At 73.2% G+C, this 113,325-nt stretch carries 99 protein-coding genes (1 of these 99 cut by a window edge); 34 read left to right on the top strand and 65 right to left on the bottom strand.

Translation table 11 applies throughout. The features are described from left to right. From ACIBST_RS37650 to ACIBST_RS37640, 3 genes are all read right to left on the bottom strand, one after another. On the bottom strand, positions 1-2,832 hold the 5' portion of the coding sequence (locus ACIBST_RS37650; RefSeq protein ID WP_397178342.1) for a S8 family peptidase. Its footprint begins 654 nt before the window's first position; 2,832 of the gene's 3,486 nt are visible here — the first part of the coding sequence; the start codon lies at positions 2,830-2,832; its stop codon lies beyond the left edge, outside the window. Between the two features lie 190 nt (positions 2,833-3,022). Continuing rightward, on the bottom strand, positions 3,023-3,592 hold the full coding sequence (locus tag ACIBST_RS37645; protein ID WP_397178341.1) for a hypothetical protein: 570 nt from the start codon (positions 3,590-3,592) through the stop codon (positions 3,023-3,025). Then, positions 3,589-3,891, bottom strand: a complete 303-nt coding sequence (locus ACIBST_RS37640; protein WP_397178340.1) for a hypothetical protein — start codon at positions 3,889-3,891, stop codon at positions 3,589-3,591. The genes ACIBST_RS37645 and ACIBST_RS37640 overlap by 4 nt, the downstream gene beginning before the upstream one ends. A gap of 431 nt (positions 3,892-4,322) precedes the next feature. Between ACIBST_RS37640 and ACIBST_RS37635 the strand changes: the two genes are divergently transcribed. The 4 genes from ACIBST_RS37635 (at position 4,323) to ACIBST_RS37620 (ending at position 10,903) form a co-directional block, all read left to right on the top strand. Then, positions 4,323-5,462 carry a right-handed parallel beta-helix repeat-containing protein gene (locus tag ACIBST_RS37635; protein WP_397178339.1) on the top strand — a complete coding sequence of 380 codons (1,140 nt, stop codon included), beginning with the start codon at positions 4,323-4,325 and terminating at the stop codon, positions 5,460-5,462. Positions 5,463-5,812: 350 nt separating this feature from the next. Next, the gene (locus tag ACIBST_RS37630; protein WP_397178338.1) at positions 5,813-6,871 is read left to right on the top strand and encodes a cobalamin-independent methionine synthase II family protein; all 1,059 of its coding nucleotides are present in this window, start codon (positions 5,813-5,815) and stop codon (positions 6,869-6,871) included. Positions 6,872-8,046: 1,175 nt separating this feature from the next. Further along, positions 8,047-9,606 (top strand): polysaccharide lyase family 1 protein, encoded by a 1,560-nt coding sequence (locus tag ACIBST_RS37625; protein WP_397178337.1) that lies wholly within the window; start codon positions 8,047-8,049, stop codon positions 9,604-9,606. 286 nt (positions 9,607-9,892) lie between these two features. Then, positions 9,893-10,903: a hypothetical protein gene (locus tag ACIBST_RS37620; RefSeq protein WP_397178336.1), complete on the top strand. Its 1,011-nt coding sequence runs from the start codon at positions 9,893-9,895 to the stop codon at positions 10,901-10,903. Positions 10,904-10,922: 19 nt separating this feature from the next. Here the strand turns inward: ACIBST_RS37620 and ACIBST_RS37615 are convergent, their stop codons facing one another. Then, positions 10,923-11,525, bottom strand: coding sequence for a TetR/AcrR family transcriptional regulator C-terminal ligand-binding domain-containing protein (locus tag ACIBST_RS37615; RefSeq protein ID WP_397178335.1), 603 nt, complete (start codon positions 11,523-11,525; stop codon positions 10,923-10,925). A gap of 143 nt (positions 11,526-11,668) precedes the next feature. On the opposite strand from ACIBST_RS37615, the gene ACIBST_RS37610 reads away from it, so the two are divergent. Genes ACIBST_RS37610 through ACIBST_RS37600 form a run of 3 tightly spaced genes read left to right on the top strand, consistent with a single transcriptional unit; the run spans position 11,669 to position 14,484 of the window. Then, on the top strand, positions 11,669-13,108 hold the full coding sequence (locus ACIBST_RS37610) for an MFS transporter (RefSeq protein ID WP_397178334.1): 1,440 nt from the start codon (positions 11,669-11,671) through the stop codon (positions 13,106-13,108). A gap of 45 nt (positions 13,109-13,153) precedes the next feature. Further along, entirely contained in the window at positions 13,154-13,999 is an 846-nt protein-coding gene (locus ACIBST_RS37605; protein ID WP_397178333.1) for an alpha/beta hydrolase, read from the top strand. Next, positions 13,996-14,484, top strand: a complete 489-nt coding sequence (locus ACIBST_RS37600) for a hypothetical protein (protein ID WP_397178332.1) — start codon at positions 13,996-13,998, stop codon at positions 14,482-14,484. The genes ACIBST_RS37605 and ACIBST_RS37600 overlap by 4 nt, the downstream gene beginning before the upstream one ends. A 5-nt stretch (positions 14,485-14,489) precedes the next feature. Here the strand turns inward: ACIBST_RS37600 and ACIBST_RS37595 are convergent, their stop codons facing one another. Genes ACIBST_RS37595 through ACIBST_RS37565 form a run of 7 tightly spaced genes read right to left on the bottom strand, consistent with a single transcriptional unit; the run spans position 14,490 to position 24,406 of the window. Continuing rightward, positions 14,490-15,896, bottom strand: coding sequence for a family 20 glycosylhydrolase (locus ACIBST_RS37595; RefSeq protein WP_397178331.1), 1,407 nt, complete (start codon positions 15,894-15,896; stop codon positions 14,490-14,492). Further along, positions 15,889-17,589, bottom strand: coding sequence for a beta-galactosidase family protein (locus ACIBST_RS37590; RefSeq protein WP_397178330.1), 1,701 nt, complete (start codon positions 17,587-17,589; stop codon positions 15,889-15,891). Before ACIBST_RS37590 ends, ACIBST_RS37595 begins: the two co-directional genes overlap by 8 nt. A gap of 21 nt (positions 17,590-17,610) precedes the next feature. Next, positions 17,611-19,965, bottom strand: coding sequence for a discoidin domain-containing protein (locus ACIBST_RS37585; protein WP_397178329.1), 2,355 nt, complete (start codon positions 19,963-19,965; stop codon positions 17,611-17,613). Between the two features lie 20 nt (positions 19,966-19,985). Beyond that, a complete protein-coding gene (locus ACIBST_RS37580) occupies positions 19,986-20,879 on the bottom strand; it encodes a carbohydrate ABC transporter permease (protein WP_397178328.1) in 894 nt (297 codons plus the stop codon). After that, on the bottom strand, positions 20,876-21,826 hold the full coding sequence (locus ACIBST_RS37575) for a carbohydrate ABC transporter permease (protein WP_397178327.1): 951 nt from the start codon (positions 21,824-21,826) through the stop codon (positions 20,876-20,878). The genes ACIBST_RS37580 and ACIBST_RS37575 overlap by 4 nt, the downstream gene beginning before the upstream one ends. Position 21,827: 1 nt before the next feature. Continuing rightward, a complete protein-coding gene (locus ACIBST_RS37570) occupies positions 21,828-23,123 on the bottom strand; it encodes an ABC transporter substrate-binding protein (protein ID WP_397178326.1) in 1,296 nt (431 codons plus the stop codon). A gap of 5 nt (positions 23,124-23,128) precedes the next feature. Then, positions 23,129-24,406: a Gfo/Idh/MocA family protein gene (locus tag ACIBST_RS37565; protein ID WP_397178325.1), complete on the bottom strand. Its 1,278-nt coding sequence runs from the start codon at positions 24,404-24,406 to the stop codon at positions 23,129-23,131. Between the two features lie 132 nt (positions 24,407-24,538). Here ACIBST_RS37565 and ACIBST_RS37560 point away from each other — a divergent pair, with 132 nt between their 5' ends. From ACIBST_RS37560 to ACIBST_RS37550, 3 genes are all read left to right on the top strand, one after another. Next, positions 24,539-25,669: an ROK family protein gene (locus ACIBST_RS37560; RefSeq protein WP_397178324.1), complete on the top strand. Its 1,131-nt coding sequence runs from the start codon at positions 24,539-24,541 to the stop codon at positions 25,667-25,669. 47 nt (positions 25,670-25,716) lie between these two features. Continuing rightward, positions 25,717-27,702 (top strand): right-handed parallel beta-helix repeat-containing protein, encoded by a 1,986-nt coding sequence (locus ACIBST_RS37555; RefSeq protein WP_397178323.1) that lies wholly within the window; start codon positions 25,717-25,719, stop codon positions 27,700-27,702. 132 nt (positions 27,703-27,834) lie between these two features. Further along, a complete protein-coding gene (locus ACIBST_RS37550) occupies positions 27,835-28,455 on the top strand; it encodes a DsbA family protein (protein WP_397178322.1) in 621 nt (206 codons plus the stop codon). 15 nt (positions 28,456-28,470) lie between these two features. On the opposite strand, the gene lgt is transcribed toward ACIBST_RS37550, so the two are convergent. From lgt to ACIBST_RS37525, 5 genes are all read right to left on the bottom strand, one after another. Continuing rightward, positions 28,471-29,307: a prolipoprotein diacylglyceryl transferase gene (gene lgt / locus ACIBST_RS37545; RefSeq protein ID WP_397178321.1), complete on the bottom strand. Its 837-nt coding sequence runs from the start codon at positions 29,305-29,307 to the stop codon at positions 28,471-28,473. A gap of 114 nt (positions 29,308-29,421) precedes the next feature. After that, positions 29,422-30,570: a serine hydrolase domain-containing protein gene (locus ACIBST_RS37540; protein ID WP_397178320.1), complete on the bottom strand. Its 1,149-nt coding sequence runs from the start codon at positions 30,568-30,570 to the stop codon at positions 29,422-29,424. 127 nt (positions 30,571-30,697) lie between these two features. Beyond that, on the bottom strand, positions 30,698-31,657 hold the full coding sequence (locus ACIBST_RS37535; RefSeq protein ID WP_397178319.1) for a CU044_5270 family protein: 960 nt from the start codon (positions 31,655-31,657) through the stop codon (positions 30,698-30,700). Next, positions 31,654-32,232 carry an RNA polymerase sigma factor gene (locus tag ACIBST_RS37530; protein WP_397178318.1) on the bottom strand — a complete coding sequence of 193 codons (579 nt, stop codon included), beginning with the start codon at positions 32,230-32,232 and terminating at the stop codon, positions 31,654-31,656. The genes ACIBST_RS37535 and ACIBST_RS37530 overlap by 4 nt, the downstream gene beginning before the upstream one ends. Before the next feature lie 309 nt (positions 32,233-32,541). Continuing rightward, positions 32,542-33,966 carry an amidase gene (locus tag ACIBST_RS37525; RefSeq protein ID WP_397178317.1) on the bottom strand — a complete coding sequence of 475 codons (1,425 nt, stop codon included), beginning with the start codon at positions 33,964-33,966 and terminating at the stop codon, positions 32,542-32,544. 797 nt (positions 33,967-34,763) lie between these two features. Here ACIBST_RS37525 and ACIBST_RS37520 point away from each other — a divergent pair. Then, a complete protein-coding gene (locus ACIBST_RS37520; protein WP_397178316.1) occupies positions 34,764-35,657 on the top strand; it encodes a Gfo/Idh/MocA family protein in 894 nt (297 codons plus the stop codon). A gap of 397 nt (positions 35,658-36,054) precedes the next feature. Here the strand turns inward: ACIBST_RS37520 and ACIBST_RS37515 are convergent, their stop codons facing one another. From ACIBST_RS37515 to ACIBST_RS37500, 4 genes are all read right to left on the bottom strand, one after another. Continuing rightward, positions 36,055-37,011, bottom strand: a complete 957-nt coding sequence (locus tag ACIBST_RS37515) for an SAM-dependent methyltransferase (protein ID WP_397178315.1) — start codon at positions 37,009-37,011, stop codon at positions 36,055-36,057. Beyond that, positions 36,966-37,775 (bottom strand): cysteine hydrolase family protein, encoded by an 810-nt coding sequence (locus ACIBST_RS37510; protein ID WP_397178314.1) that lies wholly within the window; start codon positions 37,773-37,775, stop codon positions 36,966-36,968. Before ACIBST_RS37510 ends, ACIBST_RS37515 begins: the two co-directional genes overlap by 46 nt. A 98-nt stretch (positions 37,776-37,873) precedes the next feature. Further along, positions 37,874-38,944 (bottom strand): isocitrate/isopropylmalate family dehydrogenase, encoded by a 1,071-nt coding sequence (locus ACIBST_RS37505; RefSeq protein ID WP_397178313.1) that lies wholly within the window; start codon positions 38,942-38,944, stop codon positions 37,874-37,876. Positions 38,945-38,996: 52 nt separating this feature from the next. After that, a complete protein-coding gene (locus ACIBST_RS37500; RefSeq protein ID WP_397178312.1) occupies positions 38,997-39,527 on the bottom strand; it encodes an EF-hand domain-containing protein in 531 nt (176 codons plus the stop codon). A gap of 553 nt (positions 39,528-40,080) precedes the next feature. On the opposite strand from ACIBST_RS37500, the gene rph reads away from it, so the two are divergent. After that, positions 40,081-42,678, top strand: a complete 2,598-nt coding sequence (gene rph, locus ACIBST_RS37495) for a rifamycin-inactivating phosphotransferase (RefSeq protein WP_397178468.1) — start codon at positions 40,081-40,083, stop codon at positions 42,676-42,678. A gap of 34 nt (positions 42,679-42,712) precedes the next feature. On the opposite strand, the gene ACIBST_RS37490 is transcribed toward rph, so the two are convergent. Both ACIBST_RS37490 and ACIBST_RS37485 read right to left on the bottom strand, forming a co-directional pair. After that, positions 42,713-42,943, bottom strand: a complete 231-nt coding sequence (locus ACIBST_RS37490; RefSeq protein WP_397178311.1) for a hypothetical protein — start codon at positions 42,941-42,943, stop codon at positions 42,713-42,715. Positions 42,944-43,043: 100 nt separating this feature from the next. Next, positions 43,044-43,469 (bottom strand): hypothetical protein, encoded by a 426-nt coding sequence (locus ACIBST_RS37485; protein ID WP_397178310.1) that lies wholly within the window; start codon positions 43,467-43,469, stop codon positions 43,044-43,046. A gap of 74 nt (positions 43,470-43,543) precedes the next feature. Between ACIBST_RS37485 and ACIBST_RS37480 the strand changes: the two genes are divergently transcribed. Then, the gene (locus tag ACIBST_RS37480; RefSeq protein WP_397178309.1) at positions 43,544-44,056 is read left to right on the top strand and encodes a DUF402 domain-containing protein; all 513 of its coding nucleotides are present in this window, start codon (positions 43,544-43,546) and stop codon (positions 44,054-44,056) included. Between the two features lie 15 nt (positions 44,057-44,071). On the opposite strand, the gene ACIBST_RS37475 is transcribed toward ACIBST_RS37480, so the two are convergent. Together ACIBST_RS37475 and ACIBST_RS37470 are read right to left on the bottom strand one after the other, a co-directional pair. Continuing rightward, a complete protein-coding gene (locus ACIBST_RS37475; RefSeq protein ID WP_397178308.1) occupies positions 44,072-44,653 on the bottom strand; it encodes a DUF1707 domain-containing protein in 582 nt (193 codons plus the stop codon). A gap of 62 nt (positions 44,654-44,715) precedes the next feature. After that, positions 44,716-45,348: a TetR/AcrR family transcriptional regulator gene (locus ACIBST_RS37470; protein WP_397178307.1), complete on the bottom strand. Its 633-nt coding sequence runs from the start codon at positions 45,346-45,348 to the stop codon at positions 44,716-44,718. A 221-nt stretch (positions 45,349-45,569) separates the two neighbouring features. Here ACIBST_RS37470 and ACIBST_RS37465 point away from each other — a divergent pair, with 221 nt between their 5' ends. Further along, a complete protein-coding gene (locus ACIBST_RS37465) occupies positions 45,570-46,535 on the top strand; it encodes a hypothetical protein (RefSeq protein WP_397178306.1) in 966 nt (321 codons plus the stop codon). Here the strand turns inward: ACIBST_RS37465 and ACIBST_RS37460 are convergent. After that, positions 46,532-46,909: a TetR/AcrR family transcriptional regulator gene (locus tag ACIBST_RS37460; protein ID WP_397178305.1), complete on the bottom strand. Its 378-nt coding sequence runs from the start codon at positions 46,907-46,909 to the stop codon at positions 46,532-46,534. The two genes, ACIBST_RS37465 and ACIBST_RS37460, sit on opposite strands and share 4 nt — an antisense overlap. Before the next feature lie 44 nt (positions 46,910-46,953). Continuing rightward, entirely contained in the window at positions 46,954-47,943 is a 990-nt protein-coding gene (locus ACIBST_RS37455) for a GlxA family transcriptional regulator (RefSeq protein WP_397178304.1), read from the bottom strand. Positions 47,944-48,048: 105 nt separating this feature from the next. On the opposite strand from ACIBST_RS37455, the gene ACIBST_RS37450 reads away from it, so the two are divergent. After that, positions 48,049-48,966 carry an NAD-dependent epimerase/dehydratase family protein gene (locus ACIBST_RS37450; protein WP_397178303.1) on the top strand — a complete coding sequence of 306 codons (918 nt, stop codon included), beginning with the start codon at positions 48,049-48,051 and terminating at the stop codon, positions 48,964-48,966. A 12-nt stretch (positions 48,967-48,978) separates the two neighbouring features. Here ACIBST_RS37450 and ACIBST_RS37445 read toward each other — a convergent pair whose 3' ends face one another. The 3 genes from ACIBST_RS37445 to ACIBST_RS37435 all read right to left on the bottom strand — a co-directional run bounded on the left by ACIBST_RS37445 (position 48,979) and on the right by ACIBST_RS37435 (position 52,471). After that, positions 48,979-50,172 carry an MFS transporter gene (locus ACIBST_RS37445; protein ID WP_397178302.1) on the bottom strand — a complete coding sequence of 398 codons (1,194 nt, stop codon included), beginning with the start codon at positions 50,170-50,172 and terminating at the stop codon, positions 48,979-48,981. 633 nt (positions 50,173-50,805) lie between these two features. Beyond that, a complete protein-coding gene (locus ACIBST_RS37440) occupies positions 50,806-51,228 on the bottom strand; it encodes a spore-associated protein A (protein ID WP_397178301.1) in 423 nt (140 codons plus the stop codon). A gap of 79 nt (positions 51,229-51,307) precedes the next feature. Beyond that, positions 51,308-52,471, bottom strand: coding sequence for a serine hydrolase domain-containing protein (locus ACIBST_RS37435; protein ID WP_397178300.1), 1,164 nt, complete (start codon positions 52,469-52,471; stop codon positions 51,308-51,310). Between the two features lie 221 nt (positions 52,472-52,692). On the opposite strand from ACIBST_RS37435, the gene ACIBST_RS37430 reads away from it, so the two are divergent. After that, entirely contained in the window at positions 52,693-53,391 is a 699-nt protein-coding gene (locus tag ACIBST_RS37430) for a MarR family transcriptional regulator (RefSeq protein WP_397178299.1), read from the top strand. 248 nt (positions 53,392-53,639) lie between these two features. On the opposite strand, the gene ACIBST_RS37425 is transcribed toward ACIBST_RS37430, so the two are convergent. From ACIBST_RS37425 to ACIBST_RS37390, 8 genes are all read right to left on the bottom strand, one after another. Beyond that, positions 53,640-53,843 carry a hypothetical protein gene (locus ACIBST_RS37425; protein ID WP_397178298.1) on the bottom strand — a complete coding sequence of 68 codons (204 nt, stop codon included), beginning with the start codon at positions 53,841-53,843 and terminating at the stop codon, positions 53,640-53,642. A 58-nt stretch (positions 53,844-53,901) separates the two neighbouring features. After that, complete coding sequence (locus ACIBST_RS37420; RefSeq protein WP_397178297.1) at positions 53,902-54,999, bottom strand: serine/threonine protein phosphatase; 1,098 nt, start codon at positions 54,997-54,999, stop codon at positions 53,902-53,904. A 36-nt stretch (positions 55,000-55,035) separates the two neighbouring features. Further along, on the bottom strand, positions 55,036-55,509 hold the full coding sequence (locus ACIBST_RS37415) for a GbsR/MarR family transcriptional regulator (RefSeq protein WP_397178296.1): 474 nt from the start codon (positions 55,507-55,509) through the stop codon (positions 55,036-55,038). After that, on the bottom strand, positions 55,506-56,324 hold the full coding sequence (locus ACIBST_RS37410; RefSeq protein ID WP_397178295.1) for an alpha/beta fold hydrolase: 819 nt from the start codon (positions 56,322-56,324) through the stop codon (positions 55,506-55,508). The genes ACIBST_RS37415 and ACIBST_RS37410 overlap by 4 nt, the downstream gene beginning before the upstream one ends. 19 nt (positions 56,325-56,343) lie before the next feature. Then, on the bottom strand, positions 56,344-57,120 hold the full coding sequence (locus tag ACIBST_RS37405; RefSeq protein ID WP_397178294.1) for a class I SAM-dependent DNA methyltransferase: 777 nt from the start codon (positions 57,118-57,120) through the stop codon (positions 56,344-56,346). Between the two features lie 175 nt (positions 57,121-57,295). After that, positions 57,296-58,489 (bottom strand): cytochrome P450, encoded by a 1,194-nt coding sequence (locus ACIBST_RS37400; protein ID WP_397178293.1) that lies wholly within the window; start codon positions 58,487-58,489, stop codon positions 57,296-57,298. 219 nt (positions 58,490-58,708) lie between these two features. After that, positions 58,709-59,683 (bottom strand): hypothetical protein, encoded by a 975-nt coding sequence (locus tag ACIBST_RS37395; RefSeq protein ID WP_397178292.1) that lies wholly within the window; start codon positions 59,681-59,683, stop codon positions 58,709-58,711. Next, positions 59,680-60,033 (bottom strand): GntR family transcriptional regulator, encoded by a 354-nt coding sequence (locus tag ACIBST_RS37390; protein ID WP_352360048.1) that lies wholly within the window; start codon positions 60,031-60,033, stop codon positions 59,680-59,682. Before ACIBST_RS37390 ends, ACIBST_RS37395 begins: the two co-directional genes overlap by 4 nt. A 195-nt stretch (positions 60,034-60,228) precedes the next feature. On the opposite strand from ACIBST_RS37390, the gene ACIBST_RS37385 reads away from it, so the two are divergent. Continuing rightward, positions 60,229-61,440, top strand: coding sequence for a cytochrome P450 (locus ACIBST_RS37385; RefSeq protein ID WP_397178291.1), 1,212 nt, complete (start codon positions 60,229-60,231; stop codon positions 61,438-61,440). Positions 61,441-61,456: 16 nt separating this feature from the next. On the opposite strand, the gene ACIBST_RS37380 is transcribed toward ACIBST_RS37385, so the two are convergent. Further along, the gene (locus ACIBST_RS37380; protein WP_397178290.1) at positions 61,457-61,849 is read right to left on the bottom strand and encodes a fumarylacetoacetate hydrolase family protein; all 393 of its coding nucleotides are present in this window, start codon (positions 61,847-61,849) and stop codon (positions 61,457-61,459) included. Between the two features lie 31 nt (positions 61,850-61,880). Continuing rightward, the gene (locus ACIBST_RS37375; RefSeq protein ID WP_397178289.1) at positions 61,881-62,618 is read right to left on the bottom strand and encodes a Gfo/Idh/MocA family protein; all 738 of its coding nucleotides are present in this window, start codon (positions 62,616-62,618) and stop codon (positions 61,881-61,883) included. Between ACIBST_RS37375 and ACIBST_RS37370 the strand changes: the two genes are divergently transcribed. Further along, positions 62,593-62,751: a helix-turn-helix domain-containing protein gene (locus ACIBST_RS37370; RefSeq protein WP_397178288.1), complete on the top strand. Its 159-nt coding sequence runs from the start codon at positions 62,593-62,595 to the stop codon at positions 62,749-62,751. The genes ACIBST_RS37375 and ACIBST_RS37370 overlap by 26 nt on opposite strands. 18 nt (positions 62,752-62,769) lie before the next feature. Beyond that, positions 62,770-62,928 carry a hypothetical protein gene (locus ACIBST_RS37365; RefSeq protein ID WP_397178287.1) on the top strand — a complete coding sequence of 53 codons (159 nt, stop codon included), beginning with the start codon at positions 62,770-62,772 and terminating at the stop codon, positions 62,926-62,928. A gap of 16 nt (positions 62,929-62,944) precedes the next feature. On the opposite strand, the gene ACIBST_RS37360 is transcribed toward ACIBST_RS37365, so the two are convergent. From ACIBST_RS37360 to ACIBST_RS37315, 10 genes are all read right to left on the bottom strand, one after another. After that, positions 62,945-63,256, bottom strand: coding sequence for a GNAT family N-acetyltransferase (locus tag ACIBST_RS37360; protein ID WP_397178286.1), 312 nt, complete (start codon positions 63,254-63,256; stop codon positions 62,945-62,947). A gap of 32 nt (positions 63,257-63,288) precedes the next feature. Then, positions 63,289-64,110, bottom strand: a complete 822-nt coding sequence (locus ACIBST_RS37355; protein WP_397178285.1) for a class I SAM-dependent methyltransferase — start codon at positions 64,108-64,110, stop codon at positions 63,289-63,291. A 4-nt stretch (positions 64,111-64,114) separates the two neighbouring features. Continuing rightward, complete coding sequence (locus ACIBST_RS37350) at positions 64,115-64,750, bottom strand: TetR family transcriptional regulator (protein WP_397178284.1); 636 nt, start codon at positions 64,748-64,750, stop codon at positions 64,115-64,117. Between the two features lie 93 nt (positions 64,751-64,843). After that, positions 64,844-66,016, bottom strand: coding sequence for a hypothetical protein (locus ACIBST_RS37345; protein ID WP_397178283.1), 1,173 nt, complete (start codon positions 66,014-66,016; stop codon positions 64,844-64,846). Further along, entirely contained in the window at positions 66,013-66,522 is a 510-nt protein-coding gene (locus ACIBST_RS37340) for a SigE family RNA polymerase sigma factor (RefSeq protein ID WP_397178282.1), read from the bottom strand. The genes ACIBST_RS37345 and ACIBST_RS37340 overlap by 4 nt, the downstream gene beginning before the upstream one ends. Positions 66,523-66,619: 97 nt before the next feature. Next, complete coding sequence (locus ACIBST_RS37335; RefSeq protein ID WP_397178281.1) at positions 66,620-67,816, bottom strand: hypothetical protein; 1,197 nt, start codon at positions 67,814-67,816, stop codon at positions 66,620-66,622. Next, positions 67,813-68,337, bottom strand: coding sequence for an RNA polymerase sigma factor (locus ACIBST_RS37330; protein WP_397178280.1), 525 nt, complete (start codon positions 68,335-68,337; stop codon positions 67,813-67,815). The genes ACIBST_RS37335 and ACIBST_RS37330 overlap by 4 nt, the downstream gene beginning before the upstream one ends. A gap of 53 nt (positions 68,338-68,390) precedes the next feature. Beyond that, complete coding sequence (locus ACIBST_RS37325) at positions 68,391-69,221, bottom strand: patatin-like phospholipase family protein (RefSeq protein ID WP_397178279.1); 831 nt, start codon at positions 69,219-69,221, stop codon at positions 68,391-68,393. Between the two features lie 59 nt (positions 69,222-69,280). Continuing rightward, on the bottom strand, positions 69,281-69,823 hold the full coding sequence (locus ACIBST_RS37320; protein ID WP_397178278.1) for a GNAT family N-acetyltransferase: 543 nt from the start codon (positions 69,821-69,823) through the stop codon (positions 69,281-69,283). Between the two features lie 62 nt (positions 69,824-69,885). After that, entirely contained in the window at positions 69,886-70,875 is a 990-nt protein-coding gene (locus ACIBST_RS37315) for a LuxR C-terminal-related transcriptional regulator (protein WP_397178277.1), read from the bottom strand. Positions 70,876-70,994: 119 nt separating this feature from the next. On the opposite strand from ACIBST_RS37315, the gene ACIBST_RS37310 reads away from it, so the two are divergent. Then, positions 70,995-72,119 (top strand): WD40/YVTN/BNR-like repeat-containing protein, encoded by a 1,125-nt coding sequence (locus ACIBST_RS37310; RefSeq protein WP_397178276.1) that lies wholly within the window; start codon positions 70,995-70,997, stop codon positions 72,117-72,119. Positions 72,120-72,181: 62 nt separating this feature from the next. Here ACIBST_RS37310 and ACIBST_RS37305 read toward each other — a convergent pair whose 3' ends face one another. The 6 genes from ACIBST_RS37305 to ACIBST_RS37280 all read right to left on the bottom strand — a co-directional run bounded on the left by ACIBST_RS37305 (position 72,182) and on the right by ACIBST_RS37280 (position 88,768). Beyond that, entirely contained in the window at positions 72,182-73,123 is a 942-nt protein-coding gene (locus ACIBST_RS37305; RefSeq protein WP_397178275.1) for a threonine/serine dehydratase, read from the bottom strand. Next, entirely contained in the window at positions 73,120-81,417 is an 8,298-nt protein-coding gene (locus tag ACIBST_RS37300; protein ID WP_397178274.1) for an amino acid adenylation domain-containing protein, read from the bottom strand. Before ACIBST_RS37300 ends, ACIBST_RS37305 begins: the two co-directional genes overlap by 4 nt. Beyond that, the gene (locus ACIBST_RS37295) at positions 81,414-86,093 is read right to left on the bottom strand and encodes an amino acid adenylation domain-containing protein (protein ID WP_397178273.1); all 4,680 of its coding nucleotides are present in this window, start codon (positions 86,091-86,093) and stop codon (positions 81,414-81,416) included. Before ACIBST_RS37295 ends, ACIBST_RS37300 begins: the two co-directional genes overlap by 4 nt. Positions 86,094-87,372: 1,279 nt before the next feature. After that, a complete protein-coding gene (locus ACIBST_RS37290) occupies positions 87,373-87,852 on the bottom strand; it encodes a tetratricopeptide repeat protein (protein ID WP_397178272.1) in 480 nt (159 codons plus the stop codon). A 97-nt stretch (positions 87,853-87,949) separates the two neighbouring features. Beyond that, positions 87,950-88,309, bottom strand: a complete 360-nt coding sequence (locus ACIBST_RS37285) for a hypothetical protein (protein WP_397178271.1) — start codon at positions 88,307-88,309, stop codon at positions 87,950-87,952. A gap of 51 nt (positions 88,310-88,360) precedes the next feature. Further along, complete coding sequence (locus ACIBST_RS37280) at positions 88,361-88,768, bottom strand: VOC family protein (RefSeq protein ID WP_397178270.1); 408 nt, start codon at positions 88,766-88,768, stop codon at positions 88,361-88,363. Between the two features lie 84 nt (positions 88,769-88,852). Between ACIBST_RS37280 and ACIBST_RS37275 the strand changes: the two genes are divergently transcribed. After that, a complete protein-coding gene (locus ACIBST_RS37275) occupies positions 88,853-89,428 on the top strand; it encodes a TetR family transcriptional regulator (protein WP_397178269.1) in 576 nt (191 codons plus the stop codon). A 190-nt stretch (positions 89,429-89,618) separates the two neighbouring features. Here ACIBST_RS37275 and ACIBST_RS37270 read toward each other — a convergent pair whose 3' ends face one another. Beyond that, positions 89,619-90,779: a cellulose binding domain-containing protein gene (locus tag ACIBST_RS37270; RefSeq protein ID WP_397178268.1), complete on the bottom strand. Its 1,161-nt coding sequence runs from the start codon at positions 90,777-90,779 to the stop codon at positions 89,619-89,621. Between the two features lie 203 nt (positions 90,780-90,982). On the opposite strand from ACIBST_RS37270, the gene ACIBST_RS37265 reads away from it, so the two are divergent. From ACIBST_RS37265 to ACIBST_RS37245, 5 genes are all read left to right on the top strand, one after another. After that, entirely contained in the window at positions 90,983-91,375 is a 393-nt protein-coding gene (locus ACIBST_RS37265) for a VOC family protein (RefSeq protein ID WP_397178267.1), read from the top strand. Next, complete coding sequence (locus ACIBST_RS37260; RefSeq protein ID WP_397178266.1) at positions 91,372-92,247, top strand: sigma-70 family RNA polymerase sigma factor; 876 nt, start codon at positions 91,372-91,374, stop codon at positions 92,245-92,247. Before ACIBST_RS37265 ends, ACIBST_RS37260 begins: the two co-directional genes overlap by 4 nt. Before the next feature lie 169 nt (positions 92,248-92,416). Further along, positions 92,417-95,869, top strand: a complete 3,453-nt coding sequence (locus ACIBST_RS37255; protein ID WP_397178265.1) for a BTAD domain-containing putative transcriptional regulator — start codon at positions 92,417-92,419, stop codon at positions 95,867-95,869. 45 nt (positions 95,870-95,914) lie between these two features. Then, a complete protein-coding gene (locus ACIBST_RS37250; RefSeq protein ID WP_397178264.1) occupies positions 95,915-96,556 on the top strand; it encodes a hemerythrin domain-containing protein in 642 nt (213 codons plus the stop codon). After that, positions 96,556-97,542, top strand: a complete 987-nt coding sequence (locus tag ACIBST_RS37245; protein ID WP_397178263.1) for a hypothetical protein — start codon at positions 96,556-96,558, stop codon at positions 97,540-97,542. Before ACIBST_RS37250 ends, ACIBST_RS37245 begins: the two co-directional genes overlap by 1 nt. 32 nt (positions 97,543-97,574) lie before the next feature. Here ACIBST_RS37245 and ACIBST_RS37240 read toward each other — a convergent pair whose 3' ends face one another. Further along, positions 97,575-97,898 (bottom strand): cupin domain-containing protein, encoded by a 324-nt coding sequence (locus ACIBST_RS37240; RefSeq protein WP_397178262.1) that lies wholly within the window; start codon positions 97,896-97,898, stop codon positions 97,575-97,577. Positions 97,899-97,968: 70 nt separating this feature from the next. Here ACIBST_RS37240 and ACIBST_RS37235 point away from each other — a divergent pair, with 70 nt between their 5' ends. Beyond that, positions 97,969-98,943, top strand: coding sequence for a helix-turn-helix domain-containing protein (locus ACIBST_RS37235; RefSeq protein WP_397178261.1), 975 nt, complete (start codon positions 97,969-97,971; stop codon positions 98,941-98,943). 3 nt (positions 98,944-98,946) lie between these two features. On the opposite strand, the gene ACIBST_RS37230 is transcribed toward ACIBST_RS37235, so the two are convergent. The 6 genes from ACIBST_RS37230 to ACIBST_RS37205 all read right to left on the bottom strand — a co-directional run bounded on the left by ACIBST_RS37230 (position 98,947) and on the right by ACIBST_RS37205 (position 104,424). Further along, positions 98,947-99,294 (bottom strand): GNAT family N-acetyltransferase, encoded by a 348-nt coding sequence (locus tag ACIBST_RS37230; protein WP_397178260.1) that lies wholly within the window; start codon positions 99,292-99,294, stop codon positions 98,947-98,949. 41 nt (positions 99,295-99,335) lie between these two features. Continuing rightward, the gene (locus ACIBST_RS37225; RefSeq protein WP_397178259.1) at positions 99,336-100,247 is read right to left on the bottom strand and encodes an alpha/beta fold hydrolase; all 912 of its coding nucleotides are present in this window, start codon (positions 100,245-100,247) and stop codon (positions 99,336-99,338) included. A 232-nt stretch (positions 100,248-100,479) separates the two neighbouring features. Then, complete coding sequence (locus tag ACIBST_RS37220; protein ID WP_397178258.1) at positions 100,480-101,736, bottom strand: FAD-dependent monooxygenase; 1,257 nt, start codon at positions 101,734-101,736, stop codon at positions 100,480-100,482. Positions 101,737-101,792: 56 nt separating this feature from the next. After that, positions 101,793-102,440, bottom strand: a complete 648-nt coding sequence (locus ACIBST_RS37215; RefSeq protein ID WP_397178467.1) for a maleylpyruvate isomerase family mycothiol-dependent enzyme — start codon at positions 102,438-102,440, stop codon at positions 101,793-101,795. Beyond that, positions 102,440-103,273: a fumarylacetoacetate hydrolase family protein gene (locus tag ACIBST_RS37210; protein WP_397178257.1), complete on the bottom strand. Its 834-nt coding sequence runs from the start codon at positions 103,271-103,273 to the stop codon at positions 102,440-102,442. The genes ACIBST_RS37215 and ACIBST_RS37210 overlap by 1 nt, the downstream gene beginning before the upstream one ends. Beyond that, a complete protein-coding gene (locus tag ACIBST_RS37205; RefSeq protein WP_397178256.1) occupies positions 103,270-104,424 on the bottom strand; it encodes a cupin domain-containing protein in 1,155 nt (384 codons plus the stop codon). Before ACIBST_RS37205 ends, ACIBST_RS37210 begins: the two co-directional genes overlap by 4 nt. A 79-nt stretch (positions 104,425-104,503) precedes the next feature. On the opposite strand from ACIBST_RS37205, the gene ACIBST_RS37200 reads away from it, so the two are divergent. After that, positions 104,504-105,280, top strand: coding sequence for an IclR family transcriptional regulator (locus ACIBST_RS37200; RefSeq protein ID WP_397178255.1), 777 nt, complete (start codon positions 104,504-104,506; stop codon positions 105,278-105,280). Between the two features lie 124 nt (positions 105,281-105,404). On the opposite strand, the gene ACIBST_RS37195 is transcribed toward ACIBST_RS37200, so the two are convergent. Beyond that, a complete protein-coding gene (locus ACIBST_RS37195) occupies positions 105,405-106,166 on the bottom strand; it encodes an IclR family transcriptional regulator (RefSeq protein WP_397178254.1) in 762 nt (253 codons plus the stop codon). 68 nt (positions 106,167-106,234) lie between these two features. On the opposite strand from ACIBST_RS37195, the gene ACIBST_RS37190 reads away from it, so the two are divergent. Genes ACIBST_RS37190 through dmpG form a run of 3 tightly spaced genes read left to right on the top strand, consistent with a single transcriptional unit; the run spans position 106,235 to position 109,025 of the window. After that, the gene (locus ACIBST_RS37190; protein WP_397178253.1) at positions 106,235-107,059 is read left to right on the top strand and encodes a 2-keto-4-pentenoate hydratase; all 825 of its coding nucleotides are present in this window, start codon (positions 106,235-106,237) and stop codon (positions 107,057-107,059) included. Further along, a complete protein-coding gene (locus ACIBST_RS37185; protein ID WP_397178252.1) occupies positions 107,056-108,003 on the top strand; it encodes an acetaldehyde dehydrogenase (acetylating) in 948 nt (315 codons plus the stop codon). The genes ACIBST_RS37190 and ACIBST_RS37185 overlap by 4 nt, the downstream gene beginning before the upstream one ends. Continuing rightward, positions 108,000-109,025: a 4-hydroxy-2-oxovalerate aldolase gene (gene dmpG, locus ACIBST_RS37180; RefSeq protein WP_397178251.1), complete on the top strand. Its 1,026-nt coding sequence runs from the start codon at positions 108,000-108,002 to the stop codon at positions 109,023-109,025. Before ACIBST_RS37185 ends, dmpG begins: the two co-directional genes overlap by 4 nt. Positions 109,026-109,028: 3 nt before the next feature. Here dmpG and ACIBST_RS37175 read toward each other — a convergent pair whose 3' ends face one another. Continuing rightward, the gene (locus ACIBST_RS37175; RefSeq protein ID WP_397178250.1) at positions 109,029-109,697 is read right to left on the bottom strand and encodes a TetR/AcrR family transcriptional regulator; all 669 of its coding nucleotides are present in this window, start codon (positions 109,695-109,697) and stop codon (positions 109,029-109,031) included. A gap of 174 nt (positions 109,698-109,871) precedes the next feature. Here ACIBST_RS37175 and ACIBST_RS37170 point away from each other — a divergent pair, with 174 nt between their 5' ends. Genes ACIBST_RS37170 through ACIBST_RS37160 form a run of 3 tightly spaced genes read left to right on the top strand, consistent with a single transcriptional unit; the run spans position 109,872 to position 113,220 of the window. Continuing rightward, on the top strand, positions 109,872-111,416 hold the full coding sequence (locus tag ACIBST_RS37170; RefSeq protein ID WP_397178249.1) for a bifunctional 3-(3-hydroxy-phenyl)propionate/3-hydroxycinnamic acid hydroxylase: 1,545 nt from the start codon (positions 109,872-109,874) through the stop codon (positions 111,414-111,416). A 26-nt stretch (positions 111,417-111,442) separates the two neighbouring features. Then, the gene (locus ACIBST_RS37165) at positions 111,443-112,375 is read left to right on the top strand and encodes a VOC family protein (protein WP_397178248.1); all 933 of its coding nucleotides are present in this window, start codon (positions 111,443-111,445) and stop codon (positions 112,373-112,375) included. After that, complete coding sequence (locus ACIBST_RS37160) at positions 112,375-113,220, top strand: alpha/beta fold hydrolase (RefSeq protein ID WP_397178247.1); 846 nt, start codon at positions 112,375-112,377, stop codon at positions 113,218-113,220. Before ACIBST_RS37165 ends, ACIBST_RS37160 begins: the two co-directional genes overlap by 1 nt. Positions 113,221-113,325: the final 105 nt, after the last annotated feature.

Here is a 113,325-nt window from a genome sequence, read left to right as displayed (position 1 = left end):
CTCGGTCACGCCGTCGAGCAGCCGGCCCATCTCGTCCCAGACGTACTGGTGGTTGACGAGGTGCTGCCAGTAGGAGCCGTTGGCGCTGACGTACTCGGTGCGGCGCAGCGGGGTCCTGACGATCCGCTGGGTCTCCATCTGCTGGCCCAGCGCGTACGACTGCCAGGGACGCCAGCCGAAGCGCTGCTCCTTGGCCCAGCCGAAGCCGCCGTTGTCGGCATAGGACGTGGTGACCCGGGCGGTGTTGCCGTCGGTCACCTCGTGCACGATCTTGTCCGGCACCCGGCCGTCGGAGACCTGCATGACGTCGTAGAGGTAGGGCGAGTCCATCTGGCCCGTGACCTCCAGTTTGGCGTTGCCCTTCCGCATGCGCTCCAGCATCCGCTGCCCGTCGTCGCCGGCGACCACCAGCGCCGGGATCGGCAGGTTGGCGCCGACCGGCCGCCAGCCGTGGTCGAACGCCTCGTCGGGGGCCAGCACCAGGATCACGGCGACCGCGCCCGCCTTGATCGCCGCCCCGGACGGGTCGGACCAGTCGACGTCCTCGCTGCGGATGACCGCGGCCTTGCCCTTGGACCCGGCCGCGCCTTCGGCGAGCCGCCACAGGTGCCGCCCGTCCACGCCCGGCGACCCGCCCAGGAACCCCATCCGGTACGGCTCGCCCGAGCCCGGCACGCGGACGGTGAGCTTCGGCGCGACGAGCTGCCAGCGCGAGGCGAACTCGAACGAGCCGTCCCGCACGGGCTCGGTCGGCGAGACGTTGAGCCCCTCGATGACGTCGAAGTTCATGACGCCCTGGGAGATCTTGCGCGAGCCGAACGCGCGATGGGTGAAGTAGGTGTAGATGCCCACCTGCTCGGCGGGTTCCCTGGTCCTGATGGTCACCGGGGTGGTCCTGCGGAAGTCGAGCACCACGTCCAGGTCGCGGTCGACCTTGAGCTCGGGGATGACGACCATGCCGTCCCGCGGGTGCATGCGGCCCCAGCCGCCGCCCAGGTTGAGCGACTGCGTCATGTAGGTGCCCTCGGACACCTCCACGGTCAGCCCTTCCGGGGGCAGCCAGGTGAACAGGTCGTCCTGCTGCGACGCGCCGAACATCGACAGCGTGTCGGCGCCGGTCGGCCGGCCCGCGGCGTCCACGGCGGTGAAGTGGACCTTGTGCTGCGGTCCCTTCCAGGTCAGCGCCAGCGTGGTGTGCACCTGCTCCGTGCCCGCGGTGGCGGTGACCAGCCCGCCGTACCGGCCGAAGGAGAGCCCCGCCAGGTCCACCGTGACCTTGACGTCGGCGGTGCCGCCCGCCGGGACCGTCACGGACCGGGCGCTGAGCTCGGCCTTGTCGAGGGTTGCGGCCAGCGCCAGCGTGACGGGGGCGGCCGTGCCGTTGGCGTAGGTGATGGTCCCCTCGGCCGTGGTCTGGCCCTGGTCCTGCTGGTGCTTGCCGAGGTCGACCACGCCGGTCGCGGTCACGCCCTGGCGCACCGCGCGGGCCACGTCCAGGCGGCCGGCGCCGGCGTCGTCGATCTGCTGGCCGGGGATGGGCTTGGCCGAGCCGATCAGCGCGTCCTTGATCTGCCTGGCCGTCCAGGAGGGGTGGCGCTGCTTGACGATCGCGGCGGCCCCGGCCACGTGCGGCGTGGCCATCGAGGTGCCGGACGCGGCCGTGTAGCGCTCGTCCACCGGCTCGCCCATGCTGGTGCCCGCCGCGCGGGCCGCGACGATGGCCACGCCGGGGGCGGTCAGGTCGGGCTTGGGGGCGTCGTCCAGGCGCGGGCCGCGGCTGGAGAACTCCGCGAGCGCGTCCTTGCCGTCGACCGCGCCGACGGTCAGCGCCGAGGTCGCCGCGCCGGGCGTGTTGATCGAGTACGTCCCGCCGTCGTTGCCCGCCGCGACCACGAACAGGGCGCCGGTGCGCTCGGTGAGGGTGTTCACGGCCTCGCTGAGCGGGTCGGTGCCGTCGGTCGCGCCGCCGCCGAGGCTCATGCTGATCACCGACGCGCCCTCGGCGGCGGCCCACTCCATGCCCTCGATGACGCCGGACAGGGTGCCCGAGCCGTCGTCGCCGAGCACCTTGCCGACCAGCAGCTCGGCGCCGGGGGCCACGCCCTTCCTGCCGTCGCCGCCGGCGATGGTGGAGGCGACGTGGGTGCCGTGCCCGTTGCCGTCCCGGACGCTCGGCTCGCCGGTGAACACCTTGCTCTGCTTGACGCGTCCGGCAAGGTCGGGGTGGGTGGCGTCGACGCCGGTGTCCAGCACGGCGACTTTGACGCCCTTGCCGTCGAACCCGGCCTGCCACGCCTCCGGCGCGCCCACCTGCGGCACGCTGTGGTCGAGGGTGGCCTTGACCTTGGCGTCCAGCCAGATCTTCGACACGCCCTGCGACAGCGTGGCCCGCTGCCCGTCGAGCGACTTCCACAACCCGCCGATCGTGCGTTTGTCGGCGGCGACCACCCGGCCGTTGACGCTCTCCAGCTCGGGCGCGGACGCGCTCTTCGGCGCGGCGCCGTCGTAGAGGAACAGCAGCGGCAGCTTGTCCGTCCTGGCGTCGTCGTACCCCTGGGCGATCAGCCGGGTGACCGAGAACAGGGCCGGGTCCAGCCGCTTGGCCGCCAGGAGGGGCACGACGTCCTTGGGCAGGACGCGCAGCTCGCCGTTCTCCTCGGTGGTGCTGAACGCCATCCGCGCCCGGCCCGGCCCCGGCTTCACCTCCACCGCCTGCCTGCCCGGCTCGGCCTGCCTGACGGTCACCACGTCCCCGGTGATCAGCGTGACGCGGTGGACGCTCCCGCCGGCGGGCTCGGCCGCGGCCGAGGCCGACGATAACGGGGAGCTCAACAGGGCGGCGGTGGTGACTCCTGCCACCGTCACATGGGCGGACCAGTGCATGGGGGTGAAACCTCTCGTAGCAACAACTAGTGCGTACGAGAGTGGGTGATCGGACACACGGCGCGCCAGGTGTCACCCGTGCCGTTTGTCTGCCATGTCGCGATTGCGACACAGCGACGGGGGTGTAGACGTCCCGGGTTCAGCCGCGCGGGCGGTGGACGACCTTCTCCGTCGAGCGGCCGGGACAGACCACGATCAGGTGCTCCTCCAGCGGCGTGTCGGGGTCGTCCTCGTCCCAGGACGCCGTGCGGGCGTGGACGCGCAGGCGGTAGCGGCCAGGACCGGCGACGGCCAGGTTCGGCAGCGGCCCGGTCGCCCCGCTGTCGCCGCCCTTGGGACAGGCCGGCACCACCAGGCGGCCGCTGCGGCTGACGATGCCCACCTCGACCACCCGGTCCCAGCCGGCGAGCCGCAGCGGCGGGGCACGGTCGAACGCCTTGACCGTCAGGCACATCGGCGCGTTCTTCTCGGCGGTCACGATGGCGGCGCCGCTGCCCGCGGCGTCGATGAACCCGTCCTCGACGGCGCCGAGGATGTCAGCCTCCTCGCTCGCGCTCTCGTCGCGGTCGTCGAAGACGGCGTAGCCGCCGCCCTCGAACAACATGTACGCGGCGATGCCTTGCTCCAGGTCGGGACCGAGTCCGGAGTGGCTGAGGCACACGATGGCCGGCAGGCTGGATGTGCAGGCCCGGCCGGCCGGGGCCGTCATCGTCGTGGACGGGCGCGGGCGTGGAGAGCGGTGAGCTGTCGTTCGTGCCCGGACGAAGCGAAGGGGTACCAGCGGCCGTTGCTCCCGCGGTGGATCTCGATGTCGGCCGCGGGGTCGGTGACGCGGTTGTCGGCGACGGTCAGCGCAGCGCCCGAGTCGGGGCGCAGCGACGTGATCGCTGCGGTGGCCTGCTGGAGGACCTCGGGGTCGCCGGGGTGCGGATGCAGGGTGACGTGCACCCCCTCGGCGCCGGCCAGCGTGTAGGTGTTCAGCAGGCGGCGGAAGGCTTGTGGTTCCATGTCGAGCCGGTGGGCAACGATTTCGGCGCGGTCGGCGGTTGGCAGGGAAGCGGTCAGGCGTAGGTGTCGGCGACCGGGGCCAGCTCAAGCGGAATGTCCTCGGCCAGGAGCTGCTGGGCCTGGTGGGCCGGCCTGGGCCACCAGGTGCCGAGCAGGTGCGGCGAGGGCGTCGGGGCTGGCGGCTCGGGCAGCTCCAGGCATGGAGAGCTCGGGGACGCCAGGTCGCGGTCAACGGACTGGGCGGCCGTCAGCTGAGGGCTACGGAACTGTTGTCTTGCGACGGCTCACGGCGCACAGCGCCCCTTCGTTACATCTGCGGCGGTCACACTTTTCCCACTCGCCGGTCGCGATCGAGTGACTCCTCCGCATGGATCATCTCGCGCATGCTTCTGATCACGACTCCCTGTTCCATGGACTGACAGGAGATCATCATGCCCGGAGCACCCAAGGTGGCGATCGCGCGCGGGGCGGCCGCGTGCCTGCTCCTCTTATCGGCCACCCTGCTGTCGGCGAACCCCGCGGAGGCGACCACCTCTGCGGTGGCCTGCGGTGACGTCCTGACCACCAACACCACGCTCACCGCCGACCTGACCTGTCCGGGCGGCGCCCTGACCATCGGGGCCGACAACGTCGACCTCGACCTCGACGGCCACACGATCACCGGCTCGGGCACCGGCAAGGGGCTGTCGGTCACCGGCCGGCGGGGTACCACCGTCCGCAACGGCACGATCACCGGCTTCACCTACGGGATCTACGCCGACTACGGCGGCTCCACCCTCACCGCCACCGACGTACGGCTGCTCGCCCCCGTCGACGCCTGGCCGGGCACGGTCACCTTCACCGGCACCCGCAAGGACGCCTGCCTGATGTCCGGTCTGCGGCTGGTCGACGGGCTGCTCACGGTCGACCGGTGCACGTTGACCGGGCAGACCGTCCTGGTGCGCAGCTCCGGCTCGACGATCCGCAACAGCGCCCTGACCGGCGGAAGCCTCACCGTCAGCGCCACCGACCGGGGCGTCTTCACCGGCAACGTCTTCGACGCCTTCCCCATGGGCCTGTCCAACGACAGCCGCCGCAACCTCGTGCAGGCCAACGTCTTCAGAAACTCGCCCACCGCCGGCATCAGCGCGGGCGAGACCTTCCTGCCGCAGGACGCGAACACCATCGAGTACAACATGTTCACGGGCAACGACATCGGCCTGCACTCCAGCTCCATGCTGAAGCACGTCATCGTCCGCAGGAACGTGTTCAACGGCAACAAGACGGTCGGCATCCTCGTGGAGAACTCGTACGGGAGCAACCGGGCCGGTCCTGATCCCGTCTCCGACAACGTGTTCGTCGGCAACGGCCACAACCCCAGTGGTCTCGTCGACCGGCAGGGGCAGGTGGTCCAGGGCGGCATCCACCTGACGTCGCGCCTGGCCGTCACCCCGCCGGTCACCTTGCGGAACAACATCGGCACCGGCAACGCCGGTTATCTGATCTGGGCGCCCCCGGGCACGGTCGCCGACGGCGGCGGCAACCAAGGACCCTGCGGACCCACTCCCAACCCTGACCTGACCTGCTGGTGAGGCAGTCGGCGCCGACCCTGCCGCCAAGTGGTGTGCTCCAGTCGCCAGCCGTCGACGGTCGTGACCGGGGCCAGGTGGACCGTCGTTGTGCCGGCCCTGCCTGCACTTCGACGTAGCGGCGCCGGTCGTCGACGGGCGAGCACCCAGCGTGCCGAACTGGCCCCCAGCCCAAGCGGGGAAGAGAGGGGCTGGTTCGTCGTAACTGGATCCGGCACCCTCAGCCCGACGGGTCCGAATACAGACCACTTGATCAACGACTCCTACCAGTCTCAACCCGCGGTCCGCCAAGCGGGCGACCGCACGCACGGGAAGCGATTGATCAGATACGCATCGTTATCTACGCTGTCGTCATGTCACTCCCCACCGAGCCTATCGGCAGCATCCCCCGCCCGCCTGCCCTGCTGGCCATCGCAGCCTCCCAACCGGCCGAGGGAGCGTCCGCGCTGGCCGAGGCCCAGGACCAGGCCGTCCGTGATACCGTCCACCGTCTCCAGGAGCTGGGTTCGCCGGTGGTCACCGACGGCGAGCAGGCCAAGCCCAGCTTCGCCACCTACCCGATCGCCGGGCTCGACGGGCTCGTCCCGGACGGCGTGGTGATCCCCTTCGCCGACGGGCACCAGCGGCAGTTGCCCCGGCTGACGGCCGGACCGTTCCGCTACCAGGTCCACGCCGAGCGCTACCTGCGCGCCGCCCAGCGCCACGCGAGCGTGCCGGTCAAGCAGGCCGTCATCGCGCCGTCGGCGCTGAGCCTGCTCTACCCGGCCGAGGGCATCGACGGCTACCCGCGCGAGGCGTTCCTGGCCGACCTGGCCGACCAGGCCGAGGCCGACATCCGCGGCTGCCTGGAGGCCGGGGCGCACGTGGTGCAACTCGACTTCACCGAAGGCCGGCTCTCGCTCAAGCTCGACCCGAGCGGCGGGGTGCTGGACGAGTTCGTCGCGTTCAACAACAGCGTGCTGGAGCGCTTCACCGACGCAGAACGCGCGCGCATCGGGGTGCACACCTGCCCCGGCGGCGACCAGGACTCCACCCACAGCCTCGACGTCGACTACGCGGCCCTGCTGCCCAAGCTGTTCCGGCTCAACGCGGGTAACTTCTACCTCCAACTGGCCAGCGAGGCCGACCCGGACAAGGTCCTGGCGGTCGCCGCCGAACACCTGCCCGCCGGTGCGCGGATCTTCGTTGGGGTGATCGACCCGGTGGACCCGCGTGTCGAGACCGCCGAGGAGGTCCGCGACCGCGTCCTGAGGGCCGCCCGCCACCTGCCCGCCGACCGGCTGGGCACCTGTGATGACTGCGGGTTCGCGCCGTTCGCCGACGACACCTCCACCTCACGGGAGACGGCGTTCGCCAAGATCCGGGCCCGGCTGGAGGGCACAGAGCTGGCCTCGGCCGAGCTCGGCATCTGATCGTTGTGCCTGCCCGTCCGTGAGAACGGTGCCCAAGGACGAGCAGGTCACCCGCAAGGAGTTGGGCGGGGTGCGGCGCACGGACCGCAGCGTTACCCGCCTACCAAGTGCTGAACCGCGCCGACCGCCATCCTGGCCGTGACCAGTCTGCCCGCTCTCCCGGACGCTGACGTCGACCGCCGCTCGACCCGGTCGACGTCGTCACCGACGTCAGCGACCGGGTCGACCGGTGAGTTGACGGGGGCGTGCTGGGGTGCGGGCAGGCTGGTCACGGCCCTGAAGGTACGCACCCGCGGGCGGCCGCGTGGGCGACTCCCGAAACTCTCGGAGAGCCGATCACCACTGGCCGCGATCCCGGTGGGGTGCCCGGTCGACGTCGTCGGAGATCCCCGCCCCCGGCACCTCGGGTACCAGGGCCACCCCGTGCAGGGGTGCAGGCCGGCGGGGAGGCGGGCGCTCGTCAGGCGGACACGCCTGCGCGGGCCAGGCTCGCAGCGGGTCGTCCGGTTCAGCGTGTCCATGGCAGATGGCACGCATGGCATGGTGTCGAACTGCTCCGTTGTGAAGGCTCCGGGGGGGCGTCGCGCCGGAAGGGGCACGGCCCGCAGGGAGCCTGACGGTGCTTGAGCGGGGCCACCTTCGCCGGCTCCGAGGCGAGGCGCTCAGGAGCGGGAGGGCCAGCGGCCGTCGCCCGTGGACGGGGCCGCCACGGCCGGGGCGTTGAACCCGGCCACCAGGCCGCCGACGGTCAGCACGGCCAGGACGACCGCCGTCTGCGGCCGAGATGGTTGTTGTCGTTGGGCACGTCGAATTCCGTTCGGGAGGTTGGCGCGAATTCTCCGGTAAGCGCTTTCCGTCCGTTTGCTGCGAGTCAAGCACACGCTTCGACGGGGAGAAAAGGCGCGAGACCTCGAAGGCTGCAAACGCGCGCAGCGATGTCGCAGAAGAGCATGCAGTGTGACGTGGCGCGTGGAGATGAGGCGCAGGTCCGGACGTTTTCCCGGGCTTCAGGCCCTTGTCCGGATGTCGGATTTGTCCGATGTAACTTTCACGGCTGCGGGCTCGCGCGGTCGCCTCTTTACAGGCATGGCGGCGCGTGCTTAACTCTGCCCAACTCTCCGGAAAGCGCTTGCCCGCCTGTTCGACCGCTTCGAGCACCTGAAGGAGAGATGACGATGAGACGAGCGATCGCATGGCGGCTCAACACGGCGCTGGCCACAGCGGCCGTCGTGGGCCTGGGCCTGGTCGGCGTGGCGCTACCGGCGTTCCAGGCGTCGGCGGCCGCGGGCGGCGCCACCGGCTTCGCGACCGGCAACGGCGGCACCACCGGCGGCGCCGGCGGGTCCACGGTACGCGCCACCACGGGCACCGCGATCCACCAGGCCCTGTGCAGCAGGGCCAGCAGCTCCACCCCGATCGTCATCCAGGTCGAGGGCACCATCAACCACGGCAACACGACCAAGGTGTCGGGCCCGAGCTGCAACACCAACAGCGGCCTGATCGAGCTCAAGCAGATCAGCAACGTCACGATCGTCGGGGTCGGCGGCGGCGCCGTCTTCGACCAGCTCGGCATCCACATCCGCGAGTCCAGCAACATCATCGTCCAGAACGTGACCGTCAGGAACGTCAAGAAGTCGGGCTCCCCCACCTCCAACGGCGGCGACGCCATCTCCATGGAGAGCGACGTGCGCAACGTCTGGGTCGACCACGTCACCCTGGAGGCCTCGGGCGGCGAGGACGAGGGCTTCGACGGCCTGTTCGACATGAAGGACAACACCCAGTACGTCACCCTGTCCTACAGCGTCCTGCGCAACTCGGGGCGCGGCGGGCTGATCGGGTCGAGCGAGAGCGACCTGTCGAACAGCTACATCACCTTCCACCACAACCTGTACGAGAACATCGACTCCCGTGCGCCACTGCTGCGCGGCGGCGTCGCGCACATGTTCGACAACCACTACGTGAGCCTGAACAAGTCCGGCATCAACTCCCGGGCCGGGGCGCGCGCCAAGGTGGAGAACAACTACTTCGAGGACTCCAAGGACGTCCTCGGCACCTTCTACACCGACGAGATGGGCTACTGGCAGGTCGCCGGCAACGTCTTCGACAACGTGACCTGGTCCGCGCCCGGCGCCGAGAACCACCCGGCAGGCCCCGACCCGCGCTCCACCACCACCGTCTCCATCCCCTACTCCTACAGCCTCGACCCGGCGAACTGCGTGCCGGACGTCGTCCGCCGGACCGCGGGCGCGGGCAAGGGCCTGCAAGTGTCGGACGGCAGCTGCACGCCGACGACCCCCACGGCCACCCCCACCGGCCCCACGCCGTCCGCGACGCCGACGACCACCCCGACGACCGGCCCCACCCCCGGCGGGACGAACCTCAGCATCGGCGCCGGCTCCGACGGCTCCAGCAAGGCCGACGGCACGAGCTACGGCAACGTCCGCGACGGCGACCTGAGCACGTACTGGTCGCCGAACGGCACGACCGGTGACATCTCGATCAAGTGGAGCTCCGCCAGGACGGTGTCCGTGATCGTCATCCGCGAGGCGTCCGGCTCGGCGGGGACCATCGGGTCCTGGCAGGTCGTCAACGGCGGCACCGGCGCGGTGCTGAAGTCCGGCACCGGGGCGGGCGCGATCACGTTCTCCCCGGTCTCGCTGAGCAAGATCACCTTCAGGATCACCGGCGCGACCGGCGTCCCGAAGGTCGCCGAGTTCGAGACGTACGCCGCCTGACCCCCTCCGCCCGTGGGTCCGCCGGGCTCACGGGCGCCGCTTCTGAACTGCACTGCTCCCGCTACCGCGAACCGGCGTGCTGACTCCCGGATCGCACAGGCGCCCGCCCCCTGCGTCAGGAGCACGATCTGCACATTCGGCCCCGAGGGTTCTGCACGCGGCCGATGCGGATGATCATATTCGGCCGTCGCGCCTTCCGGGTGCCCCGCGCCGCGCTGCCGGCGCGGTTAGCATGGGAGGCGATCGGGGATCGTGGCGACACTCGGCGACGAAGCGAGATCTCTGCATGCCTACGCCCCCGCGCAAGCTTCGCAACACCCTGACCTGGTACGCGTTCGGCCTCTCCTGCGCGGTGACGCTGCTGGTCGCGGTGCTCATGGTGTGGTTCGACCCGAAACTCACCACGGCGGCGGTGCTCTCCTCGATCGGCCTCAACCTGATCGCGTCCGTGGCCTTCGCCGTGGTGTTCTCCGTCCTGAGCTCGCAGGTGCAGCAGCGCAGCATGGAGGAGAACATCGGCCAGCACCTGGACGACCTGGCCACGGGCCTGCGCACCGAGGTGGCCTCGATGCACAAGGGCTTCATGCCGACGGCCGTCTACCCGTCCTTCGACCCGGTGGACGGCACGTACGGGGACGCCTTCAACAAGGACATGACGGCGAGCCTGGAGGCCACCGGGTTCTACGCCTTCTGCGGCCCGAGCGCCCGCTACGTCTCGGCCCGGCTGACCCGGTCCCGCCACTTCCCCCAGCAGGTCCGGGTCGCGATGCTCAACCCCGGCGACAAGCTGGCCATCTCGCGCCGCGCCACCGACCGGACCAACTGGACCAGGCTGGCGGGCAAGGACAACTCCACCCTGTCGGAGGAGCTGCGCGAGGAGCTCATCATGAGCACGGTCGCGCTGTTCGACTACCGCCACATCTGCCCGGTGGACCTGGCCTACATCGAGGACACCGCGACCTACCGGTTCGAGATCTTCGACGACGCCATCTACCTCTCCTGGTACCACGGCCCGCAGTCGATCTCCAAGGAGATGCCGGAGTCACTCAGGTTCGCCGCCGAGTCCTTCCTCTACCAGTTGCTCCGCCTCGACCTCATGCGCAGGTTCGAGATCGTCGAGAGCCGGGTGCGGTTCGAGGCGGGCCAGGACGACGCCTTCCTCATCGCCCACCTGACGGACGTGCTCGGCTCCTCGGTGTCGGCCGCCGACCTGGAGCGCTGGCGGCGGCGGTACCGGGAGTACACCGCGGACTTCGCCGGCTACCTCGACACCGTCTACGCCGAGCTCAAGATCTGACGGGCCCCCCGGGACGCCGTCACAGGGCTCCGGCGCGGGCCGCGGCCAGCGCCGCCGCGGCGGCCCGGTCGGCGGCGGCCTCGTCGAGGGGCTCCCCGGTGTTGAGCAGGGCGTAGTACAGGGGCGCGGACACGGCGGCGATCACCCGGCGCGGGTCGGTGCCGGGCGGCAGCTCGCCGCGCCCGATCGCGTCGGTGACGCAGCCGGCCCACTCCTCGATGCGGACGGCGTAGAAGCGGTGCAGCGCCCGGGCGGCCTCCCCGTCGCAGAGCGAGGCGGCGATCAGCGCCTTGAACAGGCGTCCCTGGCGGGGGTCGGTGAGGGTCCTCACCACCAGGCGGGCGTTGTCGCGCAGGTCCGCCTGCACGTCGCCGTTGCGGGCGCGGGGCAGCGAGGTCTCCGCCATGTCCTTGAGGAGGTCGGCGGCGAGCGCGCCGGGCGTGCCCCAGCGGCGGTAGACGGTGGTCTTGCCGACCTCCGCGAGGCGGGCGATGTCAGCCAGGTCGAGCCCGGCGAAGCCCTTCTCGGCCAGGGTGTCGCCGGCCGCCCGCAGCACGGCCTCGCGGACGCGGGCGGTACGCCCACCAGGACGGACGGCACCCGGCGGTGGGACGGCGGCCATACGGACTCCTCCTCGTTCGAACCCTTATCGGAACCCTAGTTCCCTTAACGTCGATCCTGGTGCTACTGTTCTCTCATCTTAACGGAACTAAAGACCCGTTTGCGGCGGCATGCCGACCGGCACGCCCGAGAGAAAGCCCTGCCATGACCACCACCACACCCCTGCCCGCCTCCGCCGCCCAGGCTCCGCCCCGGCGCCTGACCGGCCGCCTGCGCCTCGTCCTCGCCGTGCTCCTGGTCGCCCAGTTCATGCTGGCCGTCGACTTCTCGATCCTGAACGTGGCCCTGCCCGCCATCGGCGACGACCTCGGCTTCTCCCTGTCCGGCCTCCAATGGATCGCCACCGCCTTCGCCCTGTGCGCGGCCGGCTTCACCCTCTTCTTCGGCCGCATCGGCGACCTGGTCGGCCGCAAGCGCATCTTCCTCGGCAGCCTGGCGCTGCTCGGCGCGGCCTCGCTCGCCGGCGGGCTCGCCCCCACCCCCGACGTCCTCATCGTGGCCCGCATCGCCCAGGGGCTGGCGACGGCCGCCGCCACCCCGGCCGGGCTCGCGCTGCTCACCACGTCCTTCCCCGAAGGGCCGCTGCGGCAGAAGGCGCTCGGCCTCAACGGAGCCCTCATGTCCGCCGGGTTCACCGCGGGGGCCGTGCTCGGCGGCGTCCTGACCGACCTGCTCTCCTGGCGCTGGGCGTTCTTCGTCAACGTGCCCGTCGCCCTCGCCGTGCTCCTCGTCGCGCCCGCCGTCATCGCCGAGTCGCGGCCCGCCGGCCGTCCCAAGCTCGACCTGCCCGGCGCGCTCAGCGTGACCCTCGGGCTGCTCGGCGTCGTCTACGGCCTGACGCAGGCCGGCGAGCACGGCTGGACCCACCCGCTCGCCCTGGCCGGGCTGCTGGCCGGCGTCGTCCTGCTCGGCCTGTTCTTCCTGGTCGAACGGCGGGCCGCCGCGCCGCTCGTGCCGCTGCACGTCCTGCGCAAGCCGACCGTGGCCTGGGGCAACCTGCTCGGCCTGCTGGCCTTCGTCACCGAGACGTCCCTGGTGTACCTGCTCACCCTCTACCTGCAGAAGACCCTCGGCTTCACCGCCCTGGCCGCCGGGCTGTCGTTCGGCGTGCTGGGCCTCGGCACCGTGGCCGGCGGCCTGCTCGCCCCGAAGGCGATCGCCCGCACCTCGACCGTGGCCGTCCTGGTCGGCGGCGGGCTGCTGCAGGCGGTCAGCACCGGCGCGCTGCTGCTCCTCGGCGGCACCTCGGGCTCGATGGGGCTGCTGCTGCCCGCCACCTTCCTGGGCGGCGTGGGGAACATGCTGGTCATCGTCGGCTTCATGGTCACCGCCACCACCGGCCTGCCCGACCGTGAGCAGGGCCTGGCCACCGGGCTGGCCTCGATGTCCCAGCAGATCGGCATCACCATGGGCACGCCCATCATGTCCGCCATCGTCACCGCCGCCACGGCCGGGGCCGTGACCGGCGCGGCCGTCCTGCACGGCGTCACCGTCGCGATCGCGGTCAACGCGGCACTCGTCCTGCTCGGCGTCCTGGTCGCGGCGATCTTCCTGCGCGGCCGGCGCGACCGCGCGCACGCCTGACCCGCCCGCCTGACCCGCCCGCCCTCTCTCGTCGCGGAGCACATCATGGATCCTCAGCCCAGTGGCGCGGTGATCGCCGTGACCGGCGGACGCCGGGAGCCGTCGTGGTCACCTCTCGTCCTTCCCGGCTCGCCTCCCGTGCCGGTCCGCATCCATCGGCCGCACGGCCCGCCGCCCGCCGGGCTGCTGGTCTGGGCGCACGGCGGGAGCTGGCAGCGCGGCTCGGCCGCCGGCTGGCACGACGCCACCGCGGCCCTGGCCGCCTGGTCCGGCTGGACGGTGATCAGCGTCGACTACCGGCTCGCGCCGCGCCACCGCCACCCCGCCGCCGTGCAGGACGTCCTCGCCGCCCTCGGCTGGGCCCACGGCCGGGCGGCCGGGATCCCGCTCGCGGTGGGCGGCGACAGCGCGGGCGGCACGCTCGCCGCCGTCGCCGCCCTGGCCGCCCGGGACCGCGGACTGCCGCTGGCCGCCCAGGTGCTGGCCTACCCGCCGTTCGACCCCGCCTGCGCCGGCGCGTCCTACCACCGCTCGCCGTCGGCGTTCCCGCAGGCCGAGCCGCTGCGCCGGGCCTGGCGCGCCTGGCGCGGCGACCGGCCGGCCGCCGTCCGCGACGCCGACGGCACCCGCCTGTACACCACGCACTGGGAGGCGCCCACCCTGGCCGGGGTGGCCCCCGCCGTCCTCGCCGTCGGCCGCGACGACCCCGTGCACGACGACGTCGAGTCCTACGCGCGACGGCTGCGCGCCGACGGCGTCCCGGCACGGCTGCTGCGCCCGCCGGGCGCCGTGCACGGCGACGTGCTGCGTCCCGGCCGTCCCCTTCTCCGGCTGCTCGCGCGGGCCCTGCGCGGGCCGGGCCCGTCCCACCATCGAGAGGACCACCGATGAATGTTCCCCCTGCCCCCCTTGAGGCGCTCGTCCGCCACTTCGCCGACCTGCGCGACGGCACCCACTCCGGGCACGTCACCCGCCGGGGCAAGCAGGACGCCTTCCGGCGGGCCGTCGAACTCCTCGACGCGCCGGCCCGCCGGGTGCTGGCCGAGTTCGACCGGCACCTCCTGCTGGGCGGCGGCGCCGTCGAGGCCACCGGCACGCGGGCCGACGCCGCGGGCGGCAGCTTCGCCGCCTGGACGCTGTCGTGGCCGGCGCAGCGGGCGGCGGGCCTCGCGCCGATCGCCCTGACCGCCCACTACGGCGCCGGGTTCCACCATCCGCACCTGCGGGGCGCCACCGTGGGGGAGTGGCCGCTCAACGTCACGGACGCCGAGCAGGCCGCGGAGCTCGTCCCCGTCCTGCGCGCCATCGCCGCCGCCGACCTGCACAACCTGGTCTTCCAGCGCGACTGGCGCATCGTGCCCGCCCTCCGCCAATGACGGAACTACGCGCCCACCGGCCCGCCGGCCTCCCGCACGGCGTCCATGAAGGCGCGGTACGGCAGGCCGCCCGCGCCGCTCCACATCTTCTGGGCCAGCACGGCGAAGGTGGGCTCGACCAGGTCGCGCACGTCGTCCTCGGTGTAGGGCGCCGCGGTGATGTCGTTCCACACCGCCGACATGGCGCCCAGCAGCCGCGGATCGCCGGGGGCCACGCTCTGGCCGTCGGGGAAGACGTGCGGCGCCCAGTGGTCGTACAGGTACTCGCCGTCCAGGCCGTCGGGGTGGTAGTAGGTGGCGGCCGGGACGATGTAGAGCAGGGAGTCGCTGGTGTTGACGAAGGAGTAGCCGTCCCGTGCGGCCTCGTGCGGGCCGTACCAGACGGTGGCCCAGCAGTTGATCACCACGTCCCGGTCGTAGCCCTCGGGGACGCCGCCCGCCATCCTGGTCAGGCTGCCCCACGCGCGCGGACGTTTGCCCAGCGCCCGCAGGTGGGCCGCCATCGCGTTGAAGAACTCCCGGTAGCGCGGCTCGTCGGCCAGGTACTCGTCGGCCCCGAAGTGCGCGTGCGGGCCGCGGAACCAGGGGACGAACTCGGTGAACACGTCCTTGACGAACTGCGTGGACTCCGGCTTCGACAGGTCCAGATGGTCGTCCCCCAGCCCCAGCGAGGGACGGAACCGGACGAACGCCAGCGAGTGGGCGGGCGCGTCGATCTCGGGCACGAGGGTGACGCCTTCGGCCGCCGCCGCCTCCTCGAAGGAGTCCCAGTCGGCCCGGTCGTAGGCGCCGTCGGCCGAGGCCAGCCCGGCCAGCGCGGGATCCTCCGGCACCAGGCGGAAGCCCGCCTGCACCTGCGACCAGGTTCCGTCCGGGGCCAGGAAGCCGTTGTCGTTGAGGTGCAGCTGCAGCTCGTTGAGCTTGAACCAGCCCATGACGGCCAGCTGCTCGCGGATGAAGCCCGGCGTGAAGAAGCGGCGGCCCACGTCCAGCATGAAGCCGCGCACCGGGTAGTCGGGCCAGTCGGCGGCGGCGCCCACCGGCAGGCCGGCGGTGGTGCGCAGGATCTGCAGCAGGCTGCGCGTGCCGTAGAACAGGCCGGTGGGCGTGGGCGCGGAGATCCGCACCTGCTCGCCGGTGACGGCGAGCAGGTAGCCCTCCTCGGCGAAGCGGGCGCCGCCCGCCTCGCACGTGAGCGCCGGGTCGAGGGTCAGGACGACGTCACCGGCGCCCGCCGGTCCGCGGGCCGCGGTCAGGGTCAGGCCGGTGACCTGCCCGATCTCCCGGACGAGCCGGTCACGCAGGGCGGCCTCGTCGCTCACGACCCTGGCCAGCGCGGCCCGGGGGAGCACGCCGGCGCCGCCGTCCCACTGCTGCAGGCGCGGCACGACGACCGGGCACGGGTTACCCAAGGCCGGCCTCCTCCCGGATCTCCACGACCGGCTCATGGCAGCCGTCCAGTTCGAGGACGACGAGCTCGTTGCCGCCCGCGCGCAGCAGCGGCCAGGGCAGGTAGAGGGTGCGCTGGGGGCCCCGGTCCCAGTAGCGGCCCAGGCAGAACCCGTTGACCCAGACGTACCCCTTGGTCCAGCCGGGCAGGGCCAGGTAGGCGTCGCGCGGCTCGGCCACGGTGAGCGTGCCGCGGTGGAAGACCGGCCCGGTCGTCGCGCCCGTCCGGCCCCACGGCAGCCCGGACACGTCGTCCAGCGGGATGGGCACGGCCTCCCAGTCGTGCACGTACTGCCGCTCGTGCCGCACGCCGCCGACGATGCCCTTGCGGTCGCCCAGCCGGGGGCCGTAGTTGACCCGGCCCATCGACTCGACCAGCAGCTCCACCACCGCCGACGGGCCGGGCACCGCGACGGGCACGCCGGTCAGCCGGTCGCGTTCGAGCACCGCCACCGGCTCTCCGTCCACGAACAGGTGGGCCCGGTCGGCCAGGCCGTCGACGTGCAGCTCGTACGGACCCCGCGGCCCGTGCACGGTGGCCCGGTACAGCACCAGGCCGTGGGCCAGCCCGAGCTCCTCGAACGTCGGCGGGCGCGCCGAGCGGCCCGCGACCGGCGGCAGCGCGTCGAACAGCCGCAACGACTGCGTCAGCTCGACGGCGCCGGGCGGCAGCGTCGGCGGCAGCGGCTCCGGCTCGGGCACCTGGCCCTCCCGGTGGGCGGCCAGCACCTTCCTGAAGGCCCAGAACTTCTCGGTCGGGGCGCCCCGCTCGTCGATCGGGGCGTCGTAGTCGTAGGAGGTGACGGTCGGCTGGTACTCCCCGTCCTGCAGGTCGCCGCCCAGGTTGGCGCCGGCCCAGGTGCCGAAGTTGGTGCCGCCGTGGGCCATGTAGAGGTTGACCGACGCGCCCGCGGCGAGCATGCGTTCCAGGATGCCGGCCACCTCGGCGGCGTCCCGGGTGGTGTGGGTGTCGCCCCAGTGGTCGAACCAGCCGTTCCAGAACTCCATGCACGCCGGCGGGTCCTCGGGCCGGAAGCGGGCCAGCTCGGCGAAGGAGCATTCGGGGTCGGAGCCGAAGTTCACCGTCGCCCGCACGCCCGGCAGGGTGCCGCCGGAGAGCATGTGGTCGATCGCGCCGTCGGAGGTGAACAGCGGGACGTCCAGGCCGCGCTCGCGCAGCCCGTCGGCCAGCCAGGCCAGGTAGCGCCGGTCGGAGCCGTAGGAGCCGTACTCGTTCTCGACCTGGACCATGCTCACATTGCCGCCGCGGGTGACCTGCCGGGCGGCGACGATCGGGATCACCTCGTCGAAGAAGCGACCGACGTGGCCGAGGAAGGTCTCGTCGTGGCAGCGCAGCCGGGCGTCCCGGTCGGCCAGCAGCCACCAGGGCAGGCCGCCGTTGTCCCACTCCGCGCAGATGTAGGGCCCGGGCCGCACGATCGCCCGCAGCCCCTCCTCGGCCGCCAGGTCCAGGAAGCGGCCCAGGTCGGCCCGGCCGGTGAAGTCGAAGTGGCCGGGCCGCGGCTCGTGCAGGTTCCAGGCCACGTACGTCTCGACGGTGTCCAGGCCCATGGCCCGCAGCATGGCCAGGCGCTGCCGCCACTGCTCCGGAAGGACCCGGAAGTAATGCATCGCTCCCGACAGCACCTGAGTCATGCTTTCATTCTCCTGATCTGGTCAGCGGGTGACGATCTCGTAGAGGGCGAGGTTGCCCCAGTCGAGGTTCGCCTTGTGGACGATCAGCCGGATCTTCTGGGTGGACACCGGCGCGGGCAGCCGCATCGTGCTGGTCTCGACGGTGGCGCTGCTGGAGGGCCAGTCGATGAGGTGGTGGTCGACCCGGGTGACCCAGGAGTCGCCGTCCCAGGTCTGGAGCGAGACGTCCGTGACGCCCTGGCCCTTGGCCCAGGCGGTGTGCAGGGTGACCTCGGCGACGGTCCGCGGCGCGCGGTAGTCGACGGTGATGTCGCCGGGGAAGGTCACCCCGGTCGAGGCCGAGGCCCACGGCGTGCCGGGGTCGCCGTCGATCAGGTTCTCCAGCGCGGACGCCGACACGAACGACGAGGTGGCCACCGGCACGCCGCCGGGCGGCAGGTACGGCTCCGCGGCGGCGGGCACGCTCAGCCGCACCTCGCCGATCCGGAAGCGGCCCTCGCCGGTGACGACCAGCCGCACCCGGCGTGTGGTGACCTGCTCGGGCAGCGTCACCGCCTGCTTCGCGCCGCTCGCCCTGGTCCGCCAGGTGCGGCCGTCCTCGGAGGTCTGGACGTCGAACGCGAGGTCCGGCGACCCGCTCACCTCGACCCGGCCGAAGGTGCGGGGCACGGCGTAGGTCAGGTCGACGGCGCCGGGGAACCGCGGCCTGGGCACGCTCTGCCAGAAGGTGTCCGGGTCACGGTCGGCCAGCCGCTCCAGATGGCCCTTGGGCGTGAACGTGCTGCTCACCCGGGGGAGCGGGACGGCCCGCTGGTAGGCCCCGAGGTCGGGCGCCGCGTCCGGGACGGGCGTGCCGGCCAGGTCGGTCACCTGTCCGTGGGCGGGCAGGGTCACGCCCGCGTCGAACACCGGCGAGCCGTCGAGCGGGCGGTAGCCGTCCAGGCCGCCGGAGCCGGGCGAGGCCAGCCGGGGGTCGGCCACGATCGCCTTGTGGTCGGGCCCCGTCGGCGGCTGCGGCGTGCCCCAGTACAGGTTGTGGTCGTAGATCGCGCCGTTCTTGCCGTCGAACCCGGCGCCGGCCGCGTTGAGGAACACGTTGTCGCGCACCGTGACGCCCGCGGCGTCGTTGTAGATCCGCACGACCTTGCCCAGCGGGTACCTGCCGGCCCCGGCCAGCGGCGGCTTGACCTCCACCACCCGGCCGTCGGCGTAGACGGTGTTGTTGTGGATGTCGGTGCCGTGGGTGGCGGTGGACAGCCCGAACACCTCGTAGCCGTCGCTCTCGCTGACGTTGTAGCGGACCACGGTGTCGCGGGTGGGCGCGCCGGCGAAGGACACCGCGATGAAGAACCCGCCGTCGTTGTGGTGGCTGTAGTTGTACTGCACGATGCTGCGGTTGTTGTCGGCGTCGGAGTCGAAGCCGTGCCCGTCGGAGCCCGGCCCGTTGAACCCGGTGCCGCTGACCTCGTTGCGCTGGACGACGAGGTCGTCGTTGCCCTGCCACCAGATGCCGACGTTGCCGCCGGTCGGCTTGGTCCGGCCGGTCACCGCCCGCTCGACCTTGTTCCCCTCGACCAGCGCGCCCTTGGTGTGCATCGGGGTGATGCCGCCGCCGGTCACGTCATGGACGTGGTTGCCGCGGATGGCGACGCCCGTGCTGGGCGTCCAGGCGACCACCTCGCTGTCGGGGATGCCGGTCTCGACCGGGTAGAGGCTGGTCATGCCGTTGCGGCGGGACCAGGTGGACCACATGATGATCCCGTAGGAGCCGATCTTCGAGATCTCGTTGTCCTCGATGACCAGCCGGTCGAACCAGGTCGGCGTCCGGTTGCCCCTGATCGAGATCAGCAGCCCGGCGGTGGCGACGCTGTGGCCGCCGGCGCCGTCCACGTCGTGGATGTCGAGGTTGCGCAGGGTGACGTTCGCCAGCCTGCCGGAGTCCTTGGCGTACAGGTTGACGCCGGTGCGGTAGACGGCCCGGCCGTCGCCGTTGGTCACCTGGAGGCCGTCCACGACGAAGTCGTGCACGTCGGCGATCGTGACGGCGGCGCCGTCCAGCCCGCCGCCCTCGATCAGCGGTTTGGCGCCCTGGCCGTAGGAGCCGACCGTCGCCGGGGCGCCGGGCGCGCCGGCGCCCCTCAGGGTGAGCCGGCCGGTCCAGCGCTGCCCGGCCCGGAACAGCAGCCGGTCGCCGGGGCCGAGCCTCAGCTCGCCGGCCTTGTCCAGGCTGCGCCAGGCGGTGGCCGGGGTCGAGCCGTCGGCGGCGTCGTCGCCGGCCGAGGCGTCGACGTAGTAGGTGGTGCCGGTCGCGGCCTGCGCGGGGGTGGCGGCCAGAAGTCCGGCGAACAGCGTTAAAGCGGTGACGATGACGCGCAAGAGCGGGCGTCCTTTCCAGGTCATTTGCCGATACCGGCCGTCATGCCTTCGACGACCCGCCGGCCGAGCCAGATGTAGAGGATGACCATCGGATAGATGAGGATCACGATCCCGGCGAACAGGCCGCCCCAGTCGGAGCTGTACTGCATGGTCGAGTACAGGTTGAGCAGGGCCGCCGGCAGCGTGCGCTCCTCGGGCAGCGGGGTGATGATCAGGACCAGCAGGGTGGAGTTCCACAGGCCGATCACGTTGAGCACGAGCACGGTGGTCAGGCCCGGCCGGGCCAGCGGCGCGATCACGCGGACGAACGCCGTCAGCGGCCCGGCGCCGTCGAGCTCGGCGGCCTCCTCGACCTCCCTGGGCAGCGACCGGAAGTAGCCGGTCAGGACGAACACCGCGAACGGCAGCGACAGGACGACCTCGAACACCAGCAGCGTGATGCGGTTGTCCCACCAGCCGGTGACCCAGTCCTCCATGAACGTGTAGACCGACAGCTTGGCCACCACGATCGGGATCGCCATGGTCTGCAGCGGGATGCTCAGCCCGACGGCGAAGAACCCGGTGATCGGCCCGGCGATCCGCCGCGACGACCGCGACAGCGCGTAGGCGGCGGGCGCCGCGATCGCGACGATGAGGAACGAGCCGAGCGCGGTCAGCACGACGCTGTTGAGCGCCGCGATCGAGAACTGGCCGGCCTGCCAGGCCGAGTCGTAGTTCTCCCAGGCGGGGGAGTCGGGCAGCGCGAACGGGTGCAGCCACACCTCGCCGGAGGACTTCAGCGACTGCAGGCCGACCCAGGCGACCAGGGCCAGGTTGAAGGCCACCCACGCCCACAGGGCGACGGCGGTCAGCCGGGGCAGCAGCAGATCGCCCAGCAGCCGGGCCAGCGGACGCCTCACCGGGACGGTCGTCATGACAGCTCCACGCTCTCTCGGCGGGTGATGCGGCGCACCAGGACGATCAGCACGATGGTGATCAGGGTCACCACGACGCCCATCGCGGCGCCCGACCCCAGCTCGGGCACGCCGCCCCCGGTGATCACCGTGTACTGCTGCACGGCCACGGTCCTGGCCTGCAACGGCGGGGCGCCGGGCGTGCCGCCGGTGGTGAAGGCGATCACGATCTCGAACACCTTGAGGCTGTTGACCACCCACAACACGGCGGCGACCGCGAACACGTCCCAGGTGAGCGGCAGCGTGATGTGGCGGAACTGCTCCCACTTGGTCGCGCCGCCGAGCACCGCGTCCTCGTACAGGTGGGGCGGGATGCCGTCCACGGCCGACATCATCAGGGCGATGTAGAAGCCGGTGGAGGACCAGACCAGCCCGCCGATGACGCACCGGAAGACCAGGTCGGGGCCGAGCCAGGGGAGCCCGTCGATGCCCGCCCAGCCCAGCACCTGGTTGACGACGCCGCCGGGGTTGAGCAGGAACCCGACCGCGGCGCCGACCGCGATCGCCGAGATGATCATCGGCAGGAAGACGACGGACCGGATGAAGGCCCGTCCCTTCAGGTGGCGCAGCGCCATCATCGACAGGAACGTGATCCCGAAGACCAGCGCGCCGCCCGCGATCGCCAGGAGGAACGTGTTGCCGAACGACTGCAGGAACGCGTCGTTGCGCAGCAGCGCCTGGTAGTTGCGCAGGCCGCGCCACTCCATCTCGGCGCCCGGCCCGGCCCAGCGGTACAGGCTGACCCACACGCCGTAGAAGGAGGGCAGCACGAACAGCAGCGTGTAGAGCGCGAGCGCGGGCAGCAGGAAGGGCCAGAAGGCCCGTTCCCGCGCCGGCCGCAGGATCTTGCCGCGGTACGGATCCCGCGACGGGAGCGCCGTCTCCGCAACGAGGGAGCCGTATGCCATGTCAGCCCTTGTTCGCGAGGTGGTCGGCGGTCTTCTTCTTGCCCTGCGCGACGAACTCGGCGGCGTCGATCTTGCCCGCCAGGAGCTGGTCGTCCAGGGGCAGCAGGAGGTCGACCCAGTACGCCTTGTCGGCGGCCAGGGTGTCGTAGGTCTTGTGCACGGCGGGCGCCTCGGCGATCGCCTTCTGCACGTCGGCGAGGAAGTCGGGGGCGGGGATGTCGGGCCGCGAGGGGATGTTGAGCGCCTCGGTGGAGATGCGGCTCAGGTACTTGCTCTGCAGCGCGAAGGCCAGGAACTCCTTGGCCGTCTCGACGTTCTTGCCCTTGGCGTTGACGCCCCAGCCGAGCGCGCCGACCTCGACGGAGTCCTTGCCGCCGACCGGGAGCTGGAAGGAGCGGATCTTGGCGCCGGGCGGGGTCTTCGCCTTGACCTCGCTGGCCAGCCAGGTGCCGTTGATGTTGAGGGCGGAGTTGCCCTGCGCCCAGTCGTCCTGCGCGGCCGGGTACTTCGTGGCCATGTGGTCCTTCTGGAAGTAGCCGCCCTTGGTGAGCTGCTCGACCTGCTTGGCGGCGGCCAGCACCTCGGGCCTGTCCCAGGCGGCGGCGTCCTTCGACAGCGCCAGCAGGCTGCCGGCGCCGTTGGCGCGGACCAGGGCCGAGTAGAACCAGTAGACGTTGTAGAAGGGGATCGTGCCGTCCTGGCCGATGCCGGTCCGGCCGGCGGCCTTCTCCTTGTCGAGGAAGGCGATCAGGTCCGCCCAGCTGCGCGGCGGGTTGGCGGCCAGCTCGGGGCGCTTGGCGGCGTCGTACCAGACGGCGGTGGAGATCACGGTGTGCGGGAGGAGGCCCATCCCCTTGTCGTCGGAGGCGGCCTGCCTGACCGAGTCGGGCAGCACGTCGCCGACGGTCTTGCCCTCGCCGGGCACCTGCTTGGTGAGCAGGTCGTCCAGCGGGGCCGCCAGGTTCTGGGCCCGCCAGCCGGGCAGGTTGTCGGTCGCGGCGTCGAACAGGTCGGGGCCCTGGCCGGCGGCCATCTCGGTGGGCAGGTTCTCGGTGCCCTTGCGGCCGACGAACTTCGCGTCCACCTTGACGTTGTTCTGCTTGGCGAAGTCGTCCAGAATCGCCTTGAAGATCTTGGCCTGCGGCTCCTGCTCGCCCCAGGAGGAGCGGTAGACGAGGGACTTCTGCTCGGCCTGCCCGGCCGGGGCGCCGCTGTTCTTGTTGCCGCACGCGGTCACACCGAACGCGAGCGCGCCGACCGCCACCAGTGCGGCCGTCCGGGAGAGGACGTTGGTCATGGTTGTCACCTTTCAAGGGGGGAGGGCTCGGCGAGAGTGATCACCGTGCCGGACAGGCGGGCGCGCTCGGCCGCCCAGACCACGCGGTGCGTGGCCAGGCTCTCGTGGCCGCTGGACCGGATCAGCGCCGGGTCGCCGCTGGTCACGGCGTCGAGGAAGGCGTCCATCAGGCCGTCGTCGCCGCCTCCGTGGCCGCCGGCCATCGAGGCCCCGGCGCCGGTCCTGGTGTCGATCTCGGTGACCCGGTCGGTGAGGAAGTCGTGCAGGCGCAGGCGCACGCCGTCGCCGTCGATGGAGCCGTGCGTGCCGAAGATCCGGGTCTTGCGGTGCTCCAGGGCGGCGAAGGCGGTGACGGTGAGCGAGGCGGTGGCGCCGTCGGCGAACTCCAGGTTCACCACCTGGCTGTCGACCACGTCGTTGTCGCAGGCGAACACGCACCTGCCGTACGGGCCCTCGCGCAGCGCGGTCAGCACGCCCTGCTCCGTGTGGTCGGCGGTGACCGCCGACAGCGGCCACCACTCCTTGTCCGGGTCGCCCAGGCAGCCGAGGTAGAGCCGCTTGGCCGAGTACGGGCAGGTGGCCTCCACCGGGCAGTCGAGGCAGTTGGCCGTGGCGCCGGCCGGGGCCTGCTCCTCGCGGAAATAGACGAGATCGCCGAAGGAGGACACCCGGTGCGGCAGACTGCCCTTGACGTAGGCCATCCAGTCGAGGTCGTGGCAGGCCTTGGCCAGCAGCAGCGGAGCCGACTCCGCCTCGTTGCGCCAGTTCCCGCGGACGAAGGAGTGCGCCTGGTGCCACCAGCCGACCTGCTCCAGGTGCTGGATGTTCATGATCTGGCCGACGGCGCCCCGGTCGAGGAGCGACTTGAGGGCCCGCGTGTAGTCGGTGTACCGCATGACGTGGCAGACGGCCAGCATGACCCCGTTGCGCTCGGCGGCCTCGGCGATGCGCGCGGCCTCCTCCTCGGTCGGGGCCATCGGCTTCTCCAGCAGGATGTGGTAGCCGAGGTCGGCCGCGGCGACCGCGGGCTCGGCGTGCATCCGGTCCTGGGTGCCGATGATCATGGCGTCGGCCAGCCTGCCGGCCGCGACGAGGTCGGCCCAGTCGGCGAAGACGTTGCCCGGCGCGATGCCGTGCTCGGCGGCGAAGGCGGCGCGGCGTCGCGGATCAGGCTCGGCGACCGCCACGACCCTCGCGCGGCCGGTCGTCAGGGCCCGGCGGGCGTACAGCGTGCTCCGCAGCCCCGCGCCCGCGACGGCGAGCGTGACGACGGGTTCCGACATCGATGTCCTTCCGGTTTGCCACTTAGTAATTAAAGCTGTTTTTATTAGTCCCTGTTTGTATTGGTCGCCAGGCAGCACTGTCAAGGGGGGTCCATGCGGAAGGTCGCGCTCCAAGGAAGCGACGCACATCGCTTGCGGCGGATCAACATGATCGCGACGCTGCGGGCGATCCGCGCGGCGGGCGTCGTCCCGCTCACCGACCTGGCCCGCCGTGCCGGGCTGTCCAGGCCGACCGTGGAGGGCCTGGTCGAGGAGCTGCACGGGCACGGATGGCTGGAGGAGGTCGCCCCCGAGGCGGGCCAGATGGGCAGGCCGGCCCGCCTCTACCGGTTCCGGGCCACGACCGGTTACGTCGTCGGCGTCGACATCGGCTCATCCAGCGTCCGCGCCCAGGTGACCGACCTGGAGGGCGACCCCGTCGGCCTCGGCTTCACCCGCGTGCAGGCCGACTACGGCCGGGCCGAGCGGCTGGCGGCCGTCCGCGCGACGATGGCGGCCGCGCTGGCGGAGGCCGGCGTCACCGCCGACCAGGTGCTGTCGGTGGCCGTGGGCACCACCGGCGTGGTGAGCCCGTCCGGGACGGTCCGCCTGTGCGTGGGGCTGCCCGAGTGGACGGGCCTGGACCTGGCGGCCGAGGTGGGCCGCGACTACCCCTGCCGGGTCCTGGTGGAGAACGACTGCAACCTGGCCGCCCTGGCCGAACGGTGGGCCGGAGTGGCCCGCGAGGTGGACGACGTGGTGTTCGTGCTGTCGGGCGTGCGCACCGGCGCCGGCATCCTGGTACGCGGCGAGCTGCACCGCGGCGGGCGCGGCATGGCGGGCGAGATCGGCGCGCTGCACCTGGTCGGCTGGCACCGCGCCCCCGACCACCTGGCGCGCTTCGCCCCCGGCGCCGCGCCGGAGGAGGTGGCCGGGCTGGTCTTCGCCGCGGCCAGGGAGGGCGACCCCGCCGCCCGCTGGGCGGTCGAGCAGTACGCGCACGACCTGGCCGAGGGCATCGCCGCCATCGTGCTCACCGTGGACCCCGACCTGGTGGTGGTCGGCGGCGGCGTCTCGCGCTCGGGCGACGTGCTCATGGAGCCGCTGCGCCGGCACCTGGACCCGCTCTGCCTCGAACCGCCCGCGCTGGAGATCTCCACCCTCGCCGACCAGGCCGTCGTGCTCGGCGCCGTCCGGCACGCGCTCAACCACGTGGACGAGCTTCTCTACGACGTGGATCTCCCTCTTGACCTGACCCTCTTCAGGCAAGATATTAAAGCTTGATTAATTAGTAACTCGGGCGCCCGACCGTCACCTCCCAAGGAGTTGCCGTGTTCCGAGTTCTCTTACCGTGCGCCGCGCTGGTCCTGACCTTCGTGGCCGCGCCCGCCCCGGCCTATGCCGCCACCTCCTACTACGTCGACCCCGCGGGCAACGACGCGGCCGACGGGCACTCCCCGTCCACCGCGTGGCGGACCCTCGACAAGGTCAACGCCCAGACGTTCCAGCCCGGCGACACCGTCCGCTTCAAGGCCGGCGGGCAGTGGACCGGGCGGCTCGCGCCGCGCGGCTCGGGCTCGGCCGGCAGCCCGGTCACCTTCACCTCCTACGGCGCCGGCGCCCGGCCGTCCATCGCCGGCGGCGGCGTCGTGGACGCGGCCGTCAAGCTCGCCGACCTGCACGACGTCGTCCTGGACGGGTTCGAGGTGACCAACACCGGGTCGGGCAGCACGCCGCGCATCGGCATCGCGGTCACCGCCACCGACCTCGGCGCCGTCCCCCGGGTCACCGTGCGCGGCAACCACGTGCACGCCATCCAGGGCGCAGCCTCCGGATCGCAGTCGTCCAACCCGTCGGCGGGCGGGATCATCGTCAGCGCGCTGGGCAAGAACACCGCCACCTACTACCAGGACCTGCTCATCGAGGACAACGAGGTCGCCGACTCCCGTTCGTACGGGATCGTCACCTGGTCGCAGTGGATGCAGCGCGAAGGCTGGACGTCCCTGTGGAGCGACCTCATGGGCATCCCCGCCGCCGACTACCGGCCCTGGACGCCGAGCACGGGCGTGGTCGTCCGCGGCAACGACGTGCACGACATCTCGGCAGGCGGCATCACCGTCATGCAGGCCCAGGGCGCGCTCATCGAACGCAACCGGGTCGCCAGGACCGCCCAGAACCACGGCAACGTCGGCATCTGGTGGGCCGGGGCCGACGACACCGTGGTCCAGTTCAACGAGGTGTCCGGGACGAAGTACTGGGGCCTGGCCAGCGACGGCAACGCCTTCGACGCCGACGCCTCCGTCCACCGCAGCCTGGTCCAGTACAACTTCAGCCACGACAACGAGGGCGGGTTCTTCATCGCCGTCTCGACCGGCACCGGACCGGCCGAGGCGACCATCCGCTACAACGTCAGCCAGAACGACGCCAACCAGGTCTTCGCCTTCTCCACCAACTCCAGGAACATCGACGCCTACAACAACACCGTCTGGGTCCCGCTGACGCCGTTCATCCAGAACCATCCGGACCGGGCCTCCTTCAGCCTGGTCAAGGTGTGGAGCAGCTCGGTGAGCAACATCCGGCTGCGCAACAACGTCATCCACAACGGCGCCAACCTGCCCTACAACGACGGCGGCGCCGTCCAGTACGACCGCAACCTCTACCACTCCGGCCCGATCCCCGGCGGCGACAGGGCGGCCCTGTCCGGCGACCCGCTGCTGACCGCGCCCGGAAGCGCCACCACCCTCGGCGACCTGTCCGGATACCTCCCGACGGCGTCGTCCCCCGTCCTGCGGCAGGGCCTCGAGATCGCCTCCGACGGCGGCCGCGACGTCTCCGGCACGGCCCTGCCCTCGGGCATGCCCGACCTCGGCGCCCTCCAGCGGACGGCGGGCGCCGGCCTGTCCGAGCCCGCCGCGACCGTGACCACCTCCTTCGGCAACGGCCAGAGCACCACCCCCGCCGCCCTCACCGACGGCTGGGACTACACGACCTGGGCCAGCCCGTCCTCCGGCGTCACCTATCCGGGCACCGTCACCCTCACCTTCCCCAGCCCCAGGACGGTCGGCGAGGTCGTGCTGGCCACCCACTTCGGCCAGGGCCAGGGCATCACCTCCCTCGACGTCCAGACCTGGAACGGCTCGGCCTGGGTGACCCAGACGGCCGGCGCGGCGATCAGCTGGGCGAGCAACACCGCCACGGTCGAGCGCCGGTCGGTGCCGCTGCCCGCGCCGGTCACGACCACCCAGGTGCGCCTGGTCGTCAAGGCCGCCAACCACACCTGGGGCAACCTGTCCGTCAGCGAGATCACGACCCGCTGAGCCCGTCCCCCGTCGAGGCCGCGCCGGGACTCCCGGCGCGGCCTCCCCGCCGCCGGGTTGACCTCAAGCGCGGTTGAGATTGCACGATGTCCTGGCCCCCTTGACCGCATTCCCGATCAGGACAGGACGTTCATGAAGCTGGAGATCTACGCCGACGTGCTGTGCCCCTGGTGCTACATCGGCAAGCGACGCCTGTCCCGCGCGCTGGCCGGGCACCCCGCCCGCGACGCCGTCGAGGTCGTCTGGCGCAGCCACGAGCTCGCGCCCGACGAGGGCCGGACCCCAGGCCCGACCGCCGCCGAGGCCATGGCGGGCTGGTGGGGGGAGCAGGCTCCCGCCCGCGTCGCCCACATCCGGGAGGTGGGCGCGGCCGAGGGCCTGGCGCTGAACCTGCACCTGGCCAGGCCGGTGAACACCTTCGACGCCCACCGGCTGGTCAAGCTGGCCGCCGTCCGCGGCCGGGCCGAGGAGATGATGGAGGCGCTGCTGTACGCGTACCACACCGAAGGGCTCAACGTGGCCGACGCCGAGGTCCTGCGGAGCCTGGCCGCACAGGCCGGGCTGGACGGCGCGGAGGCGCGCGCCGTCCTGGCCGGCGACGAGTACGCCGAGCAGGTGCGCGCCGACCGGCGTCGCGCGGCCGGGCACGGCGTCACCGGCGTGCCCAGCCTGGTGATCGACGGCCGCCCGCCGGTCTCCGGGGTCCAGCCGGTCGCCGACCTGCGACGGCTGCTCGGGGCCCCGACCGGCTGAGGCCGTCCCGGCCGGTCAGCGACTGTGATCGAGGGCCGGTTCGTCCTCCTTGCGGCGAGTCGCCCACAGGAAGATCAGCGCTCCGGCGAACAGCACGATCGAGGTCCACTGGTTGATCCGCAGGCCGAGGAGCGTCACCGCGTGGTCCACGCCGCCGACCGGGTCGATCCGCAGCCCCTCGATCCAGAACCGTCCGGCGGTGTAACCGGCGACGTAGAGGGCGAACAGCCGGCCGCGGTCCGGCCTCAGCCGCCGGCCGGCCAGGATCAGCGCGAAGCCGAGGGCCGCGTCCCACAGGGACTCGTACAGGAACGCCGGGTGGTAGAGCGTGCCCGGCAGGCCGCCGTGCGCCTGGTCGATCTCCAGGCCCCACGGCAGCGTGGTCGGGCTGCCGTACAGCTCCTGGTTGAACCAGTTGCCCCAGCGGGCGATGGCCTGCCCGAACGCGATGCCGGGCGCGATCGTGTCGGCCACCGGCCCGAGCGGCAGCCCCCGGCGGCGGCAGGCCAGCCACACGCCCACGCCGCCCAGGGCGACCGCGCCCCAGATCCCGAGCCCGCCCTCCCAGACGAACAGCGCCCGGTACGGCTCCTTGATCGCGCGCGGGCCGAAGTAGGTCTGCCAGTCGGTGATGACGTGGTAGAGCCGGCCGCCGACCAGCCCGAAGATCACCGCGGGCCTCGCGATGTCGCCGATCGTGCCCGGCTCGCCGCCACGGGCGCGCCAGCGGCGCTCGCTCAGCCAGATGCCGAACCCGATGGCGACGATGAAGCACAACGCGTAGGCCCGGATCGGGACGAACCCGAGATGCCAGACCCCTTGGGAAGGGCTGGGGATCGAGGCGAGGGGCATGCCGGTGACGCTAGCCGACGAACGGCTCGCGGGTCCCTGCCCGTGACCTGATCGCAAGCCGCGATCAGTCCCGGTGAGTTGCCGGGCCGGTAACGAATCTACATTGTAAAGGCGTCAGCCGCGTGCCCTGGCGCGAGGACCCATGACGTGCCGGCTGAAGGCGGCCAGGGCGGTGTCGATCGGATGGGGGCGGGGCCTGCCCGAGGCGTCCGGCCTGTTCCATCGCGCGAGGTTCGTCGTGATGGACAGTTGCCGCCTGCCGTCGTCGCGGGTCAGCGACATCGTGGTGGCTCCCCACACCGTGCCGCCGTGGCCCCAGCAGGTGCCGCCGCCCGGGATCTCGACCCTCTGCAGGCCGAGGCCGTAGTCGATCATCTCCCCGGTGTGGGCGCGGACCGGGACCGTGCGGTGCATCTCCGCCAGCACGGACAGGCCGACGATCTCGCCGCAGAGCAGCAGGCCGTAGAAGGTGTTGAGGTCCTCCATGGTGGACACCAGGGAGGCCGCCGTCCGCACCCAGGACATGTCGTACACGCTGTAGTCGCGGGGCGGGTCGATCATGCCGAAGAACGACTCGTAGATCCGCGGGTGCGGTTCCTCGATCCGCGGCCCGCCGGGGAAGGCGGTGTTGCGCAGCCCGGCGCGTTCGATGACGTGGCGGGTGACGTACCCCTCGGCCGTGGCGCCGGTCACGTGCTCCAGCAGCCGGCCGAGGATCATGTAGTTGGTGTTGGAGTAGACGCCGGGAGTGGCGCCGGGCTCGCCGGTCGGGGGCGCCGCGAGCCCCATCCTGATCAGCTCGGCCGGGGGGAAGTACGTGAACCGGTTGCCGTCCAGGCTCTCCGGCGAGACGTCCGGCAGGGAGGGGAACCCGCGCAGCGACGGGAACGCGGCGGGAAGATACTCGGCGATGCCGCTGGTGTGGTTGAGCAGCATCCGGACGGTGATCCGCTGCCCGCGCCCGCCCGGCACCAGCCGGGGCAGGTAGCGGCCGATCGGCGCGTCGAGCTGGAGGTCGCCCCGCTCGGCCCGCTGCAGGACGGCGGCCGCGACGAAGGTCTTGGTGATGCTGCCCACACGCTGCACCATCCCGGGCTCGACGGGACGGCCGGTCTCCACGTCGGCGACCCCGGCGGCGCCCCGCCACACCTGGCCGGCGTCGCGCACCTCGGCGTACACGCCCGGCACGCCCGCGCGGCGCACGCCGTCCAGGGCGGAACTCAGGACCTCCGACCTGTTCCGGTCATTCACTGCTGATCTCATGCCCGCCATGATGGTCGCGCCGCCGTCCGGTGGCGTCCTGCCGGCGGAGTGACCTGCCGCTACCGCCGGGGGACCGGTGCGCGGCCGGCTACGCCCCCGGGAGTAGTCCGGGACCGGTCCGCTCGGCTCAGGCGCAGCCCTTCCGCTTCACCGACGTGGACCAGGCCGGGAGCGCGTCGATGAGCTGCGGACGGGTGACGGACCACACCTCACGCCCCTGCCCCGGCACGAGGTCCTGCCCGCCCAGAAGCACGTAGGAGGTCTTGTCGAAGATGAGCGATTCCCGGGAGACGGTACCCCCGGGCCCCAGATTGTCCACCCGGGTCACCGCGATGCCCGCCTTGCCGGTGGCGTCCTTGAGCTCCTCCATCTCGATGCCCGGCAGGGTCGCGGCGATCTCGAAGATGGCCGCCTGCTGCCTGGGCGGGACCGGGCTGCCGAGGACGCTGCGGACGCCGTACCAGGTCCGGGTCGCCGTGTCCTGGCCGGAGACCGTCTCGTTGCCGAGCTCGGCCAGCTTGCGCCGGAGCTGCTCCCGCTCGACCGGCCACTTCCGGAGGTCGGCGTAGGTGGGACGCCCGGCGCCGCGTTCGGGGCACCGGACCAGGAGCTCCTTGTACTCGCCGCCCCGGGGGACGGTCCTCGCCGGCTTGTGCCAGTGGAGCCCTGTGCGGGAGCCGTCCACGGACTCCCAGACCTCGCCCGTGTTGTGCCGCGGAACGACGTTGCGGACCCCCTTCTCGCTGTGCGACTCCGCGATGCGCTCGTAGTGGAGGTACTGGTCGTCGCGGGGTTGCGGCCAGGGCGCGGCGGCCGCGGCCTCGGCCGCCAGGCGCAGGACCTCGGCGGCGCTCGCGGGCGCGGAGGAGTTGACCGTCTGGACGACGATGACCCCCGCGGCCATCGCCGCGACCAGGCCCCCCGCCGGCGCCAGCCGCCACAGCCCGGCCGCCCGGAGCCGGAACCGGCGCTTGGCACGGGCTTCGGCCAGGAGCGCGGCACGGGCGGGGGCGAGGCGATCCGCCGTCGGGTACGGCTTGCCGGCGAACAGGTCACGCAACTCGGTCAGGTCGGACAGGTCGTTCATGAGGTCTGCTCCATCGTGGGGTCGATGCTGCCGAGGACGTCGCGGACGATGGCCCGCGCGCGATTGAGCCGGGAACGAACCGTTCCGATCGGCACGGACAGGGCGTCGGCCACCTCCTCGTAGGTGAGGTCGGCCCAGGCCACGAGTAAGAGGACGTCACGGTCGCGGGCCTTCAGCGAGGCCAGCGCCCGGGCGAGCGGCCGGCGTGCGGCCTGCGCGCTCGCCCGCTCAAGCGCCTGTTCGGCGGCGTCGTCCGCGTCGGGCAGCGCGCCCACCTTCGCGTACGCCTTGTAGCGGTTGATCTCGGCGCGCTGGTGCCGGCGGATGAAGTTGGTCGCGAAGCCGTACAGCCAGGGAAGAGCCTCCGGGCGCGCCGTGTCGTAGTCCCGGCGCTGCCGGAACGCCGCCAGGAACGTCTCGGAGACGACGTCGTCGGCCGTGTCGTCGCCGAGCCGGCGGGCCACGTAACGGTGGATGTGTCCTGCGTGCCGGTCGAACAGCAGGGCGAAGTCCTCGGGATCTCGCCACGACCGTTCGATCAGGGCGGCGTCGGACAGGGTTGTGCTGGGCGGCATGTGGTTGAGCCTTTGCAAGGAAGTAGTGTCGCCCGTCTTTCACACGAGCCGGCGATCGGGTTCACGCGACGCAGCACAGGACCCCGCAGTGCCGGCCCACGGCAGAGCGTCGGCGCAACGGGCCTTGAACCAGCCGCAAGGGCGGCCACGGCCTCGACCGGGGATGACATGCCCCCGCTCGAAGCCGAGCCGCCCTCACCCACCGCATCAGAGCGGCGGCCTCCCCGTCACCCTGACAGGCCGCCCGCGAAGAGCGGCGGCCTGTCCATCACCCTGAGAGGTCGCCCGCCAAGAGCGGCGGCCTGCCCATCACCCGGAGAGGTCGCCCGCGAAGAGCGGCGGAATCCGGTCCCGCCACGGCATCGCCCGTTCCAGGTACGCGGCGACCTGGATCAGCAGGTCCTCGCGCCCGTACGCGGCGGCGAGCTGCACGCCGACGGGCAGCCCGCCCGCGCTCTGACCCAGCGGCAGGCTGATCGCCGGCTGCCCGGTGGTGTTGAACACCTGCGTGAACGGCCCGAACCCGGACAACGTCTCCAGCCATCCCCGCAGCGTCTGGCCGGGGTCGTCGTACCGCAACGTGCCGTGCGGCACCGGCAGACGGCCCAGGGTGGGCGTGACGAGCAGGTCGTATCCGGCGAAGAAGGCCGCCGCCGAACGGGTGATCCGGTTCTGGGCGTCGAAGGCGGCCAGCATGTCCAGCGCGGTGGCCTGCCTGGCCGCCTTCAGGAACTCCCGCGAGACCGCCTCCATCCTGGCCTCGTCGGGCTGCCGTGGCGCGAGCAGGCACGGGGAGGCGACCCCGACGGCCTCGATGATCCAGGCCCTCATGGCGTCCTCCCGGTCGATCGCCGGGCTCGCCTCCTCCACGACGTGCCCCGCCTGCTCCAGCACGCGGGCCGTCGCCACCGCCGCCGCGGCGACCTCCGGGTCCACGTCCGTGCCCATCCAGGAGGCGGTGGTCAGCGCGACCCGCAACCGGCCCGGATCCGTCCCGAGCTCCCGCGCGTACGACCCGCGCGGCGGAGGCGCGGTGTACTTGTCGCCGATCCCCGGCCCGTGGACCGCGTCCAGCAGGCCCGCGGCGTCGCGGACCGTGCGCGTGAGGACGAACTCGTCCGCCATGCCGAGGACCAGCTCGCCGGCGTCCGGGCCGCAGGGGCCGCGCCCACGGCTCAGCTTGAGCCCGACCAGCCCGCAGCAGGCGGCCGGGATCCGGGTAGAGCCGGCGCCGTCGCTGGCGTGCGCGACCGGCACGGCCCCGGCCGCCACCAGCGCCGCCGCGCCGCCGCTCGATCCGCCCGCGGTGCGGCCGAGGTCCCAGGGGTTGCGTACGGGCCCGTAGCGCACGGGCTCGGTGGTGAAACTGACACAGAGCTCGGGCACCGTGGTCAGGCCCAGCGTGACCAGTCCGGCGGCGCGGAACCGGGCCATCAGGTCGGTGTCGCGCCGGGCGAGGACGCCGGGATAGGCCCGGCTGCCCAGCGTGAACGGCACCCCCTCGGCCACCGGCCCGTGATCCTTGATGAGGAACGGCACCCCCGCGAAGGGTCCGTCGGCGGCGTGGTCGAGCGCCGGCGAGAACACCGGCAGCGCCAGCCCGTTCACGTGCTCGTCGACCTGCGCCAGCGCCTGGCGGGCTGCCACCTCGACCTCTCCGGCGTCGGCCTTGCCCGTCCTGATCAGGTCGCGGAGGCCGGTGGCGTCGTACCTGGCGTACTCATGGATGTCCATGGAATGTCCTTCTCCGGGCGCGCTCGGGCGCCCGTACGTCGATCGTCTGAGGGAAGAGTCAGAGAGCTGCCGACAAGGGAGCGACGGCTCCTGGGCCGTCCCCCTGCCGGTGATCGACGTGTTCCTACGCTCGGTACATCACCGGCCATACTCGCAGCGACCAGCCGTACGGTCCACCGAGTTTCCGGCGACCACGGCCCTCACGACCGACACGATCACCTCCCTCAGAACGACACCGCCCGAACGAGAAACCAGAACGACCCTCCACACCAAGCAGCACCCGGCACCCGCATGAACCACGACCGCCCCCCCACAAACTTCGGACGCCCCCGCCGCACGCCCCCGGCCTGCCGTCCCCACTGAACCGGAGACCGAGCCGTGGCTCAGTTTCGGGAAGCCGGGAGTGGGTTGCCCTTGCGTCTCAGGACTGGGTTGACCCGTGAAGGGCACGGAGCTGTTTCCATGGCCCTGCGTGGACGGCGACCGGCAACCACAAACTACGGGCCCCGCTGCACGCCCCCGGCCCGCCGTCCTCCCGCAGCGGAGACCGAGGTCAGTGTCGACCAGGGCCACGCAGTCTTCCCGCGAACACGGGAAGCAGTGCTGCGTCACCGCGTCCAGCCGCAGCGGCCGGCCTGGCTCAGCCTCAGCGGCCGGCGCGGCTCAGCTCCTGGGACCAGGGCAGTGGTTGTCCTTGTGTCCCAGGAATGGGTTCGCCCCTGAGGGGCCCGGAGTGGTTCCCGTGGTCCTGACATGATGTGGATCATTTGCGGAAATATCGCCCCTTTGGAGGAACTGTGCGCATCGCGCTTGCCGGGCTCGCCACCAGCCATCCGTACACCGACGCCCGTACCCTGGCCCACCATGCCGAGCTGGCCGTCTGGGAGCCTGATGCCGAGCGGCTGCGGCGCTTCACCGACGAGCATCCCGAGGCGAAGGTGGCGGGCGACCTCGACGAACTGCTGGCCGGAACCCCGGACGGCGTCGTGCTGACGCTCCCCAACCCGCACGTGCCCGCCGCCCTCGGCCGGGTCCTGGAGACCGGCGTGCCGTGCTTCGTGAACAAGCCCGCCGCCGCGACGCGGGAGCAGCTCGACGCCCTGCGCCGGCTGCCGGTGCACGATCGGGTGATGTCGGGCTCGGTGCTGCGTTTCGCGCCCGCCTTCGCCCAGGTCCGCGCCGACGTGCAGGACGTGCTGTCGGTACGGGCGACGGTCCGGCACGACGTGGGCCAGTGGGCCGACGGCTACAACGCCTGGCAGGACACGCCCGGCGAGGGCGGCGGGACGATGGTGACCATGGGCATCCACGGCGTCGAGCCGCTGGTCGCCCTGCTGGGCCCGGACGTGCGCCTGGTAGGGGCAGCCGGAACCAGACGCCACTACCGGACACTCAGGTCCGAGGACACCGGCGTCCTGGCACTGCAGTGGGCGAACGGGATAGTCGGAACGGTCGAAATCCTGGGCGTCTCTGACGAAAACGCCTACACGCTGACCCTCCACGGCCGGCACGGCAGCGAGTCGATCGTGATCGAAAGCGGCCCCGACCCGGTACGCAACCTGGGCTTTGTCCGGACGATGGAGGCCTTCCTCAGCATGGTGAACGGCGCCCCCAACCCGGTGCCCTGGTCCGAAACCCTCGCAACCCTGGACATCCTGATCTCGGCACGAGAACACGCCCCCACCACCTGAAAACCACCACCCCCATCACCCGCCCCCGGACACCGGCCACCAAGCCCTCCCCACGCACCGACCCCGCACTCGACGGCCACACATGGCGCCATCCTCAACCGCGCCCGGACCGCCCGGCTCCCGACCGTTCGCAGTCGTCACTGGTCCGGAACCCCCGCGGAGTGGGGGCCTCGGCGTCTGATTGGCCGGGACTCCCGTGGGGGAGGGGGTACCACCGTTTGGTTGGCCGGGACATCCACGGCGGAGGGGGCCACCGCTTGGTTGGTTGGGACGCCCGCGGGATGGGGGCGTCGCCGTTTGGTTGTCGGGACGCCCGCCAAGTGGGGTCTCGCCGTCTGGTTGGGCGGGATCCCGGGCGTCGCCGTCTGCGCGTGACCGGCCCGGGAGCCGGCGGTCGTCAGCAGTCGCGGAACGTGGGCACGGAGACGCCCAACACGTGGCTTTGTCGCGGTTTGTCGGCGAACACCCAGCGGTTGGTGGCCAAGGCGTCGTCCGGTTCGGGGAGGGGGCCTCGACCGTGCTCGCGGGTGAAGTCGAAGGGCGTACGGACGGTGGTCGACCAGCCCCGCCCCCTCAGCAGCCCAATGGAGTCGGGACGCGGCTTCCTGTCGAACAACGCGAGCAGATCCACGCCGATCTGTGTCTTGGTCGCCGCGTAGACCGGATTGGCGCGAACCGCCGACGACCCCAGCCCGAGCTTCGCCTCGAACGCCAGGACGCTCCCCTCGCCGCTCAGCACGTCGATGGTCCGCTGGAGCCGCCGTTCGACCTCCGGGTCCAGGTAGAGCAGAAGCCCCTCGGCCAGCCAAGCGGTCGGCGCGTTCGCGTCGAAGCCCTCGGCCAGCAGCGCGCCGGCCCAGTCGTCGCCCACGTCGGCCGCGACCACCCGCCGCCGTGCCGCCGGGACGACCCGGACCGGCGCAGCCGGCTCGTCGGCCAGCGAGGCGAGCACGTGCTCCTTGAACGCCAGCACGCCCGGCCGGTCGATCTCGTACACGACCTGCCCTCGGGGCCAGCCGAGCCGCAGCGCCCGGCTGTCGAGCCCCGCACCGAGCAGGACCGTCTGCCAGATGCCCGCCCTGGCCGCGCGCAGCAGGAAGTCGTCGAGCACCCGGGTGCGCAGACCGAAGTAGCGCCCGAGCCTGCCCCACAGAGGGTTGGCGTCGCCGCCGGGCACGTCCTGCGGGCGGGTCGGCCAGGCGGCCGAGGCGGCGGAGGCGCGGACGAAGTGCTCGGCGTAGGGGTCGGCGGCCAGGGAGTCGGGACGGTGGGTCTCGATCGCCCGCGCGGCGGCGACCATGAGCGCGGTCAGGCCGACGCCGCTGTCGATCTCGAGCTGTCGGTTGTCCGGCACGTGCTCTCCTCTCGGGCCGCTCGACCGGCCGCTGACACCGCGGCGGTCTCCTGTTCCGGGATCCACGAGCTGGGGACGTCGTGGGAGGTGAGATGGGCGCCGTAGAGGGCGGCCATGAAGCGCAGGATCTCCGAGTCGGGCAGGTAGCGGCTGGCGGTGCAGTCGGTCAGCACCGTGATGTGGAAGCCCTTCTGGAACGCGGTGCGGGCGGTGCTGTCCACGCAGACGTCGGTGTAAAGGCCGGCGAACACCAGGCGGACGATGCCGCGCTCGCGCAGGTGCCGCTCGAAGCCCTCGCTGAGGAAGGCGTCGAAGCAGGCCCACTTGGTGAAGACCGGCTCCCCGGGCGCGGGCTCGACCTTGTGGAACTGCGCGCCCCAGGTGCCTTCGAGGCATTTGAGGGGTTTGCCTTGAGCCAGGTCGCGCCGCCGCCAGCTCGGCCCCTGATGCTCGGCGTCACCGACGAAACGGACGAACACCACGTCCATGCCGCGGGCTCGCGCCGACGCCAGGGCTCTGGCCGTGTTGGCCGCGGCCGTTTCCAGAGCCGCCGGGTCACCGGCATAACGGGCACGGGCGGTCGCGCCGGTACAGAAGTCGTTCTGCAGGTCAACGACGACCAGAGCCGCACGCTCGGCGAAGTCCTGGCCGTCGTCGCCCAGACCGGCACGCTGCTGTACGGGCGGCCGCTCCTCGACGGCCAGGCCGCCGTGATCCTCGACGGGCGGGCGCTCCTCGCCGCCCAGGCCAGCACGTTCCTGCACCGGCCGGTGCTCCCCAGGGGCCGGGACGACGGCGCGTTCCTGGGATTCCCCGTTGACCTGTATGGAACGTTCCTTGTGAGGCGGTGGTTGCTCGTCGGTCATGAGTCCGCCATCAGTACCGGACGGGCCACGGGCTCCAGGGCGTCGAGGAGGGCGTCGACCACGCCGGTGGTGGAGTGGTGTCCGCCGGCGTCAGGGGTGGCGACGCCGTGACGGTCGAGCGCCATCAGGGCGCGTTCGACCATCCGCACCGCTCCGGCGCACCCCGCGTGCCGCTCGGCGATGGCCGCCGCGGCCCGTACGGTGGCCACCGGGTTGACCCTCCCGGTGCCCGCCAGGTCGTCGGCGGAGCCGTGCACGGTCTGGTACTCGACCAGGCCGCACGCGTCGGGATGGAGGTAGACGTTCTCGGTGCAGCGGTTCTCCTGCCGCTCGGAGCCGAAGCGGTCGAGCAGCACCACGTGCATGATGTCGGCCCACTCGTTGCCCGCGATGATCACCGTGCGGGGGCGGGGGCCGCGTTCGATGAGGTTGCGGTTGACGGTGTCGGGCTGGAACAGGCCGATCTGCACGCCGTGGCGGGCGGCGCTCTCGGCCACCCACTCGTCGAGCGCCCCGTCGAGCAGGTGGAACTTGTAGGCCATGACGATCTCGTCGATGCGGCCGTCGGGCCACTCCTCGCGCGCCCGGCGCACGGCCAGCGCGATGACCTTCTCGGTGATCTCCCTGCTGAAGGTCATCGTGCGGACGAGCGCGCCGGGAAGGTGCACGTTCTCGCCGGTGTAGAAGCCCTGGGCCTGGTCTCTGACCAGCAGCAGCGACGCCCCCGCCGTGGTGATGGCGTCGATCTTCACCGCCTGGAGGCGCTGGCGGACCAGGTAGAGCGACTGGGCGTTGATCGCCGTACGGAAGACGGCAGGGACGCCGGCGGCTGCCAGCGAGCGGCAGAAGCGCGTGTAGTGGTCGGCGTCCTGCCGCGTGCTCTCGCGGATCTCCTCGGCCTCCGCGCCGGCCTTCAAGGACACGTAGGAGTGATAGATCCGCTCAGAGCGGGTGAGGGCCACCTTCGTGCCGCAGGCGTCGGCGATCCCGGCCAGCACCCGCTCGAAGACGGCCGCGAGCTCGGGGCCCGTTCCCCGGCCGATGGCAAGTCCGATGACTGGTTCCACTACTGCTCCCCTTCTCGTCGTCGAAGGCCGGACGCGCCGGCTGTGGCGGCCGTCAGCTGGACTCTCCGAGCAGGAGGTCGCCCGCGATGTCCGCCTTCTCGGGGCTGTAGTACTCCTTGATGCCCTCGGCCCAGACCGGGACCTTGACCTGGTCGTCCTGGGAGGGGCCGAACGCGTCGAAGAGGGTGTTGACGTTGCGCCGCTTGAAGCCGATGGCGGTCATGAGCGCCATGAAATCGGTGCGGTGGATGAGGCCGTCGCCGTCGGGGTCGCCCAGCTCGGCCAGCGCCTCGGCGAAGTCGGTCAGGGCGTCGTCGAAGCGTTCGGGGGACAGGACGCAGGCGCTGTACTCCTCGAAGCTGATGCGGCCGTCTTTGTCCAAGTCGAGTTCCTCGACAAGAGTTGTCCAGTAACGACGGAAAGCGTCACTGATCGCACTCTTGGCGGCTTCTGTGGAACGCGGCGAAGCCGCCAATACGCGGTTGGCCATACGGTCGAAGTCTCCGGCCTCAAGGTAACCGGTGCCGTCGGCGTCGAACAGGGTGAAGATGAGCTTTACTCGGTCGATGGCCGCGTCCTGCATGCCTGTCACCTTTCTCGGCGGGGTTCCGGGTGCAGACTCTATAACGGAACCTGGCACGTGGGTGACCAGGTCTTTGGCGGCGAGGGAAACGTTAAATCCCGCATTTGGAATAATTCGCCAGAAAGCCTCGCCGGGTGACAAAGGTGGAGAACTCATGTGATTTCCACGCCGGTGACGAGCGGGAAGCGCCGGGAACCTGGGGATATTTCCGGTTATATGGGGATTTGCGACTCACGGTTCGAGGGGGCTGTGTTTCCCTATCCCAGGCGCTAGTTTTTCATGTCTCCGGGTGATGATGGGGGAGGAGCGCCCGGGATGGGGATAGCCTTAGCGGCTTTCTGGTGATTGCGCGCGGTGGGGCGTTGTCGTCACCGTCTCGTCCCGGCGGGGGATCTTCGGGCCGGGATCGGCGGGCAGGCGCGATGCTGAGGGGAACGTCCCCTCACTTTCACTTTATAGCGGATCCCCGTCCCTCATGAGACCTCGAAAAGTCGTTCATACTGCCCGTTGCGAACCAACCCCGACGATGGATGGAGCGACGGAATTGGGTTACGTGCTGGAGTTCGGGCAGATCAACGCGGCGAACATCGCCGACGTCGGCGGGAAGGGCGTCGCCCTCGGCGAGCTCTCGCGGATCGACGGCGTCCGCGTGCCGGACGGCTTCTGCGTCACGACCGACGCCTTCCAGCGGGTCGTGTCCGCGGTGCCGTCGTTCGACGCCCAGCTCGACCTGCTGTCGAAGGTGGACCCGGACGACCGTGCGGCGGTCCGCGCGCTGAGCGCGGAGATCCGCGCCCTCATCGAGGGCGCGCCTGTGCCCGACGAGCTGGCGGCGGCGATCGGGGAGTCGCTGGCCCGGCTCGGGGAGGGGGCCGCCTGTGCGGTGCGGTCGAGCGCGACGGCCGAGGACCTGCCGACGGCGTCCTTCGCCGGGCAGCAGGATTCGTACCTGAACGTCGTGGGGCCGGCGGAGGTGCTCCGGCATGTGCGGCGGTGCTGGGCCTCGCTGTTCACGGAGCGGGCGGTGGTCTACCGGCGGCGTAACGGCTTCGATCACCGCGGGGTTCGGATGGCGGTGGTCGTGCAGCGGATGGTGTTCCCGGAGGCGGCCGGGGTCCTGTTCACGGCGGATCCGGTGACGTCGGACCGGAAGGCCGCCGTCGTGGAGGCGGTGTGGGGGCTGGGTGAGGCGCTGGTCTCGGGCGTGGTCGCTGGAGACGTCTACACGGTGCGGGACGACCGGGTCGTGGACGTGTCCGTCGGGGCCAAGGCGCGGGTGGTGCGGGCGTCCCCGGCGGGCGGCACCGAGGAGGCGCCGGTCGAGGACGAGCGGTCGGCCCGGCGGGCTCTGACCGATGAGCAGGCGGTTGGCCTGGTAGGCCTGGGACGGCGGATCGAGGCGTGGTTCGGCCGGCCGCAGGACATCGAGTGGTGTCTGGCCGACGGGGAGTTCCACGTCGTGCAGAGCCGGCCGATCACGACGTTGTTCCCGGTTCCGGTCGCCGACGACCAGGACAACCACGTCTATGTCTCCGTGGGGCATCAGCAGATGATGACCGACGCGATGAAGCCGCTGGGGTTGTCCTTCTGGCAGCTGACGACGTCGCGGCCGATGGCTGAGGCGGGCGGGCGGCTGTTCGTGGACGTGGCCCCGGTCCTGGCGACGGCGGCGGGCCGGGCGAACCTCATCGGGACGCTGGGCAAGTCCGACCCGCTCATCCGGGACGCGTTGCAGACGGTGGTGGATCGCGGCGACTTCATCCGGGCGGTGCCGGAGGAGGAGTCGGGTGTCGCGCCTGCGGCTGCTCCGCCCGCGCCGATCGAGACCGATCCGGAGCTGGTCGCCGAGCTCGTCCGGGACGGTCGCGAGTCCGTGGCGGCGTTGCGGCGCCGCATCGAGGAGCTGTCCGGGCCGGAGCTGTTCGAGTTCATCCTGGCTGACATCGCGGAGCTGAGGCGTCTGCTGTTCGGCCCACGGAGCTTCCAGGCGATCATGGCGGGCATGGAGGCGGCCTGGTGGCTGAACGATCACCTGGAGGAGTGGCTGGGGGAGCGGAACGCGGCCGATGTGCTGACGCAGTCCGTCCCGCACAACGTCACGTCGGAGATGGGGCTGGCGCTGCTGGACGTGGCGGACGTGATCCGTCCGCACGCCGAGGTGGTGGCGTTCCTGCAACGGGTGGCGGCCGAGGAGCGGGAGGGCGACGCTTTCCTGGACGAGCTGGGCGAGCTGCCCGGCGGCCGGGAGGCGGCCGAGGCCGTCCGGGGCTTCCTGGAGCAGTACGGCATGCGTTGCGCGGGGGAGATCGACATCACCCGGACGCGCTGGAGTGAGCGGCCCGCCATGCTCGTCCCGGTGATCCTTGGAAATGTCCGGAATTTCGAGGCGGGTGCCGGTGCGCGGCGTTTCGAGCAGGGACGTCAGGAGGCCCTGCGCAAGGAGCGGGACGTGCTGGCGCGCCTGCGGGCCCTGCCCGACGGGGAGCGGAAGGCGGCGGAGACCGAGCGGATGATCGCCAGGGTGCGCACGTTCGCGGGCTATCGGGAGTTCCCCAAGTACGGCATGGTCTGCCGTTACCTGGCCTACAAGCAGGCGTTGTGGCGGGAGGCCGACCGTCTCGTCCGGGCGGGCGTGCTGCGCGACCGGGAGGACGTCTTCTTCCTGCGGTTCCAGGAACTGCAGGAGGTCGTGCGCACAGGCCGGGCGGACGGCGAGCTCGTCCTGCGGCGCCGGGAGGACTTCCGGTGGCACGAGACGCTGCGCCCGCCGCGGGTGCTCACGTCGGGCGGCGAGGTGCTCGCCGGCCGGTACCAGCGCGAGGACGTGCCGCCGGGGGCGCTGGCCGGCCTGGCGGTCTCGGCGGGGACCGTCGAGGGCCGTGCCCGGGTCGTGCTGGACATGGCGCGGGCCGACCTGGCGGCGGGGGACATCCTGGTCACGGCCTTCACCGACCCGAGCTGGACCCCGTTGTTCGTGGGCATCGCCGGGCTGGTGACGGAGGTGGGCGGCCTGATGACGCACGGAGCGGTGATCGCGCGGGAGTACGGGCTGCCGGCGGTGGTGGGGGTGGAGGGGGCCACCCGGCTGATCCGCGACGGGCAGCGGATCCGCGTCCACGGAACCGACGGGTACGTGGAGCTCCTCGACTGAGCCGCGACGGCCCGGTGGTCTCGGGGTGCCGGGATCAGAGTGCCGGCGCCGGGACGTTCAGCGGCTGCCGGGTGCCGAGGTCGGCGGGGACGGGGTGTTCCGCGGGGGCCTGGAGGCGGCGCGGCTGTTCGGGGGCCGGGCAGTGGCCCTGGCAGTAGCCGTTGACGACGACGAGGCGTCCGCGGGCGGCCGTGTAGTCGCTGCGCTGCCGGCCGGGGAGGACTCCCTTGCAGGTGGGGCAGCAGATGGGCTGGTCGGCTGTCATCAGGGCCTTCCGACGTCGTGGATGTCGTGGGCGCGGGTGCTCCGGGCCGATGGCGGCTCCGGAGCACCGGGTCGGCGGAAGGTGCCGTGGTGGTCTGTGCTCAGGCCACCAGGGGGCTCTTCACCGTGCGCCTTCTGCAGTATGGCGACCGTGCGCGGGGGAGGCGCGGGCGGGGTGGCGTGGCGGGCTGAGGATCGTTCCTCACGGGGTTGTTTCCTTCCTCCCGCTTGTAAGCGGCGACGCCCGCAGGTGGTGTCCCGGCGTCGATGTGGGCGCGGACCGGGGCCGGGCCGCCGGCCAGGCGCAGGTGGTGGCGGAACGGGCCGCCCGTGCCGATCGGCGCGTCGTCGTGCTGCGGGACGCCGGCGCGGCTGATGACGCCGCCCGGCCGGAGTGCCCGCCGGTAGGCGGGCATGTCGCCGACGGCTTCCAGGACGACGTGGGCGCCGTCACCGCCGCGGGTGGCCACGACGTCGGCGGCGCGGAACTCGCGGCCGAGGCCGGTGCGGGCCCGGTGACGTCCCATGAGGGTGGTCTGCTCGGCGCCCAGGCGCCCTCCCGGTACGATCCGGCCGTGTGAATGCGGGCCGGAACCTTCAGGTGGGGACGACCCCGGAGCGGGTCACCGTGTTGCGCGGCGAGCTGCCGTGCCCGGGAGTCCGGGTGGGCCGGGTGGCGGCCTACGAGTTCGACATCCCGGAGGGCAGGTACGTCCGCCCCGGCGCGGACCGTCGGCAACGGGCGTTCCTGCTGCTGGACGAGTCGGTGCAACTCCACCAGCCCGTGGTGTTCAGGCCGGAGCGCGCCGGCTGGTGGTACATCGACCTGGTCGGGATCCGGGAGAGCGGCGACACGGTCCGGGTGGCCGACCACTACGTCGACTTCGTCGTCGGACCGCCCGGCATGCCGTACCGGGTGCTGGACCTGGACGAGCTGGGGGAGGCGCTGACGTCCGGGAGGCTCACCGCGCGGCAGGTCGCGGACGTGCTGGCCGCCGCCCAGGCGTTCGCCGACAGGCACCTCCAGGGTCCGGCGCACCACGGGCCGCAGTGGCCGGACTTCCCGCCGGCCGCGCTGGCGGCCGTGCGCGAGGTGGAGATCCCCCGCCTCTGACCGGCGAAGGGCGGTTCACCTGGCGGCGGGCGGCTTGGTCTTCGTTCCGACGCCGCCGAACAGGGCCAGGCCGCTGACCACGACCCGCGGCGCCCCCTGCCTGCTGTTGACGGCGCCGCGGTCGAACGCGCCGAACAGCCCGAGGCCCTTGACCTCCACCTCGACGTCGTCGGGGACGACGACCTCGGTGTACCCCCACAGGGCGAAGGCGCGCACCCGGATCTCCTGGCCGGCGAAGCGGGCGTCGCGCAGGTCGATCTCGCCGCCGCCGAAGACCGACAGGGAGGTGAACACGCGCGGGGCGACCCAGCGGCCCTTGCGGCTGAACCAGCCGAACACGCTGAAGGCGAAGCGCGAGTGGGGCTCGTCCCGGACCACCAGCGAGTCCGTCCGGGCCGGTTCGGGGAGGTCGCGGCCGGCGTGCGCGAGCTCGCCCTGGGTGCGGGCCGTGTAGATCTCGCCGAGCCGCTGGTCCAGCTCGGCCAGTTCGATCCGGCCCGCGGCGGCGGCCTCCTGGAGTCGCCGGGCCGCCCGCTCGCGCTCCTCGTCGGAGGGGCGTACCGGCCGGGCGGGGATGAGGTCGGGGTGCTCGGGCATGGGCGGTCCTGTCCGTGTGGCCGAAGTGACGGGACCATCCTATTCTCCAAACGGAGAACAAGTCAGCCGGCCGGCTCCAGCCCGGACTCCTCCACCATGTGGGCGCCCATCATCCGCGTGAGCTGGACGCGGAACTCCGCCGCGCGGGCCGGGTCGTCGGGATCGTGGCCCAGGCCCGACAGCCACGACCGGCCGCCGATCGCGAAGCCGTACGCGGCCGACAGGCCCACCAGGACCACCGCCTCGATGCGCGACCGGCTGGGCGCGGGGCGTCCGGCGAGCGCGGCGCGGATCCCGGCCTCCATCGTGTCGATCAGCTCCACCAGCTCCGGCCGCGCGGCGCCCCGGTAGTCGGCGTGCATCTCGGTCCAGACGAACAGGCGCAGATAGCGTTCGTCGGCCAGGGTGTCGAAGAGCACGTCCATCATGCCCGCCGCGGTGGGCACGCCGTCCTCGGCCTGGATGCGCTCGCGTACGCGGGCTTCGATCCGGTCGTTCTCGGCCCGCAGCACCTCCCTGACCAGAACGGCGTAGGTGCCGAAATAGTGGGACACGAGCCCGTGGGCGACCCCGGCGGCCTCGGCGATCTGCCGCAGGCTGACGTTGTCCGGACCTCGTTCCCTGATCAGCTCGGCCGCGGCGGCCAGCAGTTCGGCACGCGATTCCGCAGGGCTGCGCCTGCGTCTGGGTGGCATGACCGGCAGTGTATTGTCCGCCGGTCCACGGGCGGCGGTCCACGGGCGGCGGTCCACGGGCGGCGGTCCACGGGCGGCGGTCCACGGGCGGCGGTCCACGGGCGGCGGTCCGCGCGTGCCGGTCCGCGCGTGCCGGGTCGCTGCGGGGAGTCCGGCGCGGCGGGACGTATCCGATATGTTCTTGTTTGTCAGGTCTTTGCGCTGTCTTGGGGGAGTTGTCGGTGCGCGCACAACCGCTGATCGTGGCTCTCGTGCTGAGCCTGACCGGCTGCGGCGCGATCCCGGGACTGCCCTATCGGCCCGCCGACCCGCCGACGCCGAGCCGGGCCGCCTCGCCCGCGGCCTCGCCGTCCCAGTCGCAGTCGCAGTCTCCGTCCCAGTCGCCGGACGCCACGCCGTCCGCGAGCGCCACACCCGCTCCCTCGGCGACCGCGCAGGCCCTGACCGTCCCCCAGGCCAGGACGGCCATGCGCACGTGGGTGGCCCAGTACAACGCGGCGATCAAGAAGCGCAAGTGGTGGCGGTCGAACGCCCGGCTCGACGCGCTGTTCGTCGAAGGCGCCCTGCACGAGGGCGTGCTCGAACGCAACCGCGAGGGCTTCGGATGGAAGCCGGCGCACAAGCCGATCAACCCGACCGGCACCCCGGCGGTCTATGTGCCCCGGCCGGAGCGGCAGCCGCCGGCCGGGGACTGGTTCATCGCGAAGGCGACCTACCGCGACACCAAGGGCCACAGCCGCCCGCACGTGTTGGCGTTCCTGCGCTCCCCCGGGCAGTCCTTCCGGCTGGCCGTCGCGACCCCGGTGCACTGGGGACAGCGGATGCCCGAGCCGCTGCTCGACGCCGACGGCTACATCGCCGACATGGACGACGAGATGGCGGCCGCCGTCGCCGAGGAGTACCGCAACTTCTGGAACGGGGACAGGAACAAGGAGGGCGACTCGGGCTACCGCCTGGCCAAGGACAGCTACAGCCGCAAGGCGTTCCCCCGGGTCAACAAGGGGCTGTACGTCGGGTTCGCCGGCCGCGGCTCCGTCTTCGGCTTCCGTACCGCGAGTGGCGGCATGTTCTTCCTGTTCGCCCTGCTCAACGACGCCAAGAGCGTCAACAACGTGCTGAGCGAGGCGGTGCTGGTGCCCAAGGGCGGCAAGGCCGTCCAGGAGCTCGGCGGAAGCTGGTTCTCCTAGGGACGCTCCTGCCCCGCGAATGCGGCCAGGCAGGGGTCGACGGGGCCCGGCGCCGATGACCGCGCCCCGGCACGGCGGCCGAGCTCGGGCAGCAGGGACACCACGCCGAGCACGGCCAGCCCGGCGCCCAGCATGGCGATCACCGCGGGGACGCTCAGGTGGGCGAACAGCGCGGACCCGGCCAGGAAGATCGCGTTCAGGACCAGCCCCGGCAGCAGGACGCGGATGGCGTCCATGTAGCGGGTCAGGGCGCGCTTGAACAGCTCGCGCTTGTTGGTGAAGGCGTTGTAGACGCCGCTGCGGTCGAGGCCGAGCGCCTCGCACAGGTCTCTGGTGGAGGTGGACTCGTAGCCGTTCGCCCAGAACGTGCGCATCGCGGTGTCCAGGGCGCGGTCCTCGTCGAAAGATCTCGGCCTCGCTACCGGTTTTGCATCGATTGGTGCAATACGTCGGGCGTGCCGGACGCGGTCCCCCGGGTGAAGGCCGCGCGGTAGGCGGTGGGCGTCAGGCCGGTCCGATGGGAGATGTGCTGGCGCAGCGAGTCCGTGGTGACCAGGCCACTGAGCTGGGCCACCTGGCCCATGGGCAGGTCCGTGCTCTCCAGCAGTTCCCTGGCCTGCTCCACCCGCTGGTGGAGGAGCCATTGCAGCGGGCTGTGGCCGGTCTCGGCGTGGAAGCGGCGGGTCAGCGTGCGCACGCTGGTGCGGGCGTGGGCGGCGAGGTCGGCGCGGGTGAGGGGTTCGTGCAGCCGCTCCAGCGCCCATGCCCGGGTGGCGGCCAGCGAGAGCCCGGTCTCGGGCGGCAGCGGGGAGGCGATGAACTGGGCCTGGCCGCCCGGACGCACCGGCGCGGCCACGACCAGCCGGGCCACGGCGTTGGCCGCGGCGGCGCCGTAGTCGCCGCGCACCATGTGCAGGCACAGGTCGATGCCGGCGGACAGGCCGGCGGAGGTCCAGATGTTGCCGTCCTCGACGTAGAGCACGTCGGGGCGCAGGTCGACGGACGAGTAGCGGCGGCGGAACTCCTCCGACCTGGCCCAGTACGTGGTGGCGCTGCGGCCCTCCAGCAACCCCGCCCGCGCCAGGACGAAGGCCCCGGTGCAGATCGAGGCGACGCGTCTGCCGCTCTCCGCCGCCCGCCGCAGGGCCCGCAGGACCCGGGGGTCGACGTCGTCGCGGGCGCCCGTTCCGGTGACGATGACGGTGTCGGCGTCCTCGACGATCTCCAGCCCGTGCGTGACGGTGACGTGCAGGCTGCCGCCGGTGGCGACGGGACCGGGTTCGGCCGTGCAGATCCGGACGTCGTAGCCGGGCCGGCCGTCCACGGTCATCTCGCCGAGCACCAGCTCCGGTATGGACAGGTCGAACGTCGTGGCCGGCGGGACGGCGATCACGGCCACCCGATGCATGGCCCGAACCTCCAGATACTTGGCATTCGGGCCACTATCGTACTGATCGCCGGCGGTACAGGGTGGACAACCGGTGTCACTGTCCCCCTGTGTTTGGAGAAGATCGTGTCCTTTCATGTCGTCGTCGGCGCCGGAGCCACCGGATCGGCCACCGCCCGGCTGCTGGCCGAATCCGGGCAGCGGGTGCGCCTGGTCACCCGGAGCGGCAGCGGCCCGGCCCATCCCCGGATCGAACGCGTGCCCGCCGACGCCTGCGACGCCGACCGGCTGGCGGAGCTGGCCGAGGGGGCCGCCGTCCTGTACAACTGCGCGATGCCGCCCTACGATCGCTGGCCGGCCGAGTGGCCGCCGCTGGCCGCCGCGTTGCTGGCCGCCGCCGGGCGCAGCGGGGCCGATTACGTCATGCTGGGCAACACCTACGGGTACGGGCCGGTCGAGGGGCCCGTCGCCGACGGGACGCCGATGGCGCCGACCAGCCGGAAGGGCCAGGTCCGGGCGCGGATGTGGCAGGACGCCCTCGCCGCCCACGAGGCGGGCCGGGTGCGGGTGACCGAGGTCAGGGCCGCCGACTTCCTCGGCGCCGGCGCGTACTCGCCGTTCACGCTCATGGTCGGGGCGCAGGTGCTGGCCGGCGCGCCCGTCTCCTATCCCGGTGATCTGGACGCGCCGCACAGCTGGTCCTACACCGGCGACACGGCCCGCACGCTCATCGCCGCCGCGGGGCACGAGGCGTCCTGGGGACGAGCCTGGCACGTGCCCTCCACCAGCGAGCTTCCGGCGCGCGAGCTGGCCCGGCGGCTGGCCGAAGCGGCCCAGGCGCCCGCGCCGCGGCTGGGGCGCATGTCCCTGCGGGAGCTGGAGGAGATCGGGCGCACCGACTCGATCATGGCCGAGTTCCCCGAGATGTCGTACCTGTACGACCGGCCCAACGTGCTCGACGCGTCCTCGACGGTCGAGATCCTGGGCGTCGCGGCGACGCCGGTGGACGACGTCCTGACGGAGATGGCCGCCGTCCGGGCCTGACGAGGGGGACTGTCAGTCGCGGACGAGCGCGGCAGCCGGGACGGCGGCCGGCTCACCCGCGGGCGCACGGCGCTCCAGGGCGGCGGACCAGAACGCCAGGGCGAGCGCCGCGGCGGCGAGCAGCGCGCCCACCCAGTTCGGCGCGGTGTAGCCCAGGCCCGCGGCGATGACGAGCCCGCCCAGCCAGGCCGCGAGCGCGTTGCCGAGGTTGAACGCGCCGATGTTGACCGCGGAGGCCAGCGTCGGCGCGCCGTGCGCCTGGTCCAGGACGCGCTTCTGCAGCGGCGGCACGGTGGCGAAGCCCAGCGCCCCGACCAGGAAGATGCTCACCGCGGCGGCGACCTTGTCGTGCGCGGTCAGGGTGAACAGCGCCAGCACGACCGCGAGGCCGCCGAGGGTCGTGTAGAGCAGGGGCATCAGGGCGCGGTCGGCGAACCGGCCGCCGAGCAGGTTGCCGAGGAACATGCCGACGCCGAACAGCACCAGCAGCCAGGTGACCGCGTCGGCGGAGTAGCCGGCCACCTGCGTCATCATCGGCGCGATGTAGGTGATCGCGGCGAAGACGCCGCCGAAGCCGAGCACGGTCATCGCCATCGCGAGCAGCACCTGCGGGTTGCGGAACGCCGTCAGCTCCGGGCGCAGGCGGGTGCCTCCGGGCCGGGGCATGGCGGGCACCAGCGCGGCGATGCCGAGCAGGCCGACCACGCCCAGCCCCGCGACGATCGCGAAGGTGGTGCGCCAGCCCACCGCCTGCCCGATGAAGGTGCCCAGCGGCACGCCCACGACGTTGGCGACGGTCAGGCCGGTGAACATGGTGGCGATGGCGCCGGCCTTCTTGTGCGGGGCGACCAGGCCGGCGGCGGCCACCGAGCCGATGCCGAAGAACGCGCCGTGGGCCATCGAGGCCACGATCCGGCCGCCGAGCATCACGCCGAACCCGGGCGCCAGCGCGGACAGCAGGTTGCCGATCACGAACAGGCCCATCAGCACGAGCAGCATCGTCTTGCGGCTGATCCGGGTGCCGAGGACCGTCATCAGCGGCGCGCCGATGACCACGCCGATCGCGTAGCCGGTGACCAGCAGGCCGGCGGTGGGGATGGTGACACCGTAGTCGGCGGCGATCTCGGGCAGCAGGCCCATGATCACGAACTCGGTGGTGCCGATCCCGAAGGCCCCGATGGCCAGGGCGAGGAGTGCGAGAGGCATCGCGCGACCCTTCTTACTATTGCCACTGCTTCTTGCAGGCTCCGACAATAGTTGCACACGCGCTATAAAGGCAAACGCTGGCATTCGGCTGGGGCGCGTTGATCTCGCGGACGTCGCGGACGTCGCGGGCGCCTGGGGGAGGGGGAGGGCTCCCGGGTGTCGGCGGCAAGGGGGCGTTGGGCGGTGCGACCCTGCGTCGGGGCGTCGGGGCGTCGGGGCGTCGGGGCGTCGGGGCGTCCCGGCGGCTGGGCGTCCGGGCGGCTGGGTGTCCGGGAGGCCGGGTGGCGCTGTGTGTTCAGGCGTCGGTGCGCGGCTGGGCGGGCCGTGCGGAGGCGGCGCTTGTGGGGCGGGGGCGCGGTGTGGCGGCCCCGGTGTGGGGGCGGCTGTGGTGGCGCGGGTTCGGAGAAGTGTCGCCGTGGGTGCGTCGAAGCGTTGCGGGCGGCGGAGGTGGGGCGACTGAAGGGCCTTGCGGAGGTGCGCGGAGCTGTTGCCGGCGTGCGAGTCGCAGGGGCCCGGCCCTTGGGGTGTGGCGGGTGCGGGGAGTGCCGCGGGCTTGGGTTGTGGCGGTACGGCCGGCCGGTGTCGGGGCTCCGGGCGGCCGTGGTCCGCGTGGACGGATCGGTTCCGTTCGGGTCAGCCGCAGTTGCCCCACGTGGAGCGTCCGCCGATGGCGCGGGCGCCGCTGGGGGCCTCGATGATGGCCGAGTACTTCACGCAGGCGCCCTTGGCGCTGGCATAGACCGGGCCGCCGTAGTACTTGACGGTCTCGCTCACGCCGTAGCTGCTACCGCCCTGGACGGTGAGCGTGACGTTGGTCCAGGTGCTGGTGCCGACGTAGTTGCTCTTGACGACCGTCACGCAGTTCTTGCCGGTGCTGCTGTTGTAGGTCAGGTACACCGTCCCCCAGACCTTAGTGTAGTTGTGCATCTCGCTCTGGTGGACGACCTTGTACCCGTCGCCGCAGTAGACGTCCGCGCTGGCGGCCGTCGGGACCGCCATGAGGGAGGTGGCGGCGACGAGGGTGAACGCGGCGGCCGTGAGGGTCTTCCTGAGCACAGGCATCCTTCAATCTGCTGGCATTTCGGTCATGATCTAACTCCATTTTTTTACCATATGTTCGAATGTCTCAAGATCTCTAAGCCTCGGGGGAGGGGCAGAACTCGGCGGCCAGGGCGTCGTTGAAGACGGTCAGGGGCGCCCAGTCGCCGTTGACCTGCGTGGTGAGGCGGTGCCTGCCGTCGCGGGTGCCCATGCTGTAGTTCCACGATCCGTACGTGGCGCCGCCGTTGCCCCACACGCTGGCGCCGCAGGGCAGCTTCTGTTCGAAGACGCCCAGGCCGTACCGGGTGTCGGGGATCCAGCCCGCTCCCTCGGTGGGGACGGTCGTGAGCATCTCCCGCAACTGCGCGCTCGGCAGGACGCGCCCGCCGAACAGGGCGGCGAAGAAGCGGTTGAGGTCGGCGGTGGTGGAGATGAGGCCGCCGGCGGCCCAGGCGAAGGACTGGTTCATCCGGGTGGCGTCGTAGACGGTGGGCTGCGGGTCGCGGGAGAACAGGATGGAGTAGTGCACGGGGTGCGGGCCCCGGATCCCGGGGTCGGCGCCGGGCAGGGAGGTGCCGTTCAGCCTCAGGGGGCGGATGACGGTCCGGTCGAGTTCCTGCTCGAACGTCCGGCCCGTCGCCTTCTCGACGATCATCGCGGCCAGGATGTAGTTGGTGTTGGAGTACTTGAAACGCCGGCCCGGCTCGCCGGTGGGCGGGTGGGCCAGAGCGATCTTCACCAGCTGCTCGGGGGTGTAGGTGTCGAAGCGGTGCTTGAACCACTCCTCGCTGCCGCCCGTGCCGGAGAACTTCTCGTCGTCGGTGTAGGCGAAGACGCCGCTGGTCTGGTTGAGCAGCTGCCTGACGGTGATCTTGCCGGGTTCGTAGGCGCTGCCGTCGAACAGGCCGGGCAGGCGCCTGTCCAGGGTGTCGTCGAGGCTCAGCCTCCCCTCGGCCACGAGCTTGAGCACCACGGTGGCGGTGAACGCCTTGGAGGTGCTGCCGATGCGGAACCGCTCGTTCTGCCGGCGCTCGCGTCCGGTCTCGGTGTCGGACGCGCCCGCCGAGCCGAACCAGGAGCGGCGGCCGTCGCGGACGTCGGCGACCATGCCGGGCGCGAGCCCGGCGGCCACCGTCCGGTCGAGCACCTGCTGCACCGCGGCGTGCCCGGGAGCGGGGGAGGCGGCGGCGGGCAGGGCCGTGGCGGCCAGGGTCGCGGCGGTGAGCGCCGCCGCTTTCACGGACTTGGATGCGGTCATGTCGGTTCCTTTCCGGGGATGTCGCGCGGCCTATGTTCGCGACAATGGAAAAGCTAACTTGCGTTCGCAAACCTGTCAATCAAAAAGTGCCTGTTCATCAGGCATTAAGCGCCACTTGCAATGGCATGATGATGAATGCAAGCCGGTTGAGTTGCAATGAGATGGAGGCGAATGCAAGACTGCAGCCGTCCGTCGCGCGTACGACCAGGAAGGTGCCGCCGATGCCCGGAGGCAGGCTGACCCAGCAGGACCGCCGGCAGATCGCCGAGGGGCTGGCCGAAGGGCTGACCCAGACCGAGATCGCCGCCCGCCTGAACCGGCCGCTGTCCACCGTCACGCGAGAGGTGGCCCGCAACGGCGGCCCCGACGGCTACCAGGCCGACCAGGCGCACCAGGCCACCCGCGACCGCGCCCGCAGACGTCCGGCGGCCTCCGGGGCGCGCGACCGCCGGTCGGTCACCGATCTGGAGGAGGAGTTCACCGCGGTCATGATCGGCACCGGGCTGACCCGGATGACCGCCCGCGTCCTGGCCACTCTCTACCTCACCGACAGCGGCAGTCTCACGGCGGCCGAGCTCACCCGCAGGCTCCAGGTCAGCCCCGCCTCGGTCTCCAAGGCGATCGGCGAGCTCGAACGGCAGGAGCTGATCCGGCGCGACCGCGACCCGCGCCGGCGGCGCGACCGCTACGTCATCGACGCCGACGCCTGGTTCCGCGGCTGGACGGCCAGCGCCCGCCAGAACGCGCTGCTGGCCGACGTCGCCCGCCAGGGCGCGGCGACGGTCGGAGCCACCTCGCCCGCCGGGATCCGGCTGCAGGACATCGCCGGCTTCTTCGACCACGTCGGCCAGGCCATGCTGCGGGCGGCCGAGGAGTGGCGGCAGGCGTACGCCGCCAAGCAGGCGTCCGGCCGGGGGTGAGCGGAGGCCGCATCGCCTCGCCGGGCTCGACCCCGCGTTCGCAACTGTGCTGATCGAGCCGGGCCGCGCGGACGCCTGCCCGCAAACGGCTCGTGGCAGGAGAGGGTCATTCAGGCGGGCGGGCCGATCGGCGGGCCGTCATTCCTTGCGACACCGCCGCCGGCGCGAAACGCGAGCACGGCAGGGCCCGTCACGTGATTGTTCGCGTCGGACCGGGGGCTCGGAGTCGCGCTTCTCCGCCGGGCCGGTCAGGACGTCTCTTGTGCGGCCTGGTTGTTCGCCTTCGCGTTCGACTGCCGCATGAGCAGGTCGGTCGCCAGCTCCACCTCCACCTCGACCCGCCGCAACGCCCGCAGCGCGTCGCCCAGGTCGGTGAGGTCTTCGCCCAGGGCCGCGGCGGCGTCCCGTACGGGGCGGAGAACGTCGGGGATGGTCTGGCGGTGCTCGTCCATGATGTGACGGTATGACACCGGCGGCCGGGTCGTCACCAGCGAACAGCGGCCCCGGTCGTCAGCGCATCGCGCTCAGGGCGCGTTCGATCCTCTCGCTCGGATACGGCGTCGTCCTGCTGGTGCCGTACAGGTGCCAGTAGAAGTCGTTCACGGCCGCCGCCACGGGAGCGTACCGGCGGATCATCGCGGCCACGGCCGGCGGCGCGCCGGCGGGGTCCGCGCCCTCGGCGCACGCCCGGATGTACGCGTTGCGCTCCTCCGGGACGCCGTTCGGCGCCCGCACCCCGCAGACGTCGGAGACCAGCCAGTTGACCAGCCGCGCCAGCGCGTACGCGGTGTCGTGGGTGCGGTTGCGCGCCAGGAACTCGATCTCCGGCTCCGCCAGGTCGAACCGGGAGGAGGTCGCCAGCCCCAGGTCGGCGAGGTAGAGGCGTTCGCCGTCGGTGAGGATGTTGCCGAAGTGGCCGTCGAAGTGCATCAGGTGCCGGCCGTTCATGAACGCCACGTCGCGCGTCAGGCACGACTCCAGCAGGACGGCCGCCGCCGTCGCCGCCTCCTGACCGGCGGCGACCTGGGCGGCGAGCCAGTGGTTCAGGTCGTGGGGGATGTACTCCTGGAACAGCACGATGCCGGCCGAGGCGCGGGCGAGGGCGTGCAGGCGCTCCCGTACCGCGGGCGACCCCTCCCAGTACTCCACGGCCGCCTCGACGTCGGCGTGCTCGGCGGTGGGCGGCGGCGCGCCCGGCAGCACCCGCCAGTGGTAGAGCAGCGGGAAGGCGGCGCTGTGCCCGGCCAGCACCCAGCCGGTCGTCATGGCGGCGGCGGCGAGTTCCCGCCATGCGCCGAAGCCGGGCGTGCCGATGGCGGCGATCCCGTACTGGCAGAACGGCGGCAGGCCGAACAGGTTCGCGGTGGACATCACGTTGGCCGGACGGCGTTCCAGGTCGGTCAGCGGGATGCGCTTGGCGAAGACCGGCACGCCCTCGACGTCCAGCAGCACCGACGTGCCGCCGATGCCCGTGCCCAGCACCCGCGCCTGCTCCAGCGCCTGGGCGAGCTGCCGGTCGCTGTGCAGCGCCAGCGCGCTCGCGACGTCGCCGTACCGTCCGGCCCGCGCGCTCCGGGACATGTCCGAACGCGTGTCAGGCAGTTCCACCGCCGGGCCCCCTTGATCGGCTTCGTGGGGCCGACCCTACCCGGCGGAGGAGGGCCGCGCGGTGTGCGGTCCGGGGCGTCGCTCCCGGTGCCTGGCCAGCATCTGCCCGCCGACGTCGACATAACCGGCGAACAACCCAATCACGTCCTGCAGCCGCTCCTGCGCGGGACCGGAGCGCACCAGGGACTCGCCCTCGCGCAGCGCGGCGATCAGGGTCCTGGCCCGCGCCTGGCTGGCCTCCAGCAGCGACTCGATCCCCCCGGTGGCCTCCACCAGGAGCCGCCGGCTGCCGGGCTGCGGGATCACCCTGGCCAGGCCCCAGGAGTCGAGCTGCCGTACCGCGGTGCTCACCGCCCCCTTGCTCAGTTCCAGCTCGGCGGCGATGGCGTCCAGCGAGATCGGCTCCTCGGTGAGGAGCAGTAGCCCGTAGACGCGCCCGGTCGCGTGCGGCAGGTTCCACGACGCGAGCAGGTCGCCCACCGAGGTGACGAACGTGTGCCGCGCGCTCATCGCCGCGCCCGTCCCGGCGCGGGGAGCGTGCACAGGAACGCGTCGATCGCCTCGTTGACCGCCTGCGGGTCGTCCTGGTTGGCGATGTGGCCGGCCCCGGGGACGACGATCTCCTCGACGCCTTCGGCGCGGGCCCAGCCGGGCATGGCCGAGGCGATGTTGCCGGTGGTGTCCCGCTCGCCGCGGATCAGGCACAGGGGCACCGGCGTGCGGTAGCCGGGGTCGGGGAAGAGGAAGTCGACGGTGGCCCGCCACACCTGCACGAACTCCTTCTTCGGCACCTGGCCGAAGGCCCGCCGGGCGTCGTCCCGGGCGGCGCGGGTGGTCGCGGAGGCGTCGGCCATCAGCCGCGGCAGCCTCTTGGCGGGGATCATCGTCAGCATCGGCGCGGCCGCCCTGAGCAGCAGGCGGTCCCGCCAGGACAGCGGCGCGGTGTTCGGCGTGGCGCCGATGACGACCAGGGCGCGGGCGAGCCCCGGATGCCGCCGCACGACGGCCTGGCTGAGGTTGCCGCCGAGGGACTGGCCCACGAGCACCGGCCGGTCCAGGCCCAGGTGCTCGACCAGCGCGCACAGGTCGGCGACCGCCTGCTCGGCGGTGAAGCGCACGCCGGCCGGGCGGGACAGGCCGTGCCCGCGCAGGTCCCAGGTGACGACGCGGTACCCCTGAGCCCGCAGGTGGCGGGCCTGGGCGTCGAACATCACGTGGTCGGCCCCGGCGCCGTGCGAGAACACCACCGGCACACCGCCGCCCCCGCTGTCGGCGTAACGCAGGTCGCAACCCCGCAGGGTGAGGACGGACGATAGATTCACCATATTCTGAATATAGCGAACCTCAGGCGGGCCGGGCGACGTACAGGATGCGGTCGTGGGCCTCCTCGTCGGCCGGGTCGCGCACCGACGTGCCCACCAGGCCGTGCGCGGCCACCACGCGCAGCCCGGCCAGCTCGGCGGCCCGGCGTACCGTTCGGTCGGAGTGGTGGCGCTGCACGTGCCGCATCGACAGCCGCTCCCAGCCCTCGCCGGCCCGTTCGAACAGGTCGAACTGGGTGATCACGATCTCGTCGGCCTCGATCCGCGGCGAGTGCGCGAACCAGGCCACGTACCGGTCACCGCGGTCGGCGACCACCGGGACGCCGAACGTGCGCCGGTAGTAGCCGATGGTGTTCAGGTCGAAGGCCACCAGCCCGCCCGGGGCGAGCCGGTCGCGGGCCGCCGCCAGGGCCTGCCGGAGCTGGTCGCCGCTCGTCAGGTACGTCAGGGGCACGTCCACGCAGGCGACCACGTCGAAGCCGGACAGCTCGGGCGGCGGGCTCAGGAGTGAGCCGACCAGGAACGGGATGCCGTCGGCGCCGGGCCGCCGCCGCGCGGTCGCCACCATCGCCGGGGACAGGTCGTAGCCGGTCACCTCGAATCCCCGCTTGCTGAAGGCCGTGCTGCTGCGGCCGGTGCCGCAACCGGCGTCCAGCAGCCGCCGCCCCCCGTTGCCGTGCCGCTCCACCGCCTCGGCGAAGCGGTCCACCAGCGCCTCGGTGTCCATCTGCGCGTTCAGCTCGTCGTAGCGGGCGGCGACGCCTTCGTAGGCCGCCAGGGTCTCCTCGACCTGCGACATGGGTGCCTCCTGAACGGCCGGCGGGCCGGGGACCGCGCCGGGCCCTCGGCCCGGCGCGGCCGCTCGGACTCGGTTACCAGATGTACCAGGCCTGCCGGTTGACCCGGCGGCCGGTGACGCGGCGCAGCAGCTTCCTCATGGGAGATCACCTCCTTCCTCGACGAACCGCTGGTGGTCAGGTCTGGCGTGCCGTGCGGCGCAACTGGAAGGGCGGGGGCGTGATGATGCCCTCGACGTGCGGCCGCCCGGCGCCGCCGCGCACCTCCAGGCGGGCGGCGTCGGTCAGCGCGGCGAGCAGGTCGGTGGCCAGCGCCTGCGCGACGCCCGCTCCGGCGCAGGTGAACGGGCCGCCGCCGAAGGGCAGGTAGGGGCCGCGCGGCTCGGGGCCGTCCCAGCGGCCGGGCCGGAACGCGGTGGCCTGCGGCCAGTGCCGCTCGTCGCGGTGGAGCAGGTAGGGGCATACGGACACGCTGTCGCCCGGCTCCAGCGCCACGCCGCCGACCTGGTGGGCCCTGCGCACCGGGCGGCCGAGCAGCCAGGCGACCGGCCACAGCCGCAGCGACTCGCGTACGGCCGACTCGGGCGGCACGGCGGCCAGGTCGACGCCGTGGGCCGCCGCCGACAGCAGCGCCCAGGCCACCGCGTGGCCCACCGGCGCGATCGAGGTGCGGAAGAGCAGCAGGTAGACCTGCGCGACGTGCTCGGCGGGCGTCTCGGGCGGGGTGGCGCCCAGAACGGCGTCCAGCAGGTCGCCGGGCCGCGTCTCGTCCGCCGGCGCGCTCCGCCGGGCGCGCGCCTCGGCGGCGATCGTCCGCACCACGCGGGCCCACAGGGCGCGCCGCGACAACCGCGCGAGCCGGCCGGCCGGACGGATCAGCACCTCTCGCCGCACGACGTACGCCATCAGCTCGCGCAGGGCGGGCGGGCTGTCCGGCCGCAGCAGGGCGTCGGCCAGGAACCGGTGCACGGCGGCCCGCCCGGCCGACGGCCACTCGCTGACCTCGCCCAGCTCCGCCACGACGGCGGGCAGCAGCTCGCGCCGGGCGGCCACGTGAGCGCGCAGCGTCGTGCGGGCCGCCCGGCCGATCGCCACCTGCGTCGCCCGCGGCCCGAGCAGCCCGCCGCCGACATGGAAGAACCCGGACACGTCGGCGTAGTCGCCCGCCTCGTCGTGCAGGATCCGCAGGGCCTGCGCCGGGTCGGCCACGCACAGCGACCCGTCGTCCGGCAGGCGGAACACCGGCCCGCGCTCGGCCGCCGCCCGCTCCACGAACCCCAGCGGATCGCGGCGGTAGTGCCGCGCCGCGCCCGGCGGCCACGGCCGCCCCTGTTCCGGCACGACCCGATCCGGTTTCCCGACCGTCGTCATCCCACCTGCCCCATGCCATCCGTGAATCGGGTGTACACGCAGGCGGCGCAGGTGCGCCCCCCAGGAGAACGGTGCCGCACGGCCGCGTCGGCCGGGCGTCACGAAAACCAGGAACAGCGGCAGTGTATAGGCCGGGTCCCGGCGCGCCGGGGGCCGAGTGATCAATGGGATCAGCGTGATCACATTGACCAATGTCACCGGCGCGACGGCCCCGGGCGCTCAGGCGGCCTGGTCGCGCAGGCTGTTGATCAGGCCGGCGGCGGTGGGGGCGTCGCGGCAGGACACCAGGAAGTCGGTGCCGTCGGCCAGGCGCAGGGCCAGTGCGGGCCCGGGCAGCAGCAACATGCCCGCCCCGGCGCCGTGCAGGGCGCCGTTCAGCAGCCACCGGTCGGCCGGGACGTCGACCGCGTCGGCGCGGCGCACACTGCCGACCGCGACCTGCCGGCTGATCGGGCCGAGCGCGACGGTCACCGCGCGCTCGTCGATGGCCAGCCGGTAGGAGCGCATCGGCAGCAGCACGACGGCGACGACCACGACGGCGGCCCCGGCCCAGCCCGCGGGGCCGACGGTGAGGACCAGCGCCGCCGTCATGGCCGCCCCGGCCAGCGCGAGAGCGGCCACGCCCAGGTCGACGGCGCGGAGGACGCGCCGTTCCTGCCAGGAGACCTTCTCCTGGCCGCGCAGGGGCAGCCGGGGCGCGTCGGGGGCGAGGACGCCGGTGGCCCGGCCGGCGGGGGTGCGGCGGCCGGCCAGCAGGAAGGCGGCGAGCGCCCCGGCCAGCGTGGCCGCGGGGACGAGCACGCCCATCGCCGCGGGCGAGGGCGCGCCGGCCTGGGCCGCGGCGGGGGCGTCCAGCGCCGCGTGCAGGATGACCAGCAGGGACGTGGCCGGCGCGACGGCGACCGTGACGACCGCGACAAGGATCGCCGTCCGGATCGCATGGGCGCGCGAGGCGGGCGCGCGACCGGCCAGCGCGAACGCGGCCAGCCCGGCCAGCCAGAGCGCCGCCGGGACGCCGAGCAGCAGGATGGACACCTGCTCGACCGTGACGGCGGAGCCGTGGGCCGCGCCGCTCCGGCCGGGTAACGCGGCGGGCAGCCGCTGACGCCAGGCCAGCACGGTCAGCGCGGCGCCGCCCAGAACCGTCGCGGGCAGGGCGACCGCGCCCGTCAGCCATCGGACCTTACCGATCATGTGAACTCCTTCCCCACCAGCGACATCAGCTCGTCGCGGTTCAGACCCGCGCGGCGGGCCACGGTGACCAGGTGCCGGACGGTCTGGACGAGCTGTGCCCGCTCGCGCGGATTCGTCCGGGTGACGGTGGCGCCGCGGCCGGGACGCAGCTCGATCAGTCCCTCGTCGCGCAGGTCGGCGTAGGCGCGCAGCACGGTGTGCATGTTGACCTCCAGCGAGGAGGCCAGGTCGCGGCCGGAGGGCAGCCGGTCGCCGGGGGTCAGCAGCCCGTCGGCGATGCCGCGGCGGACGCATCCGGCGATCTGCTCGCTCAACGGCGTGCTGCTGCTCGGGTCGACGCGATAGAGCATGTTCTAATCCTGATAGAACAATGCGAGTTTCACAAGCCCTACGCGCCTGGCGCGCGGCTCGGGCGAGAGGGCCTTCCCGGCCCGGCTCCAGCCCGGCCGCGGCGCGGTGGGCGGACGGCTCTTGACCCTGGGGGATCGCGGCGGACAGGGTGATCGTGCGCATCCGGCCCGATCCCACCCCCGCAGGAGGCTCTCGTGGACGACGACGTCATGTGGAAGGACTACTCCCCGGGACCGCACGGCACGCCCTCGCCGGACCTGGCCCGCCGGCTGGCCTCCGACCCGGTCGGCACGGTGGTCCTGCCCAGCGGCGACACCGTGCCGATGGCCGTCCGGTACGACGACGTGCGGGCCATCCTGTCCTGCCCGCACAGCAGCCGCACCGGGCTGAGCGAGCCGGGACGGCCCCGGCTGTTACGCGGGCTGAGCGTGGACGACGTGCCCGGCGTGCTGCTCAACATGGACGACCCCGAGCACGCCCGCCAGCGCCGCATCCTCGCCGGCGCCTTCACCCTCGCCCAGGCCGAGCGGTGGCGCGGCCGGTGCCGGGCGATCGCCCACGAGCTCATCGACTCCTTCTCCGAGCGGCCCGATCTGGTCGCCGACTACGCCGCACCGCTGTCGGCCCGTCTCATCTGCACGGTGATCGGCATGCCCGGCACCGACTACGACCGGTTCAAGCAGTGGTCGGAGGCGTTCCTGAGGGCTTCCCCGTCCGGCGCCGAGGCGCGCATGAGCGCCTTCGCCGAGCTGGCGCGGTACATGGGCGACCTGGTCGCCCGGCGCCGGGCCGAGCCGGGCGACGCCCTGGTGGACGTGCTCATGCAGGCCACCAGCCGGGGCGACCGGCTCTCCGACGAGGAGCTCGTCAACGTGCTGCTCATGCTGGCCGTGGCCGGACACGAGACGCCCGCGATGATGATCGCCCGCGGCCTGTACACGTTGCTCCGCCACCCCGGCCAGTACCGGGCGCTCGTCGCCGACCCCGCGCTGACCGAGCCCGCCGTGGAGGAGATCCTCCGCTTCGACGGGCCGGGCACCAACGGCCTGCTGCGGCGCCTGACCGCCGACGTCGAGCTGCCCTCCGGAGCGGTGCTGCCCGCCGGCACCGTGGTGCTGCCGAACTCGCACGCGGCCAACCACGACCCGGCGGCCTTCCCCGACCCCGGACGGTTCGACATCCGCCGCCACGCGCCGGGCGGCACGGCCCGCCCGCACCTGGCCTTCAGCCATGGACCGCACTTCTGCCTGGGCAACCACCTGGCCCGCGTGCAGCTCCAGGAGGCGGTGCGGGCCCTGGCCGAACGCGTGCCGGGCCTGCGGCCGGCCGAGGACCCGGGCGGCCTGCCCTGGACGGAGGGGAACCTGGCCTACCGGCCCGCGCGGCTGCCGGTCCTGACGGCGTAGGCGGTGTGCCGGCCGGTCAGGGGGCGGCCACGACCGACTGCCTCTGGCGGCCCAGGCCGTCGATGCCGAGCTCCATCCGGTCGCCCGGCCGCAGGTAGACGGGCGGGTCGAAGCCCATGCCGACGCCCGCGGGCGTCCCGGTGTTGATCAGGTCGCCGGGTTCGAGCGCCATGAACCGGCTCAGGTAGCGCACGACGAAGACCGGGTCGAACAGCATGTGGGCCGTCGAGCCGGTCTGGCGGCGCCGCCCGTTGACGTCGAGCCACATGTTCAGGCCGGTCACCTCGCCCAGCTCGTCCGGCGTGACCAGCCAGGGGCCGCAGGGGTTGAAGCCGTCGAAGTCGGCGACCACGTCGGACACGTCGACCGGACGTTCGGCGCCGGCGGCGCCGATGCGCATGAGTCTCATGGGGAGGTCCAGATTCTGCTGGGAGGGCGGATCAAAGCTGCGCGCCGGCCGGGAGGGTGACGGTCTTCCCCGACTGGATCGACTCGTAGGCGGCCTCGACGACGCGCATGGCGTACACGGCGTCGCCGGAGTCGATCAGCGGCGGGCGTCCCTCCACCAGGGCGCGCACGTAGTCGGTCACCTCGGTGATCACGGACTCGTAGTGCCAGCCGCCGGGGTGCCAGGCGTCGGGGCCGAAGGGCACGCCGGCGACCGCCTCGCCCCGGTAGTCGTGCTGGCCGCGGAAGATCTTGACCACCGGGTCGGAGATCTGGTCCACCAGGATGCCCCCTTCGGTGCCGTAGAGCTCCAGGCGCTCGCTGTGGGGGACCTCCGACACGGAGGTGAAGCCGCACGAGAAGTGCGCGCCGCTGCGCATGCGGCCGTACACCTCGGCGGCGCCCTCGTTCGGCAGCCGGTGCACGGCCTGGTAGGCCGCGATGTACCGGCTGTTCTCCGCGACCATGAAGTGCACGCCGGCCTCGGCCGCCCGGCGCTGGATGGCCGCCGACTGCTCGTACGTCGGCGCGACGGGCTTCTCCAGGATCAGGTGCTTGCCGGCGTCCAGCACCGCCATCGCGGCGTCGTAGTGCAGGTGGTGGGGGAGGATCAGGTCCACCACGTCGACCCGCGGGGCGTCGATCAGGTCCTGGAGGCCGGTGTAGGTCTTGGCGCCGAACTCGGCGGTGAAGGCCGACGCCGCCTTGGGGTCGACGTCGCTCGACGTCAACCGCAGCACCGCCCTGCGGCTGCTCGCCGAGCTGGTCGCCACCGGGTACGTGGCCCGCAACGAGGCGACCAAGCGCTACACCATCGTCCCGGCCAAGTTCTACGGGCTCATCCAGGCGCCGGAGACCGACTGAAGCCAGATCATCGACCCGGTGCTGGCCTCGATCCGCGACGAGTGCGGCGACGCGACGATCCTGGCGGTGCCGCCCAAGGACACGATGGTCTACCTCGCCTTCTTCCCCACCCGGCACGTGGCGGCCGTCTCCGAGCAGTCAGGGACGATCCGGCCGATGCACTGCTCGGGGCTGTGACCCCCGGCGGGCGCGGTCAGGCACCGAGCTCCAGTTCCCCGCCGTCCTCGGGGGAGCGGCGGGCGAGCATCAGCGTGCCGATGAGCCGGTCCGTCGTGTTGTCGGCGATGACGTAGTCGCCGGGGCCGGACGCCGCGCCGCCGGCGAGCACCGTGTCGAAGCGCCGCTCGACCTCGCTCCTCGGCCGCGGGCCGCCGATGTGAGCCTGCACCTCAGGATCGGTGGAGAGCTCGACGAAGCCCTCGCGGTCGGCCTCGCGCAGCGCGCGGCGCAGCAGCAGCCGTTCCGAGGTGATGTCCGCCGCGGACAACGTGGGCATCTGCTTCATGAGCGCCTGATCAGCCGGGCCGGGGCCGCCCCTCAGAAGCGGTAGTGCTGGACGGCGGTGCCCTTGCGGGACAGGGACGTGCTCCAGGCGGTCAGCCGGCTCGCCAGCCGGGTCGTCCACGGGTAGCCGGCGACCTCGGGCTCGCGGGTCAGGAAGATCTCGCGCACCAGCCTCAGCCGGGGCTCCAGGCGCACGATGTCCTGCGGCGTGTCGTATCCGGGGGACTTCAGGAAGGGGGCGACGGACCGGGTGCCGGGGTACTTCCTGGCCGCCCACACGTGGAACCTCGTGTAGCCGTTGAAGCAGATCTCGCCGGCGGGGAAGTGGCGGATGAGCCGGTCGAGCAGGGTGGCCAGCTCCTCCTGCGACAGGAACCCGATCAGGCCGTCGGCGACGATCACGGCCGGCCGGTCGCGGGGCACCTCGTCCAGCCAGCGGGGGTCGTTGAGGTCGCGGCCGATGACGTGGGCGTGCGGACGATCCGGCAGCAGACGGCGCCGGGCCTCGGCCACGCCGGGCAGGTCGACGTCGTACCAGTCGACGGTGGGGGGCGGGTCGACGCGGTGGACGCGGGTGTCGAGCCCGGCGCCCAGGTCGAGCCCGACCGCATGGGGACGGCCGGCGACGAACCGCCGCACGATGTCGTCCATGACCAGGGAGCGGTGGGCGATGCCCACGACGGGGCTGACCGAGAGCTTGAACCGGGCGGTGTCGAGGTCGAGCTTTCTGGCCAGGTCATAGGCCGTCCGGTCGCGCAGGATCGGGTGCTCGGCCCGGTAATCGAGCGCCTTGCCGGCCAGGGTGAGCCAGAGCGTGTTCTCCAGCGGGGTGAGGCCGGGGAGGGGCGTGGTCATCGTGTCAGTCCTCTTCGTGAGGTGAGTCGTCGAGGGCGGCCCTGGCCGCGTTGAGGGCGGCGTCGTCGGTGAACAGCCCGTGGGTGTAGAGCTCCAGCGTGGGCAGCGCCAGGCGGCGCAGCACGTCGGGGCCGAACTGCTCGTGACCCAGCGCCCGCGCCAGGGACGGCGGCATGGTGAGCGTGGCCACGCTGTTGAGCACGGTCAGCACCGCCAGCGCCCGCACGTCGCAGGACGGCCGCATCGAGCCGTCGGCGATCCCGGCCCGCAGGACCTGCTCCGACTCCGCCACCAGCGTCTCGACGAACGTGGCCGCGGCGGGCGTGTCCTCCTCGATCGCGCGCAGCATGTAGCGCACCTGGAGGCGGTACTCCTCCGGGTTGGACAGGTACTCGCGGAAGAGGTCCTGCATGCCGCTCGGGCGGGCGCCGCCGGCCTGCCGGACCAGGATGGCCAGGACGTGCTCGTCGCAGGCGCTCCGGAGCTTCTCCTTGCTGCCGAAGTGGTGGATGACCAGGGCGGGGCTCACCCCGGCGGTCGCCGCCACGGCGCGCAGGTTCGTCCTGCCGAAGCCGTCGCGGGCGAAGTGCGCGATGGCCGCGTTGCGGATCTTGGCCTGAGCGGTCAGGTCTGAACACATGTTCAGTAGACTAAACAGATGTTCAGCGTCTGGCAAGCGGCACGGGAGAGCCCCGTGCCGGAGACGGCACGGGGCTCGGGGCGGGCGGCGGACCTAGTTGCGGCGGGTGAGCACCCACTGCCAGGTCTCCTCGCCGCCGCGGTCGCGGCTGCCGGTGAGCTGGATCATCCGCTCGCCGTCGGCGCTCGCCAGCGCCAGGCCGTTGTCGAACTCGTTCTTGCACGCGCCCGCGCAGCCCAGCACCACCACGTTGTCGTCGTCGGCCCAGGCCAGGTGCTGCAGCACGAGCTGCCGGCCGGGCACCGACGGCGGCAGGTCGCGGTCCAGCGTCAGCCTGCCGTCGGGCGAGACCTTCGACCAGCCCGAGTAGTCGATGTACCGGTCGCCGGGCGGGCCGTCCCGGCGGGCGCCGTCGAGACCGAGCCACAACCTGTCGGGCATGGTGTCGGTGGGCTCCCAGAGCATGGACCCGTCCAGGCTCCAGCCGAGGTCCTGGCGCGCGTTCATGTTCCCGGGGTTGCCGACGCGGTCCAGCGACGGCAGCGGGTGGTAGGCGGCCTGGCCGGTGGCGACGTCGATGACGTAGAAGCCGATCCGGGGCTGGACGAGCTCCTCGACGGTGTAGGCGTCCTTGCCCACCCGCTTCCGGCTCTGCTCCGGATACTTCGAGTACGCCGTGGCCAGCACCCTGGTGCCGTCCGGCGACCAGACCAGCGAGCCGACGTCGTGCTCCAGGTCGATCCAGGCCAGGGCCTGCCGGGTGTTCATGTCGACGATCCCCACCCGCCTGCCGATCCGCTCGCCCTGGAGCACCGCCGCGAGCTGGAGCCCCGGCGCCACGTCCAGCCAGGCCCACGGCGTCCGCTCGTAGCCGTCGGAGCGGGGGTCGTACAGGTACCAGGTGCGCCGCATGCGCTCGCCGCCGTCGTCCGCCTTCTCCAGCCAGGTGGTGAAGTAGGCGGACACGGCCACGTTCCCGGCCGCCACGAACTTCTTCGGCGGCGCGTTCTCGACGTCGGCCCGCACGTCCGTGGACGTCACCGAGGGATGAACGGGCACGGTCACCCCGTTCGCCGGGCGCACGGTCGTGCTCCGGCCGTGCAGCCCGGCGGCCAGCACCGCCACGACGACCGCCAGCCCGGCGGCCAGCGCCACCGCCATGACCGGCGGCCGGGCACGCCGCCGTAGCGCCCGGTCGGCCAGGTCGTGCGGCACCCGCACCTCGCCGGCCCACTCCTCCATGGTGTCGCGCAGCAGCCGGTTCATGTGGTGACCTCCAGTTCCGCAGCCAGTTCCGGGGCGATCTGCCGCAGCCGGGCGAGCGACCGGAACGTGGTGCTCCGCACCGTGCCGACCGAGCAGGACAACAGGGCGGCGATCCGGTCCTCGGGCAGGTCCTCGAAGTAGCGCAGCACCAGCACGGCACGCTGCCTCGGGGTGAGCCGGGCCAGGGCGGCGCGCAGCACCATGCGCAGGTCGCTCTGGTGCGTGCCGTCGGCCCCCGGCCGGTCGGGCGGCTCGGCCTGGACCACCTCGCCGCGCCGCCCGATCGCGCGCCACCAGCTCACCTGCTGCCGGTACATGATCTGCCGGACGTACGCCTCCGGCGCGTCCACCTGCCGCCACCGCGCCGCCAGCTTGGCCAGCGCGGCCTGCACGAGATCCTCGGCCGCGTGCTGGTCGCCGCCGCTGAGCATGAACCCGAGCCGCATCAGGGCAGGCGAGCGCGCGGAGACGAACTCGCGGAAGCCTTGCTCGTCCGCAGGGTCCACGACCACCTCCAAACGTGTGAATGACACCCCTGAGACGCGCGCGGGGCACTCCCGCTATGCCTGTCCGGCCGGACGATTCCCGGGCCGCCGCCCACGCTCAGCGGCCGGCCGCCTTCAGGTCGATCACCACCTGGGTGTCCTGCGCCGTCCGGAACCAGACCACGTCCTCCTGGGTGTGCAGCGTGGGCGGGGCCTTCTCGCCCCGGCGCGTCGGCACGGGGAAGAGCAGGCCGGTGCGCCCGGCGGCGACGTCGTGCAGGGCCAGGGCGCGGCCGCCGCCCGCGTCCCCCTGGTTGAGCAGGACGAAGCGGCCGGAGATGAGCGTTGTCGAGGCGTTCCCCGGCAGGTCGCGGCGGTCCGTCCCGTCGCGCCGCCAGGCCGTCGTCCCATTGATGCACCACACCGGGCCGCAGTCGGTCCACGACGAGCGCTTCCTGGCCGCGACCGCGTTCCTGGACCGGCCGGTGAGCACGTTCTTCAGGTGCTCCAGCGGCCGGGCGACGGGATGGTCGACCCCCGGGTCGCGCACCGGCCATCCGGCCCACGGCCACTCGACCAGGTAGTAGCCCTTCGTCCCGGTGATCAGGGACACGTTCCCGCCCTTGAGCGGGGCCCGGTAGACGCCCCCGTCGGGGGGCGACCACACGGCCATGCCGCCCGCGACGGCCAGCTTCCTGATCCCGCTGTAGGAGTTGTCGCTGGACAGCACGGCCCTCAGCGCCGCGATCCGCTGCGGCACGCCCCCGGCGACGGGCACCGCCCAGATCTCCGACCGGTCGTCCCGGACGGCCGACCACACCAGGTAGCCGTCGCCGAAGACCAGCGGCTCGTTCGCGACCTTGACGTCCTGCAACTGCGCGACCTGGGTGAACGCGCGCTTGTCGAGGTCGTACGACCAGATGCCGTCGAGCCGGTTGCCGGTGAGCCCCCGGCCGGCCACCACCCGGTCGGCGACGAACACGTCCGGCTTGAAGACCCGGCCGCCGGGGCCCGTCACCGGGATCTCGTGCACCGCGCCCGGCCACACCTGCCGGACCGGCGGCGACAGGCGGCCCGCGGCGGCCGCCGGCGGGGCCGCGGCGGACGGCGGCGCGGAGCCGATCGTCCGGGTCCCCAGGACGGTGACGCCCACCACGGCGGCGGTCGCGGTCGCCACCGCCACCGGCGCCCACCACCAGCGGGCCGCCACCCGCCCCCGGCGCGGCGACGGCGCGGCCCTCGGCAGCCCGTCGTCCTGCACGGTCTCGGCCCTGGCCGCCATCGCGTCCCTGAGCCGGTCCTCGATCGTGGTCATGCTCGGCCTCCCAGCTCGCGCTCAAGCCGCTCCAGGGCTCTGGAGGCGGTGGACCGTACCGTGCTCTGCCGCAGGCGCGTCGCCTCGGCGATGTCGGCGTCGGACAGGTCGAGGTAGTAACGCAGGACGAGAACCTCGCGCTGCCGTGCGGGCAGGCGGCTGAGCGCCGCCAGCATCTCCTGCCGCGCCTCGCCCAGGAGCGCGGTCGTCTCGGCCGAGTCCACCGGGTCCTCCCGCCGCCGCAGGAACGCCCGGGCGGCGACACTCCGCCTGCGCAGCAGCGAGCGCGCGGCGTTCAGCACGCAGACCCGCACGTACGACAGGGTGAGCGTGGCCGGGCTCTTGCCGTGCAACCTGGAGAAGACGTCCTGGACGACGTCCTCCGCGCTCTCCCGATCGCCCACGAGCAGCAGGGCCAGGCGGACGAGGGCGAGCCGGTGCTCCCGGTACAAACCGGCCACCACCGCGTCGGCGGCGCCGGCCGGCGGCGGGGACGCGCGGGCGACGATCTCAACATTCATGCATAGGGAACGCGCGCCCGCCCCGATCCGCTGCGCGACGGGCACGCCCCGGTTCAGGCCGGGGCGGAGCGGCCCGGCAGGTACGGCCCGACCAGGTCGGCGACCCCGGCGGACTGGCGGCGTCCCTCCAGGTAGACCCGCCCCCACCGGCTCCGGTCGCCGAGGTCCGGGCCGAACGCCTCCAGCGCCGCCCGGTCGGGCACGATCCGCACGCCCCGCTCGACCTCCGGGCCCGGGAACAGGTGCCCGAGCGGCTCGACCAGGACGATCGCGCCCGCGCCCGCGGCGAGGTGCGCGTTGGACCCGCCGCCGAGCGCACCGTCCATGTACCGGCGGGCGCCGACGGTGATCGGGACGGCGTGGCCGGGCGCGGCGCTGCTGGCGGCGACCGCGGCGTGGAGCGGGACGCCGCTGTCGCCGCTCCAGACCACCGGCTCGCCGCTGACGGCGTCCACGGCGGTGATCAGCAGCGGGCGGCCGGGCCAGGAGCCGGTGCCGACGAGCCGCCGCATGGCGGTCAGGTGCTCCTCCTCCGGCAGCGCGTCGGCCTCCAGGGCGAGCGCGCCGGCCTGGCGCAGCGCCTCCCGCGGGTCGGCGCCGGGCGCGTTGAGCATCTGCAGGACGCGCGGCATCACGGTCGGGTCCCCGGCCCGCCGGCCAGGGGGCGCGGGCGGCAGGTCGGCGAGCTCGTCCAGGTCTCGTCCGGTGGCCAGGGCGGCGGCGGCGATCGCGCCCGCCGAGGTGCCGACGAGCAGCTCGGCGTCCGGCAGCTCCACGCCCGCCGCGCGCAGGCCCGCCGCCAGGCCGAGCAGCCAGGCCGTGCCCACCGGACCGCCCGGCCCCAGGACGACGGCGACGTCGGACGCGCTCGCTGTGAAGATCATGCCCCCGATGCTACAAGGCGGCGTCCGGCGCGGACCGTGCCGTTCCGGGGGCCGGCCGGCTAGTCCCGCGAGGCCGGCTCCCACTCCTGGGCCAGGAGCCCGAGCAGCACCTGGTCCAGGAACTCGCCCAGCACCCAGGCGGAGGAGCGCAGCACGCCCTCGCGGACGAAGCCATTGCGCTCGGCCGCACGCAACATCGCCACGTTGTCGGCCAGCGTCTCGATCTGCAGCCGATGCAGGCCGCGCAGCACGAAGCCGTAGTGGCACAGCACCGCCACCACGTCGGTGCCGTAGCCCTTGCCCCGGCAGGACGGCAGCAGCCCCAGCCCGATGTGCGCGGACCGGTGGTGGGTGTCGATGCCCCACAGCGTCGCCGTGCCGACGAGCCCGCCGCCGTCGAGCTCCACCACGGAGAACGGGACGACCGCCGCCACGGTGTCGTCCACCACCAGCCGAGAGTCCTGCGTGCCGGGCGTGACCGGCCGCCACGGACGGTTCCCGGCCCGCGAGGAGTAGACCGGGTCGTCGTGGAGCTCGGCCCGCAGGATCGGGATGTCGTCCTCGTGGCGGGCCCGCAGCCCGACCTTGCCGCCCTTCAGCATCTGAGCTTCCTATCCGTCCGGGCCGGGCGGGCGCAAACGATTTCGCGCGGGCGGGACGGCGGTCAGGCGTCCAGGTCGTACCAGCCGCGGCGGGCCGCCAGCAGGCCGGCCTGGAAGCGGGTGCGGGCGCCGAGCCGGTCCATCAGCTCGCTGACCCTGCGGTGCACCGTGCGCAGGCTCACCCCGAGCTGGCGGGCGACCGCCTCGTCCTTGAGCCCGGCCGCGAGCAGCGTGAACAGCTCGGGGTCCGGCATGTCGGCCGGGCGGGAGCTCGCGTCGTAGAGCGGGAGCGGCAGCGCCGCCCGCCACAGGACCTCGAACAGCGCGACCAGCGCGTCGAGCAGCGACGAGGAGTGCACGATGACCGCGCTGCCGGAGTGGGCCGAGGCGTCGGCGTTCAGCGGCAGGATGGCGGTCCTGCGGTCGGCGATGGCCAGCTTCATGGGCACCTCGGGGCTCACCCTGGCCTGCTCCCCGGCCGCCGCCGACTCCTGGGCGAGACGGAGCTTGCCGGGGATCTCCAGGGCCGAGGCGTCGTAGATGCCGCGCACCACGAGGCCGTGCGCGAGGCGTTCCATCTCGGGGGCGTTCTGCTGGGAGGGGTCCTGGGCGTACGGGGGCCGGTCGAGCACCAGGAGCTCCTCGGTCGCGGTCTGCTGCAACTGGGTGAACCGCTGCACCACGGCCGCCTGCCCCTGGACGACCTCGACCAGCTCCTCGGGGGCCAGGTTCTCCGTCCGCGGCGTCTCGGCCAGCAGCGCGAGCGCGGCCAGCCTGGCCTGGGCCAGCCCCTCCTCGCGGCGGGAGATGAGGGCGGCCACCGCCACGTCCGGCCTGGTCGGGACGTACCGGACCGGGCGGCCGGCCATGCGGCTGACCAGGCCGAGCGCCTCCAGCCGGGAGCACGCCCGGCGCAGGGCCACGGTGGTGCGGCCGGTGTGCGCGGCCAGCTCGGGCAGCGTGGTGCGCGGCCGGCGCAGCAGGGTGCGGTAGATCTGCTCGTCCTCGGCGTCCACGCCGACGGCGGCGAGGGCGTTGTCGTCCGCGTTCATGATCGAACAGTTTGTCAGATACCTGCCATGGCGTGAACCAGCCGCGGGCAGACCTAGCCTGAGCATCGCATTCACCGATAGGAACGAACGCGTACCAGATTCCTGTCGGGGAGGCAGTGTTGAAGAAGGCGTTCACCATCGGGCTCGCGACCGCGTTGACGGTCCTGTCGGCCGCCGCGCCGGCCATGGCGAGGAGCACCGGCGAGGGTTTCGACGGCACGGGCTGGAGCCGGCCGGTCTGCCAGACGGTCGCCGGTGACGGCTCTGTGACCTACGCGTGGAACGACGGCAAGAAGATCGCGTCCACCAGCAAGGTGCTCGGGCCCGTTGTCTACACCACCGGGCTGGTCGCGCTCGACCGTCCGAACCAGTTGCTGGCCATGTCCAACAGGCAGTTGCTGGCCTCCAAGGACGCCGGCTGCACCTGGAACGCGGCCGGCGAGGTCAAGGGTTCCTTCGTCGAGCTGGTCGCCGCCCAGGGCGGCCGGGCCTACGCCTGGGACCGCGACGGCAACCTTGCGCTCGCCACGCCCGAGGGCGTCACGCCGCTCACCGGGCCGGGCGGCGACCTGATCGGGATCGGCGTGGACCGGGGCGACGGCGACCGCCTGCGGGCGTCCGACCTGCAGGGCCAGCTGCACGAGTCGCGGGACGGCGGGCGCACCTGGCAGCCCGCCGGCGTGCCGGCCTGGTCACCGAGCGACACCCGCATGTCCTACACGGCGGTGTTCGACCCGCAGAACCTGGACCACGTGGTGCTCGGCGCCTCCGACACCGGCGCCCGCGTCACCTTCGACGGCGGCCGCACCTGGGCCTCGGCCGAGGGGCTGGCCGGGAACGGCGAGCGGGTCAACGTGTTCAGCGCCGCGATCTCCCCGGCCGCCGGGAACGTCGTGTGGGCGATGGGGCTCAACCTGGCGGAGCTGGACGCCGGCGTGCCGTCCGGCGGGCGGCACATCTACCGCTCCGACGACGGCGGCCGCACCTTCACCCCCGCCGTGGACCAGGACGCGGTGGTGACGATCCCCAACGGGCCGCTGCTCGCCCCGCACCCGAAGGACGCCGACGTCCTCTACTTCGACTTCGGCACCGGATGGTCGGCGATCGGCACGGACATCTACAAGTACGAGTCCCGCAAGGACCGCGTCACCGTCAACCACAACGCCTACGACCGGGTCACCTCCATCGCCTTCAACCCCGCGCACCCGAGCGTGATGTACATGGGGGTCTCCGAGGAGGCGTAGCGGCCGTCCCCGCCCCTCGCGTCCCATGGTGGTCCCGCGACCATGGGACGCGAGGGCGGGGGTCACTCCGCCTGCCGGGCCGCCGGCTGGAGGGCGGGCGCCACGTTGCCGCCGGAGACGATCGCCACGACCGGCCCGTCCGGCAGCAGCGACTGATGGGCCAGGTAGGCGGCGGTGGTCACGGCCCCGCTGGGCTCGGCCCGCTCGCCCAGCCGGTCCCACAGCAGGCCGGCGGCGGCGTCGATGTCGTCCTCGCCGACGGTCAGCATGTCGTCCACGTACCGGTGGATGTGCTCCCAGGCCAGCTCGCCCAGGACGGGGCCGCGCAACCCGTCGGCCCTGGTGCGGTAGGTCAGCTCCACCGGCCAGGCCGTACGGCTGCCGCTGCGGAAGCTGGCCGCGCCGTCGGCGGCGAGCTCGGGCTCGACCCCGATCACGGTGATCGCGGGGTCGGCGGCCTTGGCCGCCACCGCGACGCCGGCCAGCAGGCCGCCGTTGCAGACCGGCACCAGGATCGTGCCCGCCTCAGGAAGGTCGAGGACGATCTCCGCCCCGGCGCTGGCGTGCCCGGCGATCACGTCGAAGTCGTCGGACCGCACGACGGTCGCCCCGAGATGGTCGGCCAGCGCCAGGCAGGTGATCTCGCGCAGCGCCGGCGGCACGATGACCACCTCGGCGCCGAGCCCGCGGGCGGCCTCCACCTTGAGCTCCGGCGCGGTGTCGGGCAGGACGACGGTGGCCCGCAGGCCGTGCCGGGCGGCGGCGTAGGCGATGGCCTGAGCGTGGTTGCCCGAGGACTGGGCCACGACGTGCGTGATGCCCCGCCCGGCCAGCCGGGCCACCGCGTTCGCGGCGCCGCGCACCTTGAACGAGGCGGTGGGCTGCCGGTTCTCCGGCTTGAGCCACAGGCGTTCGCCGGGCAGCCGCAGCAGCGGCGTGCGCCGGACGAACGGGGCGATGCGGTCCGCGGCGGCCCGCACGTCGGACGCGGATACCAAGATCATCCGTTCAGCACCTTCTCCTGGATCGCGTTCAGGTCGGCGGCGGCCTCCGAGGGCGGCGCCGCGTCGGGGATGAGGTCCTCGATGTGGTGCAGCTGCCGGTGACGCAGCCCGAGCAGGCCCCAGACCACCAGCAGGACGCCGCTGGCCAGCAGCACCGCCGCGGCGCCGCCGCCCGGCCGGGAGGTCAGCGGCTGCGCCCACTCGGCCAGCGGACCGGCCGACAGGAAGCCCAGCGGCTGCATGGCCGTGGCCAGCATGACGTTCACCGCCAGCACCCGGCCCTGCAGGTCCGGCCCCACCTTGGTCTGGATGACCGACAGCCAGTGCGCGTTGCCGATGCTCATGCACGCCAGCCGGACGAACAGGCCGACCGCGACCAGCCCCACGACCGGCCACGCGCCCATCAGGACGACACCGACCCCGGACCCGATCACGAAGGCGATCATGCCGGTCGCCCGGCGGCGGCTGCCGCCCCACACCAGGATCACGCCCGTGCCCGCCGCCACGCCGAGACCTCCGGCGGCCGTCACCACGCCCAGATCGGCCGAGCTGCCGATGGACAGCACGATCGGGGTGATGAGCACCCACATCAGCGCGGTGCAGAAGTTGACCACCGCGAAGAAGACCGCCATCACCAGCAGCGGCCGCCGCCGCCGGATGAAGCGCCATCCGCCGCTCAGCGCCGCCCGGAAGCTCTCCTCCCGCCGGTGGAACAGCCGGTCCGGGAACCTGACCGCGAGCAGCGTCCCGACGCCGATCGCGAACGTGGCCACGTCGATGGAGATCACGGCCGACAGCCCGAACAGGCCGATCAGCGCCCCGCCCGCGAGCGGGGCCACCACGTTGCCCGCGCCGAACCCCAGGTTGGCCATGGCGTTGGCCTGCGGCAGGTACGGCTTGGGCACCAGCTGCGCGATCGCGGCCAGGTAGGCGGGCTGATGGAACGCCGTGACCATCGAGGTGACGGCGACGATGAGACAGACGTTCCACAACTCCAGCCGGCCGGTCGCCATCAGCAGCACCAGCGCCCCCATCGCCACACCCGACAGGGCGTCGCAGGCGAGCATGATCCGCCGCCGGTCCACCCGGTCGGCCAGCGCGCCGCCGAGCGGGGTGAGCAGCACGGCCGGGATCTGCGCCAGCATCGTGACCAGCGCCAGGTCCAGGATCTCGCCGCTGCGCTGGTAGGCCCAGATGCCCAGCGCGAAGGCGCTGAGCGCGTTGCCCACCGCCGACGCGAACTGACCGCCGGCGACGGTGTAGAACGAGCGCAGGCCGGTCCGGTCAGGCGCGCGCACCGGATCCGGGAGCTCGCCGTCCGACCAGCGCCGTAGCTGGTCGAACAGCAGGGCGGCCAGCGGCTCGGCCTGATGGCGCAGGAAGTAGTGACCGGCCCTGGGCAGCACCGCGCGTCCCACCCTCGTCGCGAAGGCGCCCCATTCGGCGTAGCGCTCCTCGTGCAGCTGGGTGGCCCGGTCCCGCTCGCCCACCAGGCACAGGATCGGCGCGGCCAGCCGCGGGCCGCCGGCGGCCAGCTCCCGGGTGAACCACTCCTGCGCCTGCGTGGAGTCGTGGCGCATGGCGCGCACCGCGGTCGCCTTGGCGGCCTCGTCCATGTCGTCGAGCAGGCCGCCCGACGCCCGCAGCGCGTCGCGGAACAGCCGGTCGGAGACCAGACGGTCGCCGCGGAACAGCTTCCTGGCCAGGCCGGGCAGCCGCGCGGACGGGAGACTGCCCGCCGCGATCACGCCCAGTACCGGCACGCCGTCGGCCTCCAGCCTGCGGGCCAGCGCCACGGCCGGCGCGGAGCCGACGCAGTGGCCGTACACGGCCACCGGACGGCTGGTCGAGGACTTCGCCACTTCGGCGGACAACGCCTCCACCAGGTCCTCCAGGGGCAGTGGCAGCTCCTCGGGCCTGGCGGGGTCGTGGCCGGGCAGCTCGACCGACAGCACCTCCACCCGGTCCCCGAGCGCGGCCGCCAGCGGCTGGTACACCGCCGCGGAACCGCCGCCGTACGGCACGCAGAGCAGGGTGAACTCGCTGGCCGGGCCCCCGCCGAGCCGGTGCAGCAGCCCCGCGCCGCCGTCCTGGCCGAGGAAGGCGGCCAGCTGGGCGACGGTCGGCCGGGTGAACAGGTCGATCACCCGCAGGCCGCGGCCGATCTCCTTGACCGCGCGGACGGCGGCGAAGGAGTCGCCGCCGAGCGCGAAGAAGTCGTCGTGGGCGCCGATCTCGGCCACGTCGAGCACCTTCGCCCACGCCTGGGCCACCAGCCGCTCGGCCGCCGTGCTCGGCGGCACGAAGGCGGTGACTTCGGGCTTGGGCTCGGGGAGGGCGGCTCGGTCGATCTTGCCGTTGGGGTTGAGGGGGAGGTGGTCGAGGGTGACGATGTGGGCGGGGACCATGTAGTCGGGCAGCCGTTCGCGCAGCGCCGAGCGGACCGCCGGGACGTTCGGCGTGGCGGGGGTGACCCAGGCGGCCAGTTGCCTGGCCTTGCCCTCGCCGACGGGCAGGACGACGGCTTCGGCGATCTGGGGGAGGGCTCGCAGGGCGGTCACCACTTCGCCGAGTTCGACGCGGTAGCCGCGCACCTTGACCTGGTCGTCCACCCGGCCGCGGAACTCGATCTGCCCGTCGGCGGTGAGGCGGAGCACGTCGCCGCTGCGGTAGCAGCGTCCCTGCCCGGTCAGCGGGTCGGGGACGAACCGTTCGGCGGTCAGCTCGGGCCGGCCGATGTAGCCGCGGGTGACCCCGGGGCCGCCGACGACCAGCTCCCCGGGCACGCCGGGCGGCACCGGCCGCATTCCGGCGTCCACCAGGTGGCCGTACACGCCGGGCAGCGGACGGCCCAGCGGCACGATGCCGGTCCGCCGGTCGGCGGGGATCTCCTCGGTGTCGCACACCAGGCAGATCATCGTGGACTCGGTGTGGCCGTAATGGCTCTGGATCCTGAGCTCGGGACGGGCGGCGCGGGCCCGCTCCACCAGGTCCCACGGGCACGCCTCGCCCGCCAGGACCAGCAGCCGGCCCGGCAGCACGGCGGCCAGGTCGCCGCCCGAGGCCAGCAGCTCCAGGTGACTCGGGACGCACTTGACGACGTCCACCCGGTGCTCGGCCAGGTATCCGGCGAACGCGGCCGGGTCCATCGCGGTCTCGCGCGGCACCAGGTGCACCGTCCCGCCGGTGGTCAGCGCGCCGAACACGCAGGTCAGGCCGAAGTCGGCCGCCGGTGTGGAGACCACGGCGAACGACCCGCCGGGGACGTCGATGCGGGGCAGCATCCCGTTGAGGTAGCCGAGCACGTTGCGGTGTTCGGCGGCCACGGCCTTGGGAGTGCCGGTGGAGCCGGAGGTGAAGATGACGTGGTGCAGGTGTTCCGGTCGCACCGCGCTTTCCGGCCTGGTTTCCGGGAGGTCGGGCAGTCGGTCCAGTTCCAGGACCCGCACGTCCGGGCCGAGACGGTCGGTGAACTCCGACATTGTGATCACGGCTCGGACTCCGGCGGCGTCGAGCATCGCGGCGATCCGCGCCGCCGGATAGGTCGGATCCATCGGCAGATATCCGCCGCCGGACTTCTGGACGCCGAACAGCGCGCTCGCCAAGGAGGCGCCGGGCTCCAGCAGCACGCCGACGGGTTCGTCCGCGCGCACCCCGGCCTCGATCAGCCAGTGCGCGATGCGGTTGGCGGAGGTTTCCAGTTCGGAGTAGGTGAGGCTGCGGTCGGCGCCCACGACGGCGGGCGCGTCCGGGGTGGTGTCCACCCAGTGTTCGATCAGGTGGTGCACGGCCTGGCCGGGCGCGTCCACGGGCGTGGGTCCGGCCAGGACGGGCCCGGTCACCGGCTCCAGCGGCACCGCTCCGACCGGCGCGTCCAGGTCCGACAGCATCCCGTCCAGCAGGGCGAGGTACCAGTCCACCAGCCTGCGGACGGTCGCCTCGTCGAACAGGTCCGTGCGGTAGCCGAAGCCGCCGCGCAGAGGCGACCCGGGGCCGCTGTCGAGCACGTACAGGTCCAGGTCGAACTTCGCCGTCCGCTCGGGGAGCTCGATGGAGGTCGCCTCCAGGCCGGGCAGCTCGGGACGTCCCTGGTCGGGGATGTAGTTGAGCATCACCTGGAACAGCGGGGTGGCGGCCAGGTTGCGTTCCGGCCGCAGCCGGTCCACCACCCGGTCGAACGGCGCTCCCGCGTGGGCGAGCGCGCCCAGCGCGGCCTCCTTGACCCGGTCCAGCAGCTCCCGGCCGGTCGGGTCGCCGCCCAGGTCGGTGCGGACCACGACGGTGTTGATGAAGCAGCCCACCACGCCCTCGGTGTCGGGATGGTCCCGTCCGCTGACCGGCACGCCGACCGCGATGTCGTGGACCGCCGACAGCCGCGCGAGCAGCGCCTGCAACCCGGCCAGCAGCACCATGAACGGCGTCATGCCCGGCGCCGACCGCACCTTGGCCGCCAGCTCCCCCGGCAGCTCGACCTCCAGCGAGGCCCCCGCCGGGTCGGCCACCGCGGGCCGGGGACGATCCGTCGGCAGGTCGAGCACCGGCGGCAGCCCCCGCAGCCGTTCCGCCCACCAGTCCAAATCGGCCAGGGCCGGGACGGGCGCCACCTCCGCGTACTGGGCGAGCGGCGGGCCCGGCGGCGGGCGCAGTCCCAGCCGGGCGGCGTACAGCGCCGACAGCTCCGACTGCAGGAGGCCGCGCGTCCAGGCGTCCGTGGCGATGTGGTGGAAGGTGAGGGAGAGCACGTGCTCCGCGTCGCCGACGACGAACAGGACCGCCCGCATCGGCGGCTCCCGGTCCAGCGCGAACGGCGTGGCGAGCTGCTCGGCCACCGCCCGTTCGACCTCGGAACGGTCGATGGTCACGGTGGTCACCGGCACCTCCGCGGCCGGTCGTACCTCCAGGACCGGTTCGGCGCCGGTGGCGACGATCACGCTGCGCAGCACCTCGTGCCGCTCGGCCAGGTCCCTGACCGCGCCCAGCAGCGCGTCCGCCCGCAGCGGCCCGCGCAATCCCAAGGTCATCGGGACGTTGTAGGCCGTGCCGTCCGGCTCAAGCTGGGCGAGGAACCACAGCCTGGCCTGGGCGCCGGACAGCGGCGCCGGGCCGTCCACGCGCTCGCGTCGCGCCACCGCCGCCGAGGCGGGACGGGGCAGCGCGGCGGCCAGGTCGGCGAGCACGGAGTGCTCGAAGAGCAGCCGCACCGGTACGGCGACGCCGAGCTGCTCGCGCAGGCGGCCCGCCACCCGGGTGGCGGCGAAGGAGTGCCCGCCCAGCGTGAAGAAGTCGTCGTTCGCCCCCACCTGCTCCACGTCGAGCACTTCGGCCCACGCCTGGGCCACCAGCCGCTCCGCGGCCGTGCTCGGCGGCACGAAGGCCGCCGCCTCCTGCTGCGGTTCGGGGAGGGCGGCTCGGTCGATCTTCCCGTTCGGATTGAGGGGAAGCCGGTCGAGCGCGACGACGTGGGCGGGGACCATGTAGTCGGGCAGCCGTTCGCGCAGCGCCGAGCGGACCGCTGGGACGTTCGCCGTGGCGGGGGTGACCCAGGCGGCCAGTTGCCTGGCCTTGCCCTCGCCGATGGGCAGGACGACGGCTTCGGAGATCTGGGGGAGGGCTCGCAGGGCGGTGACGACCTCGGCGAGTTCGACGCGGTAGCCGCGCACCTTGACCTGGTCGTCGACCCGGCCGCGGAACTCGATCTGTCCGTCGGCGGTGAGGCGGAGCAGGTCGCCGCTGCGGTAACAGCGATCGTCGCCGGTCAGCGGGTCCGGGACGAACCGCTCGGCTGTCAGTTCGGGCAGCCCGATGTAGCCGCGGGTGACGCCGGGACCGCCGACGACCAGCTCGCCAGGGACGCCCGGCGGGACCGGCCGCAGCCGCGAGTCCACCAGATGGCCATGGACACCCGGCAGGGGACGGCCCAGCGGGACGATCCCGGTCCGGCGTTCCGCGGGGATCTGGTCGGTGTCGCAGACCAGGCAGATCATGGTGGATTCGGTGTGGCCGTAGTGGCTCTGGATGCGCAGGCCGGGTTTGGCGTTCTGGGCTCGTTCGACGAGGTCCCAGGGGCAGGCTTCGCCGGCGAGGATGAGAAGTTCGCCCGGCAGGACGGCGGTCAGGTCGCCGCCCGAGGCCAGGAGTTCCAGGTGGCTCGGGACGCATTTGACGACGTCCACCTGGTGGTGGGTGAGGTAGTCGGCGAACGCGGTGGGGTCCATCGCGGTCTCGCGCGGCAGCAGGTGGACGGTTCCGCCGGTGGTGAGCGCCCCGAACACGCAGGTGAGCCCGAAGTCGGCCGCCGGTGTGGAGACGACGGCGAACGACCCACCGGGGACGTCGATGCGGGGCAGCATCCCGTTGAGGTAGCTCAGGACGTTGCGGTGTTCGGCGGCGACGGCCTTGGGGGTGCCGGTGGAGCCGGAGGTGAAGATGACGTGGTGCAGGTGCTCGGGCCTGACGTCCACGCGGGGTCGCTCGGCGGGCAGGTCGGGCAGTCGGTCCAGTTCCAGGACCCGCACGTCCGGGCCGAGGCGGTCGGTGAACTCCGACACCGTGATCACGGCTCGGACTCCGGCGGCGTCGAGCATCGCGGCGATCCGCGCCGCCGGATAGGTCGGGTCCATCGGCAGGTATCCGCCGCCGGACTTCTGGACGCCGAACAGCGCGCACGCCAGGGAAGCCCCGGACTCCAGCAGCACGCCGACCGGCTCGTCCGCGCGCACCCCGGCCTCGATCAGCCAGTGCGCGACGCCATTGGCGGCGGACTCCAGCTCGGCGTAGGACAGGCTGCGATCCGCGCCCACGACGGCGGGCGCGTCCGGGGTGGTGTCCACCCAGCGTTCGATCAGGTGGTGCACGGCCTGGCCGGGCGCGACGGTGGGCGTGGGTCCGGCCAGGACCGGCCCGGTCACCGGCTCCAGCGGCACGGCCCCGACCGGCGCGTCCAGGTCCGACAGCATCCCGCCGAGCAGGGCGAGGTACCAGTCCACCAGCCTGCGGACGGTCGCCTCGTCGAACAGGTCGGTGCGGAATTCGAGCACGCCGTCGAACGCGTCCCCGCGATCCTCCAGCGTCAGGTTGAGGTCGAACTTGGCCGTCGGCGACGTCAGCCGTTCGGCCACCACCTCGACCCCGGGCAGGCTCACCGGCGTGACGCTGTCGTACACGTTCAGCATCACCTGGAACAGCGGGGTGACCGACAGGTTCCGCTCCGGCTGCAACCGCTCCACGATCCGCTCGAACGGCGTGCGGCTGTGGGCGAAGGCGTCCAGCGCGGTCGTGCGGGCGCGGGCCAGCAGCTCGCGGCCGGTGGGGTCGCCGCCGACGTCGGTACGCAGCACCAGGGTGTTGAGGAAGCAGCCCACCACGCCCTCGGTGTCGGGATGGTGCCGTCCGGCGTGCGGGACGCCCACCGCGATGTCGTCGCTGCCGGCCAACCGGCCCAGCAGCGCCTGCAACCCGGCCAGGAAGACCATGAACGGCGTCGTCCCGGCGGTGGCCCGCACCCTGGCCGCCAGCTCCCCGTGCACCTCGAAGCCGACCGTGCGCCCGCTCCACGCCGGCACGGCGGGCCGTGGCCGGTCGGTGGGCAGGTCGAGCACCGGGGCCAGCCCGGCCAGCCGCCGCGTCCACCAGTCCAGGTCGGTCTCGCCGGCCGTCTCGTGCGCGTTCTGGCCGGCCTCCCAGGCGGCGACGTCGGCGTACTGCAGGGCCGGCGGCTCCGGCCGGGGGCCGGCGCCGAGCCGGGCCGCGTACAGCGCCGACAGGTCGCGCAGCAGCACCTGCTCCGACCAGGCGTCGGTCACGATGTGGTGCAGGACCAGCACGAGCACGTGGTCGTCGGCGCCGAGCCGGAACACCGTGGCCCGCATGGGCGGCTCGGCGTCCAGCCGGAAGGGCCGCCAGGCCTCGGCCCGCAGCTCCCGCTCCAGCGACTCGGGGGTCACCTCCACCACGCTGACAGGCACCCCGGCGGCCGGCCGCACCCGCCGGCCCTCGACGACGCCGCGCAGCACCCAGTGCCGCTCGCCCACGTCGGCCAGCGCGCCGGTGAGGGCGTCGAGGTCCACCGGCCCGCGCAGCCGCAGCGCCTGCGGCACGTTGTAGGCGGGGGAGTCCGGCTCGAGCTGGGCCAGGAACCACAGCCGCTCCTGGAGCGGGGACAGCGGCATGTCGGCGGCCGACAGAGCCGGAATGCCCGCCGGAGCGGCCTCCTCAAGGGTCTCGGCCGCGGCCCGCGCCGCCGCGAGCCGGGAACGGAGCAGGTCGGCGACCCGGTCCCGCTGCACCTCGGTCATGCCTCCACCCCGCCCGTCAGGTCGGCGAGCAGCAGCTCTTCCAGGCCGGCGGCGAAGTCGGCGAGCACCGGACGGTCGAACAGCAGCCGCACCGGCACGGCGAGCTGCAGGACCTCGCGGAGCCGCCCGGCCACGCGGGTGGCGGCGAAGGAGCTGCCACCCAGGGCGAAGAAGTCGTCGTCGGCCCAGACAGCCGGACGGCCGAGCACCGCCGACCAGATCGAGGCGACCATGATCTCGGCGTCGGAGGCGGGCGCGACCCGTTCGGCCCGCGGGCCGTCACCGGGCTCGGGCAGGGCGTCGCGGTCCACCTTGCCGCTGGACAGGGTGGGCAGGGCGGCCAGCGCCACCCACCGCCGCGGCACCATGTGGTCGGGCAGCCGGGCGCGCAGATGTCGTTCCACCGCCGCCGGATCGGCCGTCTCCGGCGTGACGTAGCCGACCAGGTGGGCTTGGGCGCCCGTGCCGGACACGGTCACCGCGCCCTGGGCCACCTCGTGCAGCACGGCCTCGACCTCGCCCAGCTCGATGCGGTAGCCGCGGACCTTCACCTGGTGGTCGCGGCGGCCGTGGAACTCCAGCGTCCCGTCGGGCCGCCGGCGCGCGAGGTCCCCCGTCCGGTAGCACCTGCCGCCGGGGACGAAGGGATCCTCCACGAATCCGGACAGCCCCGGACGGTTCCGGTATCCCCGGGCCACGCCCGCGCCGCCCAGCAGCAGTTCGCCCACCGCGCCCGGCGGCAGCAGCCGCAGCCGCGAGTCGACGACGTAGGCCCGCTCGCCGGGCATCGGCGAGCCGATCGGCACCGGGCCGGGCTCGCCGGCGGACACGCGGTGCATGGTCGAGGTGACGGTGGCCTCGGTGGGGCCGTAGGCGTTCCACAGCTCGCCGGCCCGCGCCAGGATCTCCGCCGCCAGGGCCGGGTCCAGCGCCTCGCCGCCGGTGACCGCGCGCAGCTCCGCGTCGCCGGTCCAGCCGGCCTCGATCAGCATCCGGTACGCCGTCGGCACCAGGTCGAGCACCGTGGCCTTGGCGGCCGCCTCGGCCAGCGCGTGACCGTCCCTGGCGGTGGCCCTGTCCACCACCACGCTGGTCCCGCCGCAGGTCAGGACCGTCCACAGCTCGGAGGCTGCGGCGTCGAACGTCAGCGGCGCCACGGCCGGCTGCACGTCGTCCGGGCCCACGCGCAGCGCGGCCGCCGTGCCCGCCACCAGGGCGGCCAGGTTCGCGTGGGTGACCTCGACGCCCTTGGGCGTGCCCGTCGAGCCGGAGGTGTACATCACGTACGCCAGGTCGCCTGGCCGGACCTCGGGCAGCTCGGCGCGGCCGTCCAGCTCCAGCCGGTCGAGGTCCAGGACGTCGAGCCCCGGCACGCCGCCCCTGGCCAGCACGACGCGGGCCCCGGCGTCCTCGGCCAGCAGCCGCAGCCGCTCGGCCGGGTGCTCGGGATCCATCGGCAGGTAGGCCGCGCCCGCCCGCCACACCGCCAGCAGGACGGCGGGCATCAGCCGGTCGCGCGGCAGGCAGACGCCGACGACGTCCCCCGGCGCCACGCCGCGCTCCAGCAGCGTCGCCGCCGCCCGGTCGGCCCAGTCGTTCAGGTCGGCGAAGCTCAGCGACGTGCCGTCGGGGCCGACCACGGCCGTTCCCGTGGTGTGGGCCGCGATCGACCGCGGCACGGTCGGCAGCGGCCGCGGCAGCTCCGGCCCGGCGGACAGCGCCAGCAGCGCGGCCCGCTCGTCCGGGGTGACGAGCTCCAGCTCCCGGCCAGGGTCCGTCATGGCGTGCCGGAGCATGGCGATCAGGCGGTCCGCGTACGCCTCGGCGCGGCCTCGATCGAGCAGCGCGGTGGCGTACTCCAGGTGCAGCTCGCCGCCGGAGGCGGTGCGGTTGACCAGCACGCTGAGCTCGTGACCGGCGGCTCCCGAACCGAGTTCGGTGAGCAGTTCCAGGCCGTCCACGCGCACGGGGACCTCGCTGTGCTGCATGGCCAGCAGCACGGCGGCGCGGGGCAGCTCGGCGGGCGGGATCTCCTGGTGGATCAGCGCCCGCGTGGTGGCGTCCGCGGCCTGGCGCACCAGGTCGCGGAAGGTCGCGGCCTCGCCGGTACGCAGCCGTACCGGCACGGTGTCGACCAGCGGGCCGACGACCTCGGCGAGCTCGGCGCCGGCGCGGCGCGCCGCGACCGCGCCGATCAGCGTGTCCGGCTCGGCGCCGGCCAGGGCGAGCCCGGCCAGGTAGACCGCGAACGGGGTCGCGCCGCACCGCCTGGCCAGCGCGGACACGCCGGTCACGAACTCCTCCGGCAGCGGCCTGGTCACCCGCGCCGCCGTCAGGTCGGCGGGCGCAGGAGGCGTCACCGGCGCGCCCGACAGCTCCCGCTGCCAGAACTCGCGCAGCCGCGGCAGCTCCGGATGCCCCTCCTGCTCGCGCACGGCCACGTCGCCGACCTGGACCGCGGGCCCGGCCACCGGACGTCCGGCCAGCCCGGCGGCCAGCTCGTCCATCAGGACGCCGACAGAGCCGCCGTCGAAGGCGAGGTGATCGGTCACGACCACGAGCTCGGCAACCGCCTCGCCGGTCCAGCACAGCTCGGCACGGACCAGCGGCACCTCGGCCGCCACGTCGAACACGTACGCGCCCGCGCGCCTGGCCACCCGCTCCGGGTCGGCCTCGGGGCCGTGCTCGCCGAACGGCACCGGAACCGGCGGATGCGTCACGGCGTACGGCACGCCGTCCTCGGCCACGGCGACGGTGCTGCGCAGCACCTCGTGCCGGGCCACGACGGCGTCCAGCGCCGCCCGCAGCGGCGCGGCGTCCCGCAGGCCGCTCACCCGCAGCCGGACCGACACGGTGGTGACCGGCTTGCCCGGATGGAGCTGCCGCAGGGTCCAGAACTCGCGCTGCATGCCGGTCAGCGGGTACATGCTCCGGCCGCCGTCCCGCCGCACCGGCTCCTGGACGGTCTCGCGCAGCCGGGACGCCAGCCCGGCCGCCGTGGGCTCGGTCAGGAACGCCGCCGGCGGCACGGTGTGCCCCAGCCGCCGCGACAGCTCGTTCACCACCCTGACCGCGGCCAGGGAGTGTCCGCCCAGGTCGGCGAAGCGGTCCAGCACGCCGATCCCGTCGAGGCCGAGCACCTCGGCGATGACGTCGGCCACCAGCCGCTCGTCGTCGGTCCGCGGCGCGACCGGCGCGGCGGCGACCAGCCGCGTGGAGCCGAGCCTGGGCAGGGCGGCGCGGTCGACCTTGCCGGTGGGGGCCAGCGGCAGGCTCTCGCCGACCCCGATCCGGGCCGGGACCAGGTGGCCGGGCAGCCGGTCGCCCAGCCACTCGCGCAGCTCGGGCTCGCTCACCCCGGTCGCGGCGACGTGGCCGACCAGGTGGGCGGTCCCGTCGTCGCCGGTCTGCGCGACCACAACGGCCCGCCGCACCGCGGGGTGGCCGCCCAGGACGGCCTCCACCTCGCCGAGTTCCACCCGGATGCCGCGGATCTTGACCTGGTCGTCGGCCCGGCCCGCGTAGCGCAGCTCGCCGTCCACCCGGCGGACCAGGTCGCCGCTGCGGTAGACGCGGACGCCGTCCGGGCCGGAGCCGAACGCGGGGGAGTCCACCCCCAGGTATCCGCGGGCCACCACGGGCCCGCCGATCCACAGCTCGCCCAGCTCGCCGTCCTGGACGGGCCGGCCCTGCGCGTCGCGCACCGACAGCACGGCCCCGGCCAGCGGCTCGCCGAGGGGCGGCTCGCCGTCGAAGTCGCGTCCCGCCTCGAAGAAGGTGCAGGCGGTGCTGCACTCCGTCGGGCCGTACATGTTGAGTACGCGCCGGACGCCCGGGTTGGCGTAGATCTGGCGGATCAGCGCGGCGGTCAGCGGCTCGCCGCCCGACACCACCGTACGCACCCCGGCCGGCAGCGGGTCGCGCAGCAGCACCGACAGCGCGGAGGGGACGCCGAAGACCGTCCTCACCTCGTCGCGGGCGGGCAGGGACGGCAGCGCGAGCAGGTTCTCCGCCATGATCACCGTGCCGCCGGCGACGAGCGGGACGAACAGCAGCATGATCGAGGCGTCGAAGCAGATCGACGCGCTGGCCAGCATGCCGCCCAGCTCCTCGGCGGTGTACGCCGACGCGCCCCAGGCCAGGAAGTTCATGGTGTTACGGTGCTCCACGACCACGCCCTTGGGGGTCCCGGTGGAGCCGGAGGTGTAGATCACGTACGCGGCGTCGGCGGCGTCTCCCGCGACGCCGGGCGCGTCCTCGCGCGGCGCGACGTCGTCCACGTGGACGACCTCCGCTCCCGTGAGGGCGGCCGTCGCCGCCTGCGCGGTCGCGGAGAGCACGGCGGTGACCTCGGCGTTCGCGGCCATGAACCGTAAGCGTTCGGCGGGGTAGGCGGGGTCGAGGGGAACGTAGGCCGCGCCCGCCTTCCACACGCCCAGGATCGCCGGGAGCAGCCATTCGCCCTGGTCCAGGCAGACGCCGACGTGGTGGCCGCGTCCGATGCCGCGGTCGAGCAGCGTGTGGGCGATGCCGTTGGCCGTGCGGTCCAGGTCGGCGTAGGTGAGGCGGGTGGTGCCGGCTATGACGGCGATGCTGTCAGGACTTTTCCTGGCTTGGGTGGATATGGCCTCGTGAACGCGTGTGCCGGCCCCCGGGCCTTTCACGTCGTCGGTCATGGTGTCTCCCCGTAAAACCCACCGCGATTGGCGGCAAATACGTACAAATTGCGCGATGAAGCATAATCCGCATGATCGCTTTGTCGAGAGCTTTCAGGGGCGCAGTTTGTTCGTCAGCGTGAATGACGTCAGGTAAGGGTTTCCGGTCAAAGTTCGGGGGATTCTGTGACTCTCGGTAGTGGGTGATCTCCGGGTGGCGAATTCGTGATCTGGGCTCGCGGGAGAAAGCCTGAGCCATGGGGTTGCGTCCGCCCTTTGGGCCTGCCGATGGCCTCCGGCGTGCGTCGGTAGGGGCGTACCGGCGAGGTGGCAGGTGTCGCGCCGATGAGGCCGTGGGATGCCGAGCCTTCTCAGGCAAGGTTCTGAGGGCTGCGGGCGTCGAGGGGTTCATGGCTGCTGAGGAACGACCGGCCCCGTGGGGTCGGAGCGGTCGAGGCCAGACATCCGGCGAAGAAAACCTGCGACCGAGCGTCCCGGTGGGTGGCGGCGTAAGGGCGGCCCCGGCAGAGGGGACGGGCGGCATGACCAAGCGGTACGGCGTGTAAGGCGGCGGCGGAGCGCGCGGTCGGCCGGCGCGGTGCGGCCCGGCGGCGCGATCGGGCGGTACGGCCGAGCGGGCGGGGATGTTGGGCGGCGCGGCGGCGGTATGGCAGGGCGGGGATGTCGAAGTGGGGCGGTGCGATCTGGCGGTGCACGGGTGAGCTGGGGGCGGGTGGCATGGCCCTGCGAGGAGCTGGTGCAGGTGTGTCAGGCTGGCGTGCCCCTTGCTGCCCCTACTCTCGCCGCGCCCGACGTTGGCGCACCCGTTTTTGCTGCACTGGCCGCGCACACCTTCGGCTCGCCCGACGGCCGCATGGAGCGGAGGTTCCCGCTCACCGGTTCTCGATTCTCCGCCCCTTGGTCCCCGCTCCCTGGCCCGCCCGCTTCCGGTTTGCCCGCCCCTGGGCCGCCCGGACTCCCTGTGCCGCCAGACTCCCCGACGGCCCTCGCGCCCAGGCTTCTGACCCCGCTGGCCTCCGAGCCTCCGGGTCCACCTGGCTCGCCGGGCTACCAGGCCCGCCTGGCGTCCGGGTGTACCGGTCCATCGGGCCACCGGGCCCGCCGAGTCCCTGCCTCCCCGGCCGCCGCCCGGGGGTGAGGTGTTCGGGTGCGGTGATGGACTCAAGTGATCTGGCGCCATTGTCGTCTGGGATCAGGGTGCGTTGATTTTTCGCTTTGTTGAGGAATTCGCCGAAGGGGGCCTGGGTATTCGGAGGGAAATGGTGCTTGGGAAATCGGTTCAGGGTTTTGTGGGGGGATTGTTGGAATTCAGGAGGTCGGCCAGGCGGTCCAGGCCGCCTTTGACGAGTCGGCCGTATCCGTTGTCGCCCAGTGCGCCGATTCCGGCTCGGGCCTGGTCGAGGTGGTGGCGGGCGCGGTCCAGGTCGCCCAGTTTGCGGTAGCACTCGCCCAGGTTCAGGTGCAGCGACGGGTACAGCGCCACCACCGGGAGCGCCACCCCGGCCTGCGCCACCTGTTCGTCGGTGACCCGGTCGGCGGCGGCGAGCGCGCGCAGGTCCCACACCAGCTCCTGGTCCACGTCGTCCTGGACGTCGGCCATCGAGTGGGCCAGAACGCAGACGTGCAGCGGATCGCCCTGCTCGCCGCCGATGTCGTCCCAGATCTGCGCGAACAAATCGCGAGCGGCTTCGGGCCGGCCTTGGTGGTGGTGTAAGTCCACCCCTTGGCCGATCCTGGCCATCGTCGGATCGGCGGTCATCGGCGCTCCTTCACTGTCGCGGGAAACAGCGGTCAGCGTACTTGTCGGGACCGAACCGGAGGGCCGTCGAGCCGGGACCGCGGTAATTCGGACGCTTTCACCCGCGCAGGAGACGTTCGAGGTGCGGCAGTTCCGCCTCGTGCGGGCGGCCTGGCCGGGTTTCCAGGAGCCGCCATCGGGTGGTGACCCCGTCCGGGCCGTCGAGCGTCCCCCGCGCCAGGGCGGCGTCGATGCGGGCCCGCACGTCGGACTCGGCCGCCGCCTCGGCCGCGAACAGGACCCGCACCCGGACGACGTCGCCCCGGCGGTCGGCGGCCGTGTGGTGCGCCGCGATCGGGCAGGGCGGCTCGTGCTCCCAGTGCCCGCACAGCGCCACGGTGATCGCCGCGCCGGGGGCGCGCACATCGCCGTCCGCGTCCATGACGATCGTCGCCTCATGGGCGAAACCAGTACGCACCCCTCCATGATTCACGTACGCGGACGGCGGGTCCAGCGCCCGGCGCCGGTCTCACTCGGGCGCGTACTGGGACGCGTACTCCTGCGAGGGCGGGATCGGCGTGATCACGTCCACGAGGACGCCGTTGGGGTCGGCGACGATGAAGTGCCGCTGGCCGAAGTCCTCGTCGCGCAGCGCCAGCTCCGGGGTCAGCCCCTCGCGCCCGACCAGGCGCTCCCACTCGGCGTCGACGTCGGCGACCTCGAAGTTGAGCAGCAGCCCCGCGACCGGGCGGCGGTAGGCGGCGGGCAACGTCGGGTGCCGGTGGTCGAGCAGGGCCAGCTCGTACGGGCCGCGGCGCAGGCTCACGTACCAGTCGGCCTCGAAGGTCACCTCGTATCCGAACAGCCGGACGTAGAAGTCCTTCGACGCGGCGAGATCGGCCGTGCACACCACCGGATACACGCTGCTCAGCTCCATGTGGTCCTCCTCATCAGTTTCACGTACCAACGGTATGTGGGCGTACACTATTTGGGATACCGTCGGTATGTCAAAGGGGACGCAGTGACCAGGTCGGAGCAGAAGGAACGCACCCGCCGCACGTTGCTCGCCACGGCGAGGCGCCTGTTCGCGACCAGGGGCTATGCCGGGGTGGGGCTGGCGGAGATCGTCGGCGAGTCCGGCGTCACCAAAGGCGCCCTCTACCACCACTTCGAGGGCAAGCCCGACCTGTTCCGGGCCGTCCTGGAACAGGTGCAGCGCGAGGTGGCCGACCGGGTCGCCGCGGCGGCCGACGCCGAGGACGACCCGTGGGCGCAGCTCAAGGCGGGCTGCGCGGCGTTCGTCGCGGCCGGGGCCGATCCCGACGTACAGCGGATCATGCTGATCGACGGGCCCGCCGTGTTGGGCTGGAACGAGTGGCGGGCGATCGACGAGGCCACCAGCGTCCGGCACCTGACCGAGGCGCTGGCCGCGCTCATCGCGGCCGGCGCCATCCCGGCCCAGCCGGTCGCGCCGCTGGCCCGCCTGCTGTCCGGGGCGATGAACGAGGCCGCGCTGTGGCTGGCGCAGTCGGCCCCGGACGAGCTGGCCGACACCCAGGCGGCACTGTCCCGCCTCCTCGACGCCCTGCGCGCCTGAAGCGGCGCACCCCCGCCACCGAGAGCACGCGCTCGCCCCGAGCCCGGCCGGCCGGGGCGGACGGCCGGTCGAGCTCGCCACAGCGGCCCGTCAGGTCAGCCCGGCAGGCCGGGGGCGAGGGGGTTGGGCTCGGCGGGGAGGGGCCGGGGGCGCCCATGTCGTCCCCGCCGAGAGGCTGCGAGCTGGAACGTCAGCCGGTGGCGCAGGTCTGCCCGTTGAGCGCGAAGCTCAACGGCGAGGGCGGCGCGCCGCCGGCGTACGCGGCGGTGAACCCGACCTGGGTCTGCGAGCCGACCCCGATGACCTTGTTCCACGGCTTGTTCACGCCGGCCACGCCCGCACCGGCCTGGGTCCAGGTCGCGGACCAGCCCGAGACGAGCCGCACGGCGGCCGCCGCCGGGTAGCCGACCGTCAGCGTCCACCCGTCGACCGGGGCCGTGCCGGTGTTGCGCACGACGAGCTCGGCGTCCAGCCGCGGCCCTCCCGTCGTGGCCCGGTACGTCACCGTGCACGGCGCGCCCGACGACGGCGTGGGCGACGGCAGCCCCTCCCTGGCCAGCGCGGACAGCGGGTCCGACGGCGCGCTGAGGTTGCCGCCCGCGTCCTCGGCGACCACGACGTACGTGTAACGCTGCCCGGCGACCAGGCCGGGTTCGGCGAAGTTCAGGCTCGGCGGAAGGACCGTGCCGACCCTGCGGTACGCCGTCGCCGTCTCCCGGTACACGTCGTACGACGTCACCGCCACGTTGTCGGTCGACGCCTGCCAGCAGAACGTGACGCCTGGATAGTCCTGCAAGCAGGCGTCGCGCAGCCCGGTGGGCCTGGACGGCGGCACGTGGTCGCCCGGCAGCGGGCTCGGCGAGCCGGTCGGGGTCATCCCGAGCGTCGCGGGCACCGTGATCAGGGCGGACGGCGGGCTGAGGTGCCCCGCCAGGTCCCTGGCCACGACGTACATCGTGTACAGGCGGTTCAGCTCGCCGGAGAAGCCGCCGATCGTGCTGGTCGTGCTGGCGGCGAGGACGAAGCCGTCCGGGTCCAGGCGGTACAGGTCGTACCCGGCGACGCCCGTGTCGTCGGAGGAGGCCGACCAGCAGATGGACGCGTAGCCGGTCGGGTTGGCGGCGAACGGCACCGGACACGGCCGCAGCCCGCCGGGGCGGGTCGGCGGCGCGTCGTCGGCGGCCCCGGAGACGCCCGTCCCGGGGACAGCGGCGGCGGGGACGGCCGCGTACGCGACGTCGTGCGCCGCCGGGACGGAGGCCAGAGCCGTCCTCCCGGTCGGGCCGATCGCCAGCGCGGCGAGGAACAACGCCAGAGTGAGGAATCCGAGGGTGAGGCCAACCGCTCCCAAGGATCGTCTGCCAGGCCGCATAGGGCCCCCTTCTGATCGAGCCTGCACCCCCTCGCAGTGATCGTGAACGAGCTTTCATGTTCCGTAAAGCCGCGAACCCGCCGGGCCGGACCGGCCGTGTTACCTTTCCCCGCCGCCACTCGTCATGGGGGTGACGACCGAGAACGAACGGTCGTCGGACCCACGAGTGAATCGAGAGCAGGATGCTGACCACCATCATGTACACGACGGTCTACGTCACCGACCAGGACCGGGCGCTGGAGTTCTACACCGCGGGGCTCGGGCTGGAGAAGCGCATCGACGTCCGGGGGCCCGAGGGCCGCTTCCTCACCGTCGGCGTGCCGGGAAGCCCGGTCCAGATCCTCCTGTGGTCGTACGCGCCGGCCGCCGGACAGCCGGGCGACGCGGGCGGGAGCGGCGCGCCGGGCCCGCTGATCCTGGAGTCCGACGACCTGCGCAAGGACTTCGAGGTCATGCGCGGGCGGGGTGTCACCTTCAGGGAGTCCGAGCCCGTGGACTATCCGTTCGGCGTCCGCGTCGAGGCGGTGGATCCGGACGGCAACCGGATCTCGCTCCGTCAGCAGCGCAGGCCGTGAACGTGCACCCGTCCGGCCCGGTGGCCGAGGCGTTCGAGGCCCAGCGCGATCGGCTGCGCGCCGTCGCCTACCGCGTGCTGGGCTCGCACGCCGACGCCGAGGACGTGGTCCAGGAAGCCTGGATACGGCTGGTCCGCCAGGACGTGAGGGCCATCGGCAACCTGGCGGGCTGGCTGACCACCGTGGTCGGCCGCCTCAGCCTGGACCTGCTGCGATCCCGCCAGAGCCATCCCGAGACGGCGTACGGGCAGGACTTCACGGACCTCCTGGTGACGCCCGACGACGAGCCTGCGCCGGACGAGCAGGCGGCGCTGGCCGACTCGGTCGGCCTCGCCCTTCTCGTGGTGCTGGACTCGCTCACTCCGAGCGAGCGGCTGGCGTTCGTCCTGCACGACCTGTTCGCGGTCCCGTTCCATGAGATCGGCCACATCCTGGGCCGGTCCGCCGACGCCGCCAAGATGATCGCCAGCCGCGCCCGCCGCAAGGTCCGGTCCACGGACCGGGCGGCGGGCCCCGGCCGCGAGCACCGGGAGGCCGTGGACGCCTTCCGCGCCGCCGCGCTCGGCGGCGACTTCGAGGCGCTCCTGCGGGTCCTCGACCCGGACGTGAAGCTGACCGTGGACACCCCCGGCGGCGTGGTCGTCACCCTCGGCGCGACCGCCGTCGCCGCCGGAGCCCGCATGTTCTCCGGCGAGGTCGCCGGGCAGCGGCCGGTGCTGGTCGACGGGCTCCCCGGCCACCTGTCCTGGCGCGCCGACGGCACCCCGCTGTCCGCCATCGCCTTCACCGTCGCCGGCGGCCGGATCACCGGCATCCACATCATCGTCGACCCGGCCAAACTCACCACCCTCGACCGCCCCACTCCCGCCTGACCCGGTCCCGGTGCCGTCGGGGCCCGCCCAGGGCCTGCAAGTCGTGCCGGGTCCGGGGGCGGCAAGGCGTGCAGGCTGGCCCGGGCGCGGCGGGGTGGGTCGGGCGGGCCGGGTGGCGTCGTGAATGTCGCGTCTGGACCGGTTGAAAGGCGGCCCCTAGCATGGGCGCGTGCGGCTGAACGTCCTCGGGCCCATGGAACTCGTCGTGGCCGGGCAGGCCGTACCGGTCGGGCCGCCCAAGCAACGGGCCCTGCTCGCCCTCCTCGCGATGCACGCCGGCCGCGTGCTCCCCGCCGACCTGCTGGCCGACCGGCTGTGGGCCGGCGACCCGCCGCCGAGCGTCCAGGGAAGCCTGCAGGTGTACGTCTCCAACCTGCGCCGCCGGCTGGAGCCCGACCGGCGGCCGGGCGCGACCCCGGCCGTCCTGGTCAGCGCCGCCGACGGCTACGGCCTGATGACCGGCGGGCTCGTCCTGGACACGACCGAGTTCGGCACGCTCGTGTCGGCCGGTTCCGCCCACCTGGCCGCGGGACGGCACGAGCAGGCGGCGGCCGACCTCGCCGAGGCGCTCGGCCTGTGGCGCGGCGACCCGTACGCGGACGTGCGCGCGCAGGAGTGGGCGCAACCGGAGATCGGCCGCCTGGAGCAGGTACGGCTGGACACGGTGGAGGCGCTCGCCGCGGCCCTGCTGGAACTGGACCGCCACACGGACGTGGTCGCGCGGCTCGACCCGTTCGTCCGCGAGCACCCGCTGCGGGAGCGCGCCTGGGAACTGCTGGTGCTGGCCCACTACCGCGCCGGTCGGCAGGCGGCGGCCCTGGAATGCATGCGCGGGGTGCGCGCCCTGCTCGCCGGGGAACTGGGCATCGACCCGGGCCCGCGGCTGCGCGCGCTCGAAGCCGCGGTGCTCCGCCAGGACGCCGCACTGTTACCACCTGCCCGTCCCGCCACCCCGCCGCCCGCCACCCCGCCGCCCGCCACCCCGCCGCCCGCCACCCCGCCGCCGCCGTCAACGCCGCTCGCCACCGCGCCGCCGTCAACGCCGCCCGCCCCGCCAGGAACGCCGCCAGGAACACCGCCAGGAACGCCGCCAGGAACACCGCCTGGAGCGCCGTCGCCCACGCCGGTGCGCCCGGCGGCGCCCGGTGCGGGCGAGTCCGCGCCGGACCGGCACGTGTTCGTCGGCCGGGAGAGCGCGCTCGCGTTCCTGACCGAGGCGGCCGCGGCGGCGTCCGCCGCCGGGCAGGTCGTGCTGGTGGACGGCGAGCCGGGCGTCGGCAAGACGAGCCTGCTGAGGCGGTTCCGCGCGACCGCCGGCGTGCCGGTCGGCTGGGGGGCCAGCCCCGACCACGAGACCGCGCCCGCCCTGTGGCCATGGGAACGCGTCCTGCTCGACCTCGCCGCCGCGGCCCCGCAGGCCGCCCTGCCCGGCGAGGTGGGCACGTTCCTGTCGGGCGGCCCGGAGGCGGTCCCGGCCTCCGACGCGCAGGGGGCGCGGCTGCGGTTCTTCGAGGCCGTCGGCGCGTTCCTGGCCGCGGTCGGCCCGGCGGTCGTCGTGCTGGAGGACCTGCACGCCGCCGACGACGCCACGCTGCGGCTGCTGGTCCACGTGGCCGCCACCGCCCGGCCGGGCCTGCTGCTGGTGGCGACGTTCCGGCGGCACGAGGCGTCGGCGCTCACCGCCACGCTGTCGGCGCTGTCCCGGCTCGGCGCGCGCCGGCTCGGGCTGGACGGGCTGGCCGCCGAGGAGGTCCGCGCGCTGGTCAAGGAGATGTCCGGCCGCGATCCGGGCGGCCACGGGGCCGAGGAGCTGCGCTGGCGCACCGCCGGGAACCCGTTCTTCCTCGCCGAGCTGGCAAGGGCGGGCGGCGGGCTGCCGCAGGGCGTCCTGGATGTCGTGCTGCACCGGGTGGCGGGCCTGGGGGAGGAGGCGGCCCGCGTGCTGGAGCTGGCCGCCGTGATGGGCGACGAGTTCGAGGCGGTCGTCCTGGCCCGGGTCGCCGGCGGCACGGTCGGCGACCTGCTGCCGTCGCTCGACGCGGCGCTCGGCGCGGGGCTGGTCCGGGAGTCGGCCTACCGGCTGGGCGGCTACGAGTTCGCGCACGCCCTGGTGACCGACGCGCTGTTGTCGCGCCGGTCGCGGCTGTGGCGGGCGCGGGTGCACGAGCAGGTGGCGGCCGCACTCACCGCCGTGCACGGCGACCGCGACGTCCGCGACGACCGCGCGGCGGTGATCGCGCGGCACTGGCTGGCGGCGGCGGAGCTGGGCGCGGAGCCCGCCCGCATGGCGATGGACTACGCGGCCCGCGCCGCGCGGGCGGCCCTGCGCCGGCACGCGCCCGACGACGCGGCCGTGTCCTGGCAGGAGGCGCTGGCGGCCGCCGAGCCGGCCGGCGCGAGCGCGGCCGAGCGGTTCGAGCTGGCCGTCGGGCTGGCGGAGAGCCGTTACGCCGCCGGCCGGTTCGACGAGGGCTACGAGGCGGTCGAGCAGGCGCTCGCCCTGTCCGGCGACGACCTGGACAAAGCCGTCAGAGCCGCCGACATCGCGATGGGCCACGGCATCTGGGTGCCCTTCCGGTACGGCGTCGACGTGGCCGCCGTACGCGACGCGGCGGACCGGGCCGCGCGCGGGCTGCCGCCGTCCACACCCGCCTGGGCGACGGCGCAGGCCGTCAGGGCCGTCGTGCTCGCCCAGACCGGCCGCGAGGACGAGGTCGGCGCGGTCTCCGCGCGGGCCGTGGCGGCGGCCGAGCGCCTGGACGACCCCGCCCTGCTGCGGCGCGTCCTGCACCTGCGGCTCATCGCCCTGCAGGGGCAGGACTTCGTCGAGGAGCGCGCCGGGACCGCCCGCCGCCTGCTGGCCGAGCCGGACCTGTCGCCCCAGCTCAGGGTGATCGCGCAGCTCCACCTCGTCGCCCACCACGTGGAGCACGGCAGGGTGGCGCAGGCCCGCGACCTGCTGGCGGAGATCGGCACGCTGCTGCGCGACCTGCACAATCCCACGCTGGCGCTCCAGGCCGCGGTGACGCACGTGGGGCTCGACCTGTTCCAGGGCGTCCCCGGCCCGGCCCGGCACTTCGAGCCCGTCAGGGCGACGTTGTCGTTCGCCGACCTGGCCTACTTCGAGCTCAGCATGCTCGCCGGACGGGCCGAGACGATCATCCAGGAGGAGCGCCTGGGCGAGGAGGCGGCCTGGATCGAGGAGATGGCCCGGCACACCGGCCTGGCCGGGCCCGCCTACGCCCTGGCGTACGCGCTGGCGGAACTGGGCGAGCCCGAGCGCGCCCGGCGGATCCTGCGCGAGACGCCCATGCCGCCGCGCGACTACCACTGGGCGATGGCCGCCATGTGCCGGCTGCACGCGGCGATCCGGCTCGGCGAGCTGGACGTCGTCCGGGAGGTCTACGACGCGTTCCGTCCGTTCGCCGGGCTGCTGCACGTGAACGGCGCCTGCACCACCGTCGACGGCGCGTACGACGGCCACCTGGGCGAGGCGCTGCTGGCGCTCGGCGACCGCGAGGGGGCGCGGGCCCACCTGAGCGAGGCGGTGCGCCAGCTTGAGCGGGCGGGGGCGGCCTACTGGCTGACAAGGGCCCGCCAAGCCCTCGCCAAGTGCACGTAGAGGCCCGGCGCGCACGCTGTTCCCGACACGTGAGGGAACAGACTGATGATCACACCAGAACACCTGACCGGCTTCCTGATGATGCACGCCGGTTTCCGCGCCGAGTTCGGCCGCCTGGCCGAGGCGTGCGGCGACCCGCGTGACGACGCGCACGAGGAGCTGCTGGAGGAGCAGCTCGCGCTCGTGCTGGACATGCTGCACGCCCACCACGCGCACGAGGACGCCACCCTGTGGCCCAAGCTCACCGTCCGCGCCCCGCGGGCGGCGGACGCGCTGGCCGAGCTGGAGTCCGAGCACTCCCTGCTGGACCCGCTGATCGAGGCCGCCGCCGACCGCGGGGCGCCCCTGGCCGGGCGCGCGCCCGTCCTGCGGCGGCTGCACGAGCTCGTCAACGAGCACCTCGACCACGAGGAGCGGGTCGCCGTGCCGCTCATGCTCGCCCACCTCACCCCCGGCGACGTCGAGGCCGACCGGCGGCAGGCGATGGACGACTTCGGCCGCCGCCGGGTCCCCGTCATCCTCGGCTGGCTCGCCTCCGGCGCCGACGCCCGCCTGCTCGCGGCGTCGTACGCGGACCTGCCGGTCGTGGCCCGGCTGATGTTCCGCCTGTTCTGGTGGCCGGCCTACCGGCGGCGCTTCACCCGCCTGTACGGCACCACCCCCGCCGACCTGATCCTGGAGCCGTGATGACCGCATCCGCACCGGCCCTCTCGCCGCGCCTGGCGGCCGAGGTGTTCGGCCGCGCCCTGGTCTGCGAGTACGCCTCGCTCACCCGCGACGGCCGCCCCGTCACCTGGCCCGTCACGCCGTACGCCGGGGCGGGCGGCACGCTGGACGTCAGCACCGGGCTCACCTACCCGGACAAGGCCGAGCGCGCCCGCCGGGACCCGCGCGTCGCGCTGCTGTGCTCCGGCGCGCAGGGCGGCCCGGACCGGGAGCCCGTCGTCCTGGTGCAAGGCCGGGCGACCGTGCGCGACGCGGACCTGCAGGCCGGCACCGACCGGTACGTCCGCGAGTCCCTGGCCAAGACCGGCGCCGGGTTCGCCGGGATGCCGTGGTTCCTGGTGAGACGGCTGGGCTGGTACTTCGCCCGCATCTGGGTGGAGGTCACCCCCGAGCGGATCGTCTGGTGGCCCGAGGGCGACCTGTCCAGGACGCCGGAGATCTGGATCGGCCCCCCGGACGTCGCCGTGCCCGCCTCCGACCCCGCCCCCACCGGCCCCCGGCTGCCGAGCCGGTCGGCCCCGCCGGCGGACTGGCGGCCGTTCGCCGCCCGCGCCGCCCGCCTGGGCGAGCCCGTCGTCACCATGGTGGCCGACGGCATGCCGCTGGCCGTGCGCACCCGCTCGGCCGTACGGACGGAGGCGGGCTTCGACCTGCGGCTGCCCGCGGGCGTCCAGGCGGCCGGCGGGCCGGTGTGCCTGACCTTCCACCGGCACGGCCCGGCCATGGAGTGGCAGGAGAACGTCGTGCTGGTCGGGCGGGCCACCGGCGCGGGGGACCGGTTGAGCGTGCGGGTCGAGCGGGCGCTCAACGACTGGAGCCTGGCGGGGAGCCGCCGGGAGCGCAGCCGCTCGTTCCTCGGCCAGGGCAGGCTGCTGAGGAAGCGGCTGGAGGCCGAGGCCGCCCGCCGCGGCCAGCCCGTCCCCCGCGTCCGCCGCCCGCGCGACTGACGCCGCCCGCCGGTCCCCGGCCTGCGGCGTCCCTACGGGGTGAGGATGCTGATGCCCAGCATGCGGGCGCCCGTCTCGGTGCGCGGTCGATGCGTGCTGCCCGGCGCGAACACGACGTAACTGCCCGGCCCGAGCCGCCGCCCCCGGTCGATGAACTCGCCGGAGATCACGTAGTAGCGTTCCTCGCCGTCGTGCACGTCCGCCTCGGGCCATTCGGCGCCCGGGGCGAAGTCGTACATCCAGCCGCGGGCCCGGTCGGTGGCGGGCAGCCGCCGCCGGACGATCCCGGGGACGACCTCGACCGCCTCCACCTCGTCGACGTGCAGGATCTGGACGTCGTTCGCATCTTGCGTCATGACCCCATCGTCGCGGCGGACGCCGTCCCCGCCCAGTGTCTGGATTGACGCGTGGCGGTATTTTCCTGCCATGACCGTTCAGCGAGTGGTGGCGCTGGTCCTGCCGCCGCAGTCCACGTTCGAGCTGGCGTGCGCGGCGGAGGTCTTCGGCGTGCGCCGGCCGGGGCTGCCCGCCCGCTACACGTTCCAGGTGTGCGCCGAACGTCCGGGCGCCGTGCCGACCCTGGCCGGGTACGACATGGCGGTGGGCGCGGGCCTGTCGGCGCTGGAGGCCGCCGACACGGTGGTGATCCCCGGATGGCACCGCCGCGACGACCCGGCGCCGCCCGCCGTGGTCGACGCGATCCGGCGGGCACACCGGCGAGGCGCCCGGATCGTCGCGATCTGCTCGGGAGCCTTCCTGCTCGCCGAGACCGGACTGCTCGATCGCCGCAGGGCGACCACCCACTGGCGGCTCGCCGCCGAGCTCGCGGACCGCTTTCCCGGCGTACAGGTCGAACCCGACACGCTCTACATCGACCTGGGCGACCTCGCCACCAGCGCCGGCACCGCCGCCGGCATCGACCTGTGCCTGCACCTGGCCCGCGCCGACCACGGCGCGGCCTACGCCGCGCACATCGCCCGCCACATGGTCATGCCGCCGCACCGCGAGGGCGGCCAGCTCCAGTACAGCACCGCGCCGCCCACGGACCGACGGCCGGAGTCGCTGGCGCCGCTCCTCGACTGGGCCGCCGAACGGCTGCACGAACCGCTCACCCTCGACGACCTCGCCGCACGGGCCGGGGTCTCCCCGCGGACCCTCGCCCGCAGGTTCGCCGGGCAGCTCGGCGTCAGCCCCGGCCGATGGCTGCTCCAGCAGCGCGTCACGGCGGCGCGGGCCCTGCTGGAGGAGACCGACCTCCCCGTGGAGACGATCGCGGCCAGGGTCGGCCTGTCCTCGGCCGCCAACCTCCGCAGGCGTTTCCACTCCCTGGTGCACGCCACGCCCGCCGCCTACCGCCGCTCGTTCGGCGATCACGACGGCGGCCTCTCCCGGCGACCGTGACGGTCAGGGGCGGGGTTCGTCCCCCCAGGCCACCGGCGTGACCTCGCCGGTCTCCCAGTCCGAGCGCAGGATCGCGTAGCCGACCGAGTCGTACAGTCGTCCGTCGCGTCCCGGCCAGGCCCGGCGGTAGTGCGCCTCCTTCGCGAAGCCCGCGCCGCGGAGGACGGCACGCATGGCCAGGCTGTCCTGCCGGGTGGTGCCCTCGATCCGGGTGATCCCCGGCAGCTCGGTGAACAGGTGGCCGGTCAGCCGGCGCACCGCCCGGCCGCCGAGGCCGCGGCCCCGGTGGGCGGCCCTGATGCGCAGGTCGAAGACGGGCCCCTCGTCGGCGAGGTCCTGCAACCTGATCAACCCTGATCCAGCCTTCTGCCAGATCCCCGCGACCGGCCGGATCACCGGCCCCGCGCCTCCCCGGCGACGCGCTCGACGGCCTGGACGGCGACGCCGGGCTCGTCGACGTAGATGTAGTGCCCGCTGCCCGCGGCCGTGCTCAGCCTGCTGCGGCCCGACAGCGCCAGCCACTTGCGCTGGCCGGCCGCCCACGCCCGCTCCAGGCGCGGCCCGTACTCGGGCAGCGCCTCCAGGTACGGCTTGCCGTGCCGGACGACCTCGACCGGGATGTCACCGGCGGAGCGGACCTCGCCGTCGGCGATGACCAGCTTCTCCGGGTTCTGCCCCTGAAAGATCGCCAGGTTCTGCGCGCGCAGCTCGGCGGCCGGGCCCTTGGCGGACTTCGGGATCGCCTTCTCGATGTCGCTCATCATGGTGGGCGGGGTGGCGTCCAGCAGGACCAGCCCCTTGACCCTGTCCTGGTGGTCGGGGGCGTACCGGGCGGCGATCAGCCCGCCCAGCGAGTGACCGGCCAGGACGACCGGGGTCTTCCCGGCGACGCGGTCCAGCACGCCGGTCAGGATCCGGCCGCTGCCGGCGAGGTCCTGCGGGCCGTCCGGCTGGTCGCTCGCGCCCGCGCCGAGCCGGTCGTAGGAGCAGACCCGGTGCTTGCCGCTCAACGTCTTCTGCAGGGACGCCATCTTGTCCAGCCCGTCGCCGCCGCCGTGCATCAGGACGACGACCGGACCGCCCTCGACCGGCTCGCCCGAGCAGGACACGTTCACCGACCGTCCCGCCACGGTGATCTTCTGGGTGCCGGAGATCGGAGCGGCCCCGGACGTCGGCGCGGCGGAGGTGGAGGCGGCGAAGGGATCCCACTTCTCCATCGCGTCGCCGTCGCAGCCGGCCACCCCCGCCCCGAGACCGACGCAGCACAGCGCGGCGGCAAGGGGTGTCCTGATCTTGGCGAGCATGAAGTCCTCCAATGGGCCGGCCGCCGCGAAGGCGATGCGCACGGCGGGGTACGAGCGGGAAAAGGGCCGGCGGAACGCCGTGGCCGCCCCGCAACGTTACGGAGCGGCCGGCGCCTTGATCGTCACCGCACGGTGGACATTCCCCGGTAGCTCGCACGGGGGACAGAGCATGCTCATCCCGCACGGCCGCGCTCCCGCGTCGAGCGCGGTGCGCGGGCGTGCCGGGGGAGGGTCACAAGGAGGCGGAGTCCAGGGGGATCGGGCGGAACATCTCCGGCTCGTCGTCGGGGGTCAGGGCCGTCGGGCCGAAGATCCAGTCCACGAACGCGTAGTCGTGGACGTCGCGCTCCCGCAGCAGGGCGTTGCGCTGCAGTCTCCGGACGCCCTCCAGGTGCCACAACGCGCCCCACGCCCGCGCCGTGCCGACCACCCGGCGGCAGTGCTCGGGCCGCACCGCCTCGTAGGCGGCCAGCGCCCGGTCCCAGTCCACCGCCGGGCGGCCCTCGGCGCGCTGGGCGGCGACGTGCTCGCCGAGCACCCAGCCGTCCTCGATCGCCATGATCGCGCCCTGCGCCATGTACTGCAGCGGCGGGTGCGCGGCGTCGCCGAGCAGCGCGATCCGCCCGGTCACCCAGGTCATGATCGGGTCGCGGTCGAACATCCGCCACCACCGGTCCCGCCACATCAGCGGCAGGCCCTGCTGGACCTGGTCGCAGGTGCCCGCGAACGCCGCGTCCAGCTCGTCGGGGGTGCCCCAGTCGTCCTCGCCGGCCAGCGCCTTCGGCGACTCGAACACGGCCACCTGGTTGAACGTCTCCGCGCCCCGCAGCGGGTACTGCACGAAGTGGCAGCGCGGTCCGACGTACACGACGACGTCCATGTCGTGCACGTCGTTGCCGGCGACCTGCTCGAACGGCACCGCGCAGCGGTAGGCGACATATCCGGAGCTCACCGGCTCGTCGTGGACCAGCAGTTCGCGGGCGATCGAGTGCAGTCCGTCGGCGGCGATCACCGCGTCCGCCTCGTCCACGACGCCGTCGGCGAATCGCACGCGGGCGCCGCCCTCGACGTTCTCGTACCAGGTGCAGCGGGCGTCGGTGAGCAGCTCGACGCCCGCCCGCTCGCAGGCGCGCAGCAGGATGCCGTGCAGGTCGCTGCGGTGGATCACCAGGTAGGGGTAGCCGTAGCGGCGCTCGACGTCGCGCAGGTCGAGCCGGGTCAGCTCGGCGGCGTCCAGGGCGTCCTTCATGACCATGCTCTCGGGCAGCACGCCGAGCGCGGACGCCTCGGCCAGCAGGCCGTAACGGTCCAGGATGCGGGTGCAGTTCGGGGCGAGCTGCAGGCCGGCGCCGACCTCGCCGAACGCCGAGGCCTGCTCGTACACCCGGACCCGCAGGCCCTGGCGGACCAGGGCGAGGGCGGCGGACAGACCGCCGATGCCGCCCCCGACGACGATCACGTCGGCACGGGTGGAGGGGAGGGTGCCCATAGGATCTTCCTTCTCGCCACAGCCACGGAGTTCTCGCCACGGCCACGCAGTTCTCGTCACAGCCACGGAGGCAGGGTCGGCGGGCGTCCGCCGTCGGCGGCCGTCACCCCGGACGCCGGGCGTCCGGCCAGGTAGGCGGTCACGTCGGGCAGCGACCCCTCGACGTCGGGCACCGCGCCGGGCCCGCGCTTGGCGCGGATGTCCTCCCGCAGCTCCCGCAGGAAGCCGTCGGGAAGGTCGGCGAAGGTGAGCCCGGTGGCCAGGTCCACCGCGTGCACCATGACCTCCCGGCTGCGCATCCAGGGGATCTCGCTCGCCGGGACGGTCCGTCCCTGCGCGGTCACCACCTCGGCCCGCCACGCCTCCTCGGGCAGTGCCGCCATGGCGGTGGCCAGGGTCGCGGCCGACTCGGTGAACCACCGGGCCAGCTCGCCGGCGTCCAGCAGGGCGCCCCGCTCGATCCCGGCGGCGCGCGCCTGCGGCGAGGCGTACATCGGGGCCGGCTCGCCGGTGCGCGCCCAGCGGACCAGGTTGCCGATCGCCTCGGCGTTCGCCGCCAGGTGCGCCACGACGTGCTTGCGCGTCCAGCCGGGCAGGGCCGACGCGGCGTCGTACTCCCGCTCGGACAGACCGGCGATCGCCGACGCGCACAGGCCGGTCCCCGTCTCGACCCACGCGAGCGTGGTGGCCAGGTCGCGGGCCATCACGCGCCCTCGGTGACGACGCGGTTCTCCAGCCTGCCCAGCCCCTCGATCTCGGTCACGACGAGCTCACCGCCGCGCAGGAAGACCGGCGGCTTGCGCGCGTGGCCGACGCCGCCCGGCGTGCCGGTCGCGATCACGTCGCCAGGGTTGAGCCGGACCATCGTCGAGACGTAGCGGACCAGGTGGACCGGGTCGAAGAGCAGGTCGCCGGTGTTGTCCAACTGCATCACCCGGCCGTCCACCTCGCACCGGACGTCGAGCGCCGGCCGCGGGCCGGTCTCGTCCGCGGTGACCAGGAACGGGCCGATCGGGGTGGTGGAGTCCCAGTTCTTGCCCTGCAGCCACTCCCGGGTCCGGAACTGCCAGTCCCGGCAGGTGACGTCGTTGAGCACGGTGAACCCGGCGATCGCGGCGACCGCCCGCTCCTCGTCCGCCCGCCGCACCGGCCGGCCGATGACCACGGCGAGCTCGGCCTCCCAGTCGAACTGGTCGGTCTCCGCCGGACGCCGGATGTCGTCCGCGGCGCCGATCAGCGTGTCGGCGAACTTGGCGAACAGCGTCGGGTACTCCGGCAGGTCGCGGCCCATCTCCTTGATGTGGTTCTGGTAGTTCAGCCCCACGCAGACGACCTTGCCCGGCCGCGGCACGACCGGGGCGAGGTCGGCTCCGGCGAGCGGGTGACGCGGGCCGTCGGCCGTCGCGGCGGCGTCCAGGCCGCCGGGCGCGGCCAGCACCGCGCCGACGTCGGTCCGGCCCACCTCGACGAGCTCGTCGCCCTCGACGCGGACGGCGGCGGTGCGGTGGTCGTCCAGGCGGACGGTGGCGAGCTTCATCGGCTGTTCTCCTCGGTGTGGCTGCGGTACAGGCCGAGCCTGGTGAAGATCGGGGCGTCGCTGAACTGGAACAGGTCCAGCGCGCCGGAGTCGGAGTCGGAGGCCGACGCCTCCGAGCGGATCGACAGCGGCTGCCAGGACGGCACGACGAACAGGTCGCCGCGGCTCACCCGCCAGGACCGGTCGCCGACGGTGACCTGGCCGGACCCGTCGAAGACCTGGTAGACCGACGAGCCGGTCTCCCGGTACGGCGCGGTCTGCACGCCCGTCGTGATCCGGTGGAACTGCGCCCGGATCGTCGGGAGCACGTCGCCGGCGGTCGTCGGGTCGATGTAGCGGACCAGGGCGTGGCCGGGCTCGACCGGGCCCGCGTGCCCCTCCCGCTCCAGCGCGAGCTGGTCGGTCAGCGCGGCGTCGGTGTCGGTCCAGCGGTAGCAGAGCAACGGCGTGCCCTCGTGCCGTCGGAGCTGGGAGACTGGGGCCAGGCCGGGGTGCCCCCAGAGCCGTTCGGCGCGCGAACGGTCGGGGGTGGCGTGCTCCTCCTCGGTGAGGGTGTCCCGGCCGAAGTCGAAGAACTGCGCCTCGACGCCGTACTGGAAGGGGATGTCGAGGCCGTCGATCCAGGCCATGGGCGTGTCGGCCGCGTTGTGGTGGGCGTGCCAGTGCAGGCCGGGCTGGGGGAGGAAGTCGCCGCGGCGCATCGGCACCGGGTCGCGCTCGACCACGGTCCACACGCCCTCGCCCTCGACGACGAAGCGGAAGGCGTTCTGGCTGTGCCGGTGCTCGGGGGCGTTCTCGCCCGGCATCAGGTACTGGATCGCGGCCCACAGGGTCGGCGTCGCGTACGGCTTGCCGCCCAGGCTGGGGTTGGCCAGCGCGATCGCCCGGCGCTCGCCGCCGCGGCCGACCGGGACCAGCTCACCGGCGCGGCCGGCGAGGTCGAGCAGCGTGCCCCACTCCCACCGGTGCGGCTGCGCGGTGGAGCGCGGGTGCGGCGGCATCAGGTCGCCGATCTCCGTCCACAACGGGACGAGCAGCGCCTTCTCGAAGCCTCGGTAGAGGTCCTCCAGCTCGGGGCTGAGCGAGGGCTGGTCCGGCCGGTCCACGGCGGCGATCTTGACCGGCGAGCCGCCGGCGTTCACGTGGGGCATGGCCCCGACTATCCGCGCAGGCGACCGGGCTGGAAAAGAGGATTCTGCACAGCGGAATTGATGTGCCAGGATCGATTCCATGGCCAAGCCCATGAAGACGCCGCCGGCCTACGCGCCCAGCAGCGTCGACCATGCCCTGCGGCTCGCGCAGATCCTCCAGCTCGACGGGGTGATCACCGTCTCGGCCGCCGCCGATCGGCTCGGCGTGGCCCGCTCCACGGCCCACCGGCTGCTGACCGCGCTGGTGTACCGCGATTTCGCGGTGCAGAACGACGACCGCAGCTACCGGGTGGGCCCCGTCCTCGCGCTGGCCGAGCGCGCGCAGTCCGACGTCGGCGCGCTGCGGGCGGCGGCGCTCGGCGAGATGCGGGCGCTGGTCGACCGGATCGACGAGACGGTGAACCTCAGCATCCGCACCGGGCGCAACGTGCGCTTCATCGCCTCGGTCGAGTGCGGGCAGGCCCTGCGGGTGGGCAGCCGTGAAGGCATGGTCTTCCCGGCCCACCAGGCCACCGGCGGCCTGGTGGCGCTGGCGGCCCTCTCGGACGAGGAACTGGCGCAGCTCTACGCCCCCGACGACCGGGCCGATCCGGCCGAGGAGCTGCCCGACCTGGCGCGGCTGCGGCGGGACCTGCGGTCCGTACGGCACAGCGGCGTCGCGCTCAACCTGGAGCGCACCGAGCGGGGCGTGGTCGCGCTGGGATGCCCGGTGAAGGGCCGCGACGGCGCGACCGGCGCGGCGCTGTCGATCTCGATGCCCAGCGTCCGCTACTCCCCGAAGGAGATCAAACCCCTCGTCACCGCGCTCACCGCCGCGGCCGACGCGATCAGCCGCGCCCTCTCGGCCACCGGTTGACCGGAGGAAGTCGCGCCCTCTCGGCCACCGGTTGACCGGAGGAAGTCGCGCCCTCCCGGCCACCGGTAGACGGAGGAGGTCGCGCGCTCTGTGCCGCCGGTTCACCTCCGGCCGGGCCGTCGCCTCACCTCAGGAGGTCGCGCCGGGTGAGCGTGCTGCCGAGCGCGGCCGCCGCCGCGCGTACCGCGGCCACGTGCCCCTCGGGCCGGAACCGGCCGGTGGGGCCGGCCACGCTGATCGCGGCCAGCGGCTCGTCGCCGCGCCCCAGCACCGGCGCGGCGACGCACACCAGCCCGACGGCCGACTCCTCGGCCTCGAACGCGACCCCGGTCTCCGTGACGCGCCGCAACTGGCCGCGCAGGATGCTCGGCACGACGACGGTGTGCGGCGTACGCCGTTCCAGCGGCCCGGTCAGCACCTCGCGCCGCAGGTCGGGCCCGGCGTAGGCGAGCAGCGCCTTGCCGATCGCGGTGCAGTGGAGCGGCATCCGGCCGCCGGTGCGCGAGGGCGCCCTGGCCTGGCGGTGGCCGCCGATCTTGGCGACGTAGACGACGTCGTGCCCCTCGCGCACGCCGAGGTGCACGGTCTCGTGGGTGCGTTCGTAGAGGTCCTGCAGGAACGGCATCGCCAGTTCGAGCAGGCTGCGTTCCAGCGAGGCGAGCATGCCCAGCTCGAACAGGCCGCGGCTGAGCCGGTAGCCGCCGTCGGCGCGGTCGAGCAGGCGGTTGGAAACCAGATCGCCCGACAGCCGGTGGACGGTCGCCTTGTGCAGGCCGGTGCGCCGCACCAGCTCGGCGAGGCTGACGACCCGGTCGTCGGGCCGGAAGGCGCGCAGGATCGTCACCGCCTTGCCCAGCACGGTGTCGAGATCCGCCCGATCGGTCACCCGCACAGCGTATCGCTGAACGAGACGATGTGCTGGTTGGGACGGCATCCTGCCTGCACAGTGGGGGGATGAACGAAACCAACGGGCCCGCCGCCGCGAGCCCGTCCGACATCGCCGCCGCGGCCGGGCGGCTGGCCGGCGCCGCCGCGTCCGGCGTGCCGTGCGCCCCCGTGCGGGATCTGATCGGCCGCGACGACCTGGCCGCGGCGTACGCCGTCCAGGCCGCGCTGGCCGCCTCCCGGCTGGCCGCCGGCGCGCGGATCACCGGACGCAAGATCGGCCTGACGTCGGAGGCGGTGCAGCGCCAGCTCGGCGTCGACCAGCCCGACCTGGGCGTGCTGTTCGATGACATGGCCTACGCCGACGGCGACGCGATCCCGGTCGGCCGGATCCTCCAGCCGCGGGCCGAGGCGGAGATCGCGTTCGTGCTCGGCGCCGACCTGGACGACGGCCCGCTCGACGCCCTCCAGGTCCGCGCCGCGATCGAGTACGCCGTCGCCGCGCTGGAGATCTGCGGCAGCCGGATCGCCGGCTGGGACATCTCCTTCGGCGACACGGTCGCCGACAACGCCTCCGCCGGCGCCTACGTCCTCGGGACGGAACGCCGCACCCTCGGCGAGTTCGACCCCGTGGACGTCGCCATGTCGATGAGCATCGGCGGCCAGGAGGTCTCCACCGGCACCGGCGCGGCCTGCCTCGGCGACCCGATAGAGGCGGTCGTGTGGCTCGCCCGCATGGCCCGCGACCTCGGCGAGCCGCTGCGCGCGGGCCAGGTCGTCCTGTCCGGCGCGCTCGGCCCCATGCGGCCGGTCGCGGCCGGCGACACCGTCACCGCCACCCTGTCCGACCTCGGCACGGTGACGGTCCGCTTCACCGAAGGAGCAGCAGCATGAGCAGGACGAAGGTCGCGATCATCGGCTCGGGCAACATCGGCACCGACCTGATGATCAAGGTGTTGCGCGGCTCGCGCCACCTGGAGATGGGCGCCATGGTCGGCATCGACCCGGCGTCCGACGGTCTGGCCCGCGCCGCCCGGATGGGCGTGCCGACGACGTCCGAGGGCGTCGACGGGCTGATCGCGCTGCCGGGCTTCGACGAGATCGGCATCGTCTTCGACGCCACCTCGGCCAAGGCGCACGAGGTGAACGCCGCCAAGCTGCTCCCGCTCGGCAGGCGGCTGATCGACCTGACCCCGGCGGCGATCGGCCCCTACGTCGTCCCGGCCGTCAACCTCGACGAGCATCTCGACGCCCCCGACGTGAACATGGTCACCTGCGGCGGCCAGGCCACGATCCCGATCGTCGCCGCCGTCAGCCGGGTGGCGCCCGTCGAGTACGCCGAGATCGTCGCGTCCATCGCCTCGAAGTCGGCCGGGCCGGGCACCCGGGCCAACATCGACGAGTTCACCGAGACCACCTCGGCCGCCATCGAGCAGATCGGCGGGGCGCGCCGCGGCAAGGCGATCATCATCCTCAACCCCGCCGACCCGCCGCTGATCATGCGGGACACCGTCCTGTGCCTCGTCGCGGCGCCGGACCCCGCCGTCCACGACGAGATCCGCCGGTCGGGCGAGAAGATGGTCGCCGACGTCGCCGCCTACGTCCCCGGCTACCGGCTCAAGCAGCAGGTGCAGATCACCGAGGTGCCCGCCGACCAGCCGGTGGAGACGCTGCTGGCGGCCGGCGCGGCGCGGCCCACCCACCAGGTGTCGGTGTTCCTCGAGGTCGAGGGCGCCGCGCACTACCTCCCGGCCTACGCCGGCAACCTCGACATCATGACCTCCGCCGGCCTGCGGGTCGCGGAGCGCATCGCCGCACGGAAGGCGGGCCTTCGATGACCATCCCGATCTTCGTCCAGGACGTCACCCTGCGCGACGGCATGCACGCCGTCCGCCACCGCATCGGCCTGGAGGACGTCAAGCGCATCGTCACGGCGCTGGACCGGGCCGGCGTCGACGCGATCGAGGTCGCGCACGGCGACGGCCTGGCCGGCGGGTCGCTGAACTACGGTCCCGGCTCGCACACGGACTGGGCGTGGATCGAGGCGGCCGCGTCGGTGTTGGAGCGCGCCCGCCTGACCACGCTGCTGCTGCCGGGAGTCGGCACCGTGCACGAGCTGAAGCGCGCCTACGACCTCGGCGTGCGGTCCGTCCGGGTCGCCACGCACTGCACCGAGGCCGACATCTCGGCCCAGCACATCGCCGCGGCCCGCGAGATCGGCATGGACGTGTCCGGGTTCCTGATGCTCTCCCACATGGCCCCGCCCGAGGAACTGGCCCGGCAGGCCAAGCTCATGGAGTCCTACGGCGCGCACTGCGTCTACGTCACCGACTCCGGCGGCCGGCTCACCATGAACGACGTGGCCGCGCGGGTGCGCGCGTACCGGGACGTGCTCGACGCCGGGACCGAGATCGGCATCCACGCCCACGAGAACCTCTCGCTGTCGGTCGCCAACTCCGTCGTCGCGGTCGAGAACGGCGTCTACCGGGTCGACGCGTCGCTGGCAGGTCACGGCGCGGGCGCGGGCAACTGCCCGCTGGAGGCGTTCGTCGCGGTCGCCGACCTGTCGGGCTTCGAGCACCGGTGCGACCTGTTCCAGCTCCAGGACGCCGCCGACGACATCGTCCGCCCGTTGCAGGACCGTCCGGTGCGGGTCGACCGGGAGACGCTAACCCTGGGGTACGCCGGCGTCTACTCGTCGTTCCTGCGGCACGCGGAGGCCGCCGCCGCGCGGTACGGCGTCGACGTGCGCGACATCCTGATGGAGTGCGGCCGTCGCCGGCTGGTCGGCGGCCAGGAGGACATGATCGTCGACATCGCCCTCACGCTCGCCGCCGCGCGCGAGCAGCAGCCCGCCTGACCGTCAGCCGCCGGGCGCGCTCCGGCGGCCGGCGAGCAGCGACTCGCCGATCGCCACCAGGGCGTCGGCGAGCTGCTCCATGAACTCCGCGATCGGCTTGCCGTCCCCGGACTGGAGCGAGACGAAGGCGCCGTCGAAGCCGGCCATGCCGAAGTGGGCGAGGGCGTCGGCGACCGCGTCCGCGGCCTCCTCGCCCTCGCCGGCGAACGACGAGCGGATCATGTGCCGCATGAGGTCGCGGCCCTCGCCGCGGACGTCGACGACGGTCCGCGTCGCCTCCGGGGCCTCGGCGGCCTCCTCGCTCATCACCAGCACCAGCAGCAGGCGCAGGAACTCCTCGCGGTGCACGAAGACCTCGCCGGTGCGGCGCAGGTACCAGCCCAGGCGTTCGCGGGGGGTGCCGCCCGCCGGCGGGTCGCGGTGGGCCTCGCGCATGGCCTCGAAGAAGCCCCGCGCCCCCTGGGCCATGACGGCCGACAGCAGCCCCGCCTTCGACTCGAAGTGGTGGTAGAAGGCGCTCTTGGGCAGGCCCGTCTCCTTCACGAGCGTCGAGATCGACGTCCCGGCGTAGCCGCGCACGGACATCACCCGGGCGGCCGCGTCGAGGATCTCCTGCCGGGACCGGCGGCCGCGGCTGTTTCCGGTGTGCGCCTCCTGCGCCGACTTCTCCACCAGCCGAATTCTAGGGACCGCGGAACAGCGGTCCGGCCGCGGTCTGAGTGACCGGTTCGTGAGCAGGTCTTGACACGTCGCCGCAGGTCGTTGTTACTCTCCACGCAATTGGACCGAACGTTTGGTCCAAAAGTGCCGCATCGGATCACCGGCGGCCGAGAACGGAGTCAGCGCATGACCGACAGCTACGACGCGGACGTCGCGATCGTCGGGTACGGCCCGACCGGCGTGATCGCCGCGCTCACCCTCGCCAGGTACGGCGTGTCCGCCGTCGCCCTGGAACGGGACACCGACATCTACCCCCGGGCACGGGCGGTGACCGTCAACGACTGGACGATGCGGATCTTCCAGGACCTCGGCATCGACGAGCGGATCGAGAAGAAGATCGACCCCCAGCGGGCCCTGCGCTGGGTCACCTACGGCGGCCGGGAGATCATGCGGATCGAGCACCCGCCCTCGACGCTGGGCCGCAAGGCGCGCTTCTACAACATCTACCAGCCGACCATGGAGGCCGAGCTGCGCGCGGCCGCCCAGGAGCACGGCGACCGCATCACCGTCCACCACGGCGCCGACGTCACCGGCGTCGCCCAGGACGCCGACGGCGTCACCGTCACCTCCACGGACACCGCGACCGGCCGCACGCGCACCACCCGCGCCCGGTACGCGATCGCCGCCGACGGCGGCGCCAGCACGATCCGCGGCGAGGTGGGCTGCCGCCTGCTGGGCGACACCAACGACGTCACCTGGGTGGTCATCGACTGCCGCGTCAAGCGCTGGTGGCCTGACCGCGACTTCCTGACGTTCTGGTCGGACAGGGAGCGGCCGGTCGTCGACATCGCGCTCTCCGCCGGCAACCACCGGTGGGAGATCCCGCTCAAGCCGGAGGAATCCCCCGCGGACTACCCGACCAGCGCCGAGGTCTGGCCGCTGCTGAGGGCGCTGGGCGTCACCGAGCAGGACGTCGAGATCCACCGGCACGCCTTCTACAAGCACCACGTCCGCATGTGCGACGCCTGGCGCCAGGGCCGGGTGTTCCTGGCCGGGGACGCGGCCCACCTGATGCCGCCGTGGGCCGGCGCCGGCATGCAGTCCGGCATGCGCGACGCCCACAACCTGGGCTGGAAGCTCGCCCGGGTGATCAGAGGCGAGCTGCCCGAGAGCTGGCTGGACACCTACGAGGCCGAACGGCGTCCGAACGCCGCCTTCTACACCGGCCTCGCGGTCCAGCTCGGACGGGTCATCAAGCAGGAGCTGTCCGAGGAGGAGCAGGCCGCGATGAACGCCGTCCCCCAGGACACGGTCACGCCGTACGAGCCGCCGCTCTCCGCGCCGCCCGTCCTGGAAGGCGGGTGGATCAGGGGGCCGCTGGGCGACGCCAGCATCGTCGGCCGGATGGTCCCGCAGCCGGTCGCCGGCGACGCCACCGGCCGGATGGCCCGCCTGGACGACCTGCTCGGCGACGGCTTCGTGCTGCTCGGCGACGACGTCGACCCGGCGACCCTGCTGACGGCGCAGGAGAGGGCCGGCTGGGACGCGCTCGGCGCCCGCTACCTCGCCGTACGGCCGAAGACGGCCTACACGCGGGGGCCGGAGGAACTGGTCGACCTCGACGAGATCCTGCTGCCCTGGCTGCGCAGGTACGGCGTCCGCGCCGTGGCCGTCCGTCCCGACAAGTTCGTCGCCGCGGCCGACGTCAGCGGCCTGGCCGTGCCCGCCTGAACCGGTTACCCGAGAGGAGAACAGAGATGTCCGGAGTCAAGGAGCTCGGTTACGTCGTCTACGAGGTCAGCGACCTCGCCGACTGGGAGCACTTCGCCGTCGAGCTGCTGGGGATGTCCTTCGGCGAGAAGACCGACGGCGGCTTCACCCTGCGCACCGACGAGAAGGCCCACCGCTGGATCGTCACCGGCGGCCCCGCCGACGACCTGGTGGCCACCGGCTACGAGGTCTCCGACGCCGCCGCGCTGGACGCCCTGGTGGACAGGGTCCGCGCGGCCGGCGTCGAGGTCACCCAGGGCGACGACGCCCTCGCCGCCGCCCGCAAGGTCGAGCGCGTCTTCGTCACCGCCGACCCCATGGGCAACCGGGTCGAGCTGGTCACCGGCCTGGCCGACGCCGCCACGCCGTTCGAGTCGCCGAAGCTGCTCGGCGGGTTCGTGACGGGCGCCGGCGGCGCGGGCCACCAGGTCCTGCCGGCCCACGGCGTCTCGCGGGAGGAGTACCTGCGCTTCTACATCGACCTGCTCGGTTTCAAGGTCAGCGACGTCATCGTCGAGGAGCTGGCCCCGGGCGTGGTCGCCGACCTGATCTTCCTGCACTGCAACGGCCGCCACCACACCGTGGCCTTCGGCGACCTGCCCTCGCCGAAGAGGACCCACCACTTCATGGTCGAGGTGACCGACATCCGCGACGTCGGGCTGGCCTACGACCGGTGCATGGACGCCGGGCAGCCGTTCGAGATGACGCTCGGGATGCATCCGAACGACCACATGTTCAGCTTCTACGTCCACACCCCCTCCGGCTTCAGCGTGGAGTACGGCTGGGGCGGACTGATCATCGACGAGGCGACGTGGGAGGTGAAGACGCTCGACAAGCTGCACAGCTGGGGCCACCGCCCCCCGGGCGTCGTCGCCGGACTGCTGGCCGCCGCATCCACGCCCAACGGGGAGGACCACTGATGGCACTCGACGCCAAGGACATCGCACGCACCGTCCGCACCAAGGACTGGAAGCTGCGCTACTACGAGGCCGGCTCCGGCCATCCGGTCGTGCTGCTGCACGGCAGCGGGCCGGGCGCCACGGGCTGGAGCAACTTCGCCGGCAACATCGAGGCGCTGGCCGAGCGCTTCCACGTCTATGCCGTCGACATGCCCGGCTGGGGCGAGTCCGACCCGGCGACCGTCGACCGGCTCGACCACGTGGAGGCGGCGATCCAGTTCCTGGACGCCCTCGGCATCGAGCGGGCCGCGTTCGTCGGCAACTCGATGGGCGGGCAGACCTCGCTGCGGCTGGCCACCGAGCACCCCGGCCGGATCTCGCACCTGATCACCATGGGGCCGCCGGTCGGCCGGATCCCCACGCTGTTCGGCGCCGGCGACGGCCCGTCCGAGGGGCTGAAGGTGCTGATCGAGGCGTACCGGGACGCGAGCCCGGAGAACATGCGCCGGCTCGTCGAGATCATGGTCTACGACAAGGCCAGGTTCGCCACCCCCGAGCTGTGCCAGGCCCGTTCGGACGCCGCGCTCGCCCGCCCCGACCACCTGCGCAACTACGTGGACGGCCTGCCGAAGGGCGCCCCGCTGCCCAAGTGGGTCAGGCCGGAGCTGCTGCCGGGGATCCAGGCTCCGACTCTGCTCATCCACGGCCGCGACGACCGCGTCGTGTCGTTCGAGACGTCCCTCTACCTGCTGGCCAACATCCCGGACAGCCGGCTGGTGCTGCTCAACCGCTGCGGGCACTGGGCGATGATCGAGCACGCCGACGAGTTCAACCGGCTGGTCGCCGACTTCATCGCGAACAACTGACCCCCGGGGGCGCGGGCCGCTGCTCGCCCGCGCCCAGGACGGAGGCCGGCGAGAGCCGGAGACCGAGGACCACGGACGGACCGGAGGCCGCCTTCATGCCGGCTG

It is taken from the genome of Nonomuraea sp. NPDC049684 (assembly GCF_044465345.1).
Classification (GTDB): domain Bacteria; phylum Actinomycetota; class Actinomycetes; order Streptosporangiales; family Streptosporangiaceae; genus Nonomuraea.
The sequence above is the reverse complement of the archived record's forward strand: the minus strand, read 5'-3'. Positions and strand labels throughout refer to the sequence as shown.

Coding starts and splice junctions, on each gene's coding strand:
- ACIBST_RS37435 (WP_397178300.1), bottom strand. CDS start 52,471: ATGACCGCATCCAAGTCCGTGAAAGCGGCGGCGCTCACCGCCGCGACC.
- ACIBST_RS37165 (WP_397178248.1), top strand. CDS start 111,443: ATGTCCGGAGTCAAGGAGCTCGGTTACGTCGTCTACGAGGTCAGCGAC.
- ACIBST_RS37425 (WP_397178298.1), bottom strand. CDS start 53,843: ATGGACGAGCACCGCCAGACCATCCCCGACGTTCTCCGCCCCGTACGG.
- dmpG (WP_397178251.1), top strand. CDS start 108,000: ATGACCATCCCGATCTTCGTCCAGGACGTCACCCTGCGCGACGGCATG.
- ACIBST_RS37210 (WP_397178257.1), bottom strand. CDS start 103,273: ATGAAGCTCGCCACCGTCCGCCTGGACGACCACCGCACCGCCGCCGTC.
- ACIBST_RS37570 (WP_397178326.1), bottom strand. CDS start 23,123: ATGACCAACGTCCTCTCCCGGACGGCCGCACTGGTGGCGGTCGGCGCG.
- ACIBST_RS37335 (WP_397178281.1), bottom strand. CDS start 67,816: ATGACCACGATCGAGGACCGGCTCAGGGACGCGATGGCGGCCAGGGCC.
- ACIBST_RS37205 (WP_397178256.1), bottom strand. CDS start 104,424: ATGCCCCACGTGAACGCCGGCGGCTCGCCGGTCAAGATCGCCGCCGTG.
- ACIBST_RS37645 (WP_397178341.1), bottom strand. CDS start 3,592: ATGACGGCCCCGGCCGGCCGGGCCTGCACATCCAGCCTGCCGGCCATC.
- ACIBST_RS37415 (WP_397178296.1), bottom strand. CDS start 55,509: ATGAGCGCGCGGCACACGTTCGTCACCTCGGTGGGCGACCTGCTCGCG.
- ACIBST_RS37405 (WP_397178294.1), bottom strand. CDS start 57,120: ATGTCGCAGGTCGAGGAGACCCTGGCGGCCTACGAAGGCGTCGCCGCC.
- ACIBST_RS37305 (WP_397178275.1), bottom strand. CDS start 73,123: ATGATCTTGGTATCCGCGTCCGACGTGCGGGCCGCCGCGGACCGCATC.
- ACIBST_RS37380 (WP_397178290.1), bottom strand. CDS start 61,849: ATGAGACTCATGCGCATCGGCGCCGCCGGCGCCGAACGTCCGGTCGAC.
- ACIBST_RS37530 (WP_397178318.1), bottom strand. CDS start 32,232: ATGCCGCCCAGCACAACCCTGTCCGACGCCGCCCTGATCGAACGGTCG.
- ACIBST_RS37470 (WP_397178307.1), bottom strand. CDS start 45,348: ATGCCACCCAGACGCAGGCGCAGCCCTGCGGAATCGCGTGCCGAACTG.
- ACIBST_RS37565 (WP_397178325.1), bottom strand. CDS start 24,406: ATGTCGGAACCCGTCGTCACGCTCGCCGTCGCGGGCGCGGGGCTGCGG.
- ACIBST_RS37635 (WP_397178339.1), top strand. CDS start 4,323: ATGCCCGGAGCACCCAAGGTGGCGATCGCGCGCGGGGCGGCCGCGTGC.
- ACIBST_RS37430 (WP_397178299.1), top strand. CDS start 52,693: ATGCCCGGAGGCAGGCTGACCCAGCAGGACCGCCGGCAGATCGCCGAG.
- ACIBST_RS37220 (WP_397178258.1), bottom strand. CDS start 101,736: ATGGGCACCCTCCCCTCCACCCGTGCCGACGTGATCGTCGTCGGGGGC.
- ACIBST_RS37390 (WP_352360048.1), bottom strand. CDS start 60,033: ATGCTCTATCGCGTCGACCCGAGCAGCAGCACGCCGTTGAGCGAGCAG.
- ACIBST_RS37315 (WP_397178277.1), bottom strand. CDS start 70,875: ATGAACGCGGACGACAACGCCCTCGCCGCCGTCGGCGTGGACGCCGAG.
- ACIBST_RS37600 (WP_397178332.1), top strand. CDS start 13,996: ATGAATGTTCCCCCTGCCCCCCTTGAGGCGCTCGTCCGCCACTTCGCC.
- ACIBST_RS37225 (WP_397178259.1), bottom strand. CDS start 100,247: ATGCTCGCCAAGATCAGGACACCCCTTGCCGCCGCGCTGTGCTGCGTC.
- ACIBST_RS37535 (WP_397178319.1), bottom strand. CDS start 31,657: ATGAACGACCTGTCCGACCTGACCGAGTTGCGTGACCTGTTCGCCGGC.
- ACIBST_RS37550 (WP_397178322.1), top strand. CDS start 27,835: ATGAAGCTGGAGATCTACGCCGACGTGCTGTGCCCCTGGTGCTACATC.
- ACIBST_RS37590 (WP_397178330.1), bottom strand. CDS start 17,589: ATGACTCAGGTGCTGTCGGGAGCGATGCATTACTTCCGGGTCCTTCCG.
- ACIBST_RS37580 (WP_397178328.1), bottom strand. CDS start 20,879: ATGACGACCGTCCCGGTGAGGCGTCCGCTGGCCCGGCTGCTGGGCGAT.
- ACIBST_RS37395 (WP_397178292.1), bottom strand. CDS start 59,683: ATGATCGGTAAGGTCCGATGGCTGACGGGCGCGGTCGCCCTGCCCGCG.
- ACIBST_RS37400 (WP_397178293.1), bottom strand. CDS start 58,489: ATGACGACGGTCGGGAAACCGGATCGGGTCGTGCCGGAACAGGGGCGG.
- ACIBST_RS37455 (WP_397178304.1), bottom strand. CDS start 47,943: ATGCATCGGGTGGCCGTGATCGCCGTCCCGCCGGCCACGACGTTCGAC.
- ACIBST_RS37640 (WP_397178340.1), bottom strand. CDS start 3,891: ATGGAACCACAAGCCTTCCGCCGCCTGCTGAACACCTACACGCTGGCC.
- ACIBST_RS37485 (WP_397178310.1), bottom strand. CDS start 43,469: ATGGGACGTCACCGGGCCCGCACCGGCCTCGGCCGCGAGTTCCGCGCC.
- ACIBST_RS37160 (WP_397178247.1), top strand. CDS start 112,375: ATGGCACTCGACGCCAAGGACATCGCACGCACCGTCCGCACCAAGGAC.
- ACIBST_RS37170 (WP_397178249.1), top strand. CDS start 109,872: ATGACCGACAGCTACGACGCGGACGTCGCGATCGTCGGGTACGGCCCG.
- ACIBST_RS37575 (WP_397178327.1), bottom strand. CDS start 21,826: ATGGCATACGGCTCCCTCGTTGCGGAGACGGCGCTCCCGTCGCGGGAT.
- ACIBST_RS37460 (WP_397178305.1), bottom strand. CDS start 46,909: ATGCGCACGTTCTGGGCGAACGGCTACGAGTCCACCTCCACCAGAGAC.
- ACIBST_RS37240 (WP_397178262.1), bottom strand. CDS start 97,898: ATGACGCAAGATGCGAACGACGTCCAGATCCTGCACGTCGACGAGGTG.
- ACIBST_RS37355 (WP_397178285.1), bottom strand. CDS start 64,110: ATGACCACGCCCCTCCCCGGCCTCACCCCGCTGGAGAACACGCTCTGG.
- ACIBST_RS37245 (WP_397178263.1), top strand. CDS start 96,556: ATGACCGCATCCGCACCGGCCCTCTCGCCGCGCCTGGCGGCCGAGGTG.
- ACIBST_RS37630 (WP_397178338.1), top strand. CDS start 5,813: ATGTCACTCCCCACCGAGCCTATCGGCAGCATCCCCCGCCCGCCTGCC.
- ACIBST_RS37500 (WP_397178312.1), bottom strand. CDS start 39,527: ATGCAGGACGCGGCCATCGACCGAGTAAAGCTCATCTTCACCCTGTTC.
- ACIBST_RS37250 (WP_397178264.1), top strand. CDS start 95,915: ATGATCACACCAGAACACCTGACCGGCTTCCTGATGATGCACGCCGGT.
- ACIBST_RS37610 (WP_397178334.1), top strand. CDS start 11,669: ATGACCACCACCACACCCCTGCCCGCCTCCGCCGCCCAGGCTCCGCCC.
- ACIBST_RS37320 (WP_397178278.1), bottom strand. CDS start 69,823: ATGCTGAAGGGCGGCAAGGTCGGGCTGCGGGCCCGCCACGAGGACGAC.
- ACIBST_RS37295 (WP_397178273.1), bottom strand. CDS start 86,093: ATGACCGACGACGTGAAAGGCCCGGGGGCCGGCACACGCGTTCACGAG.
- ACIBST_RS37350 (WP_397178284.1), bottom strand. CDS start 64,750: ATGTGTTCAGACCTGACCGCTCAGGCCAAGATCCGCAACGCGGCCATC.
- ACIBST_RS37625 (WP_397178337.1), top strand. CDS start 8,047: ATGAGACGAGCGATCGCATGGCGGCTCAACACGGCGCTGGCCACAGCG.
- ACIBST_RS37620 (WP_397178336.1), top strand. CDS start 9,893: ATGCCTACGCCCCCGCGCAAGCTTCGCAACACCCTGACCTGGTACGCG.
- ACIBST_RS37345 (WP_397178283.1), bottom strand. CDS start 66,016: ATGAACCGGCTGCTGCGCGACACCATGGAGGAGTGGGCCGGCGAGGTG.
- ACIBST_RS37540 (WP_397178320.1), bottom strand. CDS start 30,570: ATGAGATCAGCAGTGAATGACCGGAACAGGTCGGAGGTCCTGAGTTCC.
- ACIBST_RS37185 (WP_397178252.1), top strand. CDS start 107,056: ATGAGCAGGACGAAGGTCGCGATCATCGGCTCGGGCAACATCGGCACC.
- ACIBST_RS37325 (WP_397178279.1), bottom strand. CDS start 69,221: ATGATCTTCACAGCGAGCGCGTCCGACGTCGCCGTCGTCCTGGGGCCG.
- ACIBST_RS37330 (WP_397178280.1), bottom strand. CDS start 68,337: ATGAATGTTGAGATCGTCGCCCGCGCGTCCCCGCCGCCGGCCGGCGCC.
- ACIBST_RS37265 (WP_397178267.1), top strand. CDS start 90,983: ATGCTGACCACCATCATGTACACGACGGTCTACGTCACCGACCAGGAC.
- ACIBST_RS37300 (WP_397178274.1), bottom strand. CDS start 81,417: ATGACCGAGGTGCAGCGGGACCGGGTCGCCGACCTGCTCCGTTCCCGG.
- ACIBST_RS37525 (WP_397178317.1), bottom strand. CDS start 33,966: ATGGACATCCATGAGTACGCCAGGTACGACGCCACCGGCCTCCGCGAC.
- ACIBST_RS37490 (WP_397178311.1), bottom strand. CDS start 42,943: ATGACAGCCGACCAGCCCATCTGCTGCCCCACCTGCAAGGGAGTCCTC.
- ACIBST_RS37200 (WP_397178255.1), top strand. CDS start 104,504: ATGGCCAAGCCCATGAAGACGCCGCCGGCCTACGCGCCCAGCAGCGTC.
- ACIBST_RS37190 (WP_397178253.1), top strand. CDS start 106,235: ATGAACGAAACCAACGGGCCCGCCGCCGCGAGCCCGTCCGACATCGCC.
- ACIBST_RS37235 (WP_397178261.1), top strand. CDS start 97,969: ATGACCGTTCAGCGAGTGGTGGCGCTGGTCCTGCCGCCGCAGTCCACG.
- ACIBST_RS37290 (WP_397178272.1), bottom strand. CDS start 87,852: ATGACCGCCGATCCGACGATGGCCAGGATCGGCCAAGGGGTGGACTTA.
- ACIBST_RS37280 (WP_397178270.1), bottom strand. CDS start 88,768: ATGGAGCTGAGCAGCGTGTATCCGGTGGTGTGCACGGCCGATCTCGCC.
- ACIBST_RS37410 (WP_397178295.1), bottom strand. CDS start 56,324: ATGGTGAATCTATCGTCCGTCCTCACCCTGCGGGGTTGCGACCTGCGT.
- ACIBST_RS37215 (WP_397178467.1), bottom strand. CDS start 102,440: ATGGCCCGCGACCTGGCCACCACGCTCGCGTGGGTCGAGACGGGGACC.
- ACIBST_RS37605 (WP_397178333.1), top strand. CDS start 13,154: ATGGATCCTCAGCCCAGTGGCGCGGTGATCGCCGTGACCGGCGGACGC.
- ACIBST_RS37475 (WP_397178308.1), bottom strand. CDS start 44,653: ATGCCCGAGCACCCCGACCTCATCCCCGCCCGGCCGGTACGCCCCTCC.
- lgt (WP_397178321.1), bottom strand. CDS start 29,307: ATGCCCCTCGCCTCGATCCCCAGCCCTTCCCAAGGGGTCTGGCATCTC.
- ACIBST_RS37360 (WP_397178286.1), bottom strand. CDS start 63,256: ATGAAGCAGATGCCCACGTTGTCCGCGGCGGACATCACCTCGGAACGG.
- ACIBST_RS37615 (WP_397178335.1), bottom strand. CDS start 11,525: ATGGCCGCCGTCCCACCGCCGGGTGCCGTCCGTCCTGGTGGGCGTACC.
- ACIBST_RS37445 (WP_397178302.1), bottom strand. CDS start 50,172: ATGCCTCTCGCACTCCTCGCCCTGGCCATCGGGGCCTTCGGGATCGGC.